The organism is Pseudomonas sp. GW822-FHT07A10 (genome assembly GCF_058798795.1).
The window spans coordinates 1-115,343 of record NZ_JBXAKV010000012.1; the positions used below are offsets into that span (position 1 = coordinate 1).

Here is a 115,343-nt window from a genome sequence, read left to right on the forward strand (position 1 = left end):
AGAGGATTTCGATACGGCCAAGCTTTTCAGCGAAAAACATCTACTAAAAGCTTGACCGTGAACAGAGTATCTACAGGGATCACGCATCTCCCTGTAGGAGCGAGCGGTGCGGCGATCCGACTTGCCCGCAAAGAGGCCCTACCAGGCACCAAATATCTTATTCGTCATCGTCGAAGTTGTAGCTACCCGGCGCCAGGTTTTCAAATCGGGTGTATTTGCCGATGAAGGCCAGGCGGATAAAGCCGATCGGGCCGTTCCGCTGCTTGCCGATGATAATTTCGGCAATGCCTTTGTGTTCGGTTTCCGGGTGATACACCTCGTCCCGGTAAACGAACATGATCACGTCGGCGTCCTGCTCGATCGCTCCCGATTCCCGCAAGTCGGAGTTCACCGGGCGCTTGTTCGGGCGTTGTTCCAGGGAACGGTTGAGCTGGGACAGTGCCACCACCGGGCAGTTGAATTCCTTGGCCAGGGCTTTCAGGGACCGGGAGATCTCGGAAATCTCGTTGGTCCGGTTGTCACCACTGGACCCCGGGATCTGCATCAGTTGCAGGTAGTCGATCATGATCAGACCGATCTCACCGTGCTCACGCACCAGACGACGGGTCCGGGCGCGCATTTCCGAGGGGCTGATACCCGCCGTGTCGTCGATGAACAACTTGCGATCGTTGAGCAGGTTGACCGCCGACGTCAGGCGCGGCCAGTCGTCGTCTTCCAGGCGACCGGCCCGGACCTTGGTCTGATCGATACGACCGAGGGACGACAGCATACGCATGATCAGCGATTCGCCTGGCATCTCGAGGGAGTAGACCAGGACAGCCTTCTCGCTGCGCAGCACGGCGTTTTCCACCAGGTTCATCGCAAAGGTGGTTTTACCCATGGACGGACGACCGGCGACGATGATCAGGTCGGCCGGTTGCAGGCCACTGGTCTTCTCGTCGAGGTCGGTGTAACCGGTGGACAGGCCGGTGATCGAGTTGTCGGTGTTGAACAAGGTGTCGATGCGGTCGATGGCCTTGGTCAGCAGGTCGTTGACACTGACCGGGCCGCCGGTTTTCGGGCGAGCCTCGGCAATCTGGAAGATCTGCCGTTCGGCCTCGTCGAGAATCTCGGCGGCGGTGCGGCCTTCAGGGTTGAAAGCGCTGTCGGCGATTTCGGTACTGATGCCGATCAACTGGCGCAGGGTTGCCCGCTCGCGAACGATCTGGGCATAGGCCTTGATGTTGGCGACGGACGGCGTGTTTTTTGCCAGTTCGCCAAGGTAACCGAGACCGCCGACCTGGGACGTCTGACCTTCCTTGTCCAATTGCTCGGCCAGGGTCACGACGTCGATTGGCTGGTTCTGGTCCGCCAGTTTGGCGATGGCCCGGAAGATCAGACGGTGGTCATGCCGATAGAAATCGCCGTCGGAGACTTGATCGAGCACGCGTTCCCAGGCGTTGTTGTCCAGCATCAGCCCACCGAGCACGGCCTGTTCGGCCTCGATGGAATGCGGCGGCACCTTCAGGGCAGCGGTTTGCAGATCGTATTGCTCGGGAGCGGAGATATCGTTCATGGCCACTTGGTTTATTCAGGAAAAGCAGGGATTGTGAAAATCAGGAACTGCAGAAAGACAAAGGGCACGACCTGTAAACAGGATCGTGCCCGATGTTACCGGCAAGCACCCGAGGGTGCCAGCCGACAAGTGCTGCTTAAGCTGCTACCACGACAACGCGTACGGTGGCTTCAACTTCGGCGTGCAGGTGCACGGCTACGTCGAATTCGCCTACGTTGCGGATGGTGCCGTTCGGCAGACGAACTTCGCTTTTTGCAACTTCAACGCCGGAGGCGGTCAGTGCATCAGCGATGTCGTGGGTGCCGATCGAACCGAACAGCTTGCCTTCGTCACCAGCGGTGGCAGTGATAGTCACTTCCAGCTCAGCCAGTTGGGCGGCACGGCTTTCAGCCGATGCTTTACGGTCTGCTGCGGCTTTTTCCAGCTCAGCGCGACGCTCTTCGAACGCAGCCAGGTTGGCTGGGGTCGCAGCGGTAGCTTTGCCGTAAGGCAGCAGGTAGTTACGGCCGTAACCAGCCTTAACGTTCACTTTGTCACCCAGGTTGCCCAGGTTGGTGACTTTTTCCAGAAGGATCAGTTGCATGTGAAAATCCTCTTAACTTTTAACCTTCACCGTTCGCGCTATCGGCATCTTTCGGTGCCGAACGACCGCGAAAATCAATCAGGCTGTCGACGATGGCCAGGACCACCAGCAACGGATAGATCAGTTGCATGAACAGCAACAGCGTGACGTACAACCCCACCAGCCAGAACTTGGCCAGTCGCTTTTGCGCCACCAGCCCGTGAATCAGGGCCAGCCCGGCGAACACCAGCGGTACGCTGCACAACGGCGTCAACATGGCCATCTGCGGGCCAAGATTTGGCCCCAGAAGCATTAACGCCAGCAGCAACATCGCCGGTCCCAGCGGGATTCGGATGGCGCGAAACTCGCGACCAAAACCACCCGGGTTGTACAACAACGCCTGCCAGTAGCGCCCGACAATCAGGCTCAGCACACTGACGATTTGCAACAAGGCCGCAATCAGGCCGGTCAGGACCGGTGCAATCAGGGACGCAAAGCGCGCTTGCTCGTCTACCGACAATTGCTGGTAGACCTCACCGAGTAGCGACGGCATGACTTTTATCAAAGCCTGCGCCAGCATCTCGATCTGGGGCGCAAAAGCCGCCCCCAGCACCACTGAAAACACCAATCCCATCGCTATGCTGACCAGCAGCACGCGGTTCCAGGACTCGCTTGCGCGCAAAACCAACGCAAGGCTCGAAGACCCCAGCAGCACCAGAAGTGCCCGTGGGTCGTCGAAGAAAAGCCACCAGATCAACGCCGGCAGCAGTCCCAGAGCAAGTACGCCAACGGCGTCCTTCAATCCGCGCCGCAGGAGCACAAGGCATCCAGCGGCAGCACCCAACCAATACAACAACGGCAATGTTGCGCATCCGGCCACTACCAGAGTGGCCTGCATACGGCCGCGCATGATGAACTCAGCTAAGGCGCGCATGCATTCAATCCTTTGCTACGTGTCGACTGCCCGGTCTCAGCGGCCGTGGCTGTCGGTGTAGGCCAGCAGGGCCAGGAAGCGGGCGCGCTTGATAGCGGTGGCCAGCTGACGCTGATAACGTGCTTTGGTACCGGTGATGCGGCTTGGAACGATTTTGCCGGTCTCGGATACGTAAGCTTTCAGAGTGTTGAGATCTTTGTAATCGATCTCTTTCACGTCTTCAGCGGTGAAGCGGCAGAATTTACGACGACGGAAGAAACGTGCCATGTAATAGGCTCCTCAAAAGGTCCGTGGATTACTCGTCAGCGTTATCGCTGTTGTCGCTGTCATCACTGTCAACGCCTTCAGCGTCGGAGTGCTCAGGACGGTCGCGACGCTCACGGCGCTCACTGCGGTTTTCTTCAGCCTTGAGCATCTCGGATTGGCCGGTAACGGCTTCTTCGCGACGGATGACCAGGTTACGGATCACTGCATCGTTGTAGCGGAAGTTGTCTTCCAGCTCGGCCAGGGCCTTGCCAGTGCACTCAACGTTCAGCATCACGTAGTGAGCCTTGTGAACATTGTTGATTGCGTAGGCCAGTTGACGACGGCCCCAATCTTCCAGACGGTGGATTTTGCCGCCGTCTTCTTCGATCAGCTTGGTGTAACGCTCAACCATGCCGCCGACTTGCTCGCTTTGATCCGGGTGGACCAAAAAGATGATTTCGTAATGACGCATGAATGCTCCTTACGGGTTGTAGCCTGCCGCTCAAAAGCGGTCAGACAAGGAGTGAATGACACTTATGGACTTGCTTGCGATAGACACATGCGTGCCTGCCGTCACAGCAAGGGGCGCAATTGTAGAGAAGGGTCGAGGGAGGTGCAAGGCAATTGGTGATTATTTGAACAATCACTTCGACTGGAAAGCCGAACACTTGCAGGAGCCGCCTGCGGCGACTCCTGCAGAGGAGTCTCAGGACTTTTTGGCGGTCCCGGCGGCTTTGACGCCACGCTGGCGCAGCGCTTCGAACAGGCAGACGCCGGTGGCGACGGACACGTTGAGGCTGCTGACGCTGCCAGCCATCGGCAGGCGCACCAAATAGTCGCAAAGGTCGCGAGTCAGGCGGCGCATGCCGCTACCTTCGGCACCCATGATCAGGATGGTCGGGCCCGTCAGGTCCTGCTGATACAGATCCTGTTCAGCCTCGCCCGCCGTACCGACGACCCACAAGCCGCGCTGCTTGAGTTTTTCCAGGGTGCGCGCCAGGTTGGTCACGGCGACCAACGGAATCACTTCCGCCGCGCCACAAGCAACTTTTCGAACCGTCGGGGTCAGCGTGGCTGATTTGTCCTTCGGCACGATCACCGCCAGCGCGCCGGCCGCATCGGCCGAACGCAGGCAAGCGCCGAGGTTGTGCGGATCGGTCACGCCGTCGAGCACCAGCAGCAAAGGCGCGCCTTCGGTGCGATCGAGCAGCTCGTCGAGCATGGCCTCGCCCCAGACCTGGCTCGGGCTCACGTCCGCCACCACGCCCTGGTGCACGCCTTCAACCCAGGCGTCCAGCTCGCGACGCTCAGCCTGACCGACGGCCACGCGATTTTCGGCAGCGAGTTCGATCAGCGTCTGAACGCGCGGATCGCTGCGGCCTTCAGCCAGCCAGATCTGCTTGACGCGTTTTGGGTGGTGACGCAGCAACGCTTCTACCGCGTGCACGCCGTAGATCTTTTCCAACTGACTCATGACTTGGCCTTAGGTTTACGCGCCCCGCCGCTTCTGGCGGCTGGAGCGGAACCCGCTTTTGGCGGGCCTTTACGGTGTTTGCTCGATTTGGCTGGCTTGCCGCCGGAGGCCTTGTCAGGCGCCGACCGCCCGGTCTTTCCCCCAGACGCCGCTTTACCGCCGCTTTTCGCTTCAGACAGCAATGCCTGTTTCATTTCACGACTTTTGCGCAACTCGGCATTTTTTGCCGCCGCATCGCTCGGACGATAGGCTTCGACGGCCTTTTCCTTGGCAGGACGACGCCCGGCCTTGGCCAGTACCGGCTCGGCAGCTGTTTTGATAGCAGGCGCTGCGGTTTCAGTGCCGCGCTTTTTGCGACCGATCGGTGCGCTGATGGTTTTTTCGGCCATCTCGAAGTCGATCTTGCGCTCGTCGAGGTCGACGCGCATGACGCGCACTTCAACGGTGTCGCCCAGGCGGAAGCTACGACCGGTACGCTCACCGGCGAGGCGATGGTGCACAGGATCGAAGTGGTAGTAGTCACCCGGCAGCGCGGTGACGTGCACCAGGCCTTCGACGTAAATATCGGTCAGTTCGACGAACAGGCCGAAACCGGTCACGGCGGTGATCACCCCCGGGAACGATTCGCCCACACGGTCTTTCATGAACTCGCACTTGAGCCAGTTCACTACGTCGCGGGTGGCTTCGTCGGCACGGCGCTCGCTCATCGAGCACTGTTCGCCGAGCTGCTCCAGGGTCGCTTCGTCGTACGGATAGATCCGCGCCTTCGGAATGGTCATCGCACCGGCACGGCGAACGTGCGGGGTGTCCATTTTCGAATGGATGACGCTGCGAATCGCCCGGTGCGTGAGCAAGTCCGGGTAGCGGCGAATAGGCGAAGTGAAGTGGGTATAGGCTTCGTAATTCAGGCCGAAGTGGCCCTGGTTATCGGCGCTGTACACCGCTTGGCTCAACGAGCGCAGCATGACGGTCTGGATCAGGTGGAAATCCGGACGATCCTTGATGCCCGCGAGCAAAGCCTGGTAATCCTTCGGCGACGGACCGTCCTTGCCTTTGTGCAGGGACAGGCCGAGCTCGCCGAGGAAGGCGCGCAGTTTTTCCAGACGCTCCGGCGGCGGGCCGTCGTGGACGCGATACAACGCAGGGATTTCGTGCTTCTTCAGGAATTCGGCGGTGGCCACGTTGGCCGCCAGCATGCATTCCTCAATCAGCTTGTGAGCATCGTTGCGAACGGTCGGACGGATTTCGGCAATCTTGCGCTCGGAACCGAAGATGATCCGGGTTTCCTGGGTTTCGAAATCGATCGCGCCGCGCACGTGACGAGCCGCCAGCAGAACCTTGTACAGCGCATACAGCTGCTTGAGGTGCGGCAGAACGTCGGTGTATTCACCACGAAGCTGACGCGCTTCGGTGGCTTTCGGCGTTTCCAGCATGGCGCTGACCTTGTTGTAGGTCAGGCGGGCATGGGAGTGAATCACCGCTTCGTAGAAGCAGTAGTCGGTCATTTCGCCGGATTTGGAGATGGTCATCTCGCAAACCATGGCCAGGCGATCGACGTGCGGGTTCAGCGAGCACAGGCCGTTGGACAACTGCTCAGGCAGCATCGGCACCACGCGCTCGGGGAAGTACACCGAGTTGCCGCGAACCTGGGATTCGTTATCCAGCGCCGAACCGATTTTCACGTAGCTGGAAACGTCGGCAATCGCCACGTACAACTTCCAGCCACCGGAGAACAGGCGCAGCTTGCCCGGTTTGGCTTCGCAGTAGACCGCGTCATCGAAGTCGCGCGCATCTTCACCGTCGATGGTCACGAACGGCAGATGACGCAGGTCGATGCGCTTCTCTTTGTCTTTCTCTTCGACTTCAGGCTTGAGCTTGGCGGCTTCTTTCAAGACCGCTTCAGGCCAGACGTGCGGAATATCGTAGGTGCGCAGGGCAACATCGATTTCCATGCCCGGCGCCATGTAGTTGCCCACCACCTCGACCACGTCGCCTTGCGGCTGGAAGCGTGGCGTCGGCCAGTGAGTGATCTTCACTTCAACGAACTGACCGATCTGCGCGTTGGCATTGCGACCTGGCGTCACCAGCACTTCTTGCTGGATCTTCGGATTGTCTGCGACGACGAAACCGATACCGCCCTCCTCGAAGTAACGACCGACGATGCTCTCGTGAGCACGGGACACCACTTCGACAATCATGCCTTCGCGGCGACCGCGACGGTCGAGGCCGGAAACACGTGCCAGGGCACGGTCGCCATCGAACACCAGGCGCATTTGCGCCGGGCTCATGAACAGGTCGTCACTGCCGTCGTCCGGGACCAGGAAGCCGAAACCGTCACGGTGACCGCTGATGCGGCCCAGGATCAGGTCGAGCTTGTCCACCGGCGCATAAGTGCCGCGACGGGTGTAGATGAGTTGAGCGTCGCGCTCCATGGCGCGCAGGCGGCGACGCAGGGCTTCGATCTGGTCTTCTGTGGTCAGACCAAACTCTTCGACCAGCTGCTCGCGGTTAGCAGGCGAACCTCGATCAGCAAGGTGCTGAAGGATCAGTTCGCGGCTAGGAATAGGGTTTTCATATTTTTCCGCTTCACGAGCGGCCTCGGGATCGAGGGACTGCCAATCGGCCATTAGAGAGTTTTCACCTTGTCTATATGCGGGTTAGTTTGGCATAGGCGTAATGAAACGGGAAATTTCAGGCTATGACAGCCCATCTAAAGCCCTTTATCGACACCGCGAAGCTGATTTGAATGCCGCCGGTAAAATTTTCCAGGTTTTTTTGATGACAGGGGTTTACAGTTAAAAAGACGCTCCGTATAGTGCGCGCCATCGACGACGCACTAGCGCTGCCGATACTGCCCAGATGGTGAAAATTGGTAGACACGCCAGCTTCAGGTGCTGGTGACCGCAAGGTCGTGGAAGTTCGAGTCTTCTTCTGGGCACCAATTTCGAGCTTGAGATTAGATCAATTTCAAGGCTCACACAAAAACCCGCGAAAGCGGGTTTTTGCATTCTAGACTTCTGAATTATTAAAATTAAATCAGGGGTTTACAGATCAAAATGCTCTCCGTATAGTGCGCCACATCAACAGCGGCAACGCTGAAGATCATGCCCAGATGGTGAAATTGGTAGACACGCCAGCTTCAGGTGCTGGTGACCGCAAGGTCGTGGAAGTTCGAGTCTTCTTCTGGGCACCAATTCAAATTCAAGGTCACGATCTTGAATTTCACAAAAACCCGCGAAAGCGGGTTTTTGCGTTTCTGGCCTTTGAAAACCCCAAGCCATTACTTCCCCGTGGCGAGGGGGCTTGCCCCCGCTGGGTCGCGAAGCGGCCCTCATCACTCGTTAGTCATACCGTAACTTCAGGATTTACGACTGCTTCGCAGCCGAACGGGGGGCAAGCCCCCTCGCCACAGAGTCCAGCGCCAGCCCATTAGCAAACACTCCTCAGACCCTCAAGGCGCACTTGAGAAACAATATCGTTTATCATTGTTTCAAGTTTTTGCAATGCGACAGTGAGGAACCCTGCGAATGATGCTTCGAAATACCCTGCGCCGCGGCCTGACCATCACCCTCCTCGGCCTGACACTCGCCACGCCCCTCACCCAAGCCGCCGATCCGGTTTCCCTGACACTCTATAACGGTCAACATAAGGAAGTCGGCGATGCCGTCGCCAAAGCCTTCGAAGCCAAGACCGGGATTCACGTCAATGTGCGCAAGGGCAGCAGCAACCAACTCGCCAGCCAGATCGTCGAAGAAGGCGATCGCTCTCCCGCCGATGTGATCTACACCGAAGAATCGCCACCGCTGAACAAGCTCGGCGAACAAGGCCTGCTGGCGAAAGCCGATGCCGCCACGCTAGAAGTCCTGCCCAAGGACTACGTTGCCGGCAACGGCACCTGGATCGGCATCACCGCGCGGGTCCGGGTCATCGCCTTCAACCCTAAACTGATCGACGAAAAAGACCTGCCCAAGTCCGTGATGGAATTCTCCGATCCAAAATGGCAAGGCAAGGTCGGCTTCGTGCCTAGCAGCGGCGCCTTCCAGGAACAGGCGGTGGCGATTATCAAGGTCCACGGGATGGACGCCGCCGAAGAGTGGCTGACCGGCCTGCGTGCGTTCGGCAAGACCTACAGCAACAACATGGTTGCGCTGAAAGCCGTGGAAAATGGCGAAGTCGCCACCGTGCTGGTGAACAACTATTACTGGTTCGCCTTGCAGCGTGAAAAAGGCCAACTCGATTCGAAACTGCATTACTTCACCGGTGGCGACGTCGGCGGACTGATCACCGTTTCCAGTGCTGGCGTACTGAAATCCAGCAAACACCCGAAAGAAGCCCAGCAATTGCTCGCCTACATGGCCAGCGAAGAAGGTCAGCGCGTGATCACCCGGACCACTGCCGAATACCCGCTGCACAAGGGCATGGAATCGGATCGCGGTCTCAAGCCGTTCAGCGAACTGCAAGCGCCGAACGTCACACCAGCCGATCTCGGCAACGCCGAAGAAGCCCTGGACCTGGAACGTGACGTTGGCTTGAACTGATGAGCACCTCGTTATCCGCCCCCGCTTCGCGCGGAGGTTACATGCCAAGGCGCAAGCGGCCGTCGATCTGGCTGCTGCTACCGGTTCTGCTGCTGGTGGTACTCAGCCTGTTGCCGCTGGCCTATGTCGGCCTCAAAACCTGGCAAGCCGGCTGGGCCGAGGCGCTGCATCTGCTGTGGCGGCCCTACGTGTTTGGCCTGCTGCGCAATACCCTGGCGCTGATGCTGGGCGTCACATTGGCCTGCGGAGTGATTGGCCTGTCACTCGCCTGGTTGCTGGAGCGCAGCAATCTGCCGGGACGGCGGTTATGGGGCGTGATTCTGTGCCTGCCGTTCGCGGTGCCGGCATTTGTCAGCAGCTTCACCTGGGTCTCCCTGAGCGCTCACTTCGAAGGGCTGGGCGGGGCGATACTGGTGATGACGCTGTCCAAGTACCCGCTGATCTTTCTGCCGGTCGCGGCAACGCTGCGCAATCTCGACCCCTCTCTTGAAGAGTCTGCCCGCACCCTGGGGCAGAATCGTTGGGGTGTATTCTTCAAAATCACCCTACCCCTGCTCTGGCCGTCACTGCTGGCCGGTTCACTGTTGATTGCGCTGCACATGCTGGTGGAGTTCGGCGCGCTCTCGATCATCGGCCTGCAAACCTTTACCACGGCGATCTATCAGCAGTTCGAACTGGAATTCAGCAACGCCAATGCAGCGATGCTTTCTGCGGTGTTGCTGGCGCTGTGCCTGGTGCTGCTATGGCTTGAGTTACGCGTGCGCGGCAAAGGCCGTCACGTACGCACCGGCCAGGGCGCTGCTCGGCATGCAGAGCAGGTTCGGCTCGGGCCGTGGGCGGCTGTGGGACAACTTTACTGCTTGCTGCTGGCGATCATCGGCAGCGGCATTCCACTGGGAATGCTGGCGTACTGGTTGATGGTGGGTTCGTCGGCAGCGTTCCCGGTGGCCGCGATCAGCGAGGCATTGCTCTCGTCGCTGGCGCTGTCGCTCGGTGGCGCTGCGCTGTGCCTGGTGCTGGCGGTGCCGGTGGGGTTGCTGGTGGTGCGCCATAAAGGCCGACTGGCAATCTGGGCCGAGCGCTTGCCGTATCTGCTGCATGCACTGCCGGGATTGGTGATTGCGCTGACCCTGGTGTATTTCGCCCTGCATTATGTGCCAGCGCTGTACCAGACCTCGGCGTTGCTGCTGATTGCCTATGCGCTGTTGTTTCTGCCACTGGCGCAGGCACCGATTCGCACCGCGCTGAACAAGGCCGCGCCGCAGCTGGAAGAGGCCGCACGCACGCTGGGGGCGTCGTCTTTCAGCGCGTTTTGTCGGGTGACCCTGCCCATCATCTTTCCCGCCCTGGGTGCTGCGTTTGCGCTGGTGTTTCTGGATGCGATGAAGGAACTGACGGCGACGCTGCTGCTGAGCCCGACCGGGCTCAATACATTGGCGACGGAAGTCTGGGCGCATACCGCGAATGTGGAGTTCGCGGCAGCGGCGCCTTATGCGGCGTTGTTGATTGTGGTGTCGGGGTTGCCTGTGTATCTGCTGACGACGCGGATGTATTTGAGTCGTTGAAAAGCTTCGCGGGCAAGCCTCGCTCCTACAAGGATTACGTAGCCCTTGTAGGAGCGAGGCTTGCCCGCGAAGGCACCAGACCTGCGAACGAGAAACCTAAGCCCTGAACTGCCCCAGGCTCGCCTTCAGCTGCGCCGCCAACCCATCCAGCACCTTGCCGCTGGCCGTGGTCTCCACCACCGCCTGAGCTGCTTTCTCAGCTTGAGCATGGATGGTCTCAACCCGCCCACGCACAGCCTGCGCACCTTGCGCCTGATGCGCCGCGGCCTGGGTCGCCAGGCCGATCGCTGCATGCACCTGCTCGACCGACGCCTGCACCGACTGCTGCAACCGCGCACTGTCGCGCAACACCAGCAAACCTTCACTGGCCTGACGCCCAGCCTGCCCGATTGCCGCAACAGCCTCACGCGCGCCCTGCTGCAGCGCAACAATGTGCGCCTGAATATCGCCAGTGGAGCTCTGGGTCTTGCTCGCCAGCGCCCGCACCTCGTCCGCCACCACGGCAAACCCGCGACCGGTCTCGCCGGCACGCGCAGCCTCGATGGCCGCGTTCAGCGCCAGCAAGTTGGTTTGTTCGGCGATCCCGTGAATCACCGTCAGCACCACTTCAATCTGCTCACTCTGCTGCGCCAGACGCTCGATGACTTTCGCACCAGTGTCGACTTGTCCGGCCAATGCCTCGATGAGACTGCCGACTTTCGCCGAAGTCCGGGTGTTCTCATCCGTGGCCTGACGAATGTCCACCACCTGCTGCAAAGCGGCCTGCATGGCGTGACTTTCAGACTGAGCCTCGTCAGCCATTTGCGACAACGCGCGCAGGCTTTCGGCCACTTCATCGCGCTGCATGCCAGCCGCTGCATCGGCACCGGCATTGCGCAGGGTCATGGCGCCGATTTCCACGCCGGTACGCTGGGCCACATCGCCTGCCTCGCGCACGATCGGCTGCAACTTATCCACAAAGCGATTGACCGCCGAGGCCATATCGCCAATCTCGTCCTGGCTGTTGATCTGCACGCGCTTGGTCAGGTCGCCCTCACCTGCCGCCAAGTCATCCATCGCGACAATGAGCATTTTCAGGCGATTGACCACTCGACGCCCCAGCACCACCGCCAGTAACAGCAGCACACCGAAACCCACCACCGCCAGGCCCATGCCGATGCGCCAGCGCAAAGCTCCCGCGGCTTCCTGCACGGCGCCCGTGGTGTTGGCTTTCATTTCAGAAGCAGTGGACTGCGCCGATTGCAGACGCCCACGCATCGCCGTTGCGCTGTCAGCCGCCGCACCTTTGAGGCTGTCACCCACCAATTGATCGCTGCTGGCGATCAGCGCTGAGAAACGCTTGTCCAGCGCCGCCAGATCGGTTTCCACGGAGGCAGTTGAGACCCCCATCAAGACCTTGCCGATTTCCACCCCATTGGGACTGATCGAAGCTTCAAGGTAGTAGACCGAAGGATCGCTCTTCGCTGCATCCAGCACCTTGTCCAGCGCCCGCTCGCCCTGGCCTTTCTCCAGCAGCCCCTTGTTGATCGGGTTCTCCCGGTTGAGGTAGCGCGTCAGGTGCTGGCCCGTGGCGTCGTCATAGACCACGAACAACACGTTGGGATTTCGCTGGGCGCGGCGAGCGAATTCGGACAGGGTAGGAATGTCGCTGTCCCACATGGCGCGGGGTGCGACCGAGGCCAGAAGTTGCGCCATGTCATTGGCCGACTCCTTCAGGTCCTTCTCCAGCGTCGTACGCAGTTGAGCCTGCTCGTCTTTCAAACGTGAAGACAGCCCAGCGGTCAGGCGCTGACGGGTACTGCTGGACAGGTTATCCAGGCTCGACGTGACTTCACGCCCCGCCTGCTCCAGCTCACCGGAGAGCTTTTGGCTATCGGCGCCCAGGCGCACACCCAGATCGGTTTCCAGCGCAGTCACCGTGCTCCGGGTCAGAGCAACAGCCACCAGCACCTGCACCAAAAGGGCGATACCAAGGGTAACGAACACGGGCCGCAACAAACGGCTTTGTAACAGTGAGAGAACGGCCGACACAGGAAATCCCTCTACTCTAACGCCATTAAATTGATGGCATTCTGAAGGCGATATTCACAGCAAAGGTCATGCCGTCCAACAGGCATAAACGACAAAGGCCCCGATTAAGGGGCCTTTGTGTTTTACATCAACAACTTATTAAGCGAACGGGTGACGCAGAACGATGGTTTCGTTGCGGTCCGGGCCCGTCGAAATAATGTCGATCGGCGCGCCGACCAACTCTTCGATGCGCTTGATGTAGTTGCGCGCAGCCTGAGGCAGCTCTTCCAGGGTCTTGGCACCCAGGGTCGACTCGCTCCAGCCCGGCATCTGCTCGTACACCGGCTCCAGGCCGATGTAGCTGTCGGCGTCGGTCGGTGCGTCGATCACTGCACCGTCTTCGTTCTTGTAGCCTACGCAGATGTTGATGGTTTCCAGGCCGTCCAGCACGTCCAGCTTGGTCAGGCACAGGCCCGAGATGCTGTTCACATCGATAGCGCGACGCAGAATCACGGCATCGAACCAGCCGCAACGACGGGCACGGCCGGTGGTGGCGCCGAACTCGTGGCCACGCTTGGCCAGGAACGCACCAACGTCGTCGAACAGCTCAGTCGGGAACGGACCGGAACCGACGCGCGTGGTGTAGGCCTTGGTGATGCCGAGGATGTAGTCCAGGAACATCGGACCAACACCCGAACCGGTGGCGATGCCGCCAGCGGTGGTGTTGGAGCTGGTGACGTACGGGTAGGTGCCGTGGTCGATGTCCAGCAGGGAGCCCTGGGCACCTTCGAACATGATGTCCTTGCCGGCACGACGCAGGTTGTGCAGCTCTGCGGTGACGTCGAGCATCATCGGCTTGAGCAGTTCGGCGTATTCCATGCACTCGTCGAGTGTCTTCTGGAAGTCGATCGCTGGCTCTTTGTAGTAATTGACCAGTACGAAGTTGTGGTAGTCCAGCAACTCGCCCAGCTTGGCGGCGAAACGCTCACGGTGGAACAGATCACCGATGCGCAGACCGCGACGGGCAACCTTGTCTTCGTAAGCCGGGCCGATGCCGCGACCGGTGGTGCCGATCTTCAGCTCGCCACGGGCCTTTTCACGGGCCTGGTCCAGCGCTACGTGGTAGGACAGGATCAGCGGGCAGGAAGGGCTGATACGCAGGCGCTCACGCACCGGTACGCCTTTCTCTTCCAGCTTGTTGATTTCCCGCAGCAGGGCGTCGGGTGCAACCACCACGCCGTTACCGATCAGGCACTGCACGCCTTCGCGCAGCACGCCAGACGGGATCAGGTGCAAGACGGTTTTTTCGCCGTCGATCACCAGGGTGTGACCAGCGTTGTGGCCACCTTGGTAGCGCACTACGGCGGCAGCATGTTCGGTCAGCAGATCAACGATCTTGCCTTTGCCCTCATCACCCCATTGGGTGCCCAGGACTACGACATTCTTACCCATAACACTTGTCCTCATTCGCGCAAACTTGGTGCCGGCGGCGGCCGGCAGGAAAACTCAAGAAGCCAGTGGCGATACTTGCCAAAGCCCGTTCTGCTGAATCAATTGCCGGTCGCAGTCCGCTTCACGGGCGGCGGCCAAAGGTTGCCCAGGCAATGCCTGAACGACACGCTGACCCTCACTGCGCAACTGGCAAACCTGCTGCCAGAGTGCTGCATCCGTACTGTCAGGCATCCAGATACCGCCAGACGGTAGCTCGATCTCAGCACGCCCCAGGGTCACCAGGGTTTTCAAATCGGTGGAGAAGCCTGTCGCCGGACGGGCGCGACCGAAGTCGGCACCGATATCGTCGTAACGACCGCCCTGAGCGATGGACTGGCCAACACCTGGCACGAACACGGCGAACACCACACCGGTGTGGTAGTGGTAGCCGCGCAATTCGCCCAAGTCAAAGTACAGCGGTAACTCCGGGAAACGCGTGGACAGACGCTCGGCAATCGCCAGCAAATCGTCCAGGGCCGCCAGAACAGGCGCCGGCGCATTGGCCAGACGCTCGCGGGCAGCGCTCAACACTTCACGACCGCCACACAGGTCGACCAGCGCTCGCAGCATGCCCGACAGATCGGCAGGCAGGCCTTCGGTCAAGGTAATGACCTCGTCGATGGCTTTACGTTGCAATGCATCGAACAACTGTTGCTCGACTTCGCCGGACAAACCGGCGGCGCGGGCCAGGCCGCGGTAGATGCCGACATGCCCGAGGTCCATGTGCACATCCGGCACATCGGCCAGTTGCAGCATGGCCAGCATCAGGCTGATGACTTCCACGTCGCTGCTCGGGCTGGCATCGCCGTACAACTCGGCGCCCAGTTGAATCGGGCTGCGCGAGGACGACAACGCACGTGGCTGAGCATGCAGCACGCTACCGGCATAGCACAGACGGCTCGGGCCTTCGCGACGCAGGGTGTGCGCATCGATGCGCGCCACTTGCGGCGTGATGTCGGCACGGAAACCCATCTGCCGGCCCGACTGCGGGTCGATGACCTTGAAGGTGCGCAGATCGAGGTCCTGGCCTGCGCCGGTCAGCAGGGATTCCAGGTACTCGATATGGGGAGTCACGACAAACTCGTAACCCCAGCTCTGGAACAGATCCAACACCTGGCGACGCGCAACTTCAATGCGCGCAGCCTCCGGTGGCAGTACTTCTTCGATGCCATCTGGCAGCAGCCAGCGGTCTACCGTTGCCATTACGCCATTCCCCTATGATCCGGGCAGCAAGCCTTTGGGCGAGCCTTGAGTGAAGCAGAAAATGGTCGGCTCATGTGCATAAACCCCGCGCATGAACAACGTGGCGAAAAGCCTGGAACCGGCTTCGCCAACCACTTTCCTCGAAAAACCTGTCGAGTCATTCAACTCGGGCGCCTGCATAAAAACAGCAATCAAACGTGCAGACGCAAAAAAGCCGGGAATTTCCCGGCTGCCGCATCATACACACGTTTTCCCAAAGGATCACCCCGCCCGAGGCTTTAGCCGCCAGGCGGGGGATGATTCAGGTCAACGTCGTATCAAGGCTTGGCTTTTTCCAGGTAACGGAAGAAGTCACTGCTCGGGTCCAGGACCATGACGTCGGATTTGTTCGCGAAGCTTTCACGGTAGGCACGCAGGCTACGGTAGAACGCGTAGAACTCCTGATCCTGGCCGTATGCCTTAGAGTAGATCGCAGCAGCCTGGGCATCACCATCACCGCGCACCTCTTCGGATTCACGATAGGCTTCAGCCAGCAGCACGCGGCGTTGACGGTCGGCGTCGGCACGGATGCCTTCGGCCAGCTCGTTACCCTTGGCGCGGTGCTCGCGAGCTTCACGCTCACGCTCGGTGCTCATACGCTCGAACACGCTGCGGTTCACTTCCTTCGGCAGGTCGATGGCTTTGACCCGGACATCGACAACTTCAATGCCCAGCTCTTTTTCCGCCATCTTGTTCAGCGAAGCGGTGATGTCTGCCATCAGCGCATCACGTTCACCGGATACCACTTCGTGCAGGGTGCGTTTACCGAACTGGTCACGCAGGCCCGACTCCAGACGACGGGACAGGCGCTCGTCGGCAATCTGCTTGAGGCCGGAAGTCGCGGTGTAGAAGCGCTCGGCATCTTTCACGCGCCACTTGGCGTAGGCATCGACCATCACGGCTTTCTTTTCCAGCGTCAGGAAGCGCTGTGTCGGTGCATCCAGCGTCATCAGACGCGCATCGAATATGCGCACCTTGTTAACGTAAGGCACTTTCACATGCAGGCCCGGCTGAACATCGGCCTGGACCACGCGACCGAACTGCAGCAACACCGCGCGCTCGGTCTGAGCCACGATGTAGAAGCAGTTCCAGGCAACGATCGCCACGACGACGCCGACAATAAGGGCGATCAGCGATTTATTGCTCATCAGCGACTCTCCCTGGTACGTGCCTGCTGTTGCTGCAGATCAGCTGCCGCACGCACATTCACTTCATTGCTGCTGGCTGCTGCGCCGGTCACCGGAGTGCTGGTGCGGCGACCATCCTCGACCATCTTGTCCAGCGGCAGATACAGCAGATTGCTCTGGCCATTCTTGTTGCCGGTCACGAGAACCTTGCTGGTGTTGCTGAAGATTTCCTGCATGGTGTCCAGGTACAGACGCTGACGGGTAACTTCAGGCGCCTTGCGGTATTCGGCCACCAGCTTAGTGAAGCGGTCAGCCTCACCTTTGGCGCGGGAGACGGTCTCGTCGCGGTAACCGTTGGCATCCTCGAGGATGCGCTGGGCCTGACCACGGGCTTCCGGCACGACGCCGTTGGCGTAGGTTTCAGCCTGGTTACGCGAACGCTGCTCGTCTTCACGGGCGCGGATCACGTCATCGAAGGCTTCCTGGACTTCACGCGGTGCAGCAGCGCTCTGTACGTTGACCTGAGTGACGGTGATACCGGTGCGGTAGGTATCGAGGAAACGTTGCAGACGCTCCTTGATTTCGCTGGCCATCAATTCACGACCTTCGGTCAGCACCTGGTCCATGGCGGTAGAACCCACCACGTGGCGCAAGGCACTGTCGGTCGCGTGCTGCAGGCTGATTTCCGGCTGATCGACGTTCAGCACGAAGTCCTGCAGGTTGCTGATCTTGTACTGCACGGTCAGCGGCACTTCGACGATGTTTTCGTCTTCAGTCAGCATTTGACCCTGCTTGGTGTAGGCACGCTCACGCGTGACGTTTTCCAGGTACTTGCGATCGATCGGCGGGAAATAGATGTTCAGGCCCGGGCCGACGGTTTCATAGTATTTGCCGAAGCGCAGCACCACGGCCTGCTCCTGCTCGTCGACCACGTAGACAGCGCTGTACAGCCACACAGCCGCCAGCACGGTCAGCCCGATGCCGAGCAGGCCGCCAAAGCCGCCACTCTTGCCCGGACCACCGCCCTCGTCACCGCGTTTCTTGCCACCACCGAACAACCCGTTCAGGCTTTCCTGCAGCTTTCGGAAGGCCTCGTCGAGATCCGGTGGTCCCTTGCGGTCGCCGTTATTGCGGCGCTTGCCACCCCAAGGATCCTGATTATTCGAGTTGCCACCCGGCTCATTCCAAGCCATAGCGCTCTCCATCTGATAAAGCAAAGACGCACCCACGGCGCGCCGACCAATGCTACAGAATGCCTGTCACCGCGGCACAACCGCTTTCTCAGGCTTTTATTGCAAAGTGTGTTGCTCGATGAATTCCATCGGTTGCAGACCTTCGCGGCTCACGAGTCGATTCAATTCGATCCGTGGCAAGCGAACGGCCAGCAGGCTGATGCCTTCTTCGTCGTGTTCTTCTTTTTGCACCGCACCGAGTTCGAAAAACTGCGCACGCAGTCGAGCAAAACGTTGCGGCAAGCGCAAGGTGCCAACAAACAAATCGCTGCCCAACAGTTCCGCCACTGCCTGCTTGAGCAAGTCCAGGCCGGTACCGTCCTTGGCCGACAACCAGACCCGCTGCGGCTTGCCATCGGCATCGCGCTGGATCTGCGGCTCAACCCCCTCGAGCAAATCGAGTTTGTTGTATACCTCAAGGATCGGCAAGTCTTGTGCCCCGATCTCCCCGAGCACCACCATGACCTGTTCGATCTGGGCCATACGATCAGGCTCGTGCGCATCGATCACGTGCAGCAGCAGGTCGGAGTTGCTCGACTCTTCGAGCGTAGCTCGAAATGCTTCGACCAGTTTGTGCGGCAGGTGACGAATGAAGCCCACGGTGTCGGCCAACACGATCGGCCCGAGATCCTCGAGTTCGAGTCGGCGCAAGGTCGGGTCGAGGGTCGCGAATAGCTGGTTGGCGGCAAAGACGTCGGAATCGGTGACCGAGTTGAACAGCGTCGATTTGCCGGCGTTGGTATAACCCACCAGTGAAACCGTCGGAATGTCAGCACGCTTGCGCCCGCGACGAGACTGCTCGCGCTGGCTGCGGACCTTTTCCAGGCGCCCCTTGATCTGACGCAGACGAATCCGCAACAGGCGCCGGTCGGTTTCCAGCTGGGTTTCACCCGGCCCACGCAGACCGATACCACCCTTCTGCCGCTCAAGGTGAGTCCAGCCGCGAACCAGTCGCGTACTCATGTACTCAAGCTGGGCCAGTTCGACCTGGAGCTTGCCTTCATGGGTGCGAGCGCGTTGCGCGAAAATATCGAGAATCAGACCCGTGCGATCGATCACGCGACACTCGAAAATACGTTCGAGGTTACGCTCCTGACTGGGCGTGAGGATGTGATTGAAAATCACCAGATCGACCTGTTCGGCTTTGACCAGGTCGCGTAACTCTTCGACCTTGCCGCTGCTGATCAGGGTTTTGGCGGTTGGCCGATGACGCGGCACGTTAAAAAACGCGACGGTCTCGGCACCAGCCGAAATTGCCAACTCCTGAAACTCCTGCGGATCTTCGCGCGCCTCAGGGTCCTGACCATCCAAGTGAACGAGAATTGCCCGCTCACCACCACCGTGGCGCTCAAAGAACAAAGGAGACTCCTATCAGGCGTTACCTGGCTCAGCGTCACCTGCTTCGGATTCGGTTGCGCTAGGCAGACGAATTGGACGAACTGGCACCACTGTAGAGATAGCGTGTTTGTAAACCATCTGGCTGACGGTGTTTTTCAGCAGGATAACGAACTGGTCGAAAGACTCGATCGTGCCTTGCAGTTTGATCCCGTTGACCAGGTAGATGGAAACCCCCACTTTCTCTTTACGTAAAGTATTCAAGTAAGGGTCTTGTAGCGAATGCCCTTTTGACATGTGCCGCACTCCTTTAAGGATTCAATATAAAAAATAGGTAAACAGATGGCTTGGGGCCGTCACACCCCCAAGGATAGACGGCAATTGCAAGGACTCAGCTCAATATGGAGATGGTCCCGAGGTATTTCAAGGCGCGCGGCAGATTGTCGCAATCGAGGCTGTCCAACCAGTGTAAATCAGCCCAACTGCGCAGCCAGGTGAACTGGCGCTTCGCCAATTGGCGCGTGGCAATGATTCCACGCTCCTGCATCTCGGCTTGCGTCAGCTTGCCATCCAGGTAATCCCAGACTTGTCGATAACCTACAGCACGTATAGACGGCAACCCGGAATGCAAGTCACCTCTATCTCGCAGGGCTACGACCTCGTCGACGAATCCCTGTTCCAACATATTTGTGAATCTTTGTTTAATGCGCTCGTGCAGTACCTGGCGATTTGCCGGAGCGATGGCCAAGTTCGCGACAGTATAGGGCAATTGTTGCAGTCCCGAAGCGGCTGCTTCAGTACTTTGCGCAGATTGTCGCAAGCGTAGCTCAGTCATGCTCTGACCGCTGACGCGATAAACTTCCAGTGCACGACTAAGGCGCTGCGGATCGTTCGGGTGAATTCGCGCCGCGGATTGCGGATCAATCACCGCCAATTGATCGTGCAGGGCTTGCCAGCCAAGGCGTGCAGCCTCTTCTTCGATTTGCGCACGAACGTCCGCATCGGCCGCTGGCATGTCGGCCAGACCTTCGAGCAAAGCCTTGTAATAGAGCATTGTGCCGCCCACCAGCAGCGGAATATTGCCCCGCGCGGTGATCTCGCTCATGGCTTGCAACGCATCGCGACGGAAATCCGCGGCAGAATAACTCTCGGCCGGGTCGAGAATGTCGATCAGACGATGCGGGAATTCGGCCAGGATCTCTTTGGAGGGTTTGGCGGTGCCGATGTCCATGCCACGATAAACCAGCGCCGAATCGACACTGATCAGCTCGCAGGGCAGGACCTTGGTGAGTTCGATGGCCAGATCGGTCTTGCCGGCGGCCGTCGGCCCCATCAGGAAAATCGCGGGAGGGAACTGGCTCATCAACGACCGCGCAAGAACAGTTTGTCCAGATCGTCCAGGCCCAGTTGGGTCCAGGTCGGTCGGCCATGGTTGCATTGACCGCTGCGCTCGGTGTTTTCCATGTCCCGCAGCAGGCCGTTCATTTCCGGCAAGGCCAGGCGCCGATTAGCGCGAATCGCGCCGTGGCAGGCCATGGTGCCGAGCAGTTCGTTCAGGTGCGCCTGAATCCGGTCGCTGGTGCCGTATTCCATCAAATCCGCGAGCACATCGCTAACCAGTCGGTTGGCCTCGGCCTGTTTCAGCAACGCAGGGATTTGCCGGATGGCCAGGGTTTCCGGGCCAAGGCGCTGCAATTCAAAACCCAGACGCTGGAACCAGGCGACGTTTTCTTCGGCGCAGTCGGCTTCGCGCTGGCTGACCGCCAGGGATTCCGGCACCAGCAATGGCTGACCGCTCAACCCCTCGCTGGCCATGGCGACTTTCAGCCGTTCGTACATGATCCGCTCATGGGCGGCATGCATGTCTACCAGCACCAGGCCTTGGGCGTTTTCCGAAAGAATGTAGATGCCCTTGAGCTGCGCCAGTGCATAGCCCAACGGCGGAATGTCATCTTGCCCGGCCGGCAGCGCGACCGCATTGGCCTCGGGCAACGGCGCGAAGAACTCACGATAGGCCGCCTGAGCTTCGGCGACGGGCACGCCGGACTGAGGCCGCGGCGTGTATTGATACTGATAACCGGCACCGGCGCCAGAACTCGCCGGGGTATTGAAGGACGGCTGGGCCTGGGGCTGCTCCAGCAGTGCATTGGCCGCCAGACGCATCTCGCCCTGTGGCCCGAACTCTCCGGCTTCGATACCGGTCGGCCGGACCATGGCCGTCGCGACAGGCGCGGCCAGCTGGTCTTCCGGCCGCACATCGCCCAAGGCCCGGTGCAAGGTGCCGTATAGGAAGTCGTGGACCATGCGCCCGTCACGAAAACGCACTTCGTGTTTGGTCGGGTGCACGTTGACGTCGACGCCCGCCGGGTCGACTTCGAAAAACAGCACGAATGTCGGGTGCCGACCGTTGAACAGCACGTCGCGATAAGCCTGACGCACCGCGTGGGCCACCAGTTTGTCGCGCACGGCACGGCCATTCACAAAGAAATACTGCAAATCCGCCTGGCTGCGGTTGAAGGTCGGTAATCCGACCCAGCCCCACAAATGCAGGCCATTGCGCTCGATTTCGATCGGCAGCGCCTGCTCCAGAAAGCCCGCCCCACAGATCGCCGCCACACGCCGGGCGCGGGCCGCGTCATCATGGGCTTCGTGCAGACTGAGGATGGTTTTGCCGTTGTGACGCAGATGGAACGCCACATCGAACCGCGCTAGCGCCAGACGCTTGATCACTTCTTGCAGGTGATCGAATTCGGTTTTTTCGGTCTTGAGAAACTTGCGGCGCGCCGGGGTATTGAAGAACAAATCGCGCACTTCCACCGAAGTGCCCACCGGATGGGCCGCTGGTTGCACGCGAGCCGCCATGTCCCGGCCTTCGGTTTCCACCTGCCAGGCTTGATCGGCGTCGCGAGTGCGGGAAGTCAGAGTCAGACGCGCCACGGAACTGATGGAGGCCAGCGCCTCACCACGAAACCCCAGGCTCATGACCTGTTCGAGGTCTTCCAGGTTGCGAATCTTGCTGGTGGCGTGACGGGCCAGGGCCAAAGGCAGGTCATCGGCGGAAATGCCGCTGCCATCGTCGCGCACCCGCAGCAGCTTGACACCGCCCTGCTCCACATCGACATCGATGCGTTTGGCGCCGGAGTCGAGGCTGTTTTCCAGCAACTCCTTGATCACCGAGGCCGGGCGCTCAACCACTTCACCAGCAGCAATCTGGTTCGCCAGCCGCGGGCTGAGTAGCTCGATACGCGCCGTGTTGGTCAGCACCTGGTTCATTCTTTGGCCGCCAGTTCAGTACCTGGAATGGTCAACGTCTGACCAATCTTCAGTTCGTCACTTTGCAAGTTGTTGGCACTGCGCAAGGTGGCCGCAGACACCTGATAACGCACAGCGATCATCGCCAGGGTTTCGCCGGGGCTCACGCGATGGTCACGCGGGCCTTGGGCGATCTTGCCGGAATCGCGCAGCCAGGCAATGTAGGTGCCCGGCGGTGGGTTCTGCTGGAAGAACTGCCGCACGCCGCTGCTGATGGAGCGCGCCAGCGCCTGCTGGTGGCTCGATGCCGCGAGTTTCGAGGCTTCGTTGGCGTTGGAGATGAACCCGGTTTCCACCAGGATCGACGGGATGTCCGGCGACTTCAACACCATGAACCCGGCTTGCTCCACGCGTTGTTTGTGCAGCGGCGTGACGCGACCGATGTTGCTCAAGACTTTCTGGCCAACGTTCAGGCTGGAAGTCAGGGAAGCGGTCATCGACAGGTCGAGCAGCACGCCGGCGAGCATCCGGTCCTTGTCGTCGAGGCTGACGTTGCCGGCACCGCCGATCAAGTCGGAACGGTTTTCGCTGTCGGCCAGCCAACGGGCGGTCTCCGACGTAGCGCCGCGGTCAGACAGGGCAAACACCGAGGCACCGAACGCAGCGGCTGACGGCGCGGCGTCGGCGTGGATCGAAACGAACAGGTCGGCGCCCTTCTTGCGGGCGATTTCGGTACGGCCGCGCAACGGAATGAAGTAGTCGCCGGTACGGGTCAGTTCGGCGCGGAAACCTTTCATGCCATTGACCTGACGCTGCAACTCACGGGCGATGGCCAGCACCACGTCTTTTTCACGCTGACCGCGAGAGCCCGAGGCGCCCGGGTCTTCACCGCCGTGACCGGCATCGATCACCACGATAATGTCGCGCTTGCCAGCCGGTGCAGGTGGCAGCTTGATCGAAGGCTCGGACGGCGTGACGGGTACGGCGGGTAACGTGGCCACAGACGGTGTTGGCGCAGGCGGTGGCGCGGCGTCGGCCGCGTTGTCGAACAGGTCGACTACCAGGCGATTGCCGTACTGGGCGTTCGGCGCCAAGGTGAAGCTTTTCGGCGTGACCGCTTTTTTCAGGTCGATGACCACCCGCAAATCGGTCGGCGTACGCTGAGCCGAACGCATTGCCGTGATCGGCGTGTTGGCCGTGGAGACGTTCAGTGGCGAGCCGAGCGTCGCGCCATTGATGTCGATTACCAGCCGATCCGGTGCGGTCAGGGTAAAGACGCTGTGCTGGACAGGCCCCGTCAGGTCGAACACCAGTCGAGTGTTATCCGGCGCCCGCCAAAGGCGAACACTGTTGACCTTCGTCTCGGCCACAGCGTCGACGGTCACCGCCAAAAACAACACCCCTACGGCAGCAACCAACGCGCGAAAGCGCATACCTAACCCCATCATTTATTTGGATTCCAATGCCAAAACGGCACACCACGACTCGCCACGCGAGCCTTGGGGCAAAATTCTCAGCGAACGCCCGCTGTCTTGCGGGCTAATGGTAATGGTCAGGTCGGGCTTTGGCAAAAAGCCTGCACCCTTCTGGGGCCATTCAATAAGACACAATGCGTCGTCATCGAAATAGTCGCGGATGCCGAGGTACTCCAGCTCCTCGGGGTCGACCAATCGATATAAGTCGAAATGGAAGGCGCGGACGGCGCCGATCTCGTAAGGCTCGACCAGGGTAAAGGTCGGACTTTTTACCGCGCCGGTATGCCCCAGGCCACGGATGATGCCCCGGGACAGCGTGGTTTTCCCCGCACCCAAATCCCCTTCAAGAAAGATCAGACCGTGCCCTCCGGTGGTTTTGGCGATACGTGCGCCAAAATCGCTCATGGCCTGTTCATCGGCCAGATACAGGGTTACTTCAGACACGGTGCTTGCTCCTCCAACAACTGACGAATGGCTGGAATCAGATCACTGGCCGCCAGCCCGCGGCCGAATTTACCTTGTTGCTCACCGGCATTGGCGTGCAGCCAGACCGCCAGGCAGGCCGCGTCATACGCGTCCAGGCCCTGAGCGAGCAAGGCGCCGACCAGACCGGCCAGCACATCACCCAGCCCGGCCGACGCCATGGCCGGATGGCCCTGATGACACAGCGCCAGACGCCCATCGGGGCTGGCAATCAGACTGCCAGCGCCCTTGAGCACTACCACCGCTGTATATTTTTTGCTCAACGCATGGGCGGCAGCCGGACGGTCTGCCTGTACGGCAGCTGTCGATATCCCCAGCAATCGCGCCGCTTCGCCCGGATGCGGCGTGATGACACTACCTGCGGGCAAGCTCACGCCACCTTCGGCCAACAGGTTCAACGCATCGGCATCCCAGACTTGTGGCTGCGACGCGTTGGCCGCGGCCGACAACAGGCTACGCCCCCAGGCGGCCTGCCCCAGCCCCGGGCCGACGACCAGCACCGTGGCCTTCTCCAGCAGGCCCATCAATTGATTGGCTGACGACGCGCCGAGCACCATGGCTTCCGGCAAACGCGCCAGGGCGGCCGGAACGTGCTCACTGCGCGTGGCCACGGACACCATGCCGGCACCGCTGCGCAGGGCACTTTGTGCACTGAGCAGGATGGCGCCGCCAAAACCGCGATCACCGCCGATCAGCAATACGTGGCCGAACTTGCCTTTGTGGGCGGTTGGAGCGCGGCCGGTGAGACGCGGCACATTACCGACCGTCAGGCGATGCGCACTGATGTCGGCCCCGATGAATGTCTCGGGGGCGACGTGCAGATCGTTGAATACCAAATCGCCCACCACATCCGCCGCGTCACCGGTGAACAGCCCCACCTTCAAACCGATGAACGTCACCGTCAGGTCCGCTCGAACCGCAATGCCGAGCTGGCGACCTGTATCGGCGCACAGCCCCGAGGGGATATCCACCGCCGCAACCGGGAGCCCACTGGCATTGATCGCGGCGATGACGCTGGCGAACGGCTCGCGTACTTCACCGGTCAGGCCGGTGCCGAGCAAGGCATCCAGCACAATGCCGCGCAACTCGGAGTGCGGGGTCCAGCCTTGAATGGCCACGCCTTCGGCCACCGCCTCGGCATGGGCCGACGCGGCATCGCCCTGCAAACGCCCGGGGTCGCCGGCGGCCAGCACCCGCACATGCCAGCCGGCACGTCGGGCCAGCACGGCCACCAGATAACCGTCGCCTGCGTTATTGCCGCGACCGGCTACCACACTCAATTCGTGCGCCGCCGGCCAATGGCGGACCAACGCACGCCAGGTCGCCCGTGCCGCACGCTGCATCAATTCGAAGCCCGGTGTACCGGCCGCGATCACGCTCGCATCGAGCCCTCGGACTTGCGCGGCGCTATACAGCGCGTCGGGTAATTCATCTTTAGTGTGCGGCATGCGTCTTCAGGCTCCGATGTCTGGCAGAATTATACGCATCTCAGCTCCGGTTTCTCTCGCCTCATGCCCGCTATTACTACAGACCTGCCCGCCCTCGCCCAATCCATCAAGGACTGGGGCCGCGAGCTGGGCTTTCAACAAGTCGGCATCAGCGGCCTCGACCTGGCCGAGCATGAGCAGCACCTGGAGCGCTGGCTCGCCGCTGGCTACCACGGCGAAATGGATTACATGGGCGCCCATGGCAGCAAACGCTCGCACCCGGAAGAACTTGTACCGGGCACCCTGCGCGTGGTTTCGCTGCGCATGGACTACCTGCCGGGCGACACGCACATGGCGCAACGGCTGGCCCAACCGGAAAAAGCCTACGTCTCGCGTTATGCCTTGGGCCGCGATTACCACAAATTAATTCGTAAACGCGTGCAACAACTGGCGGAAAAAATCCAGGCAGTGGTTGGCCCGTTCGGCTACCGCGCCTTTGTCGACAGCGCCCCCGTGCTGGAAAAGGCCATCGCCGAACAGGCTGGCCTGGGCTGGATCGGCAAAAACACGCTGGTCTTGAATCGCAAGGCCGGCAGTTACTTCTTCCTCAGCGAACTGTTCGTCGACCTGCCGCTGCCGGTGGACCCGCCCCACGCCACCGAGCACTGCGGTCGCTGCACGGCCTGCCTGGACATTTGCCCGACCAATGCCTTCGTCGGCCCCTATGTGCTGGACGCCCGTCGCTGCATTTCGTACCTGACCATCGAACTGAAAAGCGCGATTCCTGAAGATTTACGACCGCTGATCGGCAATCGGGTGTTCGGTTGCGATGACTGCCAGATCGTCTGCCCGTGGAACCGCTTCGCCCGGCCTTCCGGGGAAAGCGACTTCAAACCCCGGCACAACCTGGACAACGCCGAACTGGCCGAACTGTTCATGTGGGACGAAGAAAAATTCCTCAGCAGCACCGAAGGTTCACCGTTGCGTCGGGCCGGTTACGAGCGTTGGTTGCGCAATCTGGCGGTCGGCCTGGGCAATGCGCCGTCGAGCATTCCGGTGCTGGAAGCGTTGAAGGCACGGCGGGACTATCCGTCAGAACTTGTGCGCGAGCATGTCGAATGGGCGCTAAAACAACACGGGCTTATGTAGTAGCTGCCGAAGACTGCGTTCGGCGCGACTGCGAAGCGAGCCCTTCGGCCTCGAACGCAGCCTTCGGTAGCTGCTACAGGGACTGCGTGTAAATCAGGCTTCGTCGTTATAAACGAACTTGGGCATTTCCCAGTGGAAACGGATTGCCAGCAAGCGCAGCAGGAAGCCACCGAATAGCGTGATCAGGATCGCCTGTTCACCCGGCAATTGCAGATAGACACAGAATAAATAGCACCACGCCGCGGCAAACGAGACGCTGGCGTAGAGTTCGCGGCGGAAGATCAGCGGGATGTCGTTGCAGAAGATGTCCCGCAGAATGCCACCGAATACCCCGGTGATCACGCCGCTGACCGAGGCCACCAGCATGCCGTGGCCCATTTCCAGGGCGATCATGCAGCCGATCAGGGTAAACGCCACCAGGCCCACGGCGTCGAGCACCAGAAACAGCGAGCGCAGATGGCGCATCCAGCGCGCAGCGAAGACGGTGAACATCGCTGCGATCGACGTCAGCACCAGGTATTCCGGGTGTTTGACCCAGGTCAGCGGGTAATGGCCAAGCAACACGTCGCGCACCGAACCGCCGCCCAACGCCGTGACGCATGCAATCAATACCACGCCAAACCAGTCCATGCCGCGACGCCCCGCAGACAGGGCGCCAGTCATGGCTTCGGCAGTAATGGCGATCAGGTAGAGCATCAGCAACATGGTGGCGGTCCTTACGAGAAGGCGCGCAGTCTACTCAGATCGTCAGGGCACCAAAAGGGGGCAAAGGAACCTGTGACGAGGGAGCTTGCTCTCGCTGGGCCGCAGAGCAGCCCCATCTGCTGACAGAGCAACTCTTCAAATAGACCGCGTCGGCTGACTTTACGACTGCTACGCAGCCGAACGGGACGGTGCGGCGTTCCGACAAGCTCCCTCGCCACAAAAACCTCCCTATACCCAATCAGAACTTGATGAAGTTCTTACGGTAGTGCTGCAGCTCGGCGATCGATTCGCGGATGTCGTCCAGGGCCAAGTGGGTGCTGCCCTTTTTGAAGCTGTCGCGCACATCCGGTGCCCAGCGCGCGGCCAACTCCTTGAGGGTCGACACGTCGAGGTTGCGGTAGTGGAAATAGCTTTCCAGCGACTTCATGTGGGTATAAAGGAAGCGACGGTCCTGGCAGATGCTGTTGCCACAGATCGGCGACTTGCCCTTCGGCACCCATTTCTCCAGGAAGGCGATGGTCTGGGCTTCCGCTTCGGCCATGCTGATGCGGCTGTCGCGAACCCGTTGGGTCAGCCCGGAGCCGCCGTGTTGACGGGTATTCCACTCGTCCATGCCGGCGAGGATCTCGTCGCTGTGATGGATGGCGATCACCGGACCTTCAGCCAAGGTGTTCAAATTACTGTCGGTGACGATGGTGGCCATCTCGATGATGACGTCGGTATCAGGGTTCAGCCCGGTCATTTCCAGGTCGATCCAGATCAGGTTCTGCGGGTTCTGCATATGTCGGCTCCTCGGCGTAGGTTCGCAGTTTAGCCTAGGGAGGCGGCCGGGCGTGCTAAACTCGCGGCCGTTTTACCTAATCGCTGCATTCTCGATACGGAACACCCATGGCCAAACGCCAACTCAATCGTCGTCAAAACTGGCGCATCGAAAAGATTCAGGGCGAGCGCGCTGCCCGCGCCGCCAAACGCGAGTCCTCGGCTGTCGAGGCACTTGAGGGTGGCGACCTGGGTCCGGAACAGACGGGCCTGGTGATCGCGCACTTCGGTGTGCAGGTCGAAGTCGAGGCTCTCGATGGCGAATTGGCCGGCCAGGTATTCCGCTGCCACTTGCGCGCCAACCTGCCGGCGCTGGTGACCGGCGATCAGGTCGTGTGGCGTGCCGGCAACCAGGGCATCGGCGTGATCGTGGCGCAACTGCCGCGCAAAACCGAGCTCTGCCGCCCGGATAGCCGTGGTCAGCTCAAGCCGGTGGCGGCCAACGTCGACATGATCGTCATCGTCTTCGCCCCATTGCCCGAGCCTCACGCCAACCTGATCGACCGTTATCTGGTCGCCGCCGAACACGCGGGTATCCGTCCGTTGCTGCTGCTGAACAAATTCGACCTGATCGACGAGCAGAACGCCCCGGCGCTGAATGCCTTGCTGGCGGTTTACCGCACGCTGGGTTACCCGGTGCTGGAAGTGTCGGCGCACCACGGCAACGGAATGGAGCAACTTCAAAAACTATTGGACGGGCACATCAGTGTGTTCGTCGGCCAGTCCGGCGTCGGCAAGTCGTCGCTGGTCAACAGCTTGCTGCCGGAAGTCGAAACCCGCGTCGGCCCGCTGTCCGAGCTGTCGGGCCAGGGCACCCACACCACCACCACCGCGCGGTTGTTCCACTTCCCCGGTGGCGGTGAGTTGATCGACTCCCCGGGTATCCGGGAGTTCGGCCTGGGTCACGTCAGCCGTGCCGACGTCGAAGCCGGCTTCATCGAGTTCAACGACCTGCTCGGCACCTGCCGCTTCCGCGACTGCAAACACGACCGCGAACCGGGTTGCGCCCTGCTCAAGGCGCTGGAAGATGGCCGCGTGCAGCAGCAGCGGATGAACAGCTACCGCTCGATCATCGCCAGCTTGCCTGAAAACAGCTATTAAACAGATGCGCCAGCCGCCCAGACATCAATGGGACGGCTGGCTGTTCGCAGCAGCCTACAAAAACCACCCATCGACTTAAACATCAGATATTTCTGTAGGGCATCCGCACGCCTGTTTGAAGGGCACTTCTCTTTCACCGCGAAGCCCTTGTTCCAGCCATTCAACTGCATACATTCAAGCCCTCTTCGCACATTAGCGATACCGAGGGACAGCCATGCCAACCTATCATTTGTTCATCGTTCACTCGTGGAACCGTTCAGGCGCCCATTACCGCGAACTCGCCCTCAAGGAACACGTCTGATGCCTGTATTCATCAGCTACCGTCACGCGGATCGCCCCTACGCGATCGCCATCTGCAGCCGTCTGATACAGGCCAACATCAAGACCTACTTCGACGTGCTGGATCCGGAATCCCAGACCACTGACGACATCACCGGGGTCATCACCCGCTACATCACCGCGAGCACGCATCTGATAGCCGTGGTCTCGGGCAAGACCGTGCCGCCATGGTGGGTACCGTTCGAAGTCGGCGAGGCGACCATCAGCAACAGGCGGATTTGCTCATTCCAGACCGAACCGACGGAACTGCCGCTGTACCTCGATAAATGGCCAAAGCTCAGCACTGACAAGGATCTGGATTTTTTCATTGATGCCTACCGTGAAGAAGTGGCGACCAAGCGTTCAATGACACTCGATTCGATCAGCGAATCCCTTTACGGCACCTACAGACGCAATGCGGAGCTATTCCACGACCAGCTCAAGAGTCGCATCCGACGGGGTTTCTGAGAGGTGCAAAAAAGCCGCGTTCATCGCGGCTTTTTTTGGCCTCAGGAAACCGCTGCCGGCGGTTTCGGTTCGACGCTTTTCAGCCCAGGCTTCTGAAACGGGTACAAGTGCTGGCGCAGGATACCGCCCGGCAAGTCCTTGCCAAAAACCCCGTAGCGCGTCGGCCACTCCTTGGGTGGCAACTTGAAGGTGCCAAACAGCATATCCACCAGCGGCGTATGGATCGCATAGTTCTTGTAGATGTAATCCTTGTGCCGGGCATGATGCCAATGGTGATAGCGCGGCAGGACCAGCACATAATTCAGCCAGCCGCCGTTGATCCGTACATTGGCGTGGGCCAGCACGGCCTGCACCCCGACCAGAATCACGTAGGCGTTCAACGCCTGGGGCGCAAAACCCAGCAGCATCAAAGGCACCAGCACGCCGGTGCGGGTGAGCAGAATCTCGATAAAGTGGACACGCGAGCCGGCGAGCCAATCCATGTGCGTGCTTGAGTGATGTACGGCATGCATGCGCCATAACCACGGCACGACGTGATACAGCCGATGCAGCCAGTACTGACCGAGGTCGGCTACCAGTACCGCCAGTAAGAACTGCACAACGATCGGCAGGCTTTGTACGCTGGCCTGCAAATCCGTCGACACGGCCCAACCAGCCATAAAGCTCGACGAGGCAGTGATGAAAATCAGGATGAACTGCACCAGCATATGACTGACAAAAAAGTAGGTCAGGTCAGTTCGCCAGTGCGGACGCAGAATGTTTTGCTCAGGGTCCTTGGAATAGAGTTTTTCCAGGGGGATAAAGACGATGGCCGACACCAGCAGAGCCAGGACGAACCAGTCCAGCCCCAGCGAGTACGGTGTCTGCCCAATCGAGCTGATCTGCACATTGGTACCGCCGAGAAACACCGCCAGCCCCGAGGCGACAAGCCCGGTGATCCCCAGGCGTTTGCGCTTGTTGAGCAGGATATTCAGGGTGCCCAGGCTGAAAGACAGTACCAGCCCGAGCAATAGCGTGGTGCGCGCAAACTGTTCGTCGTACACCTTGCGCAGTTCGGCGGTGGTCAGCCATTCGGGAAAGAGAAAGCAGAAGACCGCCAGCAGGCTCAATAGCCCGAGTGTGGCCGAGATGTAGCCACTGACCCGCCCTTCACCAAACTTGAAGGGTGCATTGCCATGCTGCTGAAAATAGGACTTGAGTCTTTCCATTACTGATCTTCCATGATTCCGAAAACAAACTTGCAGTGAGTCGAGTCATTGCGACGCTGCAGTGACGCAGCCAGAAACAAAAAAGCCACTCATGGTGGCTTTTTTGCAGGTTATTGCTTGGGCGGTACAGCAGGTTTGACCGGATCACCCGGCTTCGGCGCCGGATTATCAAACAGATTCAAACGTTCACGAAGTTCGTGTGCCGGCAGCGGTTCTTTGTCCGCCGGCAATGCGTTCGGATCGGCAGGCGGCGCAGGCACTTCGCCCGGACCACCCTGCCCTTGCGTCGGCGCTGGCGTCGGTTCGGCACCTTGTTCGCCTTCGATGGCGCGCTGGGCTTTCTTGGTCAGCACCACGATGTCGATCCGGCGGTTGACCGGGTTGAACGGGTTCTCCCGATCGAACAGTGCCGATGAGGCATAACCCACGACGCGCGCCACCTGTGAATCTGGGTAGCTGCCGGCGACCAATGCACGACGAGCCGCGTTGGCGCGGTTGGCCGAGAGTTCCCAGTTGCCGAAATCGCCGGTGCCCGAGTACGGCTTGGCATCGGTGTGGCCGCTGATGCTGATTTTGTTCGGCACCGCTTTGATGGTGTCGGCCATGGCCAGCAGAATGTCTTCGAAGTATGGCTTCAGACGCGCACTGCCGGAGTCGAACATCGGGCGGTTTTCAGCGTCCATGATCTGGATGCGCAGACCGTCCTGGGTGATCTCGAAGAGGATCTGGTCCTTGAATTTCTGCAATTGCGGGTTTTCATTGACCTTGTTCTGCAACTCTTGCAGCAACAACTCCAGGCGTTCCTTCTCGACCTGCTCGGCCATGCCTTCAACCTGCTCGGCGTCGATGGTCACCTTGTCTGGCTGCGGCTGAGATTTCACCTCCGGGTTGAGGGTGTTCTCCGGCGCCAGAGTCGGTGTGCCGCCCAGGTCGATGATGTACGGCGTACCGCTTTCGGAAAACCCGACCGGGTCCTTGAAGTAACCGGCGATGGCGATCTTCTGTTCAGGCGTCGCGGTGGACAGCAGCCACAACACCAGGAAGAACGCCATCATCGCCGTCGCGAAGTCCGCGAAGGCGATTTTCCAGGCGCCCCCGTGATGCCCTCCGGCGATGCGCTTGACGCGCTTGATGATTATCGGCTGGTTATTTTCCATGACTTAACGACCGCGAACCGCTTGTTCCAGCTCAGCGAAGCTAGGACGGTGCGCCGGGTACAGAACCTTGCGACCGAACTCCACCGCCAGCGACGGCGGCATCCCGGAAGCCGAAGCCACCAGCGAAGCCTTGATGGCTTCGTAGGTGTTCAGTTCTTCCTTGGCATCGTGAGCCAGAGAGTGGGCCAGCGGGCCAAAGAAACCGTAGGCCGCGAGAATACCGAAGAAGGTACCGACCAGTGCCGCCCCCACGTGCAGACCGATGGACTTCTGGTCGCCTTCGCCCAGGGATGCCATGGTCACCACGATCCCCAATACCGCCGCGACGATACCGAAACCGGGCATGGCGTCGGCGATGCCGTTCACCGCGTGGGACGGGTGCTCGAGGTCTTCCTTGAGGCTGTAGAGTTCCATGTCGAACAGGCCTTCCAGCTCATGGGGAGCCATGTTGCCGGAGGACATGATGCGCAGGTAATCGCAGATGAACGCGGTCATGCGTTCGTCTTTGAGCACCGCCGGGTACTTGGCGAAGATCGGGCTCGCGGCGGCATCTTCGATGTCGCCTTCGATCGCCATCATGCCTTCGCGACGGCTCTTGTTGAGGATCTCGTAAATCAGCCCCAGCACTTCCAGGTAGAAGGTGTGGTTGAAACGCGAACTGAACATGCCCAAGGACTTCTTGAGCACGTGCATTGTCATGTGGCCGGGGTTGGCCTGCAGGAAGGCGCCAAGGGCCGCGCCGCCGATAATCATCACCTCGAAAGGCTGGATGAGAGCGGCAATCTTGCCGTGGGAAAGCACGTATCCGCCGAGCACGCTCGCGAATACGACGATGATGCCGATAATTTTAGCCATAGGTAGGAGAGCACTTACTGAGTCGGGTTCAAGGTCATATTCGGAAGTTAAAAAATCTCTTCTTCTACTTATCGGCAAAACTGCGCCAGACTATAGCCAGTTAAGGCGAAAAGCTAATTTGACCCGTTCAGGGCATAGGTAAAGCAGACGATGATCGCGTCCAGACATGGCTAACGAAACGAACGTCCCAACGCCAAAACCAACCACGCTTGAAAGCTGGGTCAAGCTTCTCGATGGCGTACGCCTGCCGGTTCCGCAAACCAGCCACGACCGGGTCTGCAAAGCCATCCGCGATAACCGCAGCTCGCTGCGTGACATCGCTGAACTGATGCAGGAAAGCCCGGCCCTGGCGTTGAGCGTGATTCGCGAAGCCAACCGTCACACCCATGGCAGCATGACCGAGCCCGCTGAAAACCTTGAGGTGGCGATCAATCGCCTCGGTTTGAAACGCACCGAAGAACTGCTCGACCGCCTGCCCGCCGAACCCCAATTGCAAATCCCCGTCGCCCTGCGCCAGCTTCAACTGATCAGCCAGCACGCCACTCAACAGGCCAACGGTTTTTTTGCCAGTCGCCTGGCGCGACTGTGGCAGGACATCCACTGGGGCAGCCTGCTGTTTCTCTCGCCACTCTGGCCCATGGCGCTGACCCATCCGCAGTTGCTTGAAGAGTGGGAGTTGCGGGTTATCCATAAAGGCGAGTCGGCACGCAAAGTCGAAAAGCAATTGTTCGGCGTGCGCCTGCTGGAAATCTGTCTGGCGCTGGTGGACGTCTGGCGCCTGCCGATCTGGGTGCAGCAAGGTTATCGGCTGCTACGCAGCGAACAACGTGAGCTGGTGAAAGTCCTGCGCATCGCACGTGACAGCGACCACCCATTGCGCCAACAGAACCGCCTCGATGACGACCCGACGTTGCGCCGCTGGCTCAATCAGCCCGCCAATACCGTGCTGCTGGCCAACGGTCTGGCGCTGGCGGCACAACAGGCCTGGGACAGCCCCCATTGCGAGCGCTGGCAGTACCTGACCAGCCTTTACCTACAAATGCCGATGGATGAGGTGCAACAACAATTGCACCAGCAGGCCGCCAACAGCGCTCGCCAACACGCCATGCCAGACCTCTGGCACCCGGCCGAATTGCTGATCTGGCCACCGGGCGCGCACCGCGTGCATGCCGGTTTGTTGCCCGCACCGGCGCCGACCGCCGAAGACCTGGCGAAGTGGCGCAAGCAATGCGCCGAATTGCTGGTGGAGCCGAGCCGCTTTACCAATGCCATGCACTTGACCACATCGGCCCGGGACGCTCTGGTGGCGTGTGGCATGCGCCGGGTGATGATTCTGATGGCCGACCGCACGCACGCCAATTTGCGTGTGCACCAGACCGCCGGGCTACCCAAGGAAGTGGCCGGCCTGAACCTGGTGGTCAGCCAGAGCACCGTGCTGCAACGCCTGCTCGCGCAACAGGCCCAGGTGCGCCTGACGCCGGCCAACAACGCACAATTCTCGGCCCTGCTGCCAGCCAGCTTGCGTAACCAATTCAGTGGCGAACACCTGCTGCTGCGCTCACTGGTCAACAACGGCCGGGTGATCATGATCGTGGTAGCGGATCAGGGCGGCGGACCGTTCTCGGAAATCACCGTGCAAGCGTTCGGCAAAACCGCTCAATGCATCGAAAAGGCCCTGCACAGCTTTAGCCACCGATAGGGCCTGTTATCAGTTATTTCCTGCCCCAAAATAACTGATAACAGGCCCTCATGACGCTGCGCTACAATCCTCCCCTTTGTGCTCTGGAGACCTCACATGTCTGACTTCTCTGGCTTGGCGCTGGTGATCGAACCGAGCGACCTGCTCCCGCGTCTCGACTCCCGCGAACTGATTCTGGTGGACCTGACCAGCAGCGCCCGCTATGCCGAAGGGCATATCCCCGGTGCACGCTTTGTCGATCCAAAACGCACTCAGCTGGGGCAGGCACCTGCGCCTGGCCTGTTGCCAACCCACGCCGCGCTTGAAGCATTGTTCGGCGAACTGGGGCACAACCCTGATGCGGTCTATGTCGTCTATGACGATGAAGGCGGCGGTTGGGCCGGGCGTTTTATCTGGCTGCTGGATGTCATCGGCCACAGCAAGTATCACTATGTCGACGGCGGCCTGCCGGCCTGGCTGGCAGAAGGTTTGCCCATGTCGATCCAGATCCCGCCGGCAGTCGGCGGCCCGGTCGCCCTGACCCTGCACGACGAACCTGTCGCCACCCGCGAATACCTGCAAAGCCGCCTCGGCGCCGCTGACCTGGCGATCTGGGACGCACGTGGCCCGCAGGAATACTCCGGCGAGAAAGTGTTGGCGGCCAAGGGCGGGCACATCCCCGGCGCGGTCAATTTCGAATGGACCGCCGGCATGGATCAGGCGCGCAACCTGCGTATCCGCACCGACATGCCGAAAATCCTGGAACAACTCGGCATTACCAAAGACAAAGAAGTCATTACCCACTGCCAGACACACCATCGCTCTGGCTTCACCTATCTGGTGGCCAAGGCGCTCGGTTATCCGCGGGTCAAAGGCTACGCCGGCTCCTGGGGCGAATGGGGCAACCACCCTGACACGCCCGTAGAGATTTAAGTTTTTCAAGGACAGTTAATGAATAAGCGTTTGTTTATCCTCAGCCAATACCTGCTGCCCCATCACTTGCTCTCGCGACTGGCCGGCTGCATTGCCGAATGCCGCGTGCGCTGGTTCAAGAACGCCTTTACCGCCTGGTTCGCCAAGCGTTATCAAGTGGACATGTCCCAGGCGCTGGTCGAAGACCTGACGGCTTACGAGCACTTCAATGCGTTCTTTACCCGCGCCTTGAAGGACGGTGCTCGCCCGCTGGATCAAACTCCAGGCGCGATCCTCAGCCCGGCTGACGGTGCGGTCAGCCAGCTCGGCCCGATCGAACACGGTCGCGTTTTCCAGGCCAAGGGCCACAGCTTCAGCGTGCTGGAACTGCTGGGTGGCGACGCGGCCAACGCAGCGCCCTTCATGGGCGGCGATTTCGCCACCATTTATCTGTCGCCGAAAGACTACCACCGTGTGCACATGCCGCTGGCCGGCACTCTGCGCGAAATGGTCTACATCCCCGGCCGCATCTTCTCGGTCAACCAGACCACCGCTGAAAACGTTCCGGAACTGTTCGCCCGCAACGAGCGTGTAGCGTGCATTTTCGACACCGAGCGCGGCCCGATGGCCGTGGTGTTGGTGGGTGCGATGATTGTGGCGTCGATCGAAACCGTTTGGGCTGGCTTGGTCACACCGCCAAAACGCGAGCTGAAAACCTTCCGCTACGATGAAGCGGCCCGTGCGCCAATTCACTTGGAAAAAGGTGCGGAACTGGGTCGTTTCAAGCTCGGTTCTACGGCGGTCGTGCTGTTCGGGCCGGATCAAGTGAAATGGGCTGAAGGGCTGGGCGCCCTTTCGCCAGTGCAGATGGGCCAGGGCATCGGCCTGCCAACCGCCTGATCCCTCGATCCGATCCCACGAACGCCTTTCGTGGGATCGGACATTTCCTCCCGTTGCGCCCCCTCCTCCAGCGTTCATAGCTGCTACAGTCAAAGTCATTCGTTGCCCATTTCCCGGTCGGAGTTTGTCCACGGCATGAATGAGACCAATCCTGCCCTGCTGCTACGCGCACCGATCCCGACGCAGTCGCGCCTGTCTTTCTGCGAAGCCACGCCACGCGACCTCAAGCGCTGGATCGCCAACCTGCCCAAAGCCAACATCGGTGAAACCGCTCGCCTGTTGTACCAAGGCTTGAATGAACTCAACCAACTGCTCACACCCAGCGACAATCGCCTGCAATTGCTCGAATTGCTGCGGCCCGAGGTGTATTACGTCTGCAAGCTCCTGGAGCGGCATTTTCTGCACCAGGCCATTGTGCTCGACGAGCGCTCGCGCAAGATTGCCAACCTTTGCCAGGCGCTGCAGAGCCACTTGGCGATCGGCTACAAGCAGATCGTCGTCCGCATTGCACCGCGTTTCAGTAAAGACCGTGCACCGCTGCTGACCCTGGCATTGCAACGTGCCGTCCATTGCTTGAACGGTACGTTGATCCGCGCCACTGAGCTCTATTGCCCAGCGCCCGAAGGGCTGTGGCTGGAACTGCATCAGCTGTACCGGATCGGCTGCGAACTTCAGCTGCAACATCAGAGCGTGCGCGATGAACTGGCCAGCCAGACGCAAAGCCTGAGTATCGAGCAGACCTACGTCGTCGCCCTCCTGCTGGGTGCTTCACGCTGCAATCAACTGCGCCAGAACCAGATAGCCCGGCTCGCCGAAGTGCTGGAACCCTGGAGCCAATGGATCAAGCTGCAACCCTCGGACAACGGGCTGTTTGCCGTCGCCCCAGACCTCGACAGCGGCCCGCGTTATCGCGTCAAATTCCCTGCCGAACAACAGGAGCGCTTGTTGGGGATCGACCCGCAGCCCTTGGTCGCCGCCATCGAAATCCATCTGCAACAATCGGCCGACAAGGCATCGCCGCTGCCGGTTCCGACGGGGCTGAATCTGGATACGCTGCAACACCTGTATGCCGCCTGGGGCCAGGCCTCCGAGCGTGGTTTCCAGCGCACCGTCGGCCACGGCACGTTGACCCTGTGCGTGGGCATGAGCGCCCTGCACTTTTATCTCGGTGGCAAACGCCCGTTCAACGACATCCTGAAAAAACCCGGCGCCCGCCCCGCGCAGTTCTCGGCAGCCGAGCCGGCAGGACGCGCCAAGGACCAATGGAAACAGGCCTTCGACGCCGCCCCCCATGGCACGGCAGACACGCTGCTGCCCTACGAAGAGATCGAATATCCACACCTTCAGAAACATGACAACCACGAGGCGTCCGGCCAACAGCATTTCCCGACCTACGCGCTACCGGTGATCAATCACAGCCCTGGCGGTTATTGCCTGGCCTGGCCCGGCGCAGTGCCTGCCGAACTGCAGGCTGGCGAAATGGTCGGTATCGAGGATACGGCTGGTCAAGGCTGGAGCGTTGCCGTGGTGCGCTGGATCCGCCAGGTACGGGGCGGCGGCACGCAGATGGGTATCGAACACGTTGCGCCTTACGCCGAACCCTGCGGCCTGCAACTGATTCGCTCCGGCGACGAACACAGCCAGTACTTGCGCGGGCTGTTACTGCCCGCTATCAGCGCCATCGACCTGCCGGCCACCCTGCTCACGCCGCGCCTGCCGTTCCAGGAAGGTAATAAGGTGTTGATCAACACCAATGGCCAGGAACGCCCGGCCGAGCTGGAGAGACGGATGACGGGCACCAACAGCTTCAATCAGTTTGCCTACCGTTCGCTGGAAGTAGCCAGAAACGAAAACGCCGCGGAAGGCGGCGTGGTCGGGGTAGCGCAAGAGTTCGATTCGTTGTGGAAGTCGCTATAACGGCGAGTCCCAGAGGGTGCCCCTATCGCGAGCAGGCTCGCGATAGGGCTCGCCCGGACGGTCGAAAACTCAGAGCTGCCCGTCGCGATCCCGGAAGCCCAGCAGATACAGCACGCCATCCAGCCCAAGGGTGGAAATCGCCTGCTTCGCCGATTGCTTGACCAATGGTTTGGCGCGGAACGCTACGCCCAGCCCGGCAATCGCCAGCATCGGCAGGTCGTTGGCACCGTCACCGACGGCAATCGTCTGCTCCAGACGCAAACCTTCTTTATGCGCCAGTTCACGCAGCAAATCCGCCTTGCGTTGCGCATCGACAATCGGCTCGACCGCCACGCCGGTGACCTTGCCGTCGACCACTTCCAGTTCGTTGGCGAACACATAGTCGATGCCCAGCTTGGCCTGCAGCTGCTTGGCGAAGTAGGTGAAGCCGCCCGACAGAATCGCGGTCTTGTAGCCCAGACGCTTGAGTTCCGCGAACAGGGTTTCGGCGCCCTCGGTCAGTCGCAGGGAAGCACCGATGGAGTCCAGCACGCTGACGTCCAGCCCTTGCAGCAAGGCCAGGCGCTCCTTGAAGCTGGCGCGGAAGTCCAGCTCGCCGGCCATCGCTCGCTCAGTGATCGCGGACACCTGGTCGCCAACGCCGGCGGCCTTGGCCAGTTCGTCGATGACCTCGGCTTCAATCAGCGTCGAGTCCATGTCGAACACCGCCAGGCGACGGTTACGGCGGAACAGCGAATCTTCCTGGAAGGCGATGTCGACGTTCAGCTCTTGCGCGACGCTGAGGAATTCAGCCCGCAGCGCTTGCGGGTCAGCCGCTTCGCCACGTACGGAAAATTCGATGCAGCCCTTACCCTTGTCGGCCGGGGTGTCCAGCGGCATGCGCCCGGACAGACGGTCGATATGGTCGATGTTCAGACCGTATTTGGCGGTGATCGAACTCACACGCTGCAATTGCTCGGCGGTCACTTTGCGGGTCAACAGGGTGACGATGTGGCGTTTCTTGCCCTGGTTGCCGACCCACTGCTGGTAATCCTCTTCGGACACCGGCGTGAAACGCACTTGTTGCTCAAGCTCATAGCCTTTGAACAGGATGTCTTTGAGCACCGAGTTGCCTTGCTCGGTGTCAGGAATTTCAACCAGGATGCCGAACGACAGGGTGTCGTGGATCACCGCCTGACCGATGTCGAGAATGTTCACACCACCCTGGGCCAGAACGCCGGTTATGGCCGCAGTCAGACCCGGACGGTCGACTCCCGTGATGTTTATCAGGACGATTTCGCGCAAGGCGCACCCCCGCAGGTGGAAAAAAACCGCATTCTACCCATTTTCAGTGACCATCGGGCACCGCGAGCGCTTTGACGGCCTAGGGCCTGTCGCTATACTGCGCGTCAACTTCACGGACAAAGAGCCGAGCTCAAGTGAACCGGCCCACGCCAGTAAAAACCGATAACTTCTTTCTGCTGATCTTCCGGGCACTGCGTCATCGCCGTGTACCGATCGCATTACGCATTGCCAGCCATAACGTGATCCTGGTCGCTCTGGCCCTGGTGATCTATGCCTGTGTGATGGGTTTGCAGTTCAAGCAGGCCATGCACGAGCAGGCGGATGCCCTGGGCGAAAGCCTGACTACCCAGACGGCTACGTCGGCCACGGAGCTGTTGGTGTCCAACGACATCCTCAGCCTGAATGTGCTGCTCAACAACCTGACCAAGAACAAGCTGGTGGCCCACGCTGCCATCTACAGCGTGGATAACCGCATCCTCGCCGAAGCCGGTCAGCGTCCCAAGCACGGCCTGCTGGGCGAAGCCGAAGGCATGTACCAGAGCAAGATCACCTTCCAGGACGTGACCGCCGGGCAACTGCGCATCAGCCTGGACATGGATCAGTTCCAGCAGCCGATGACCATCAGCCTGCAAAGCATGGGCATTCTGAGCGCGATTCTGCTGGCGCTGTCCCTGGCCTTGAGCCTGCGCCTGGGCCGCAATATCTCCACGCCGCTGCTGCAATTGCGGGTGTGGCTGCGCAATATCGACGAATACACCCCGGCCACCGAGCGTCAGGATGAAGTCGGCGATCTCGCTCGCCAGCTGCACGCCAATTTCGCGCCGGAGCCGGCCGAACCCGAGCCCGTTCCGGAGCCCGAGTTCGACGACAGCGATGACGACGAAGAGACCGATCCGGCCTTCGAAGTACGCAACCTGCGTGATCCTAGCTTCGATGAAAGCCGACCGGTGGCAGGTCTCAAGCCTGCTCCGCGGCGCATTGTCAGCACGGTCGAAGACGACGAGGACGACGAAGACCCGTTTGCCGATCTGCGTGACGACTCGACAGAAAGTGCGCCGAAATCCGTCGCAAAGCCGCAGGTATCGAACGTACCTCAACATAGCGCGGTATTGGCGGTGCAACTGGGCGCACAGGATCAACTCCGTCGCCTGCCCCGCGCACGTCTGGAAGAGCTGCTCAAACGCTACCGCGATTGCCTCGATCAGGCGGCGTCGCTCTACCAGAGCGAACTGCACACCCTGAACGATGGCAGCACGCTGATGCTGTTCCACACCGAAGACAGCGGCGATGACTACCTGACCAACGCCATCTGCTGCGGTGAGTTGCTGCGCGCCCTGGGCCATCAATTGCAGATCGAAGTCGCCGACAGCGGCATCACCCTGCAATTGCAGTTGGGCCTGACACTGGGCGACGAACTGTTCGGCTTGAGCCAGATCGACCTGCTGCTGACCGAAACCGCTCAAGATGCGCTGGCCCTGTCGCAACACAGCCGCAACCTGCTGCTGGTGGAGCGCAAGATCAGCGACGACGCGCTGATTCGCCAGCGTGCGCGGATCCGCCCGATTGCAAGCCCTGAGGGTGCGTGCTGCGTAGAACGCCTGATGGAGCCTTATCCATCGATGCTGGAGCGGCAACTGGCGCGGATGCACGAACGCCGGGCATAACCCGTAACCTTGTGCCCGCTATAGAGAAGCCCGCAGATGAGTGATCGTCTGCGGGCTTTTTGTTGTCCCTTAACTCTTGTAGCAGCTGCCGAGCCTGCGAGGCTGCGTTCGGCTGCACAGCAGTCGTAAAATCAGGCGATGGGCACGGTCAGGCAAAACGCGCCAACAAGGTCTGCGAGGACTTCTTCCTCGAACGCAGCCTCGCAGGCTCCGCAGCTGCTACGACCAACCCGCAAAAACAACAAAGCCCGCACAAGGCGGGCTTTGTTCTGGACTCAATCCAGGCTCAGAACCTGAACACTTCCATATCCGTACGAATCGGCGAGGCCATCGGGATCTTTGGCTGTTTCTCCGGCTCTGCTGCCGGTGCTGCCGGTTTGGCAGCCGGTTTGCGCGGTGCTTCAGCGATCGGTGGCTGGTTGGCCAGTGGCTTGAGCGCTGTGGACAGTTGCTCGGCCAGACGCTGCAGCAACACACCCTGGGCCTGAACCTGAGACGCCGTGCCGCCGGAGTGCTGCTCTTGCAGATGAATGATACGGTTATCACGCACCTGACCACGACGATCGATCAGGCGCCATTGCGCGTCCAGGATCGCCGGTTGCGACACACCCGAGTCCAGACGGGTGATGGTCAGCAGAACCTGAACATCCGGCGTGAAGCCCACTGTCGCAGGTGCCAGGACAACGCGCTGGCTGTCCAGATGACCTGCGACCTGACGCAGCAACAGCTGATCGATGTCCGACGACAGGCTGCCCGCCCAACGACCGTCGGCCGATGCTTGAAGGCTGCCATCCGGCTGACGCTGCAACAAGGTTTCACGTTGCAGGTAATCAGCAACCGTTACCGGGCCCAACAATACCGCCATGCCCGCGCTTTGCGCAGGCTGAGCCGGACTTCCGCTGTCCAGTTGATACAGCGACACCGGCTGGTGCACGCTGCAACCCGCCAGGCCAAGAACGCCAGCGAGCATCAAAATAAAAGGAAGGCGCAGAGCAGTCATCGTCCCATCCAGGTGGCTGCCACAAGGCTCACCACAGTGAAAATACTCAAAAAATATGAAGAACGCTCGGCCACGCCGGCGCTTGAAAGGCCATATCATCCGTGAATATGCGTTCCGACTCCAGCGCCAAAGCGTCGATCTACGCGTTAAATCGTAGATCGAGCGCTCTAGGACGCTTAATTGAGGTTTTCGACGAACAGCGCATCCACTCTCTGAAAACCGCGTGGCAGCTTATTACCGCGACGCCCACGCTCACCTTTGTAGTGTTCGAGGTCGTCCGCCTTCAGTGACAAGGTACGTTTGCCGGCCTGCAGCACCAAAGTGGCGCCCTCCGGCAAAACAGCGATGTCCGTGACATATTCTTCGCGACTGGCAACACGCTCACCGGGAATCCCGATGATCTTATTCCCTTTACCTTTACCTAATTGTGGCAGATCGCTGATTTTGAAGATCAGCAGGCGACCCTCGGTGGTCACTGAGGCCAGCCAGTTGTGTTCACGGTCGGCCACCGGACGCGGCAGGATGACCTTGGCGTTGTTCGGCAGGCTCAACAGGGCCTTGCCCGCCTTGTTCTTGGCTTGCAGGTCTTCGCCCTTGACCACGAAACCGTAACCGGCGTCGGACGCAATCACGTACAGCGCATCATCTTCAGGCATCAGCACGCATTCGAAGCTCGCCCCTGGTGGCGGCGTCAGACGGCCGGTCAGCGGTTCGCCCTGGCCACGGGCCGACGGCAGTGTGTGAGTTGCAACCGAATAACTGCGGCCGGTGGAGTCGATAAACACCGCAAACTGGTTAGAGCGCCCGGCCGCCGAGGTCTTGAAGCCATCCCCGGCCTTGTAGGAAAGACCGGTGGCGTCGATGTCGTGACCTTTGGCAGAGCGAACCCAGCCTTTTTCCGACAATACGACCGTTACTTTCTCGTTCGGCAGCAGATCGTGCTCGGTCATCGCCTTGGCTTCGGCGCGCTCGACGATTGGCGAACGACGGTCATCGCCATAGGTTTCGGCGTCCTTGATCAGCTCGCTGCGTACCAGTTTCTTCAGCTTGGCTTCGCTGCCCAACAGGGCTTGCAGCTTGGCCTGCTCCTTGAGCAGTTCATCCTGCTCGGCACGCAGCTTCATTTCTTCCAGTCGCGCCAACTGACGCAAGCGGGTGTCGAGAATGTAGTCGGCCTGGATTTCGCTCAGGGCATAGCGCTCGATCAGGCTGGCCTTCGGCTGCTCCTCGGTACGGATGATGTGGATCACTTCGTCCAGGTTGAGGTAGGCAATCAGCAAGCCGTCCAACAGGTGCAGACGACGCTCGACCTTGTCCAAACGGAATTGCAGGCGTCGACGCACGGTCCGCACGCGGAATTCCAGCCATTCCACCAGCAATGCGCGCAGGTTCTTGAGCTGCGGCTTGCCGTCGAGGCCAATGATGTTGATGTTGACCCGATAGCTGGATTCCAGCTCGGTGGTCGCGAACAGATGCTGCATCAGCGCTTCGTGATCGACCCGGCTGTTGACCGGAATAATCACGATGCGGCAAGGGTTCTCGTGGTCCGACTCGTCGCGCAAGTCCGCGATCTGCGGGGCTTTCGACGGTTTGGCCTGCATCATCGCGGCAATCTGCTCCAGCACTTTGGCGCCAGAGACCTGGTGCGGCAGTGCCGTCACGACGATGTCGCCGTCTTCGACGTGGTAAACAGCGCGCATGCGCACCGAACCGCGACCGGTTTCGTAGATTTTCAGCAGGTCGGCGCGCGGCGTGATGATTTCCGCTTCGGTCGGATAATCCGGGCCCTGAATGTGTTCACAGAGCTCCTCGACCGTGGCTTTCGGTTCATCCAGCAAGCGCACGCAAGCGGTCGCGACTTCGCGCAGGTTATGCGGCGGGACGTCGGTGGCCATGCCCACGGCGATACCGGTGGTGCCGTTGAGCAGAATGTTCGGCAAACGGGCCGGCAACACCAGAGGTTCTTCCAGGGTGCCGTCGAAGTTCGGGCCCCAGTCCGCGGTGCCCTGGCCCAGTTCGCTGAGCAGCACTTCGGAATAACGCGACAGCCGCGCTTCGGTGTATCGCATGGCCGCGAAGGACTTGGGATCGTCCGGCGCACCCCAGTTACCCTGGCCGTCGACCAGCGTGTAGCGGTAGCTGAACGGCTGGGCCATCAGCACCATGGCTTCATAGCACGCCGAGTCGCCGTGAGGATGGAATTTACCGAGCACGTCACCGACGGTACGCGCCGACTTCTTGTGCTTGGAATCGGCGTCCAGCCCCAACTCGCTCATCGCATAGACGATGCGTCGCTGAACCGGTTTCAGGCCGTCGCCGATATGCGGCAAGGCACGGTCCATGATCACGTACATGGAGTAGTTGAGGTAGGCATTTTCGGTGAAGTCAGCCAGTGACCGGCGTTCTACACCGTCCAGGCTGAGATCAAGGGAGTCGCTCATGCGGGCCTCATTATTTCGTGGTCTGGCGCAGCAGCATGGTGCCACCGCGCTGGGTAAATTCAAGTTTGTTCAGTGCGCTCATGCCGAGCAGCACTTGATTGCCGTGCAAACCGGGCGCCACCAGCGCGCGAACGTCACGCAGCACGATGGCGCCCAGTTGCAGCCGGTCGAGGCGGGTTCGATAGCCCTCGCTCAAGCCATTGGCCGTGCTCAGGGTCACCCCGAAGCCTTTTTCCAGCTTCAATCGTTCAGCCATTTCGGCTGGGATCGACACATCGGTTGCGCCGGTATCGAGCATGAACTCCACGGGCTGGCCGTTGATCTGGCCGGTGGCGACAAAATGCCCCTGGCTGTTGCCGATCAGCTTCACCTCGATAAAACCCTGGCCCTGCTCAGAGCTGACGACGGTGTTGGGATTTTGTTGACGCTCCTCCCATTGACCGAAGAACCGCGTCGCCAGAAACAGCGCGGCGCCCCAGGCCAGCACCATCAACACCCGACCGGCGCGTTTGCCCGGCGGTTGCTGACTCATGGCTTGGCACTCCAGCCACCTTCAGGCGCGGCAAAGCGCCACACAATCGGGCGCACCTCGCCGTCGGCACGTGCACCGTTGTTGTTGTCGATACCGATCCAGGCACCGTCGACGTCGATGATCAGCGCTTCCGCCAGCCCAAAGGGCTGTGAATAACGACGATTTTCCTGCAAGGCCTCGGCGGCAAACGACCAGCAGCGCTCGACCTTGGCCGTCACCGCATCACGGCGGCAGATCTGGAAGGCATTGCGCTCAAGGGTAAACAGTTTGCCGTCAAACAATGACAGATCAGCAAAATCCCGAGGGCGCGCTCTGGCGTGGGGAAATTGCGCTGGCTGCATTTCCATCCCGCCTTCACTCAGCAGCACACAGCTACCGTCGCAGTCCCACACTGTTTGCTGGCGCTTGATCAGCAGCAAACCGCGGCGCTCACGTTCGGCGGCCAGCCACAGCGTGTCACCGGCCGGATTGATCGCCAAGCCTTCAAATAATGCATTGAAGTGCAACAACATGCCGCTCGCCCGCGCTTCGCGAACCAGCATCGGCGAGATTTTCAGCCAGGACGCAGGCCCGGTTGGCGGTACTTGCAACACCGCGGCGTGGCCTTCGCTGACGATGTAACGATTGCCCGCGCTGTCACAGGTGATGCCTTCGAAATCCAGATCCCCGCCCCGCACGAACGATGCCGCCCAAGTCCGCGCGCGCAAGCCCCAAGGCAAACCGGTGTCGGGCACCAGGGGTACGTCAATGTGCACGGTTTCGGCTTGCCAGGTGGGGTTGCGGGTGTCGAGGCGATAGATTTGATCATCGTCGCGATCCGAAACGGTCCACAGCTCCTTGCCACACTGGGCCAACCCTGACAGATTGCCGCCGCGCATGCCGTCGACGGCATGTTCGGACAACAGGCGCAGCTCTGGCGCAGGCTCGGCAGAAACCGTCACCGAAGTCAGCAGCAACGCACACGCCAGGGCCCAGCCAAAGCGCATCAGCCCAAAACCTCGGCCAGGTTGCCTTTGGATTCCAGCCAGGTCTTGCGATCGCCCGCGCGTTTTTTCGCCAGCAACATATCCATCATTTCCGAGGTTTCGGCGAAATCTTCACCCAGCGTCAGTTGCACCAGGCGCCGCGTGTTCGGGTCCATGGTGGTTTCGCGCAACTGTGGCGGGTTCATTTCACCCAGCCCCTTGAATCGGGTGACCTGCGGCTTGCCACGTTTCTTCTCGGCCACCAGGCGATCGAGGATGCCGTCGCGCTCGGCCTCGTCGAGGGCGTAGTAGATTTCTTTGCCCAGGTCGATACGGTACAGCGGCGGCATGGCGACGTAGACGTGACCGGCATCCACCAGCGGGCGGAAATGCTGGACGAACAAGGCGCAGAGCAAGGTTGCGATGTGCAGACCGTCGGAGTCGGCGTCGGCGAGGATGCAGATCTTGCCGTAACGCAACTGGCTCATGTCCGCCGCGCCCGGGTCGACACCAATCGCCACGGCGATGTTGTGCACTTCCTGGCTGGCCAGCACTTCGCTGCCGTCGACTTCCCAGGTGTTCAGGATCTTGCCGCGCAACGGCAGGATCGCCTGAAACTCTTTGTCCCGCGCCTGCTTGGCCGAACCACCGGCGGAATCACCTTCCACCAGGAACAACTCGGAACGCATCGGGTCTTGCCCGGCGCAGTCGGCGAGTTTGCCCGGCAATGCCGGCCCTTGGGTAATGCGTTTACGCTCGACCTTCTTGCTGGCCTTCAGACGACGGCCGGCGTTGTTGATCGCCAGTTCAGCCAGCAACATGCCGGTTTCCGGGTTGGCGTTGAGCCACAGGCTGAAAGCATCCTTGACCACACCGGAAACGAAGGCGGCCGCTTCACGGGAGGACAGGCGCTCCTTGGTCTGGCCGGAGAATTGCGGTTCCTGCATCTTCATCGACAGGACGAAAGCGATACGCTCCCAGACGTCTTCCGGCGCCAGCTTCACACCACGCGGCAACAGGCTGCGGAACTCGCAGAACTCGCGCATGGCGTCGAGCAAGCCCTGACGCAGACCGTTGACGTGAGTACCGCCCTGGGCTGTCGGGATCAGGTTGACGTAGCTTTCCTGAACGCTGTCGCCGCCCTCGGGCAACCACAGCAACGCCCAATCGACGGCTTCCTTGTTACCGGCCAGGCTGCCGCAGAACGGCTCGTCAGGCAGGCGTTCGAATTCGCTGACCGCGTCTACCAGGTAGGAGCGCAGGCCGTCTTCGTAATGCCATTCGACTTTCTCGCCGGTGGCCTTGTCTTCAAAACTGACCAGCAACCCTGGGCACAGAACGGCCTTGGCCTTGAGCACATGCTTGAGGCGGCTGATGGAGAATTTCGGTGAATCGAAATACTTCGGGTCCGGTGCGAAGAACACGCTGGTGCCGGTATTGCGCTTGCCGACGGTGCCGATGACTTCCAGCTCGGTTTTCTTGTAACCGTCGGCGAAGGTCATCTGGTATTCGTTGCCGTCGCGTTTTACACGCACCCGGACTTCGGTCGACAAGGCGTTGACCACGGAAATACCCACCCCGTGCAAACCGCCGGAGAACTGGTAGTTCTTGTTGGAAAACTTGCCGCCCGCATGGAGTTTGGTGAGGATCAGCTCGACGCCCGAAACACCCTCTTCCGGGTGAATGTCCACCGGCATGCCACGGCCGTCATCGCTGACTTCCAGGGAGTGATCGGCGTGCAGGATGACCTGCACCGACGTTGCATGCCCGGCCAAGGCTTCGTCGACGCTGTTGTCGATGACTTCCTGGGCGAGGTGGTTCGGCCGACTGGTGTCGGTGTACATGCCGGGGCGTTTGCGCACCGGGTCGAGGCCCGAGAGGACTTCGATGGCGTCTGCGTTATAAGAGCTAGCGCTGGGAGTGGCCATGGGGTCTCGTCGTCAGTGTTCAGTGAAAATAGGGGGCAATGATCACAGTGCTGTGAAATCGATCGCCTGATACAAATCTGCGCCGATGCCGGCAAAACTCAATATTGCCGGCAGTTGCGCGGCAAAACCCTGGAAACTATGGTCGCCGCCGGCCTGAATGCGCAAGGCACAGGCCCGGTAATATTGCTGGGCGAGGCGATAGTCCAGTGTTTCATCGCCAGTTTGCAACCATACCTGAAACCGCTGCGGATCCTGGGGCGCCGGCACTTCCAGCTCGGCCAGGGCCGTCACGTGGTCGTGGGTCATTTCCCAGGTCTCATCGGTATACAGGTTTTTCTGCGTCCCCAGAAACCCGTCGAACATCCGGTGTGGGCTGACGGCAGGGTTGATCAACAGGGCTTTCAAGCCATGGCGCTCGGCCAAGTGAGTCGCATAGTAGCCGCCGAGTGAGCTGCCGACCAGCAGTGGCCGCCCCAGCTCCACAATCGCCTGTTCCAGCTGAGCGATGGCCTCACGGGGATGGTGATGCAGGGCCGGTACACGCAACTGATCGCTCAAGCCCAGCCGTTCCATCACATTCATCAACTGACAGGCCTTTTTCGACGCCGGCGCGCTGTTAAAACCATGGATATAAAGGATCGAACCAGACATTTGAGCTCCCTGTGCGTCGGGTAAAGAAGGCGGAGTTTACAGGGACTCGGGGGGAATCGGGGACATGCGTGGGATTCATGTCGCCTGAGCGAATGCCATCGCGGGCAAGCTCGCAATGGCCACGCCTCGGCCTTTGAAAATGACAAAGAAATCAGTAGCCGTTGGAGCCGTAATCAATCTGGAAATCGAACCCGGTCACGCGCTCAACGCCAGTTTCAAGCTGACCATCGGGCAACAGCCGCAACCACCGATACCCCGGCGCCTGCTCACTCACCTTGAAATCGTCGCTGCCCGGCTCGAACTGGATGCAGGTCGAGGGCGATGCGATCAGGCGAACACCGTTGCGCATCTGGTCAATTTCCTGATGAACATGCCCCCAAAGCACCGCACGCACCTGCGGAAATCGATCCAGCACCGCGAACAACGCCTCTGGATTGCGCAATCCAATGGGCTCCATCCACGCACACCCGATCGACACCGGATGATGATGGAAACACACCAGATGATGCCGCTGCGGCGCCTCGCTCAACGAGCGCACGAGCAATTGCAACTGCTCATCCTGCAAATACCCCGGCACCGACCCCGGCACCGCCGAATCGAGCAACGTAACCCGCCAGTTGCCGATGTCCACCACCGGCTCCAGCAGCGCACTTTGCACGGCGGCCTCGGCCATGATCCGCGGCTCGTCATGATTACCGGGAATCCAGCGCGCCGGGGCATCGATCTGCCGCGTCAGGTCGCGAAACAACTGGTATGACTCCAGCGTCCCGTCCTGGGACAGATCACCACTGGCGATCATCAGATCGATCCGCGGCTGCTGCTTCAATACCAGCTCGATCACCTGTTGCAGGCTGTCGCGGGTATTCATGCCCAGCAACGTCGCGTCCGCCTCGGCAAACAGATGACTGTCGGAGAGTTGCACCAGCAACGCCGGATCGGCGGTGGTCAAAGTGGATACGCTCGGCAAGGCGTTCTCCCAGGGCGTGATCACGGGATTGGAAAGTGCCGCAATTATGCTGGGGGACGATCAAAAGAGGAAACCTGTGAACCGGAAGCAGTTCACAACTACACAGCACTCTTAGCGCACAACGGCGTACTCGTGTCCGCAAGCCAGGCAATGACTCAGCCATTCCCCCAGGAACAGATTGAGTTGAGCCTTTTCGTCCGGCTGATGCATCGCGGCGTTCGGGTAAGGATAGATGCCGCGAAAGCGTCGTGCATGTTCGGCACTGATAACTTCAGCCATGCGCGCGTCGTGATACACCTGCACTTCCAGTTGCGGCACCGGCAACCAGGGCAGGCTGTGTTCCTGACGCACTTGCAGGGTGGTGGTGTATGGACAGGCTTGCAGCACTTCCAGGGCCAGCACGCCAAGCATCTGGTCACCCTGGGTCACGGCAATGCGCCGGGCCGCCGGATCGTTGCGCATGTCCGGCAACAGTCGCATCAGGCGCGCGTAGTTGGCCTCGCAGGAAGCTTGCAGCCCCACCAGATCAACCCGATAGCGATCGCGCAGCTTGTTTACGACCATAACCCCCTCACTTCCACGCGGTTCAAAGCCAGCCATTGCAAGGCAATGATGCTCGCCGCGTTGGCAATACGTCCGTCACGCACGGCTTGCAGGGCATCTTCGAAAGCCCAGACCGTGACGCGAATATCTTCTGCCTCTTCCTCCAGCCCATGCAGGCCGCCAACCCCGGCACTGTCACAACGCCCCAGATACAAATGCACAAACTCATTACTGCCACCCGGCGATGGAAAATATTTGGTCATCGGCCAGAGCGCCCCGAATACAAGTCCAGCTTCCTCCTGCGCTTCGCGGTGAGCAACTTCTTCCGGTATTTCATCCTTGTCGATCAGACCGGCGACCAGTTCGATCAGCCACGGATTGTCGGTCTTGCCCATGGCGCCGACGCGAAACTGCTCGATCAGCACCACTTCGTCGCGCTGTGGATCATAAGGCAGCACACACACCGCATCGTGGCGCAAGAACACTTCACGATTGATCTCGCGACTCATGCCACCGTCGAACAATTCGTGGCGCAAGTGCACGCGGTCGAGCTTGTAGAAGCCCTCGTAGCACTTTTCACGCCGAACGATATCAACGGCGGTCGGAATGGCGTTGGCAAAATCAGTCATGACAATCCTCGTTTACTGCAAATCCGTTACGAGGCTCCTTTTGGTTACTTGCAACCTCGACTTCGCGCCATCCTAACGCGCCCGCGATGTTTGATGCAGCCCCTTTACAGTCAGCGGGATAGACGGTGAGGGCGAAACCAACTCTAATTAGCTTAGTGGCGAACTGACTGCCTCGTTGAGAGTCGAAGCGGGTAACTTTTCGCCTTCCCCTGTTTCATTAAGGACGCCCATGTCGCTTTTCAAGATCGCCTCCGTGGCCGCCATCGCCCTGACCCTGGGTGCGTGCCAGAGTCTTTTCCAGCCCAATTACCGGGCGCCGCTGGAAACCACCCGCGACGCTTCCGAACAGCTGAAACCGGGTTGCGCCAACCCTGACTGCCCGCTGGTGAACATCGATACGCTGCACTTCCCGGCTGAGCCTGCGCTTGACGGCATCATCGAAAAACGTTTGCTGCAAATGACCCGCACCTCACCCGACGCCCCTGTAGCGCCGACGCTGGCAGCGTATCGCGAGCAATTTCTGAACAGCGCCGAGCCGCGCTACAGCAGCTACTTGCAAGCCAAGGTACGTGAGCAGCATGACGGCTTGGTGATCATTGAATTGTCCAGCTATCTGGACAGCGGCGGTGCCCATGGCACGCCGGGCCGCGGTTTCATCAACTACTCGCGTCAGCAGCATAAAGTGCTGACGCTGTCGGATATGGTGATCCCGGGGCAGGAAGAAGCGTTCTGGAAAGCGGCCCAAGTGGCGCACAACAGCTGGTTGATCAGCACCAAACTCGATCAGGAGCCAGAGTTCGTCAAGAGCTGGCCGTTCGTGAAAACCCAGAACGTAGCGTTGACGTACGGCGGGGTGATCCTCAAGTACGAGGTGAGCACCCTTGCGCCTTACGCATTGGGCCACGTCGAACTGAAGATCCCCTACCCACGCCTGAACGGCATTCTCAAGCTTGAGCTGTTTCCCGGCCGTAGCTGAAGGCTCGACCAAGCACCAGTTGCAGCAGCCCTGCCAGTACCAGCGACGGCAGGGTTGCGCCGATGTCCGGATAGAGATTGGCCAGCAAGTGATAGGTGCTCACCCCGCCCAGCCAGGCGAGCAACGCCGGCCAGCGCAAGGCAGCCGATGCCACACGGGCACTGCGTTTGCGCAGGATGAAGTGATCCACCAGCACCACGCCAAACAGCGGCGCAAACACCGAACCGATCAACAGCAGGAAATTCTGGTACTGGGCCAATGGCGCCAGGCATGCGATCAGCGTGCAGATCACGCCGATGGCCAAGGCCAGATGCTCGACTTTCAAGCGCAACAGAATCCCGCTGGACACCGCCGCCGAATGAATATCGGCAAAGGCATTTTCTGATTCATCCAACAGAATCAGCAGCAACGGAATCCCCAGGCCCGCACCGGCCAGCGCCAGCAGCAAGGCATTCACTTCACCACTCGGCGCAAACGCCAGGGTGTACGCCACGCCCAGGCTCATCAGCCAGAAGTTACCGATAAAGAAACCCAACGCCGTACCGCCGAAGACATTCTTCGCACGCCTGCCGAAGCGTGAGTAGTCGGCAATCAGCGGCAGCCAGGACAGCGGCATCGCGATCGCAATGTCAAAGCCCACGGCGAACGGCATCGAACCATCACCGGCCTGCGCCCACAGCGCGGCAAGGTCGGCCTTGGCGAACAGGTTCCAGGTCAGCCAGATGCACGCGGCCAGCAACAGCCAGATGCCCCACTTGCGCAGGATCTTGCGCACGAACGTCAGCGGACCGCTGACCGCCAGCAAGGTGGCCAGTGCACCGAAGAACAGCGTCCACAGCAATGGGTTCGACCACAGGCTGCCTTCGCTGAATGCACGGGCGCCGAGCAGGCTGGCGGCGTCGCGCATCACGATGATTTCGAACGAACCCCAACCGATCAGTTGCAGCAGGTTCAGCACCGCCGGAAGGCTTGCGCCTTTTGCACCGAGGCTGAGTTTGAGCGCGGCCATCGATGACAGGCCGGTGTCACTGCCGATCACGCCGACAGCGGCCAGCAACAGCACGCCGACCAGCGTGCCGAGAAAAATCGCCAGCAATGAACCGGACAGACCCAGACCCGGCGCGAGCAAAGCGCCGGTCTGCAATACCATCAGGCCGATGCCGAGGGAGAACCACAGGGAAAACAGATCACGACCGTCGAAGACGCGCTTGTCGGTCGGCACCGCGATGTCCGGGGAATAAGTGCTGGGTTGAATGCTCAAGGGTGTTATCTCAGAGGAACATGTGTTGTGGTGTTGACCACCCCTTGTGGCGAGGGAGCTTGCTCCCTCGCCACAAGGGTAAGCGGCGCACCCGAGTGCGCCGGTCAGATCAAACCTTCTTGTACAGCTGACTGCCTTCCTGCTTGAACCGCTCAGCCTGTTCCGCCAGTCCCTTGGCGACTTCGGCATCGACGGTTTCGATCCGCTGGTTGGCCGCATATTCACGGACTTCCTGGGTGATCTTCATCGAGCAGAATTTCGGCCCGCACATGGAGCAGAAGTGCGCGACCTTGGCCGAATCCTTCGGCAGGGTTTCATCGTGGTACGAGCGTGCGGTATCCGGATCGAGGCCCAGGTTGAACTGGTCTTCCCAACGGAATTCGAAACGCGCCTTGCTCAAGGCATTGTCGCGAATCTGTGCCCCCGGATGCCCTTTGGCCAGGTCGGCGGCGTGAGCGGCGATCTTGTAGGTGATGATCCCGGTCTTCACGTCATCCTTGTTCGGCAGGCCCAAGTGCTCTTTCGGCGTCACGTAGCAGAGCATGGCGCAACCGAACCAGCCGATCATCGCCGCACCGATACCGGAAGTGATGTGGTCGTAGCCTGGGGCGATGTCGGTGGTCAGTGGGCCGAGGGTGTAGAACGGCGCCTCGTCACAGCACTCCAGCTGCTTGTCCATGTTCTCTTTGATCAACTGCATCGGCACGTGGCCCGGGCCTTCGATCATGCACTGCACGTCGTGTTTCCAGGCGATTTTGGTCAGCTCGCCGAGGGTTTCCAGCTCACCGAATTGCGCTTCGTCGTTGGCGTCGGCAATCGAGCCCGGACGCAGGCCATCGCCCAGCGAGAAGCTGACGTCGTAGGCCTTCATGATTTCGCAGATGTCTTCGAAATGGGTGTAGAGGAAGTTTTCCTTGTGGTGCGCCAGGCACCACTTGGCCATGATCGAACCGCCACGGGAGACGATGCCGGTCACGCGCTTGGCAGTCAGCGGCACGTAGCGCAGCAACACGCCGGCGTGGATGGTGAAGTAGTCGACGCCCTGCTCGGCCTGTTCGATCAGTGTGTCGCGGAACAACTCCCAGGTCAGGTCTTCGGCGACGCCATTGACCTTCTCCAGTGCCTGATAGATCGGCACGGTACCGATCGGCACCGGCGAGTTACGGATGATCCATTCGCGGGTTTCGTGAATGTGTTTGCCGGTGGACAGGTCCATGACCGTGTCCGAACCCCAGCGAATGCCCCAGGTCAGTTTCGCCACTTCTTCTTCGATGGACGAACCCAAGGCACTGTTGCCGATGTTGCCGTTGATCTTCACCAGGAAGTTACGGCCGATGATCATCGGTTCCAGTTCGGTGTGGTTGATGTTGGCCGGAATGATCGCGCGACCGCGGGCGATCTCTTCACGGACGAATTCCGGGGTGATGATTTTCGGCACGCTGGCGCCAAAGCTGTGGCCGGCGTGTTGCTGGTCCAGCAGGCCGGCGGCGCGGGCCACTTCGAGCTTCATGTTTTCGCGGATGGCGACGTATTCCATCTCGGCGGTGATGATGCCTTTACGGGCGTAGTGCATCTGGCTGACGTTGGCACCCGGCTTGGCGCGGCGCGGGTTGTTGACGTGGGCGAAACGCAGCTTGGTCAGTTCCGGGTCAGCGAGGCGTTCCTGGCCGAAGTTGGAGCTCAGGCCGGACAGGCGCTCGGTGTCGCCACGGGATTCGATCCACGGCGACCGCACATCGCCCAGGCCTTTGCGCACATCGATGGTGACATTGGGGTCGGTGTACGGGCCCGAGGTGTCATACACCACCACCGGCGCGTTGATTTCGCCGCCGAAGTCAGTCGGGGTCACATCCAGGCTGATTTCGCGCATCGGCACGAGGATGTCCGGGCGTGTGCCCTGAACGTAGATTTTTTGCGAGCGGGTAAACGGCTGAACCGATTGCTGATCGACCTTGGCCGAGTCACTCAGGTTGGTTGCGATTTTTGATTTTGTAGTCATCACGGGCTCTCCAGACACACATCCAGGCAGTGGATTTTTGTCGGAGCGAACCTGTAAACGAATGGACGCACGGGCGCTGGAGATTCCAGCAGGTGCTGTGCTCAATGCTCGAGGGGTGTTCGATTGTCGAACAACATCCCGGACGAAGCACAAGAGGACTCGCCGGGTGACGAGAAATCTTGTTCCCTACGCAGGCGCTAACCTGATCAGGTTCAACGGGATCCGAAATTATTCGATCTCAGCCTCATAGCAAGGCACCCCGACAAGAACCCGGCCAGTCTAGACATAACCGGCAAAGAACGCCAACACCACGGTAAACACCATGATGAATGGCGCAATCAGCGGATTGTTGCCGTGCCTGCGTGCAACTACACTCGCTACGCCGTGCCGCGCCTTGACGCTCTGCCTTGACGCTGCAGGGCGCCGCACCGTAGCCTTGACGCTCAAATTATCAGCGTAATTTTTAGGGATGGCCTCATGCTGCGCAAACTCTCACTGGCCCTTGCCGTGTCTTGTGCGTCCAATGGAATGGCTTGGGCAGCAGAAGCGCCCTTATCGACCAAAACCGACCTGGTCAGCGTCTATCAGGAAGCGGTGGACAACAACGCCGATATCGCCGCCGCCCGTGCCCAATACGGCGCCCAGAAGGAAGTCGTGCCCCAGGCCCGCGCCGGGCTGCTACCCAACCTGTCGGCCGGTGCCGACATGAACAACACCCGTACCGCGCTCGATCAGCCATCGGTGACCTCGACCCGCAGCGGCACGGTGTATCAGGCGACCCTGTCGCAACCGATTTTCCGCGCCGACCGCTGGTTCCAGTTCCAGGCCGCCAAGGACGTCAACGAACAGGCCGCCTTACAACTCTCGGCCACCGAACAGAACCTGATCCTGCAAAGTGCCGAAAGCTACTTCAACGTGCTGCGCAGCCAGGACAACCTGGCCTCGACCAAAGCCGAAGAAGCAGCCTTCAAACGCCAGCTCGACCAGTCCAACGAGCGCTTTGACGTCGGCCTGTCGGACAAGACCGATGTGCTGCAATCCCAGGCCAGTTACGACACGGCGAGGGCCAACCGGATTCTCGCCCAGCGTCAGGTGGATGACGCGTTCGAAGCGCTGATCACCCTGACCAACCGTCAGTACAACTCGATCCAGGGCATCGTCCACACCTTGCCGATCCTGCCGCCGGCACCGAACGACGCCAAGGCTTGGGTCGATACCGCGGCCAAACAGAACCTGAATTTGCTGGCCAGCAACTACGCGGTGAGCGCCGCCGAAGAAACCCTCAAGCAGCGCAAGGCCGGGCATGCACCCACCCTGGATGCGGTCGCGCAATACAAGAAAGGTGATAACGACGCCCTCGGCTTTGAAAACCCGAGCGCGACCGGTGTGCGTTACGGTGGCGATGTCGAACAACGCACCGTCGGCCTGCAACTGAGCATCCCGATCTACAGCGGCGGACTGACCAGCTCCCAGGTGCGCGAGTCTTACTCACGGCTGGATCAGACCGAGCAACAACGCGAAGCCCTGCGTCGCCAGGTCGTGGAAAACACCCGCAATCTGCACCGCGCCGTGAACACCGACGTCGAGCAGGTGCAGGCGCGTCGGCAGTCGATTATTTCCAACCAGAGCGCGGTGGAAGCGACCGAAATCGGTTATCAGGTGGGGACGCGCAACATCGTCGACGTGCTCGATGCCCAGCGTCAGCTGTACACCTCGGTGCGCAACTACAACAACACCCGCTACGACTACATCCTCGACAATCTGCGCCTGAAGCAGGCCGCCGGCACCTTGAACCCGGGGGATTTGCAGGACCTGACGCGTTACCTCAAAGCCGACTACAACCCGGACAAGGACTTCTTGCCGCCGGATCTGGCGAAGGCTGCGGCGGAGCAGTTACGAGCTAATCCCGCTCATTAAAAGGTAAACCTGTGGCGAGGGAGCTTGCTCCCTCGCCACAATTGGTCGGTGACAAACTCAAGACTTGTCGATCAACCTGCCCAACCCATCCAGCAACCGCTGCAGCGCGCCCTGATTGGTGCGCATCACCTTCAGCCCCGCCTCCGCCATCCGTTGAGCATCACGCGGCAGTTCGAACAGCCGCTGCACCGCCAGTGCCAGACCTTCAGCATCATCGACCTCGGCCAGCGCCCCGGCGCTGCGCAACTGCGCGGCGATTTCGAAGAAGTTGAACAGGTGCGGCCCGCTGAGCACCGGTTTGGCCAAGGCCGCCGGCTCCAGCAGGTTATGGCCACCATTGGGCACCAGGCTGCCGCCGACGAAAGCGCTGTCGGCCAAGGCGTAGAGAAACAGCAACTCGCCCATGGTGTCGCCCAGCAACACCGAAGTGTCTGCAGTCACCGGCTCGCCCGTCGAACGCCGTACCGTGGTGAAACCTTTTTGCCGGCACAACTCAAACACCGGGTTGAAGCGCTCCGGATGACGCGGTACCAGAATCAACAAGGCATCGGGATGATTGGCCAACAGCCGACGATGGGCATCGAGCACCACTTCGTCTTCACCTTCATGGGTGCTCGCGGCGATCCACACCGGGCGATCCTGCGCCTGCCATTGTCCGCGCAGCTCGGCAGCACGCTGCAGCAGTTGCGGGTCGATGGTCAGGTCGAACTTGATCGAACCAGTCACTTCGACGGTTTCTGGGCGTGCACCCAAATCGCGGAAACGCTGCGCCTCGGCTTCGGTCTGCACTGCGAACAGGCTCATCTCGGCGAGCATCGGCCGGGTCAGTTTATGGAAGCGGCCATAACCTTTGGCCGAGTGCTCAGACAGTCGCGCATTGGCCAGGGCCACGGGAATTCCACGCTTGGCACACTGATGGATATGGTTGGGCCAGAGCTCGGTTTCCATGATCACCGCCAGTTTCGGCCGGGCCCTATCAAGGAATCGCGCCGCAGCGCAAGGCAAGTCATAGGGCAAATAGCAGTGCTGAATGCGCGGCTCGTTGGCAAACAGCGCCTGGATGCGCTCGGACCCGGTCGGGGTCATGCAGGTGACGGTGATCGGCAGCGTCGGATATCGCTGCAGCAAGGCACGGATCATCGGCGCCGCGGCAATGCTTTCGCCCACCGACACCGCGTGCACCCAAAGGCCGTCCGGCTTCATCGCCGGTAGCGCGAGGGAGAAACGCTCGCCAATGCGCTTGGCGTACGCCGGCGCCTTGCGCGCCCGCAACCAAAGCCGAATCGCTACCAATGGCAGCCCCAGGTAAAACAGCGCGGTGTAGAGGGTTCTATTCATGGCGGCGGAGTTTATCGGTTTTTTAGCCAATCGCCTGCAAGTGCACGGCAAAACGTTCCGCCAGCCAACGGGCTGCCGGGCCGAGGGGCTCGTCGCGGCGCCAGACCAGCTCCACAATCAATGCCGGCGGCGTCCATTCGCTGGTCAGTTCGACCATCAGATTCTGATACGCCGGGTACTGCACCACGTGGCGCGGCAGCCAGGCCCAGCCGAGGCCGCGCATCACCCATTCGGCCATCACATAGAAACTGTCGGCCCGCCAGACCTGCGGGCTGGCCGGCTCACTGCCGGGATAGACGCTGGACTGCGTGGACATCAGCAACTGTCGATGCTGCGCCAGTTGCTGGCAATTGACCTGCGTCTGTTGCGCCAATGGATGCCCCACGCCGCACACCGTGACCATTTCAACGCTGCCCAGCACTCGGCGCTCAAGGGCTTCGGGAATCTGCTCGTGATAAAACAGCAAGCCCAGGTCGGCCCGACGCTCCACCAGTTTGCGCGCGACATCACCCTGGGCCGCACTGGTCAGCTGCACTTCGAGGCTGGGAAATTGTTCGGCCAGGGCTTCGAAGCTTTCAACCACTGCCTGATAAGGCATTGCCTCGTCCTGAGCCACCCGCAAACTCGCTTCCTGGCCGCGCATCATCGCTAGTGCCCGGCCGTTGAGGCGCTCACATTGGCGCAGCACTTCCCGCGCCTCTTCAAGCAGCGCGGTGCCGGCTTCGGTGAGTTTCGGCTGGCGACCACTGCTGCGATCGAACAGGCTCACACCCAGGTCTTCTTCCAGCAGCGCAATCGAACTGCTGACCGCCGACTGCGCCTTGCGCTGATCCCGCGCCACCGCGGAAAAGGAACGTTGTTCCGCGACACTGACAAACAAGTGCAGCTGTTCCAGACTCCATTGCATATTCATGGCTCAACCCATCTCCAGAACAGATAGGTAATGACTTTACCGCATCTGGCGGATCTCTAGAATGCCGACCTCAGAAAGCAACACTTCATACGAGGATTGACCCATGACCGCTTACTACTACCTCGCAATTGCCATCTGCGCCGAAGTGATCGCCACCGTTTCGATGAAAGCGGTCAAAGGTATCAGCACGCCACTGCCGTTGCTGCTGGTCATCGTCGGTTACGGTATTGCTTTCGGGATGCTGACCCTGGTGGTGCGCAGCGTTCCGGTCGGCGTGGCCTACGCGGTGTGGGCCGGCATGGGCATCGTGATGGTCAGCGTCGCGGCGCTGTTTATCTACGGGCAGAAACTGGATGTGCCGGCAATGCTGGGGATGGCGTTGATTGTGCTGGGCGTCGTGGTTATTCAGCTGTTCTCGAAAACCGCGGGGCATTAACTGCCGACATCAACCTCTTGTGGCGAGGGGGCTTGCCCCCGTTGGGCCGCGAAGCGGCCCCGAATCCGGTCACCGCTTTTTTCTGACATATTGCGGCGGCAGGCTTTACGACTGCTGCGCAGTCGAACGGGGGCAAGCCCCCTCGCCACAATGGATCTCTTGATCGCCAGCAAAACCTCCAATCCATGAGTCTGTATACTGCGCCCTCGTCTTGAACACTGAGGTCGCTGCATGCCATCCGTTATTTCCACCGACGTTCTGATTGTCGGCGCTGGTGTCGCCGGCCTCTGGCTGAATGCACGCCTGCGCCGCCAGGGTTTCTCGACCGTGCTGGTGGAAAGTGCCAGCCTCGGTGGCGGGCAAAGCCTGAAGTCCCAGGGCATCATCCACGGCGGTGCCAAGTACGCATTGCACGGTGCCCTGACCGGCGCCTCGGAAGCCATTGCCGACATGCCGCGTCGCTGGCGTGAGGCGCTGGCCGGCGACGGTGAACTGGACCTGTCCGGCGTGCGTGTATTGTCCGATGCCCATTACCTCTGGTCCCCCGGCACCCTCGCTGGCAACCTCACCAGTTTTTTCGCCAGCAAAGCCGTGCGCGGGCGGGTCGATCAGGTCAAAGGTGATCAATTGCCGCCGGCGCTGCAAGACAAGCGCTTCAAGGGCAAGGTCTATCGCCTGACAGAACTGGTGGTCGACGTGCCAAGCCTGATCCAGCGCCTGGCCGACCTGGCTGGCGACGGTCTGTTGGCCGGTCAACACATCGAACCGCTGCTGGAGAATGGCGAACTGGTCGGTTTGAAAGTCGACGAACGCGAAATCCGCGCCCAGCGCATCGTTCTCAGTGCCGGTGCCGGCACCGCTGACCTGCTGACCGCGCTGGGCCTGAGCCAACCGGCCATGCAGCGCCGTCCCCTGCACATGATCATCGTCAAAGGCCCGAGCCTCAAACCGCTGTACGCCCACTGCCTGGGCGGCGGGCCGAAGCCTCGCGTCACCGTGACCACTCACCCGGCCGCCGATGGCCAGTGGGTCTGGTACGTGGGCGGCGACATCGCCGAAGCCGAAGGCGTGGCCCGCGAGCCAGCCGCGCAAATTGCCGCCGCCCAGAAAGAACTTGGCCAACTTCTGCCGTGGATCGACCTGAGCACCGCACAGTGGGCGACCTTGCGGGTCGAACGCGCCGAGCCGCTGCAATCGGGCCTGACCCGCCCGGACAACGCCTTCCTCGCCGAGCAGAATCGTCTGCTGGTGGGCTGGCCGACCAAACTGGCCCTGGCACCGGACTTCGCCGACCGCGTCTTCGCCACACTGCAACGCGACGGTATTCAGCCGAGCCATCCAGCCCCGCTGCCGGAACTGCCGAAACCGCCGATGGGCGTCCCTGCCTGGGAACAACTGCTGCCATGAGCCAACCGACCCTGCATGACCTGCATCGCCCGCTGGGCAGCACCGGCCTGCTGGTATCGCCCCTGGGCCTGGGCACAGTGAAACTTGGCCGCGATCAAGGGGTGAAATACCCCAACGGTTTTCAGATCCCCGGCGACGACGACGCCCGCAGGCTGCTCAAACTCGCGCGCGACCTGGGCATCAACCTGATCGACACCGCGCCGGCCTATGGCCGCAGTGAAGAGCGTCTCGGCCCGTTGCTGCGTGGGGAGCGTCAGGACTGGGTAATCGTCAGCAAGGTCGGTGAAGAGTTCGCCGATGGTCAGTCCCGCCATGATTTCAGCGCCGCGCATACCCGGTTCTCGGTGGAGCGCAGCCTGCAACGCCTGGAAACGGACTTTATCGATCTGGTGCTGGTGCATTCCGACGGCAACGACCTGGCGATCCTCAACGACAATGAGGTCTATGCGACCCTTGCCGAGCTCAAGCGCGAAGGCAAGATTCGCGGTTTCGGCTTTTCCGGTAAAACCGTCGAAGGCGGTTTGAAGGCTCTGGAACAAGGTGATTGCGCAATGGTCACCTACAATCTGAACGAACAGAACGAGAAGCCAGTCATTGACTATGCTGCTGCTCACGGCAAAGCGATCCTGGTCAAAAAGGCCCTGGCCAGCGGCCATGTGTGCCTGAGCCCGGGCGTTGATCCGGTGCGTGCCAGCTTCGAGTTGTTGTTTGAACACCCGGGGGTGGCCAGTGCTATTGTCGGGACCATCAATCCGCTGCACCTCGCCCATAACGTCGCGACCGTTGCCCAGGTCCTTCATAGGGTCTGTTGACGTTTGGTGACGACCGCGACGCTGGCCGTCAACAGACCCTAGCCATTGATGCCGCCCACGCGGCCTTAAGCAGGAGCCGACATGCCGCGTACGCTGATCAGAAAGAACCCGAGCAACTTCAAGACCCTGCCGCTGTTCGTCGAAGCCACACCCGAAGGTTTGAGTTATCAGAGCGTCGGGATGCCGTTGAATTTTTCCCAGACCCTGCAACGCCGCCGTCCGGTGACGGTGGCCGACAGCGAACGGTTTGCCCTGGAGCTGGCGAACCTCGGGGTTTCGGTGCGCCTGACCCTGCATTGGCAGAATCGCGACTACTGGGTGTTGGTGCGTCAGCGTCGGCAGGATCGCGGCGACGTGGTGCTCAAGCTGATCTCCGGCTACGTGCCGGCCCATGAGCTGAACCTGCCGTTGCACACGGCGACCCAGGAAATTGCCGAAGAGTGCCTGCTGGAAACCCCGGAGGGCTGGCTCAGCGGGCGCTTCAACGAAACCTGGCTGCCAGCGCCCTACTCGGCTGCCCTGCACTACCGCGAAGCCCTGCCGTTTCGCCTGACACCACTCTCCGGCTCGGCGCGGCCGGTGCGCTGCGCGAACATGCCGCTGATCGAACGTCCCCGGGCCTACGTGCACTTGCCGACAGCCTCGCTGCAATTGATCTACGATTTGCGCCTGGACGTGCCCAAGGAAGCCAAATCCCTGAGCCTGTTCCATGTCGACGAGCGGCTGGAGGGCGATCAACTGGTGGCCCGGCTCGATCGCAAACGCCCCGATTTGTACTTGATGCCACTGCAGGACGGTCAGCCGATGGCCGAGCTCTATACCCTGAAAAAGGATCACCTGTACCCGGCGAGTACCCGCGGGTTGTATCTGGCGGAGAGTTTTGCCCGGCAGGAAGGCTGGCTGGTGAGGGATGAACGGATTCGCTGGAAGGATTGGGTGCGACAGCAGGGTTTGACCCCACCGGGGAAGGATTCGGGTTTGGCCCGGTTACGCGGGAAGGCGAAACAACTGCTGAAAAGAATCGTGCCGCGCAAGGCAGCACGATAGAACACTTGTGGCGAGGGGGCTTGCCCCCGTTGGGCCGCGAAGCAACCCCTGATCCGGTCACCGCGGTTTTACTGACATATCGCAGCGGGAGGTTTTACGACTGCTTCGCAGCCGAACGGGGGCAAGCCCCCTCGCCACAGCAAGCCCTCATCCAAAATCAGTGATTGCGAATCTTCTCGACAATCGCCGTGGTTGAGCTGTTTTCCACCAGCCCCAGCACTTTCACGGTCCCGCCGTAAGCGCTGACGATGTCCGCGCCAACCACTTGGTCGATCCCGTAATCACCGCCCTTGACCAGTACATCCGGCTTGACCGCACGCAGCAGGTTTTCGGGAGTGCCTTCAGAGAAGCTGATCACCCAATCCACGGCGCCTAAACCTGCCAGTACCGCCATGCGACGGTCGACGCTGTTGATCGGCCGACCCGGCCCTTTCAAGCGGCTCACCGACGCATCGTCATTGACCGCCACGATCAGGCGATCACCCTGGGCGCGCGCCTGTTCGAGGTAAGTCACGTGGCCGGCATGCAGGATGTCGAAGCAACCGTTGGTGAACACGATCTTCTCTTTGTGTGCTCGCGCGTCATCGACCGCCAGCAGCAACTGCTCGAGGCCCAGCACACCGCGCTCGGAGCCTTCCTCACGCTGAATCGCGCGACGCAGTTCCGGTGCGCTGATGGCAGCAGTACCGAGCTTGCCAACCACGATGCCCGCCGCCAGATTAGCCAGGGCCACCGCATGAGGCAGCTCTTCGCCAGCGGCGATCGCCGCCGCCAGGGTAGAAATCACCGTGTCGCCGGCGCCAGTCACGTCGAACACTTCACGGGCACGGGCCGGCAGGTGCAGTGCCGGATGATCCGGGCGCAACAAGGTCATGCCGTGCTCGCCACGGGTTACCAGCAACGCACCGAGGTCGAGGTCGTGCATCAGTTGCGCGCCCTTGCTCACCAGATCGTGCTCATCGGCACAACCGCCAACAATGGTTTCAAACTCGCTGAGGTTCGGGGTGATCAGGCTCGCACCGCGGTAGATCGAGAAATCCTTGCCCTTGGGATCAGCCAGTACCGGAATGCCCCGGGCACGGGCGGCCTGGATCAGTACCTGATGGTTTTTCAGCGCACCTTTGCCATAGTCGGACAGCACCAGCACCTTGATGCCTTCGAGCAATTCGTCGACTTGCTCGCCCAGCGCCAGGGCGTCGGTTGCGAAGGATTCTTCGAAGTCGATACGCAGCAATTGCTGGTGACGGCTCATGACCCGCAGCTTGACGATGGTCGGCTGGTGCGCAATGCGCTGGAACAACGCTCGCACGCCAGCGCCCTTGAGGCTATTGACCAGGCTGTCGGCGGCTTCGTCGTCGCCGGTCACACCGACCAGCGAGGCCGGCGCACCGAGCGCGGCAATGTTCAAGGCAACGTTGGCGGCACCGCCCGGGCGGTCCTCGATGTGATCGACCTTGACGACCGGTACCGGCGCCTCAGGGGAGATCCGTGAGGTACCACCATGCCAGTAACGGTCGAGCATGACATCGCCGACCACCAAGACAGGGGCTTGATTGAATCGCGGCATGGACAACTTCATGGAGCAACCCACATACAAAATGAACAGGGGCGCGATATTAACACAGGGTTGGTGCTGGCTTGCTGGACGGCTGCAACCTGATGAATCAGCGGGGGTTTCTGATCATTTATTGAGCAGAAATTGTGATAAACGACGGCAAGCATCTTCAAGTTGCAGCACCTGGGTATCGATCTCGCACTCCGCCGTCAGCGGCGCCTCATAAGGGCTGTCGATACCCGTAAAGTCCTTGATCCGCCCTTGCCGGGCCGCTTGATACAAGCCTTTGGGGTCGCGTTGCGCGCATACCGCGAACGGCGTGCTCACATACACCTCAATGAAATCACCCTCAGCAAACAACCGACGGGCAGCGTCTCGCTCGGCTCGAAACGGCGAGATCGCCGCGACAATCACAATCAAACCCGCGTCGACCATCAGCCGCGCCACCTCGGCCACGCGTCGAATGTTTTCCCGGCGACACTTGGCACTCATCCCAAGATCGCGGCACAGGCCATTGCGCAAGTTGTCACCATCAAGCAGAAACGTGTGCAGCCCATGCCGATTCAGTTGCAGCTCCAGCGCATTGGCCAGGGTCGACTTGCCCGCGCCTGAAAGGCCCGTCAGCCAGAGGCAGCGCGGGTGCTGGGATTTGATAACCGCGCGGTCGTGGTTCGACAGCGATAAATCGTAAGGCCTGATCTCCGGAACAGGCATCGACAGGGTCTCATTCATAACCGAGCATTTCGTAATCGCGCTGGTACACCCGTCGCACCAGCCGACGGGTACGCACCGAGCAGAAATCGCGGGCAAGCATCGGACGCCGCTGTTGCGAGCCGTTGAGGTGAGGTAACACCACCGAGTGGCCTAACTGTTCGCAGACCAAGCGAAAATCTCGCTCCAGATGCTCCTGGTAGCCGATGAAATCCGGGGCCAGATGCCCCAGAGAGTCGGTCAGAAAATCCGTTTGCGCGGCAAAATGTATTTGTCGGCTGATCGTCTCCGAATGCAGCCAGCGAGCGACGAAATCATCGAAGTCGCGGTAGTGGCTGACCAGCTGCTGCGCCGCCTGGTCGCGCCGACCCAACTCGTTGCCGCGCAAAAAGGCATAAGCCGAGTAAGCCCTTTCCAGCGGATCACGAACGAAGGCGAACTTAAAACTGGTGGCAAACTGTTCGGGGAATTGCTGCTCGTACCAATACAACGGCAAGTGCCCAGGGCTCCAGCCATCGAACAGCGCTGCACACACACTGCTCCCGGCACATTTGGGGACATGAATGAATAGACAGGAATGCTGTTCGAAGGCCTGAGGAAACCCCAGATTGGCCGACATGGATTTGTTGACCACCTGACGGTCCACGACCGACAGGCGCCCCAGCAGAAAAGCCCGCTGCGACTTGGGCAAGAGCTTCCAGAGATAGCGTTGCAGCATGGCAGTACCCGCGCGAAAGGGTTGCCCCATCGCTTGAAGTCAAAGTTCGTTCAGGAACCTTAACAAGCGCGTTGCCGAGATTTATTCCGGTTTGGTCAACAAGCGTAAAAGTCTGGATACAATCCACCGGACGCGTTGCACGCCGGTGAACGCAAGGGTGAGCAGGGCTCACCCTTGCATCGAGTCAGGCGATGTCTTCAGCCGGGGCATCGAGGCCCATGGCGTTCAGGCGGGCGTAGTAGCCGTTCTGTGCCAGAAGCTCGGCATGGGTGCCGCGCTCGACGATCCGGCCCTGATCCATGACCAGAATCAGGTCAGCCTTCTCAATGGTCGACAACCGATGAGCGATGACCAGCGTCGTGCGACCTTTCATGACTCGATCCAGCGCGCCTTGAATGTGCCGTTCAGACTCCGTATCCAGTGCCGACGTCGCTTCATCGAGAATCAACAGTGGCGCGTTTTTCAGCAAGGCGCGGGCGATCGCCAGACGCTGTCGCTGACCGCCGGAGAGGAGCACACCGTTCTCGCCGACATCGGTGTCCAGCCCCTGCGGCAGCTGGGCGATGAAATCCATGGCGTAGGCGTCTTGGGCAGCTTTCTCGATATCCGCACGCGGCGCGCCGGCCAGATCACCGTAGGCGATGTTGTTGGCAACCGTGTCATTGAACAGCGTGACGTGTTGCGTCACCTGGGCAACATGACGACGCAGATTGCGCAGGCGATAGTCTTCGATTTCAACGCCATCGAGCAGGATCTCGCCGGTTTCGTGGTGATAGAAGCGTGGAATCAGGCTGGCCAGCGTCGACTTGCCGCTGCCGGAACGCCCCACCAGTGCGATCATTTGCCCCGGTGCCGCGGTGAAACTGATGTTTTTCAGTACTTCACGGTCGGTTCCCGGATAGGTGAAGCTCAGGTTGCGCACCTCCAGATGACCGTTGATCCGATCTTTCTCGACTGTACCCTTGTCCAGCTCCGGCTCGACATCCAGTTGCTCGAAAATGCTTTCGGCCCCGGCGACGCCTTTCTGGATCGTCGAGCTGACTTCCGATAGCTGCCGAATCGGCTTGGGTAACAGGCCTGCGGCGGTAATGTATGCCACCAGGTCACCGGCGGTCGCATCGCCGCGCAGGAACAGCACCAGGAACATCAGCGCGGCCATGGCGCTGTAGATCACCAACTGCAGCATCGGCGTGTAGACTGCGCCGGTCTTGGTCATGCGCAATTGCTTGTCCGTGTTGCCCTGGCTGGCTTCGGCAAAGCGGCGCTCTTCATAGCTCTCGCCACCGAAGCTGCGCACAACGCGATACCCCTGGATGGTCTCGGACGCAACGTGGGTCACGTCGCCCATGGCCACCTGGATCTTCTTGCTCTGCTTGCGGAATTTCTTGCTGGTGCTGCCGACCATGATCGCGATGAGCGGCAAGATCGCCAGCATGACCAGGGTCAGTTTCCAGTTCATCCACAACAGGTAGGCAAACAGAAACACCACAGTCAGGCCTTCGCGGATCACCACCTTGATAGCGTCGGTGGCGGCGCCGGTAACCATGGTCACGTTGAAGGTGATGCGTGAAATCAGATGCCCGGAGTTATGGGTGTCGAAATAACGGTTAGGCAGTACCAGCAACTTGTTGAACAGCTCGACGCGCAAGTCGTGCACCAACCCCAGCGAAACCTTCGCCAGATAGTAGTTGCCAAGAAACGAGCCCAGGCCTTGCCACGCGGCGATCAGGATGATCAGCAACGGCACGGCCATCAGCAGCTGCAAGTCCTTCAGATAAGGCACATTGGGAAAGAGCACCGCTTCCGGGTTGCTCAAGCCGTCGACGAAATACTTGAGAATCCCGGCCAGCATGGGCTGCGTCGAAGCAAAGATCACGAAGCCGACGATACTGATGGCGAACATGCCCCAGTACGGGCGCACATACGACAGCAGGCGCAGGTAAATTTTCAAGCTCGACGGCGCAGGCGAATCAGGGCTAGTCATGAGAACCCGTTGTATGAGAAAAGAGCCCGCGAGTGTAACACAGGCCATTTTAGTCACTGAGCTGCGGTAACATGACCGGCTATCCATGCCTCACGGCGTCGAAACCTGGAGTATTGATGCAAGTGCTTGACCACCCCCGATACCTCGCCCTGCGCGAGGGAGCACAAGTCCTTGAAGCCGATGGCTCCGGGGACAAGGTTCTGCGGTTGACGGACGGCTCGATCCTCAAGCTGTTTCGCCGCAAGCGCCTGCTGACATCGGCTGCCTGGTACCCCTACGCCAAACGCTTTGCCGACAACTGCGACGCACTGCATGAGCGGCAGATTCCCTGCCCGTCGATACGTCAGGTCTACCGCATCCCCAGCATCGAGCGCGATGCCGTGCATTACGACCCGTTACCGGGTCGGACCCTGCGCCAACTTCTGGATGCCCAGGACGATGCCGACCCACTGCGCGGTCAGCTGGGGGCCTTCATGGCCACCTTGCATGAGCGCGGGATCTACTTCCGTTCAGCGCACCTGGGCAATATCGTGCTCACGCCCGAGCATCAGCTGGGCCTGATCGATATTGCAGACATGCGGGTTTATCGCCGTCCGCTGCGCAAGAGCCTACGGCTGCGCAACTTCAAGCACATGGTGAGATACCCGCAAGACCGCCTATGGTTGCTCGACGGTCGCGGCGAAGTCTTCATGAAGAATTATGGCCAGACGCAGAGCACCTGCTCCCCGGAGGAACTGAGCATCGCTCTGCAAAAATGATCCAGACACCTTCGTCCCTGGGGATGGGACGAAGGTCAGGTATTACACTAGTGCCTGGCGCTGCGCTTGCAATGCCCGAGAAAGGATCATCCCCGCCGGCAACAGCACCAATGGCCATAGTTCGTCTGGATTACCGATCAACAAGCCGCCGTCGAAATTCAACATCACTAGCGCACACGCCAGATACACGCCCCACTCATCACGCATACGCCAGGCCTGCCAAAGCGAGGCCGCCATCACAGCGATGAACAACACCAGTGCGACGGCGCCGCTGTAAAGCCCCAGCGAGACGAAAATATTGTGCGGATGCTGGATCGGCATCCAGCCGTCGAGCACCTGAGTGGTGTGGAAGTCGATGCCGCAACCCAGTACCCAGCCGCAACGGTGCCATTCGCCAACCATGACTTCGAAAATCTCGATGCGGTACGAATCGCCGCGCGTCCACAATGCCTGGTACCAGGCGTCGTTATGCACCGCCAGGAACAACAGCCCCATGAGCATCAGACTAATCGCGACGCCGCCGCCAACTTGCCGCGGCTTGTGATAGATCCCATAAAGCACCCAGATTCCCGCCAGGAACACGGCCCCTACCAACGCCGTGCGTGCCTGCAGAATGTAGACTACCGCGAATAACGAAAAAGCGACGGCCAAGCCAGCTTCGACGAACTTGCGTTCCCTGAGCCAGAATGGCAATGCCAGCGCCAGCGCGCACAACAGCCAGATACCGGCATATATGACGTTCTGCAAACGTGCAGGAAGCAATGCCACCCGACTACCGACGGCATACTCACCAGTTGCCCAGCTGTAGACCGCCCAGGCGAAAATGTACACCGCCAGGATCCAGAACTGCGCACGAACAAACAGGGGGCTGCGGAAAAAGCGAGGTTCGGTGAATGCGCCGAGCACCATGACGAACATCAGCACATAGAAAATGTGCTTGTAGAACTGCAAGTGTCCGGCAATCGCCGCAGGCACCACAAACCACAGAAGAAATGCCAGCCAGCCCCACATCAACGGCTGCTTGAGCAAGCCGTTACCGCGCTCCTTGATCAGGAAAAACAGGCCCGGCAATACCATCAGTCCGTAAAACAGGTTGTTGGTCCACTTCGACGACCAGCCCACTATGAAGCTCAGCAGAAACAGACAGAGCATCGTTCCAAAATAAGACGTGACGGTGATCTTTCCAGGCTTCGCGCCGCTAAATCCCATGGAGCACCCAACCTGTTGCCAAACCGATAATAAGGGCTGCCATCAGCTTGAGCCGATCGAGACGTTTGCGCTTCAATTTGTTCGCACGCTCCTGTGGAACCACCACATGTTCACCGAAGCCGGTGTGCAATACCGCGTCGTTTTCCAGAATCAACGCATAGCGGTTTTCCCCGGCATACAGACGCGACAAGTCTTTCTCTCCGGATAACCCGGAATACGGTGCATGCAACAGGTAATCCGCGCGACGGCGTAGCCCTGGGTTAAAGGAAAAACCCTGCCAGTCCGCCTTGTGCGAGCCCAGTATGTAGAAAGGAACGCCATGGCTGATTTTTCGTTCGCCCAGGAACACATAAGGACTGTGAACCATCAGGTCATGATTGAAGCTGCGCAACCACACCTGCAGCGCCTGTGGATCCTCCTCCAACAGTCGTTGGGAATCTTCTATAAACCCTTCGCGATAAAAATCCCAGTCGTCTTCGCAATGGAAGATCCATGACGTCTGCACCTGAGAATAGGCGGCATCGATGGATCGCAACTGACCCAGACGCGGATTGTTGATGAAGAACTGGGTGTGCGCCCTCCAGTGCTCCGGAATACAGGCCTCTACGGCACTGTCGCCGGAGTCCTCGGTAATGAACACTTTACGGATGGGGGCCGTGTTGAACCGGTCAAGTGTCTCCAGAGTCCGCTTCAACAGATCGAAGCGGCCGCAACTGGTGATGACGATCGAAATGTCGCTAGTATCGCTGAACAGCATTTATTTACACCGCACCATTTATTGTTTAATCGCCCGGCTTCACAGCCCCAACGACAAGCGTAGTTTCTCTTTCCAGCTCAGCGGCACCCGCTCGCGCAACGGCGCACGCATGGCATCGACAATCGCATGCCCCACCGCCCGGAAGGTATAGCGCTGCTCTACCAGAGCCTGACCGGCCAACGAAATGGCCTCGGCCAGTTGCGAGGACGCGCGCAACACGGCGAGTTTCTCTCTGAGTTCGTCGCGTGTCCGATAGAGCACAATATTCTGCATATCAACAAAACCTAGCGCGCGATTCTCTGCTTCCCCTTGATCGTAAGCAAACAGCACGCAACCACAGGCCATGGCCTCGAAATTCTTGATCATGTATTCGCCCATGCCGACATCGGCACTCACGAAGTAACGGATCCGGCTCAACGTCTCGCAGTACTCCTCACCCGACCCGGTGCGAGTGATCAGCAAGTTTTCGACGTCGGCCACCGACTCGAGCATGGCCTTGCGACCGGCATACGCCACACTATTGAGACTGCCAACGAAACCCAGCTCGATATCACGCTCACGCTGACGGTTTTGCAACAGCGCCTGATCGTAGCCCTTGGGCACGAAGTGCGCGTCAAAACCTTCATCACGCAAGCGCTGGCTGACCATGAAACCCGAGCTGATCACCCGTACCCACGGCAACTTGCGGTAATGGGCACTGAATTTCCCGGTGTATTTGCACGGGATGTAATTCTGGTACGCATCGTGTTCAAGAATAACCAGATTGGGCAGGGTTTGTATGAACCTCACCTGTCTGATTTCTTTTTTGAAGCGCAGGAAAAACACGATCCGGTCATAAAGGGTCACATCGACATGCCTGCGAAAGTAGCCACGCAAGTCGTCCTGCTCTGCACTGGTCAATTCACGCTTGTCGCACTCGCAATGCTCGGCGATCCCGTCATACAGTCGGTCAAGGATCGCTCGCTGCTCCTTCTGAACCAGAAACAGAACTTTCAATTGGACTCTCTCTTTCCAGACTGCTCTTGGACCCAAAACAACTCGTGGCGTCGCACTGTTTTACGGAAGAACTCGTTTTCGCCGAATGCCGGCCAGCGTCGGGCCGCCAGGCAACGTTGTATTGCCCGGCGAAGTAGACGCTTGAAGGGAGGCCCGGGCTGAAGGTCGTGCATCATGCCCAACGACATGGCCTTATGCCATTGTTTTTCGGCGGACAAACAAAGCGTCCAGGGCCGCAGCGGCTCATGCGTATCCATCTGCGGTGGCAGCGCTACGCCTGTACCGGCATCGCCCATTGGCCAGCGATCGTTGTCGTGCAAATGATTGGCGTAATGCAATAAGGTGTCGGGTTGCCAAGTCGTGCCGCTTAATGCCTGCATCACTGCCTGCTGCGAGCACAGATGGTCTGGATGAGGGTCAAAGTGTGGATGCGGCAAGACAATGATCTGAGGTTCAATGCGCTCGATCAACTCACGCAGATCCGCCAGCAGATTGTTCCAGGACGGCAGACCATCAACGTCACTGCCCAAGGCAAACGGATTGAACCGTCGGAAATATCGGGTATCGCCAAGCTGTGCCTCGCGGGACGCTACGGCCTCGGCGGGTGCTCTCTGCATGGCGGGCAATTGCAGGCAGAAGTACCCCAGTTGTATACAGCGCTCCTGAGGTACACCTCCCCACAACGGCACACTGACACTGTCCCAGGCACGCAGTGAACCTTTCATGCGGGACGCTTCGACATCATTGAGCCCCATCTGTCGATAGTGCCCGGCCTCAATTTCTCCGGCGGTCAGGGTCACCACCCAACTCTGACTTGCGCTACTGTACAGCCCGAATGCCGCCAGCTCGGCGTCGTCGGCGTGCGGGGCGATCACCATCACCCGTTGACGACTGTAATCCGGATGCTCGAACGCCCAAAGTACTGGCTCACCAAGCAATCGGCAGAAACGCCCGCGCAAACGTAATTCACCCTGTGACAGCACCCGTGACTGACCACTGAGATTGAGATAACGCAGCCCATTTACACCGCGCTCGAAAGTTTGCCGGTCGGGATTATCCCCCCCCAGCAACTCGACCACCGGATCGATAAAGCGCCCCAGCCAAGTACTTTTCACCCGCAACGCCAGTACCAGCGTGGCGTCATCGACCAGCATGACACCCTCATCCAGCCGCAGCCGTTCACCGTCCAGATGGATCTTGGGCTGTGGTGTATACGGCGGGAAGCTGTATTGGTAATCGTCTTGGGGGGAATAAAACAGATGGTCGGCAAACCATGCCTCGTGGGCGATCCAGCCCAGCACCGCAAACACCAGCGGCAGCCACCAGACCACCAGCACGCCGATCGCGATCAGCAGCATCAACGCAATCAACAGGCCGATGCGTTTGTTGCGCCGATGGCGCTTGAGCAGTTGCTGTTTTCGGCTCATGGGTTGGCTCATACCGTGAAGACCGGCACAGAATTGCACCAACGGTCCTTGTACTCACGGTCGGTTCGACCAAAGGAAAACCGCAGGGGTTTATCCAACGCGCGGGCATGTTCCCAGGCGCTTTGGGTGTTGAGGAAGCTCAGTACGCTGCCAGGGCTGAATTCGCGGGTCTCGGGATCGACACCGCCGTTGACGTATTCGACGCTGATCCATTCCGGCGCCTCGACGCGGTACACCAGTTGAGTCGCAATCGGTGCGTCGTTGAGGAAAATCACCGAGCCGATCAGCAACTCGCGCAACAACTCGATCACCTCGCCCATACGCTCGGCACCGGTGGCCGGAAAGCCCCAGCGACGCTGGAACAGGTCGCAATAGATCGCCGCCAGTTCACTGCTGGAAAACTCGGTAACCGGCCGCACCACGCCGCCCGCCTCTTCCAGCAGACGCAACTCGCGGCGCTGGTTGTAGCGAAACTTTTTCGACAATTCTTCAGGCGTACGGGCCAGCGCCAGTTGTTCTGTCTGCAGCTTGATACCGGTAAAACGACCTTCGCTCAGCGCCGACAGGTAACGCCCCCGATGGCGCAGCGGTGCCTGGGCATCGGTGGCGGCCGGCAGAATCAGTTCGGCATTGCCGAGGTCGAACAGGCCTTTTTTACCCGTGCGCTTGAGCACGTCCTTGGACAGCGCCAGGTCGCGCCCCCAGGTCGGGATGGCGGCTTTCACTTCGCCGTCCTGCTCCCAAGCCAGGTAACGCACCGGGATGTCGGCCAACTGTGCCAGACGTTCGACCACCAGAGGATGAGTCGCGACGCTGCCGCCAAAACGCTGCCAGGTTTGTGCATAAGTCGAGGCGTCGACCTGCACCCAGCCACGCTCGCGCCAGCCTTGAAATCGGTTGAGCATCAGCCCCTCGGTGCCAGTTCGGTAACGTGCGGCAAATGCCAGAAAGCATCGCGCACCGCGCGATCGGAGAAGCGCTCACGCAAGCGGTCGAACATCAGCTCGGCGCACTGCCGGCGTTGCTGCTCGTCCATCGCGGCCAGATGTTGCAGCCCTTGAGCCAAGTGCCCGGCATCGCCCAGCGGAAATAGAATGCCCACACCTTCGACCACTTCCCTGGCGCCACCACACGCGGTGGCGAGCAGCGGCACACCGGCGGCCATGGCCTCCAGCAATACCATGCCGAACGGTTCATGATCGGAACTCAAGGCAAACACATCGAAAGCGCGGAAGTAGCGACGCGCCTCGGGCACCTGGCCGAGGAACAGCACGCGATCGCCGATACCCAGTTCGCGCGCCAGGGCCTTGAGGTCCTGCTCCAGCCGACCGCTGCCCAGAATCACCAGCTGACTGTTGGCCGGCAACCCCGGCAATGCGGTGGCAAAACCATGCAACAACGTAGTCTGATCCTTGTCCGGATGCAGGCGCCCGACGTTGCCGACAATCCAGGCATCCATCGACAGACCGAGGGTTTCCCGGGCCTCGCGAACCGACACTTGGCTGGCCTGCAACGCCTGCACATCAATCCGGTTATAGAGCGTCTGAATCCGTTCCTGCGGCCATTTCGGCAAGCAACGGCGCATGTCGTCACGCACCGCGTCGGAGACGCCGAGCAGGCTCAGGCGTTTGCGGAAAATATGCGCGAACAGCTTGCGGGTGCGGCGCTGGTAATCACCAAACGCGTGATGCACGCCAATCACCGGCAACGAGGTGCCGAGCAGGGCGATGTAGATCGGTTTGAAACGATGAGCGATGCAGAAACTGAAGTTGCGCGATGCGGCGATCTTGCGCAGATCGCCGATGGCGCCCAGCTTCAGGCCACGAATGGCCTTGGAGCTGTACTCCATGAACAGCACCTCGTCGGACGCACAGTTCGCGGCGACTTGGCTATCTGCAGCCCCGGTCAGGAACACCGTGGTCACGCGATAACCGGTCCCCGCGAACAGGCTGGCGTACTGCCGGGCGCAGTCCAGAAACGGCCCGTCATAGCCGTGACAGAACTGCAGCACATGGCGTTCAGCCGAGCGAGTCATAAGCGTCCGCGCCTTCTTTGACCACCAGAATGTCTTCCATGATCAGGTACTGCAGGTCGGAACCGAAGAACATGTTCAAGGCGTCAGTCGGCGAGCAGATCATCGGCTCGCCACGACGGTTGAGCGAAGTGTTCAGCGACACACCGTTGCCGGTCAGTACTTCCAACGCCTTCATCATGTCGTAGTAGCGCGGGTTGTATTCGCGCTTGAGCACCTGGGCCCGGGACGTGCCGTCTTCATGGACGACTTCCGGCACGCGGGTTTTCCACTCTTCAGCCACTTCGAAGGTGAAGGTCATGAACGGTGCCGGGTGATCGATCTTGATCATTTGCGGCGCAACGGTGTCGAGCATCGACGGGCAGAAAGGCCTCCAGCGCTCGCGGAACTTGATCTGATGGTTGATACGGTCCGCCACGCCGGCCACGCTCGGGCAGCCAATGATCGAACGACCGCCCAAGGCACGCGGACCGAACTCCATGCGGCCCTGGAACCAGGCCACCGGGTTGCCATCGACCATGATTTTGGCGATCTGCTCCGGCATGTTGTCGAGCTTGCGCCACTTTGGCTTGTCGGCGTGACGGGCGCAGGCCGCGATCACGTCTTCATTGCTGTAGGACGGGCCGAGGTAGACGTGCTCCATCTTCTCGACCGGTACACCACGAGCATGAGACACGTAAGCGGCCGCACCCACCGCGGTACCGGCATCGCCGGACGCAGGCTGGACGAACAATTCTTTGATGTCGTCGCGGGCGATGATTTTCTGGTTCAGCTTGACGTTCAACGCACAACCACCGGCGAAGGCCAGCTTGCCGGTTTCCTTGAGCACATCGCCCAGGTAATGGTCGATCATCTGCAACGCCAGTTTCTCGAACAGCGCTTGCATGCTGGCGGCGTAGTGAATGTACGGCTCGTCGGCGATGTCGCCTTCACGTTTCGGACCCAGCCACTCGATCAGCTTCGGCGAGAAGTAGAAACCCTTGCCCTTCTCTTTATAACGACGCAGGCCGATGACGTTGGCGTAGTCGGTGTTGATCACCAGCTCGCCGTTCTCGAACGAGGCCAGACGGGAAAAATCGTATTTGCTGGCGTCGCCGTACGGCGCCATGCCCATGACCTTGAACTCACCGTCGAGCATTTCGAAGCCGAGGAACTCGGTGATCGCGCCGTACAGGCCGCCGAGGGAGTCCGGATCGAAGAATTCCTTGATCTTGTGGATCTTGCCGTTTTCGCCATAACCGAAGAAAGTCGTGGCGTACTCGCCCTTGCCGTCGATCCCCAGGATCGCGGTTTTCTCTTTGAAACCGGAGCAGTGGTAGGCGCTGGAGGCGTGGGCCAAGTGGTGCTCGACCGGCTCGATCTTGATCTTTTTCGGATCGAAACCCAATTGCTCGAGGCACCAGACAATCTTGTTGCGATAGCGCTTGTAGCGACGGTTACCCATCAGGATCGCATCGAGGGCGCGGTCCGGGGCGTACCAGTAGCGCTTGGCGTAGTGCCAGCGAGCCTTGCCGAACAGGCTGATCGGTGCGAATGGAATCGCCACCACGTCAACGTCGGATGGCTTGATGCCAGCCTGCTCGAGGCAGAATTTCGCCGATTCGTAAGGCATGCGGTTCTTTGCATGTTTATCACGCACGAAACGCTCTTCTTCAGCCGCCGCGACCAGCTTGCCGTCGATGTACAAGGCTGCGGAAGGATCATGGCTAAGGGCGCCGGACAGGCCAAGAATCGTCAATGCCACAGGGGTCTAGCCTCTTTAGTCTGCATGCAGGCGCAACGCGCCTCAAAAATTAATGTGCCCTCGCAAGGGGCGAGAGACAGCTAAAGGGCGGGATTATAGCGTAAACGTGGCGGGAATGACCCTGCCCTTATCGGTGCCGTGAAGATGACGTCGAGCCCAAGCGTTCGCCTTTGCTCATCCGCGACCCGGCCGCCAGTAAATCCTGATATTTCCGTCGGCAGCCTGCCGGTAAATCGTATAGGGCAAGAAAACCGTGTCGAATACACCCGAAAGGGTCAAGTCCAGCAATACGAACGGCACCAGAATACCCGTGGGATCGGGTGGCGCATGGAGGAGACAAAAGTCGTGAGCCAGACCGCTGTAGATGCGAGGAATGGACTGACAGTAGGTCTTTTGCTTTCTGAGGCCACGGGCGGCCTCTTCGTCATCCTGCAGCACCGTGACAGCGGTCCCGCAGCCAGACAGCGCCAGTGAAAAAGAGCTCAACATCACAGCCATTTTTATCGTCAAAATCTGCCCTCCGAGAACGTCAGGCAAACTAGCATCGTGGCTATTCAGGGCACAGTTCATGGGCTCTGCAGATCATGTAGGACAATTCACAAGAACTTGTCCGCCAGATCTCGGGAGACTGATCTGACCCCATCACGGGCAAGCCCGCGATGGGGTCGAAGACCCGATTCAAGCAGCGCTAGAGATATCTTTGGGCAGACGCTGATCAATCACTTGGTACAGCGCACTGCTCTCGGGCCAGTTGCGCATGAACCGCGCCCGATCCCGCGCATACGCGGGGGCAAAGCTGCTGAGCGAACCATGCTGACACATCGAATCCAGGTCGATCAGCGCCCAGCGATCCTGTTGCCAGAACAGGTTATGCCCCTTGAAATCGCCATGGCTGATCCGCTCGCCAATCAGCTCGGCGAACAGGTAATCCAGAGCCTGCAGCTCAGCTTCTGGCGCGTCCCCGCTCTCAACGTACGGCGCGAAGCGCTCGATGATGTCCGGCCCCGGCAAATACTCGGTCACCAGGTACGCCCGGCTGCGCAGCCAGAGAAAACGCTTCTCCAGCAACGCCAATGGTTTTGGCGTGGCAATACCGAGGAACGCCAGGCGATTGCCTTCGCGCCATGAGTGCCAGGCGCGGCTCGGGCGCCAGAAACGCTTGAGCCAGTGAGTAAAGCCTTTGATGTTGTAACGCTTGACCACCAGTGTGCGCCCGGCCACCTCGACCTTGCCGACGCTCGCCGCGCCGCCGGTCTTGTACAAATGCCCCTGATCGAGCAAGGCGTCGGCCTGTGCCAGCACCGGCAGCATCGCGGCCTCTTCCTCACGGCGAATCGCCCGTAAGCCGAACGCACCACGCTGGACGCTGAACAGCGTGCATTCGCGGCCGACCTTGATCAGAAAGTCCTTCAAACGCCAGCGACGGACCTTGTCGATCTGTTTTTGCAACGCCTCCATCGGCAACGCGTGTTCGCCGTTACTCAGCAGGTAATACACCAGCAACTCTTCGGTGAAGGGTTCCAGCACTTTGGGCAACTGGGCGAAAAACACCCCGAGGTTTTCCAGGACTTTCTGTTGCGACAGTGGCTTGCCCGCCGTTTCGACGCAGATCCCGGCGCCATCGATCAAATACAACTGACCGCCATGGCGCAGCAGGTTGTCCAGGTGCAGGTCTTCCTGCCACAGGCCTTTGCTGTGCAGTTGGCCGATGGCGCCCAACGCCTCAGCCAGCACCGCGGATTGTTCATCCGCCAATGCGGGCAAGTGTTCGACCTGCTTCCAGGCATCCCCCAGGCTCTCGGCGCCCTCAAGGAAATCGAACAACAGCCAACCGCCCTCGCCATCCTTGAGGCCATCGGCCAATAACAACGGCGTGGTCAGCCCCTGAGCGGCCAGCAAACGCACGCCGTCCAGTTCACGTTGAAAATGCCGCGCCGCTTTGCCACCGACCAACAACTTGGCCAGCACCGGCCGGCCGCGCCAGACACCAGCACCCACATAACGCTGCCCCGGCAATACCCGCAGCAGACTCAGCAGCTGCAAATCGGCAGGCCCCGCGGCATCGGCCAGTGGAATACTCAGCGGCAGGCTCGGGCTGCGGCCGGCGTTTTTCAGTTCGGACAAACGCATCAACGCGTCTCCTTGTTACTGCGGCGCGCACTCAGGCGCGATACCCAGCGGTCCACCCGCGAACTGTTCAGCGACTGATCCAGATAAACCGCCAACAATTCGCGCAGCTGGCTGTCGCTCCATTCCGGCGCCCGACGCAGCAACGGCTCCAGGTCCTTGACCCGATCACGCCGGCCGAAAAACAGCGGCCGGGTTTTTTCCAGGTCGATCAATTGCGCCTGATAGCCGTCGCCGGTGGCCTGAAGAAAAATGTGCTTGGGGTAGAAGCAACCGTGGACCTGGCGCCTGCCGTGCAGGCGTCGCGCCAGTTGCCCACAGGCCTTGAGAATGGCCGAGTGCTGTATCGCGCTCAGCTCCGACCAGCGCTGCAACAGCGAATCCAGATCATCCCAACCGTCCAGCGCGTGAGTCAGCAGAATCGCCCGAACTTCACCGTCGACCTTGCGCTCACCAAAAAACGCCGCCTGCAGCGCCGGAATACCCAGCGCCCGATAACGACTTATGTTGCGAAACTCACGGGCAAAACTCGGCTCGCCAAAGGGCGAATGCCGGGAGCGCGTCAGGTAGTTGCTCTGGCGCTTGAGGTAGTAGCCATGACCGTCCAGATCCAGCCGAAACACACTGCTCCAGCCACCCCGGCCGGTGTTGGGCTCGTCCACCGCGTCGAGCTGTTTGGCCCAAAGTGCGTCGAAGGTGCCGAGACCATGACGCTCGAACAGCGCACGGTCTTCAGCAGCCAGAAAATCAGTCATTCGCGTCCCTCAAAAAATCTCACCACGTGCCGAATGCGTTTCTTGTCCGCGGCGTCGAGCCGGGCGCATTGGCGGTATTGCAGGTAAAAGCGCAGGCGCTGGGTAGCCGACAGGTGATACTTGGCGACCTTGTCGAGGCAGGCCAGGTCTTTGGTGATGCGGTATTTGAGCCAGAAGCCGCGCCAGAAATCGCCGTTGGGGCAATCGATCAGGAACAGCCGGGCCTCATCGTCGACCAACAGGTTGCGCCACTTCAAATCATTATGAGTGAAACGGTTGTCGTGCATGGTCCGGGTGTAACCGGCCAATTGGCGACTGACGGTATCAACCCAGGCGCGGTCCGCCAGTTTCGGATCACGCCGATTAGCCAGGACCGACAAGTCTTCGGTACGCGGCAGTTCGCGGGTGATCATTGCCCCACGGGCGTACGTCACACCGTGCCGCTCCAACCCCCAGGCCACAACCTCTGCGGTGGGAATGCCCCACTTGGCGAAACGCTTGAGGTTCTGCCACTCGGCCTTTACCCGAGGTTTTCCCAGGTAGCGTCGCAGGCCTTTGCCGGCACTGACGTAGCGTTTGACGTAATAGTTGACGCCTTTGCGCTGGACGCGAATAACTTCAGACAGCGGATCATGGGTCAGTCGCTCGCCCTCGAGGGCAAACACCGCATCAAGACTGCCGAAATCTTCTGCCAGATCGCTGTAAGCCGGCTCCAGTGTCCAACCCGACATCAGAGCGCATCCCCGTAGCGCTGTTTACGCTCATAGAGCTTGTTGGCCTTGCCTTCGAGCCACGCCAGTAACCCGGCTTCTTCAACCAGAATCTGGCGCAGAGGTTGTTGGAAGTACCCCTTGAGGAAACGCAGTTTGTCGCGACGGGTCAGGCCGATCTCCAGCGCCGAAAAATACAGCGCCGCCAGGTCCTTGTTGCGCCAGCGCCGGGTAATCGTCGGGCGGGCCTGGGCGCGGTGCAAGTCGATCACCGACAACTTGAGGTCATCGCAGGTCACCGGCTTATCGGTGTGCAGCAGGAAGTGGCAGATGTAGCAGTCGCGATGGTTGACCCCGGCGCGGTGCATCATGCCGGTCATGCGTGCGACTTCGGCGATCAGGGCGCGCTTGAGCTTGGGCTCCGGCGGGTGCTTGACCCAGTCGATGCTGAAATCTTCAAGGCTGACGGTGGGCGCCAATTCTTCAGTGACGATGAACGAATGCTGATCCGCCGGGTTGCTGCCCTTTTCGCCATAAGCGACGGCAGTCATGGTCGGCACGCCGACTTCTTGCAGACGCTCAATGGCCTTCCACTCCTGGCCCGCGCCCAGCACCGGCAGCTTGGCGGTCAGCAGGTTCTTGAAAATCTCACCCCAGCCGATGCCCCGGTGGATCTTCACGAAGTACCCGTGGCCGTCCACTTCAGTTCGCAGTGTCCGGCGCGCTTCGAGCTCGCGGTACACCTCGCCCTTGAGGCCCTCGACTTCGGCGAACGGGTCGCGTCCGGCCCAGAGGCTCTTGAACGGTTCAGCCAGCATCAACTTCATTAAGCGTGCTCCGCCAGAATCACATCGGCCGCGTGCTGCGGCATGCTGTAGAGGTCGGCCGTCTCGGCGAAGGCCAGACCGTTGCGGCTCCAAGCCGCCCGTGCATCAGTGTCGTTCAACATGCCGGTCAGGTACTGAGTCAGTTGCGCCTGATCGAAGGGTTCGTCGAGCACCAGACCCGCGTCGGCCTCGGCGATGTAATGGGCATACCCACACACCGCGCTCACCAACACCGGCAAACCGGCTACCAGGGCTTCAAGCAATACCGTCCCGGTGTTTTCGTTGTACGCCGGGTGGATCAGCAGATCGGCACCGAGCAGGAAGCGCGGGATATCGCTGCGGCCCTTGAGGAATTGCACGTTGTCGCCGAGCCCCAATGTGGCGCTCTGCAATTGGAATACTTTGGGGTCGTCCTGGCCAATTACAAACAGCCGGGTGCGTTTTTTCAGCTCGGCGGGCAGCGCGGCCAGTGCCTTGAGGCTACGGTCCACGCCTTTGGTCTTGAACCCGGAACCGATCTGCACCAGCAGCAGCTCATCGTCCTTCAGGTTGAATTCGGCGCGGAACCCGGCGCGAATTTCATCCGCGTTCGCGGGGCGACGACGGTCTTGGGCAATGCCCGGTGGCAGCAAATGGAAGCGCTCCAGCGGTGTGTCGTAGTGCTTGATGAACAGCGGCTGCTGGACTTCGGAAATCATCAGCACTTCGGTCTTGGCATCTTTGGCGAACACCGCGCGTTCGTACTCAGCGAAGTGCCGGTAGCGGCCCCAGCGACGGTACAGCGAGTTGCGCAGGTTTTGCGCCTTGTCTTCGAAGCAGCCGTCGGCGGCGTAGTAAACGTCCAGGCCCGGCATTTTATTGAAACCAATCAGGCGATCCACCGGGCGCTTGGCCAGATCGGCCTCCATCCATTCGGTGAGTTTCTCGTTGCGCCGATGATTGAAGAACGCCTTGACCGGCGCCACCAACACTTCGAAGCCCGGCGGGATGTCACCTTCCCAGATCAACGTATAGACACGAATTTGATGGCCGCGCTGCTGGCATTCAAGGGCGATGCGCATGAAGTCGCGCTGCAAGCCGCCAAACGGAAAGTACTTGTACAGGACAAATGCCAATTGCATCAGCGCAGCTCCTCAGCCAGTAACAACGTGCTCAGTCGGCTCGCGACACGCTCGGGATTCAGACGCGTGAAGCACAGGGGCCACTCGCGCTTCAGGTCAAACCGACGGGCATCGTCGGCCGTCGGTTGATAGGTGCATTTCTTTTGCAGGCACGGTGCGCAAGGGAAGTCGCTGGCCATGTGAATCTGCGATTTGCCATAGGCGCCGGTCAGGCCTGGATTGGTCGGGCCGAACAGCGACAGGGTCGGCACGTCCAGCGCCGCAGCCAGGTGACCGAGGCCGGTGTCCACCGCCACGCAGGCTTGCGCACCGGCCAGAACTTTGCCGACACCCGCCAGGTTCAGCCTGGGCAGTACTTCGACGTGTTTCATGTCTTTGGCAATGCGCTCGGCGCGGGCCTTTTCGACCGGGTTGCCCCACGGCAGCTTCACCGCCACGCCGAGATACCCCACCCGCTCGGCCAGCTCGCGCCAATAGGCTTCGGGCCAGTGCTTGGTGTCCCAGGTGGTGCCGTGGAGAAACACCACGTACGGATTCTTGCGCGGCAACTCCACCAGCCGCTCGACGTTCAGGCCGTAATCACCCAGGCCTTTGGGCAGGTCGTAACCCAGGGCCAACGCGAACAGCTGACGCACTCGTTCAACCGCGTGCTGCCCACGGGCCACGGCCAGACGTCGGGAATAGAAGCGCGCGGCGATCGGTTCACGGGCCGAGTTCTTGTCCAGCCCGGCCACCGGTGCTTTGGCATAGCGCGTCAACAATGCACTTTTCAGCAGGCCCTGGGCATCGATCACCAAGTCGTATTTCGTCGCGCGGACGCTTTGCTTGAAGCGCTTCCACTCGCCACTCTTGAGGGTCTGCCAGATGTTCTTGCGCCAGCGACGAATCGCCACCGGAATCACCTTGCCCACGGCCGGGTGCCAGGTCGGAATCTCGGCGAAACCTTCTTCCACCACCCAGTCGAACTTGATGCCGGGGATCGCCCGCGCCGCATCGGTCAACGCTGGCAACGCGTGAATCACATCGCCCAGCGAAGAAGTCTTGATCAACAGTACCCGCAAACTATTTGACCTCGACCACAGTGCCCAGCAAACGCTGCAAGGCTTCGTTCACCGCTTTGGGCATGAGCTGGCGCAAGCAGTTGTAATGACCGAAACGGCAGGTGCGATCGAAGCACGGACTGCATTCGATGCCCAGGCGCACGATCTCGACATGCTCGGCCAGCGGTGGCGTGAAGCCCGGCGACGTCGAGCCGTATACCGCCACCAACGGGCGGTTCAGCGCGGCAGCCACATGCATCAGGCCGGAGTCGTTGGAGACCACCGCGTCGGCGCAGGACAGCAGATCGATGGCCTCTGCCAAGGAAGTGCCGCCACTGAGGTTCACCGACTCTTCACGCAGCCCCGGAATCAGCCGCCCGCGAATGTCTTCGCCCACCGCATGATCGTTTTTCGAGCCGAACAGCCAGACTTGCCAGCCTTCACGAATCTTCGCCTCGGCGACCTTGGCATAGTGCTCGGACGGCCAGCGCTTGGACTCGCCGAACTCGGCGCCGGGGCACAGCGCCAACACCGGACGGTCAAGGGCCAGGCCGAACTTGGCCAGCGCGCCGTCGCGGGTCACCGGATCGATCTGCAAACTCGGCCGCGGATAAGGTTTCGGCAGCTCGATGCCAGGCTCAAAGGCCAGGGCCATGAAGCGCTCGATCATCAATGGATAACGTTCTTTGTCGAGCGTGCGCACGTCATTGAGCAGGCCGTAGCGGAACTCGCCACGCCAGCCGGTGCGTTTCGGGATGCCGGCAAAAAACGGCACCAGGGCCGATTTCAGGGAATTGGGCAGCAGGATAGCCTGGTCGTACTGACCGGCCAGGGATTTACCGATGCGCCGACGCGTCGCCAGCTCCAGAACGCCGTGGCCGAGCGGGAAGCTCAAGGCCTGGCGTACTTCGGGCATGCGCTCGAGGATCGGCCGGCTCCACTCGGGGGCCAGCACGTCGATTTCGCAATGCGGGTGGCGTTGTTTGAGACACTGAAAAAGTGTCTGCGCCATCACCATGTCACCGACCCAACTGGGCCCAACGATCAGAATTTTCATGTGGTTTCCAAAAACGAACCGGGGAGGCATACGCCTCCCCGCCTCGAGAATCCAGCACCTGCGGGGTGAGCCGCCAGGTCATTTGGACGAGCCTGTACAGGCTCGTCAGATCAATTTTTGCACATCCAGTGCGTGCAGCTTAGCCAGTAAATCTCTTGGGCTGACTTGTTAATGTGGCGAGGGGGCTTGCCCCCGCTGGAGTGCGGAGCACTCCCAAAATCTTCAACCACTTACACATATTATCGAGTGTAACGCTTTGCGACTGCTGCGCAGTCGAACGGGGGCAAGCCCCCTCGCCACAGCAAGCTCCCTCACCACAAAAGCCTGCCACACTCATGTCAGCTTAACCCCAGCTCACGCCAGATCCGCATGACCTGCCGTCGCTCATCCGCGAACTGGTCGCCCGGTATCACACCGGCATCCTTCTGCAAGGCCTCCCGGTGAGCGGCGGAGCGGTAGGCTTTATAGGCCTCACGCAACAGGCTGGCGTCTTCGGCGGGTATCAACCCTTCCTCCTCCAGCCCTTCCAGAATGCGGATATTGTCGGTATAGCGCAGCAATGACGGATGTGTTTCAGACCACGCCAGAGCCGCGTATTGCACCATAAATTCAATATCGACGATACCTCCAGCGTCCTGCTTGAGATCGAACGGCGCCGTGGCCTCGAAGGCATTTGCCGCCGTGCCCGCCGCAGTGCTCTTGCTGCCGAGATTATCGCGCATCTTGGCGCGCATCTCGCTGACCTCCTGGCGCAAGGTCGACAGGTCCCGCGATTTGGCCAATACCGTCGCGCGAACCTTCTCGAATGCCTGGCCGACATCCTGACTACCCACCAGCACCCGCGCCCGCACCAGCGCCTGGTGCTCCCAGGTCCAGGCCTCGTTTTCCTGATACCGGGCAAACGCGCCCAATGAACTCACCAGCAAACCGGAAGCACCGGACGGCCGCAGGCGCATGTCCACTTCATACAACTGACCGGAGTTGGTCTGAGCCGTCAGCAAGTGAATGATCCGCTGCCCGAGCCGGGTAAAGAACTGCGCGCCGTCGATGGGTTTCGGGCCGTCGGTTTCCGCTTGCGGATCCGCGTCATGGATGAACACCAGGTCCAGGTCCGAACTGTGCCCCAATTCCAGGCCGCCGACTTTCCCGTAACCGACAATGATGAATCCAGGGTCGCACACGCTGCCATCGGTGCGCAGCGGTGTACCGTACTTGGCCACCGTCTGGCGCCAGGCCAGGGCCAGCACTTGTTCGAGGATCGCTTCGGCAAGCCAGGTCAGGTAATCGCTGACTTTCATCAACGGCAGGCTACCGGCAATTTCCGAAGCGGCGACACGCAAGCGGTGCGCCAGTTTGAAATGCCGCAGGGCTTCCATTTGTTGTTCGAGGTCGTCTTCGGGAATCCGCGTCAGACGCTCGCGCAACTCGGCCGCCAGTTCCGGCGCCAGTGGTGGCTTGAATAGCCGGCCTTCGTTGAGCAATTCGTCGAGCAGCAACGGGAAACGCGTGATCTGTTCAGCAATCCACGGACTCGCCGCGCACAGTGTCAGCAGACGGCGCAGCGCACCGGGATTTTCGGTCAGCAGCACCAGATAGGCGGAACGCCGCGCCACCGCTTCAACCAGTGGCAGCACGCGCTCCAGCACCAGATCGGGATTGGCGTGCTCCACGGCCTGGGCCAGCAAGCGCGGTATAAAAGCATCGAGGCGTTCCCGTCCCAGGCGCTGCATGGCACGCAATTGCGGACTACTGCGCAGACTGGCCAATGCCTTCAGCGCCTTGGCGGCATCGGCGAAACCGCCCTCTTCGAGTTGGCGGCACGCGGCTTCTTCGTCCTGGGCTTCTTCCCACAGCGGCAGCCATTCCCCGCCGACCACCACTTCGCTCTCGGCGCCCTGCTCTTCATCGGGATCAGCAATCACCTGGCCAAAGTGCCAGGCCACCCGGCCACGCCAGTACATCAGTTGTTCGTGGAATGCCGTCCAGTTGGCAAACCCGAGCATGAAGGCAATGCGCGCCTGATCCTGCGGGCCGTCCGGCAACATCTGGGTCTGGCGGTCGGCAATCGCCTGAATCGCGTGCTCGGTGTAACGCAGGAATTCGTAGCCTTCGCGCAGTTCGCCGACCACCGCCGGCGGCAGATAGCCCTGCCCCTCCAGGGTGCTCAGTACTTTTAATAGAGGACGCTGCTGCAGGCTCAGGTCGCGACCACCGTGAATCAGCTGGAAAGCCTGGGCGATAAACTCGACTTCACGGATGCCGCCGGAGCCAAGCTTGATGTTGTCAGCCATGCCCTTGCGCCGGACTTCCTGCTGGATCAGCTGCTTCATGGTGCGCAGCGCTTCGATGGCCGAGAAGTCCAGGTAACGCCGGTAAACGAACGGCCGCAGCATCTCGAGCAACTGGGCGCCAGCCACTTGATCGCCAGCCACCACCCGCGCCTTGATCATCGCGTAGCGTTCCCAGTCGCGACCCTGATCCTGGTAATACTGTTCCAGCGCATTGAAGCTCAGCACCAGAGCGCCGGACGAACCGTAAGGCCGCAGGCGCATGTCGACGCGGAACACGAAACCGTCGACAGTCATCGGGTCCAGCGCCTTGATCAGACGCTGGCCGAGGCGAATGAAAAACTCCTGGTTATCCAGCGAGCGTTTCACGCCGACGGTTTCGCCGCCCTCGGGGTAGGCAAAGATCAGGTCGATGTCCGACGACAGGTTCAGCTCCACCGCGCCGAGCTTGCCCATGCCGAGGATGACCATCTGCTGCGGCTCGCCGCTGCGCCGCCCGGTGGGCACACCGAACTGCTGGCAATGCCGCGAGTACAACCACTGATAGGCCTGATCGATGCTGGCATCGGCCATGTCCGAGAGGTCGCGACAGGTCTGCACCAGATCGGCCTGGCGAGTCAGGTCGCGCCAGATGATCCGCACCTGGTGACGATTACGCTGGCGGCGCAGGGCACGGCCAAGCTGGTCGTCGGTTTCGGCGGCGCTCACCGCCGTGGCGATCTGTGCGCACAACTCGCCCGGGGCAAAGGCTCGATCCAGTTCGCCGGACTGCACCAGTTCCAGCAACATCAAAGGGTCACGCAGACTCTGTTCAATCACAAAGTCGCTGGCAGCGGCGACGCGGGCAAATTGCGCCCAGCGCTCAGGCGTCCAGGCAGACAGGCCATGGTCATCGGGAAGAACCCCGACGGTCGTACGAAACGACTGCTCGGCGCGGGTGACTAACGGCAGGAGCCCATCGGGCAGTTCGGCAAGCGAAGGGAGGCTCATGGTCTATCCTTGATCGGCGTGTGAAGGGCTGCATGTAGTGATTCGTGAAAACACGCTACGTGACTGACTGTCGAACAAAGGTTAGAAATAGCTGAAATTTCTTTATTTTTGGCAGCGATCATCAAGCTTCCACCTTTTTCGATTGGCAAAAGACCAACCTTAACGATTATTCTCACAACGCAGCCGGAGGCCACAAGCCAATCATCTGTAGTTTTACTACTCGTCTATACATTCGAAAGGCTGAAATGCCCGAAGATTTGTAGTAAAACTACACGCCGCCGGAACAACCTATCGGCAATCCAAGAATTTATATCGTCTGCCCACAAGGCCAGTCGCAAACTCAGGCAACCGATTCTGGAAGCCTTTCCGCCCTGGAGCAAGCCATGCAAGACCTCGATCCCGTCGAAACCCAGGAATGGCTGGACGCCCTGGAATCGGTTCTCGACAAAGAAGGCGAAGACCGTGCTCACTATCTGATGACCCGTATGGGCGAACTCGCAACCCGTAGCGGTTCGCAATTGCCTTACGCCATCACCACGCCATACCGCAACACCATTCCCGTTACCCACGAAGCACGCATGCCTGGCGACCTGTTCATGGAACGCCGCATTCGCTCGCTGGTACGCTGGAACGCGATGGCCATGGTGATGCGTACGAACCTGAAAGATTCTGACCTGGGCGGTCACATCTCCAGCTTCGCCTCCAGCGCAACCCTGTACGACATCGGCTTCAACTATTTCTTCCAGGCCCCGACCGACGAACACGGCGGCGACCTGATCTACTTCCAGGGCCACACCTCGCCAGGCGTTTACGCCCGTGCGTTCATGGAAGGCCGCATCACCGAAGACCAGATGAACAACTTCCGCCAGGAAGTCGACGGTCAGGGCCTGTCGTCCTACCCTCACCCTTGGCTGATGCCTGACTTCTGGCAGTTCCCGACCGTATCCATGGGTCTGGGCCCGATCCAGGCGATCTACCAGGCACGCTTCATGAAGTACCTGGAACACCGTGGTTTCATCCAGCCAGGCAAACAGAAAGTCTGGTGCTTCCTGGGCGACGGCGAGTGCGACGAACCGGAATCCCTGGGTGCGATCTCCCTGGCCGGCCGCGAAAAGCTGGACAACCTGATCTTCGTCATCAACTGCAACCTGCAGCGCCTCGACGGCCCGGTTCGCGGCAACGGCAAGATCATCCAGGAACTCGAAGGCGTGTTCCGCGGTGCTCAGTGGAACGTGACCAAAGTCATCTGGGGCCGCTTCTGGGACCCACTGCTGGCCAAGGACGTCGACGGCATCCTGCAACGCCGCATGGACGAAGTCATCGACGGCGAGTACCAGAACTACAAAGCCAAAGACGGCGCGTTCGTGCGTGAACACTTCTTCAACTCGCCAGAACTCAAGGCGATGGTTGCCGATCTGTCCGACGACGAGATCTGGAAGCTCAACCGTGGCGGTCACGACCCGTACAAGGTCTACGCGGCATACCACGAAGCGGTCAACCACAAGGAACAACCGACTGTCATCCTGGCCAAGACCATCAAAGGTTATGGCACCGGTGCTGGCGAAGCGAAAAACACTGCGCACAACACCAAGAAAGTCGATGTCGACAGCCTGAAGTTGTTCCGCGATCGTTTCGACATTCCGGTCAAGGACGAAGAGTTGGAGAACCTGCCGTTCTTCAAACCGGAAGAAGGCAGCGCCGAAGCCCGCTACCTGGCCGAACGCCGTACCGCACTGGGCGGTTTCGTTCCTCAGCGTCGCGCCAAAAGCTTCAACATCCCTACCCCTCCACTGGACACCCTCAAGGCGATCCTGGACGGCTCGGGCGACCGTGAAATTTCCACCACCATGGCCTTCGTGCGGATCCTCGCGCAACTGGTCAAAGACAAGGAAATCGGCCCGCGCATCGTACCGATCATCCCGGACGAAGCCCGTACCTTTGGTATGGAAGGCATGTTCCGTCAGTTGGGCATCTACTCCTCCGTCGGCCAGCTCTACGAGCCAGTCGATAAAGACCAGGTGATGTTCTACAAGGAAGACCAGAAGGGCCAGATCCTCGAAGAAGGCATCAACGAAGCGGGCGCCATGAGCTCCTTCATCGCTGCCGGTACTTCGTACTCCAGCCACAACCAGCCGATGCTGCCGTTCTACATCTTCTACTCGATGTTCGGCTTCCAGCGTATTGGCGACCTGGCCTGGGCCGCTGGCGACAGCCGTACCCGTGGTTTCCTGATCGGCGGCACCGCCGGCCGTACCACCCTGAACGGTGAAGGCCTGCAACACGAAGACGGTCACAGCCACCTGCTGGCCGCGACCATCCCGAACTGCCGCACCTACGATCCAACCTACGGCTACGAGCTGGCGGTGATCATTCAGGACGGCATGAAGAAGATGACCGAAGAGCAACAGGACGTCTTCTACTACATCACCGTAATGAACGAGTCCTACCAGCAGCCAGCCATGCCGGCCGGTGCCGAAGAAGGCATCAAGAAAGGCATGTACCTGCTCGAGGAAGACACCCGCGAAGCGGCGCACCACGTTCAGCTGATGGGCTCCGGCACCATCCTGCGTGAAGTCCGTGAAGCGGCGAAGATCCTGCGTGAAGAGTTCAACGTCGGCGCCGACGTGTGGAGCGTTACCAGCTTCAACGAACTGCGTCGCGATGGCCTGGCCGTTGAACGCACTAACCGTCTGCACCCTGGCCAGAAGCCTAAGCTGAGCTACGTCGAAGAGTGCCTGAACGGCCGTAAAGGTCCGGTCATTGCCTCTACCGACTACATGAAGCTGTTCGCTGAACAAATTCGTCAGTGGGTCCCGTCCAAGGAATTCAAAGTCCTGGGCACCGATGGTTTCGGCCGCAGTGACAGCCGCAAGAAGCTGCGTCACTTCTTCGAAGTAGACCGTCATTTCGTGGTGTTGGCAGCCCTGGAAGCCTTGGCTGACCGTGGTGACATCGAACCTAAAGTGGTGGCTGAAGCCATCGCCAAGTTCGGCATCAACCCGGAAAAACGCAACCCACTGGACTGCTGAGGAGACACTCTGTGAGCGAACTCATTCGCGTACCTGACATCGGCAGCGGTGAAGGTGAAGTAATTGAACTGTTTGTGAAGGTCGGCGACCGTATCGAAGCCGATCAGAGCATCCTGACGCTGGAATCGGACAAGGCGAGCATGGAAGTGCCTGCGCCTAAGGCCGGCATTATCAAGAGCCTGAAAGTGAAGCTGGGCGATCGCCTGAAAGAAGGCGACGAACTGCTGGAACTGGAAGTCGAAGGTGCCGCTGCCCCAGCCTCTATACAGCCCCCTGCGGCGGCCGCCGCGCCAGCCAAAGCTGAAGCCAAACCGGCTGCCGCACCTGCGCCGGCGGCGCCTGCTGCCGCGCCGGCTGCTGCCAGCATCCAGCAAGTGCACGTGCCGGACATCGGTTCGTCGGGCAAGGCCCAGATCATCGAGATCCAGGTCAAGGTCGGCGACACCGTCGAGGCTGATCAGTCGCTGATCACCCTGGAATCCGACAAGGCCAGCATGGAAATCCCTTCGCCCGCCGCTGGCGTGGTCAAGGCCATCAGCGTCAAGCTCAACGACGAAGTCGGCACGGGCGATCTGATTCTGGATCTGGAAGTGGCGGGTGCTGCGGCCCCTGCTGCTGCCGCTCCTGCCCAGGCTGCTGCGCCTGCTGCCGCTGCTCCGGCGCCAGCCGCCGCGGCTCCGGCTGCACCGGTTGCCGACAGCGTTCAGGACATTCACGTCCCGGACATCGGTTCGGCTGGCAAGGCCAAGATCATCGAAGTACTGGTCAAGGCTGGCGACACTGTTGCCGCCGACCAGTCGCTGATCACCCTGGAATCCGACAAGGCGAGCATGGAAATCCCATCGCCTGCCGCTGGCGTGGTGGAAAGCATTTCCATCAAGCTGGATGACGAAGTCGGTACCGGCGACCTGATCCTGAAGCTGAAAGTCAAAGGCGCGGCACCTGCTGCAGCCCCGGCTCCGGCTGCCGCTGCTGCGCCGAGTGCTCCAGCGCCTGCCGCTGCTGCTCCGGCTGCCGCCGCTCCTGCTGCTGCCCCGGCTGCTGCTCCTGCCAAGCCTGGCGCGAAAGTTCACGCCGGCCCTGCCGTGCGTCAACTGGCCCGCGAGTTTGGCGTCGAGCTGAGCGCTGTCGGCGCCAGCGGTCCGCACGGTCGCATCCTGAAGGAAGACGTTCAGGTTTACGTCAAGGCCATGATGCAGAAGGCCAAGGAAGCTCCGGCCGCTGCAGCTGGTGCAACCGGCGGCGCGGGCATCCCGCCGATTCCGGTCGTGGACTTCAGCCGCTTCGGCGAAATCGAAGAAGTGCCGATGACACGCCTGATGCAGGTCGGCGCTGCCAACCTGCACCGCAGCTGGTTGAACGTGCCGCACGTGACGCAATTCGACTCGGCGGATATCACCGAGCTGGAAGCGTTCCGTAACGCCCAGAAAGCCGTTGCAGAGAAGGCCGGCGTCAAGCTGACCATCCTGCCGCTGCTGCTCAAGTCCTGCGCGCACCTGCTCAAGGAACTGCCGGATTTCAACAGCTCGCTGGCACCAAGCGGCAAAGCGATCATCCGCAAGAAATACGTAAACATCGGTTTCGCCGTCGACACCCCGGATGGCCTGCTGGTACCGGTCATCAAGAACGTCGACCAGAAGAGCCTCCTGCAACTGGCCGCCGAAGCTGCTTCCCTGGCTGAGAAAGCCCGGACCAAGAAGCTTTCGTCGGACGAGATGCAAGGCGCCTGCTTCACCATTTCCAGCCTCGGCCACATTGGCGGCACCGGCTTCACGCCGATCGTCAACGCGCCGGAAGTGGCGATCCTCGGTGTTTCCAAGGCAACCATCCAGCCAGTCTGGGACGGCAAAGCCTTCCAGCCGAAACTGATGCTGCCGCTGTCGCTGTCCTACGATCACCGTGTGATCAACGGCGCCGCTGCTGCACGCTTCACCAAGCGTCTGAGCGACCTGCTGGCGGACATCCGCACCATCCTGCTGTAACACCGACTGGCCCTCCCCTGGCGGAGGGCCAATCGCGTTCCACGTTTTCCGAGCGCCACGCTCGTACCTCAACCCCGTCGATTTGGCGGGGCTTTTTTTGCCCTGAAGAAAGCCCTCCGCGTTTCAGCATCCTATGTAGCAGCTGTCGAGCCCCAGCGAGGCTGCGTTCGGCTGCGTAGCAGTCGTGAATCCGGCTGACGCGGTGAGCCTGATGCACTGCAAGTTCTGGTTTGACGACTGCTACGCAGCCTCGCAAGCTCGACAGCTGCTACGGGATTGCCCCTCTTCGTGCCTTATTCCTACATCTAAGGCTTACGCCACCTACAACCCCAGTCCACTTCTGCCCGATATTTTTCTCCAGCCAATAACTAGGCTTAGTTCGGGGACTTCTAATAGAAACCTCGATAACTTAATCTGCTTAGTTAGCATTACTTCGAATGGATTCGAACATGTTCAAACCAACTGTTGGCCCAATTATCGGCCACACCACAACTAACCATGCCCGTATTTTTTTGCGCGGTGAATTACAGGACAATGCCTTGGTATTTGCAGGCATCCGTTATCGACGCACCAGTGAGCCATACTGGTCAAAAGGCGTATTTGCAAAACTGTCCGTCTTGCGCGACATGTCCGATGTCATTGCACTCAATGATCTGGCCACCGACACCGACTATGAATACCAGGCAGGCTGGTTCAGCCCCATGAACCCGGTGCATACCGTAGAGACGGTTCAGGAACTGCCGCTGCAATGGCCGCGGGAGATTTACCGCTTTCGCACGCAGTCCAGCAAAACCAGCCAGCCACGGGCCTATGTCGTCGGCTCGTGTCGTTACCTGCGAATGACCGCCGGCATTGCGTCGGCCCCACAGTTGGGCGACCGGACTTTTGCCTCGATCAACAGCCTGGCGGACAGCGCCGAACCGCCCATCAGCGCCATGCTGATGACTGGCGATCAGATTTACGTCGACGACTTGAACCTCGTGGCCCCCGACCGGGAATACAAGGACATTCTCAAAAAATACCGCACAGCCTTTTCCCAGCCTCATATTTCCAAGTTAATGTCAGGCATGCCGACTTACATGATCCTCGACGACCATGAAATAGAAGACAACTGGCCCGCCAACAAAAGTAACGCCGATGATTACTTATACAAAAATGCCATTGCAGCATATGAGTTATATCAAGCCAGTCACAGCCCCACGCATGAACTGCTGGCCAATGGGCAAGTAAGTAAAAGACTGGAACAGTATTGGTATCAGTTCTCCGAGGGTGATATCGGGTGGTTTATCACCGACAGTCGAACGCGACGCAATCTGTCGGCCAACGACCGGCGTATCCTTGACGAAGAACAGGAACAGGCGCTGCTCAAATGGCTGATCAATAGCCCGGCCCGGGTCAAATTCGTGGTCACCAGCGTCATGTTCTATCCCGACCGCAAACTAAACGGCGATGACGCCTGGAAAGCCTTCCCGGAGCAACGCCTACGGCTGCTGGAGACGATTCGTACACGCGGTATCAAGAACGTCCTGTTCATTTCCGGCGATGTCCACGGCTCCCTCACCAGTCGCCTGACCCACAGCGAGACCCCGGATTTTGAAGTTCATACCATCGTGTCCTCACCGCTGTGCAACAGCAAACTGCTGCCGTACGCCAAGGCGTCGACCTTCATTCTCGATCAAGCCCTGGCCCGAACGCCCGAGGGAGATTATCGGCATGAACTGACCAGCGAGGTGATCAGCCAGGACAATTTTGCCCATCTGGTCGTCGAGGCCGAACAGGTTCGCGTCAATTATCACGATCGGGATGGCAAGCCATTGCAGTCGATCAGCATCAAATTGCGTTGACCCTTGAAAAAGATCGCAGCCTTATTGGAGCTGCCGAAGGCTGCGATCTCTTGATTCACAACATTACTTTCGGCGCCTCGTTGAAGAATTCTCCACGTCTGCCGACATATTCTTATAGCACTTGGCCTTCATGTCTCTTGTCAGTCGGTGTCGCAATGATGCAACCTTGCCGCAGGCAACAGTAAAGAGGGCGAGAGCCCGGCGCGATCAGCATATTCGAAGCGAGTTTCCTTCAATGAAAAGCCAACCCGATGCCGCCAGCCGTATGGTGGCCGAGGTAGTGACGCAGTTGCCTGTGCCCTCGCGGCTCGGCATGCTGCGTTTCGAACGGCTGAATGAACCAAGCTGGGCGCTGCTGTTTCTCGATCCCAATTGCGAACGACAGTTCGGCCTGCCGGCGGTGGAGCTTTGTGCTCTGGTCGGCTCGCCCTACGCCAGCCTGATGGAGCCCGAAGCGCGCTATCAACTGCATGACACGATCCAGCAGCAACTCACCGAAAGCCCGCATTACCTGATCCGCTACACCTTGCACACTGCCGCCGGCGTTCTGAGCCTGCTGGAACTGGGCGAAGCCTACAAACAACACAATCGGCACCTGCTGCGCGGCTACCTGATGGTGGTAGACGGCCTGTTCGACGGCGAACCCTTGCTGCCGGCGCTGGATCTGGAAACCCAGAACTCACGCCTGCAAATCGCCCTGGAACTCAATCAACGTGCCCAGCAGGAACAACTGCAGCACCTGGACCGAGTGCGCGCCCAGCAAGACCTGATCCTGCTGCTGACCCGCCAGCGCTATAGCACCAACAATTCCCTGCAAGAAGCCGCCGAACTGATCACCCGCAGCGCCTGCGACATCTATGAAATCGACTGCGCCAGCCTGTGGAACCTCGATGGCTCGCTACTGACACCGATCTCGGCCTATCACCGCGCCACCCGGGGTCGCCAACTGCCAGAGCCGATCGACGCCAGTGGTTTTCCCGATTACCTCGACGCCTTGCACACCGGCCGCGCCATCGACGCCCACAACGCCATGCGCGACCCGCGCACCCGGGAAATCGCCGAGCACCTGCGCCCGCGCGACGTCAACGCCATGCTCGACGCCAGCATCCGCGTCGATGGCCAGGTGGTCGGCGTGCTCTGCCTGGAACAGATCGGGGCGACCCGCGCCTGGCAGTCGGACGAAATCGCCTTTGCCGGCGAACTGGCGGATCAATTCGCCCAAGTCATCAACAACCACAACCGCCGCACCGCCACCAGCGCCCTGCACCTGTTCCAGCGTGCAGTGGAGCAAAGCGCCAACGCCTTTCTGCTGGTCAATTGCGACGGCGTAGTGGAGTACGTCAACCCAAGCTTCACCGCGATCACCCAGTACACCACCGAGGAAGTCCACGGTCAGCGACTGTCGGAACTGCCGGCGCTGGAAAACCTCAGCGAATTGCTGTTCGACGCTCCGTCGGCGCTGGCCAAGAGCAACAGCTGGCAGGGCGAGTTCAAGAGCCGGCGTAAAAACCTCGAACCTTACTGGGGCCAGTTGTCGATTTCCAAGGTCTACGGCGACAACCGTGAGCTGACGCACTACATCGGCATCTACGAAGACATCACCCAGACCAAGCTCGCCCAGCAACGCATCGAGCGCCTGGCTTACACCGATAACCTGACCAACCTCGGCAACCGTCCTGCGTTCATCCGCAACCTCGATGAGCGCTTCGCCCGAGACAGCGATACACCCATCAGCCTGCTGCTGGTGGACATCGACAACTTCAAGCGGATCAACGACAGCCTCGGCCACCAGACCGGCGACAAACTGCTGATCAGCCTGGCCCGACGCCTGCGCAACAGCCTGAGTTCGAGCGGCAGTCTGGCGCGTTTTGCCAGTAACGAATTCGCGGTACTGCTGGACGACACTGACCTCTCGGCGGGCCAGCAGGTTGCCAATCAATTGCTGGCAACCCTCGACAAACCGATGTTCGTCGACAACCAGTTGATCAGCGTCACCGGCTCCGTGGGCCTGGCCTGCGCGCCGCTGCACGGTCGCGACCCACAGACGCTGATGCGCAACGCCGGCCTGGCGCTGCACAAGGCCAAGGCCAACGGTAAACACCAGGTGCAGGTGTTCACCGAAGCACTGAATGCCGAGGCCAGCTACAAACTGTTCGTCGAAAACAACCTGCGCCGCGCCCTGACCCAGAACGAACTGGACGTGTTCTACCAGCCCAAGCTGTGCCTGCGCAGCGGTCGCTTGCTGGGCATGGAAGCGCTGTTGCGCTGGAACCATCCGGAAAAAGGCATGATCCGCCCGGACCAGTTCATCAGCGTGGCCGAAGAAACCGGACTGATCATCCCGATCGGCAAATGGATCGCCCGCCAGGCCTGCCGCATGAGCAAAGACCTGACCGCCGCCGGCCTGGGCAACCTGCAAGTGGCGATCAACCTGTCGCCCAAGCAGTTCTCTGACCCGGACCTGGTGGCGTCCATCGCCAACATCCTCAAGGAAGAAGCGCTGCCGGCGAACCTGCTGGAGTTGGAACTGACCGAAGGCCTGCTGCTGGAAGCCACCGAAGACACCCACTTGCAGCTCGATCAGCTCAAGCGTCTGGGCCTGACCTTGGCGATGGACGACTTCGGCACCGGTTACTCGTCGCTCAGTTACTTGAAAAAATTCCCGATCGACATCATCAAGATCGATCGAAGCTTCATCCACGAAATCCCGGACAACCAGGACGACATGGAAATCACCTCCGCCGTGATTGCCATGGCCCACAACCTGAAACTCAAGGTCGTGGCTGAAGGCATCGAGACTGCCGAGCAACTGGCCTTCCTGCGCCGCCACCGCTGCGACGTCGGCCAGGGCTACCTGTTCGACCGACCGATCCCGGGCTCCGAGCTGATCGAAAAGCTCAAACGCTACCCGCGCGGCCCAATCGCCTGACAGCGACGTAACACTCGGGCAAACTGGCAGTCTGTATTTACATCTCAACCTGACTGAGAGGACTGATCATGGTTCTGCGCTCGGAAATTCTGGTGAACAAAAACGTGCTCCCGACTAAAGAACAAGCTCTGCCTGGCCGCGAAACCCCGATCAAGGTTCCGGAGAAACACTTCGTCAACGGCAACCCGCTGCTGGGTCCATTTCCGGGCAACGTAGAATTCGCGATCTTCGGCCTGGGTTGCTTCTGGGGCGCGGAACGCAAATTCTGGCAGCGCGAAGGCGTGTTCAGCACCTCGGTCGGTTATGCCGGCGGCTTCACGCCGAACCCGACCTACGAAGAAGTCTGCTCGGGCCTGACCGGGCACACCGAAGTGGTGCTCGTGGTGTATGAGCCGGAAAAAGTCAGCTATGAACAGCTGCTGAAAATGTTCTGGGAACTGCACAACCCGACCCAGGGCATGCGCCAGGGCAACGACATCGGCACCCAGTACCGCTCGGTGATCTACTGCACCAAACCGGAACAACTGGAAGCGGCGAAGAACAGCGCGAAAGTGTTCCAGGCGGAACTGACCAAGGCTGGCAAAGGCATCATTACCACTGAAATCGACGAAGCCCCGACGTTCTACTACGCCGAGGCGTATCACCAGCAGTACCTGGCCAAGAATCCTGAGGGGTATTGCGGGATTGGCGGTACTGGCGTGACGTGCCCGATCTAAATTTCGGCCCCTGAAAAGCATCGCGGGCAAGCCTCGCTCCTACGGTCACACCGACCTGCAGGAGCGAGGCTTGCCCGCGAAGGCGTCCGATTAGACGCCACACATGCAACTGATCAGCTCTCGGCGATCAACCAATCCATCTGCCAACCACCCTGGGTCTGCCCCAACTTCTTGGACAACCACGGCAGCAACTCACGCAACTCTTCCTCCAGCCCCCACGGCGGATTGGCAATCGCCAACCCCGAACCGTTCAAGCTGTTCGGCGTATCCAGCGGATGCACCAGCAACTCCACCCGCAGCAACTTAGGCGCACCCGTTCCGGCCAGATCCTGATAGAAGCGCCGCAACGCCCGCTGATCCTTCACCGGATACCAGATCGCCGCCACCGTTTGGCGCATCCGGCCAATCGCCTCTTTCAACGACGCCGCACAACGCTGCATCTCATCGAGCTGCTCAAATGGCGGATCGATCAACATCACCGCCCGCTTCTCCGGCACCGGCAGCAACGCACGCGGCACATGCCAGCCTTCGCCAAGGTGAACCTTCACCCGCCGATCACCCTTCATGTTGTCCTTGAGCAACACACCGTCTTCCGGGTGCTTCTCATTGAGCAACACGCGATCCTGCGGCCGGGTCAAACGCCGCGCCAACTCCGGCGACCCCGGGTAATAGCGCAACTGGCCATCCGGATTCATCTCGTGCAACACCTTCATGTAATCGGCGGTCAGCGCCGGCAAATCCGGCTGATCCCACAACCGCGCGATGCCTTCCAGGTACTCACCGGTACGACTGGCCTGATCGCCCTGCAGGTCATACAGGCCGATGCCGGCGTGAGTGTCGAGATAAGCAAACGGCTGCTCCTTGCGCGACATCAAGGCGATGAGGCGGGTCAAAGTCAGGTGTTTGAACACATCGGCGTGATTGCCGGCATGGAAGGCGTGACGATAATTCATAGCTGCTCCTGCGAAGGCCGGGAAGTTTACCCTGTACGGCGCAGGACGTCAGGGGTTCGCGGCTGAGCGGGCAAGTACAACCCCAATACCGCGCCAATCCATAAACCCTGTGGCGAGGGGGCTTGCCCCCGTTGGGCTGCAAAGCAGCCCCAAAATATCCAGACCACCCCATAACCTGTGGCGAGGGAGCTTGCTCCCGCTCGACTGCGAAGCAGTCGCCAAACCAAGCCACTCGGTACAGCTGACAAAACGGGATTGCAGGTTTTGGGACTGCTACGCAGCCCAACGGGAGCAAGCTCCCTCGCCACAAAAGCCACTCGACGTTATTCCGAAGGCCGAGCCCGCAACCGCCGCCCCACCACATCCAGCACATCGCAGCCATCGCGCAATGAAATGGCACAGAGCAAAGCAAAATCACTAAGGATGAAGGATTCACACTCGACCGAACCGCGCATGGACATGTTTTCCAGCACCTGAGTGACCGCGCGAATTCGATAGCTGGCAGTGTCGGTCAAGATATCCAGCGGCGCGTGGGTATCGACGAATAGCGTGGGCATGTCGGTGCAGTTGCCGGTTAGGGCCATGAAGCGGTTGGCGGGATGGGGGATTGGTTTTTCGTAGGGTGGATCGGGGTGAAGATTTTTCATTTTTTAGACCTTGGTGATTGAGTTAAAAGCTACCAATGGCCTTTCCTACGGGCTTGGGTGGCAGCCGTACGCGGGAGTAGGAAACTGAGCAACTCACCAAACTCAGCCACGCCGTAGCGTGCCCCGCGCACAGCTGCCGCGAACGATGTTACGGACACAGGTTAAGTGCCGCAATCAAACGACAGCGCTGATGCGCGGTGAGTTGTCCAGGGTTCCTACACCCTGCCACTGCATTTGCAGCGACAGCCAAAGACTATCCATGGATCTCACTTCGCACCAGTTCATGGAAACCGATACGGTTTGAAGGAAACTTCCGACGACCTTGCCCAGAAATTTCGCCCTACGCTATCGCCAATACGCGCAATTCTATTTTTACACCCGAATTTAGAATTGCCACCCTTATCTGAAACACATATAAATACTCAACCAAAAGCACACCAACAAAAATTAGAAAAACCACTATCTAAAAAATACCTCCTTTTATCGCAACCCCTCAAATTCTTTTATAGAGACGGGCCGCCGTCTCTCATTCGACTTATTAAACCAAGATTCAGCTTCTTTTTGACTCTGCGGAACACCATGCAAACCGAGTAAATATATTCGCCCAACTTCAAACTGGGCATTATGTTCCCCGGCATGAGCGGATTCCAAGAATAATTGCAGCGCCAACTTTTCATCTGGAGGGCCTCCGACACCATCACGGTGCATTATCGCCAAGCTTGTCTGAGCGAATAAGTTTCCCTGTCCAGCAGATTTTCCGTACCACAGCCTCGCTTCTGCATCACTTTGATCGACACCGAGCCCCTCTTGAAGCATCTTTGCTAATCGCCACTGAGCAAAAGCGCTACCGTTATCGGCTGCTTTACGATACCAGTACGCCGCAATCTCATTGTTTTTTTCTACGCCATTACTTCCATCTTCATAAATCTGAGATAGGGCAATATATGAAACCTTATGCCCTTGAGCGGCTGCTTCATGATAAAGCTTCAGCGCCAACTCATCATTCCTAGGGATTTTTTTGGAGTAACTGCCACGCAGATACAGTTGGGCCAAACCAAATTTCGCATCCGCATTCCCCTGATCAGCAGCTCGCTGATACCAGGTGAACGATTCTTCCTCATCTTTACCAGACCACGAAGTCGACAGATGCTTTCCCAATGCAACTTGCGCTATATCATTCCCCTGTTCAGCTGACTTACGAAACCAATAAAAAGAAGGCTCTTTCCCCAGCTCTGCCGCCCCGCAGAGATTTTTGCTTGCTGCCTGTCCAAAGGCCAATTGGCCAAGTGCGTCCCCCGCCAATGCAATTTTATGTAGTTGCGCCGCCTCTGGATCACACTTCCCCGTCTCCATAGTTACCAACAATTCACTCGACTGGCTAGCGAATACATGACCAACGGACGAAGCTGCTATAAAAACCGAAAAAAACACATTTTTTCTACACTTACTCATAGAGACCAAACCTTCCATAGCACCACAACTTAGGTAATCGAAACAATAATCACGCCATCTCGCCACTGCCAAACAGAGCGACCCTCCAAACTTAACTTTTTTATAGCAACATCGGGACGGATTTATTTGTTGCGCTTTAACAACACCTTCGAAGCTAGCAAGAAAATAAATCCGCCCCCTTTGCAGTCTTTATCGTAAGCACTTTCACTTATAAAAGCGGGACAGATTTACTCACCCTCTTATTTAATATTTTCTTCTGACTGATAACGCCGCAAACAGTTAAGAAGAACCATCATAAACCCTCTTTGGTCCTTAACATCCTCATCAAAATAAGTGTCAATTTTTGAAAAAACCCCGTCGAAATTGTCACCACAGCCTAAAAAATACTCCAAAGTTTCAATAAGCAACTGCCGCTCTTTTTGGCTATAGATAAAAAACTCCGGACGCATCAAGAGATCAAATAGCTCAGCGAGCTCATTCTCATCATTCACATCCTTCGAAACTATTATTTCTTCCCTTTTCAAATCACGTGTATTTTCTATATCGAAAACGAAAAGCAAACTACGTATATCCCAAATATTGTAAGAATTTTTCATTAGTCAAAATCCGCAAAAGCAGTTATCGGCTGACCCGCTGAATTCAAGTAAACTATTGCTCTGGTTTGTTCACCGTACTGCAAGCCGTCTCTCTTAAATCCCTCGCCTATTTTTTTACCCATTTCAATTGGACGCTTGGAAGCATTCAAACCACTCTGTTTAAAAATCAGCTGTGCGCGCTGTATCGCATTAAACTGATCGCGATGGCTGAGAAAGCGTGTCGCCGCAGAGGGTATTACGGGCTCGCCCCTTCGCCTCCCACTCTCGTACCTTTCTATTTCGCCGGTCCCTGGGTTCCTGCCTTCTTGCACTCGCTGAAGCTGGGACTGCAGAGGGGTTTGAGCACCATGCTTCTGTAGAAAGTGGGCCTTATCAATTGAATCTTCCATTTCTTCCAATCGCCTATGAAGAACCCCCTCAGCCAACTCATCAATCCGCGCCCTACGCTGATCACCTGTCAGCTTCGGTAGCGCCGGCTCACCCTCATCAACCCTAGCGCCAGTCGTATCATCCGGCGCCCCACACACAGGCTTATTCGGCGGCGGGCAATTCCCGCTTAACCCCAACGGATCAACCCAGCCCGTCGGATTCGGCGTGTATTGATACTGGTTCAGCCCACCCGCCAACTTGACCGGGTCCGGCGTCAGGTAGCGGCCAATCTCTGGATCATAGTACCGATGCCGGTTGTAGTGCAGACCGCTCTCGACGTCGAAGTACTGCCCCTGGAAACGCAGTGGCTGGTCAAGCTGCTCGCCTCCACCGAGTGCGAGGTCCGTGACTTTGCCGTAGGCGTTGTACTTCGCCGACCAGACGATTTCACCGCCGAAATCCGTCAGTTCCTGCGGTGTACCCAGGTGATCGAGTTGGTAGTAGAAGGGGCAGGCCTTTTTCGGGCCTTTGCCGTCGAGCATGGCCAACGGGCGGAAGCTGCCCGGCTCGTAGACGTAGCTGCGGTAGTGCTCTTTGCTGCTTTCAGCGACCACTTGGTCGCCCTGCCAGAAGAATTCGGTGGTGTGGCCGTCAACGGTTTTGGCGATGCGACGGCCAAAAGCGTCGTAGCGATAACTCGCGCAACTTCCATCCGGCAACGTGACGCCGACCAGCCGATGCTGGCAGTCATAGCGATACTCGGTGACGAGTTTCTGCCCGGTGCCGCGACGTTCGCGGATCAGGTTGCCGAAGGCGTCGTAGTCGTAATGGCGGTCGCCTTGCATCAACAGGCGATTGCCTTTGACGGCCGTCGGGCCGGGGCGGTCCTGCATCAGCAGGTTGCCGGCCGGGTCGTGGGCGAAGCTTTCCGGTGGGTCGTCGCGGGTGTGGCGGACGCGGGTCAGGCGGTTGAGTGCGTCGTAGTAGTAGCTGCGCTGGCCGTGACGGCTGTCGGCGATGGTCGCCAGGTTGCCGTTGACCGCGTAGCTGTAGTGGCGCAGGTACAGCGGCCGGGTTTGCTGGTTGATCGCGTGGGCTTGTAACCGGCCTTGTTCGTCGTAGTGGTATTGGCTGGTCAGTTGTCCTTGCTGGCGTTGCTGTTCGCGGCCGAAGACGAACTGGTGGCTGGTGAGCCGCGCGCCGTTGAGGTCAATGGCCGTCAGCGCACCACCCTTGGCGTGGTGGTAGTCGAGTTTGCTGCCGTCCGGCAGGCGCAGGCGGTTGAGCTGCCCGCAGGCATCGTAGCCATAACGCAGCGTGCCCCAGCCTTGGTGCTCGGTGATCAGGCGGTCCTGCTGGTCGTATTCGAATTCCAGCGGATGGTCGTGTCCGTCGTCGACGCTGGTCAGCCGGCCCAACGAGTCGTAGCGGTATTGGACCTGGATGCCGTCGGGCAAGGTCTTGACCAGCAACCGCCCGGCCGAGTCCCGTTGATAGCCCGTGACAAGCTGCGAGCCGTCATCACCGAACTCGGTTTTCTCCAGCAGGTGCCCGTTGAGGTCGTAGGCGTACGCGGTACGACGGCCGTCGAAGCCGGTTTCCTGTCGGATCAGGCCGCTGGGCGTGTAGTCCAGCTGATACTTTTCGCCGGATTCGTTCTCGATTTCCGTCAGCAGCAGCTGCGCATTGTCATAGCGGTATTTGAGCTGGGTACCGTCGGAATTGATCCGGCGACTGACCAGGTGCAAATCGTCGACGTATTCGTAGCGGGTGACGCGCCCCAGTTCATCGCGTTCGGCGGTGATCTTGCCGTAGGCGTTGTAGCTGAACCCACGGATGGCACCGGTAGGAAGCGTCGTCTGGATCAGTCGGCCAGCGGCATCCCATTGGTACTGGGTGACGGCACCGTGCTCGTCCTGACGAGTCGTCTGCCGTCCCAGCGCATCGTAGGAAAACGCTCGCTGACCACCGTCCGGCAGCGTTTCCTCGAGCAACTGCCCCAGGGCATTCCAGACGAACACATGCCGACTGGTGTCCGGATAGCGGATCGACAGCAACCGGCCTTGTGCGTCGTAGTGATAGTGGGTGACCTGACCGTCGGGATCGGTCGCCTCGGTGACATCACCCCGAGCATTGCGTTGGTATTTCCACACCGCCTGACCGCGATAGCGCGCATGCAGGAAACCGTTGCGATACTCGTAGGCCGTTGGCTCGTCGTCCGGCGGAATCAGCGCCACCAAGCGTCCGACGTCGTCGTAGCGGTATTCAGTGACGGCCCCGAGTGGATCCTGCTCGGCCACCAACCGGCCCTGCTCGTCGTAGGTCTTGAGCTGTTCACCGCCATCCAGCCCAACCCGGCGCACCAGCCGCGCCCGGTCGTCGTGGACGTAAACCTCTTCACTGCCGTCGATGTTCAGGACCGTGACGCTGCCCGCATCATCCCAGACGTAGCGCGCATCCATCTGCGCAAACGACGCCCAGTGCCGCACGCAGCGCGCCGCCTTGCCGGACCTTTCCCACTCCCAGAAGAAACTCGCGCCACCGGCCAGTTGCCGCTGCAAAATTACGTGGTTGTCGTCGTAGTCGTAACGTTCGCTTTCGCCGGCGGCATTGCTCGCTTCGATCAGTTGATCGCGTTCGTCGTAGTGATAACTGACCAGCGTCTGCTCGGTATACCAGGCCTCGGCGAGGGTCTGCGCCGGGCGGAAACACTGGTAGTCGACGGCGATCAGGTGGGCGCAGTCGTAACGCAACAGCAAGGCGCGGCCGGCGCCGTTGTCGAGGCGCTGAATGCGCTCCTGGCGGTCGCGGGTGATGCGCAGGCGGTTGTCGTAGGCGTCGCTGATCGCCGTCAGCCGACCCTGGTGAAAGTGGTAGAACCACGTGTCGTCGCCGGCCTGGGCGAGGATCAGTTCTTCAGGGGCATCGCCGAGATAAATCGCCGCGCGCGACAGGCTGTTGTGGATCGCCGGGCGTTCGCTGCTCGGCAGCGGGAAAGTGGTGCGGCGGTTTTCGTGGTCGATCCAGATGACCTGGTCGCCGTCGATCTCCAGTCGATGGGCGAGCGAATGGCTCCAGCCAAAGCCGAGGCCGCAGTCGATCTCGGCGGCGCTGGTGCGATAGAGTCGGGTGAAGTCGAACGGCAGGATGCCGTCCAGCGCACCGTCGGTGAGGGTCAGCAGTTCTTCGCCGGTGACCATCGACACCGGGCATTTGTTGGTCGCAGTTTTGTCGACTGAGTCGGCGCTGTCGCCGTTGGGGTTTTTCGCCTGATCCGGGGAGTCGTCGTGGTGTTCGCTTTGCTTGAGAGTGGTGTTGCGTTTGGCATCCCAGCGCAGTTGCATCCGGCCTTTTTTCAGGCCCGCTGCAACACCGCGTGCGGCGACCGCTTTGTACTGGTCGACGTACTTCATGAAGGCGCTGAGGATATTGAACGTTGCCTCAACGAAGCGCATCGCGAGACTGGCCAGCCCCATCCCGTATTTAAGACCGCGAGCCGTTAAATAGGCTTTGGCGGCGGGTATGCCGACACCTGTGAAAGCCAGTACCGAAGCAATCAGAATATCGATCAGCACCGAGACGATGACTTGGCTGGCCGCCTCTGCCGCGTTGCCGGCGATCTCGCTGGGCGGCAGCATTTCCAGCCAGAGACTGGCAGTACGCAACAGTAAACAGAGCGCCGCTTCGTCACTGGCCAGTAGCTGGATTTTTTGCATCACTTGCGGTGATTTTTCCGCCAGCTCACGCAACTGATCGGCACCGCTGCCCAACCGCTCTGCGAACCGGCCGGGATCCTTGAGGATGTCCGAGAGCAGGCTGAGGCTGTCCCAAACGCCCATGACTGCCGCCCAACTGCCCGCAAGCAGGCCGCTACCGGCAGCCGCAAAAGTCGATTGCGACCACTGAGGTTTGAAACCTTCCCACTCACTGCGTAGCCAGCCCTCCAAGTCGCTGGTCAGGCCTTTGTAAGAATCAAAAAGATCGTTGATTTTCGAGGGTGCAACTTCACCCTGGACATGAACGCGATAGAACTTGCCGGGTGTGCCTGTGAACTGCCCTTTACCATGTTCATCGAGCGTGACTGGCGTGCTTTCGCCGCCATCAACGGCAATCACATCGACCTGAATATTCCCCAATGGAATGTCATAAACCGATTCGAACTTGCTCTCGATCTGCAGAGTTCCGCCGTCCGGACACTGCGCAAGACCCGAGATAAAATCATCGTCGCCACTGCTCACCGCAGTCGTGGTGTCGCCGAGTTTTATCACCCGCTCCATATCCAACAGCGAAGGCATGTCCATCGCCCGGCTGACCCTGTCCGCATTCCGGCTCAAGAAGTTGCCAAGCTGTTGGCGATACAAAACCAGTGTGTCTTTGAAACCGTCGAGCTCCTGCTCGATCCGTACGATCTGATCCATCAGTCCAGCTCCGTCATCAGGTAATCCACCAACGCTGATTTCGGCGCTTGAGGCAGGTCTGGCGTCTCAAGAAAACTCGCGACTTTGTGCCGCAACACGCTTTCGGAGAACGCCTCATAAAGATCAGGACGGTCCTCGCTCAACCACTTCAGCAGGTTGTTGATATGCGTTGTCGCAGACTCGGTGGCGAGGTGGTTGAGCAGCGATTCAGATACTTCCCACCAGGGGAAAACCCTGGCGCTCTTCAGCGCGCTGCCACCGATATCCAGCGGTTGGCCATTGATCAGGCAGCGCCCGATCACCGGCATCAGTTGCGCAGCGTTAACCTCGGCAGACTGCAGAATCGGCAGCACATAGCGCCCATCCCAATAGCGGAAAAACACTGCGTTGCCGTTGGGCATCAGAACGTGTGTGAGGCTGCGCAAATGCTCGACCAATGCCTCTTGAGTGGCGCAAGACACCGCCAGCCACCCCCAATCGCGAGACTCAGTGGTGGCGACCCAATCCAGAAACTCACTGTCAGCAGCGACGATTCCGACATAGGGCATCACCGCTTCCCACTCGGCGTAGGCAGTACCAGCCCAGATCGGGCTCGGCGCTTGAGACGTGATCGAGCATTGCCAGGCTTTGAACGGTTCAGCTGCACTGGCGCTGCTGAAAATCGCGAATAGTTGCTCCGACGGTTGCAGTGGCTGGCGCTCCAACCAGGCGCGAGGCGACAAAACATCAGGCGGCACAGACACCGTCCTTACAGCGCTCACACTCTTCGCAGAACGGCGCATCGCTTTGCAGGCTGAGAATCTGCGCGGCACTGAGCAGCGCCGCCGGGGCTGCTGCAAGTTTCAACGGCACATCCGGCAAGCTCGGCGCAGAAGCCATGGCCGCCATCAGAGCACCACCGACCTGAATCGGCACGCTGCTGAAAATCCCGCCGGGGCCGATGTTGATCCACTGCCCGCCCGCCTGAATGGTCGCGCTGGCGCCGCCGTCGATAACCACTTGCTGGCCGGCGCTGACGTGGAATTGCTGACTGGCATTGAGGGCCTGATTGTTCACGCGAATGTGCCGGTCGCCGACCACCACCAGGTGATCGTCCAGCCGCACTTCGGTCTGGCGCTGGCCGTGGGTGATGCGTTTCTCGTCGGCCTTCAACTCATGGCGGGCGGTGCCGGTGACGACGATGCTGCGCCGGTTATCAACCTGCACCTGTTGATCGTTGAGGACGTGCTGAGTCCAGTTGCGCTGGGCGCGCAGGTAGATTTCCTCGGCGCCTTTGCGATCCTCGATGCGCAATTCGTTGTAACCGCCGCCACCGGGACTGCTTTGGCTGCGGAAAATGCTGCGGGTCTTGTCCGCCGGCAGATCGAGGGGCACAGGCGTCGCGGCGTTGGGCAGGCAACCCATCACCAGCGGTTTGTCGGCATCGGCATCGATAAACCCCACCAGCACTTCCATGCCGACGCGCGGAATCATCACGCTGCCGTAACGGTCGTGAGCCCAGCCCGTGGCGACGCGCAACCAACAACTGGAGTGTTCGTTGAGCTGCCCGTCGCGGTCCCAGGCAAGCTGAACCTTGACCCGACCATACTCGTCGCAATGGATTTCGCTGTCCGTCGGGCCGGTGACCACGGCGGGTTGATAGCCGAGCATCCGTGGCTTTTCCGGCCCCAGCGGCGGGCGAAAGGAAACGTCCCACGACGTCGCCAGAAAGGTATTGCGATAACCCTGGAAATCACCCGGGCTGTCGCTGGTGGCCGACTCTTCCAGTACTTGCGGCTGACGGCCGCGGTGTTCGATTTCGGTGATCAACCACAAGTCATTCCACGCCTGACGCGGGTGTTCGGCCAGGTGTAGGAAATGCCCGCTGGCCAAAGCGGATTCATCGCCGCGACCTTCGGCCTGACGGTAATCCGCGCTGTGCCGTTCCAGCGCTCGTTGAGCCAGATGCTTGCCGTGTTCACGATCAGTGAATTGGCCGGGGAAGTGGTAGTCCTCCAGCACCGGCCGCTGCTCGCTGTCGAGGCGGCTCTCGAGTTGCAATCGCGGTTTCTGGAAGTCGTAGTCACGACGGGTGACTGCGGTGGTGCGGGTTTCCAGCCGTACATTGAAACGCTTGATGGCCGGTGCACCCGCGGCCATCCCGCTGCCCGGCAGGTACAGCGTCGGTTCGGGCAAGCGAGGGAAAACTGTCTGATCGTCGCCGAACACCAACAGATGGCCGTCGGGGCTGTGCTGGAAGTGGTAGTGAATACCGACCTCGGCACACAGGCGCTGGATGAACGCCAGATCGCTTTCAGCGTATTGCACGCAGTACTCGCGCAGGGGGTAATCACTGCCGAGCCGGAACTCGAAGGCGTCGCGCTGGATGCCGTGGTCCTTGAGGATTTGCGTGACGATCGTCGGCACACTTTTGTGCTGGAAGATCCGCTGATTGATACGCCGGTCGAGATACGCCAGACGCGGTACGAGACTGATCTGGTACCCCGTCAGACGGTGCCCGGAATCGCTTTGGCCGACGCGAAGAATCTGACCATGAATACCGGAACCTTGCGTATCGAAACTCAGAAACGCCTGACGATGCAGCAGGCTTTCGAGCTCTATGTCGGGTCGCTCGCTGACCAGTTCCAGGTCAAAACGGTAGGGTTGGCTGATGGCTTCCTTGCCCGTGAACTCAAGCACCTTGAGCTCATTCTGGACGCCGTCGAGGGTCAACGTGAAACGCGGTTGATTGGCAGGCGCGAACATCCGATGTGTCTCTGCAGAATGAAGGCGGGCGATTCTGCATGAGCGACAAGGGGTGTTGATGGAGGGACAAGGAAATCAGATTTACCCTGCTTTTTTAGGGATTTTTCCTTCAAAAAACTGGATAAGGCACTACAGACATTCCTGTCAGAAGCACCGCCGAACAAATGTGGGAGCACAAAAAAAAACGGCCCGCCTCCAAAAGGAAGCGGGCCGTTTTCATGTTCGGCGAAAGGTCAGAGCATCAGCTCATCCCCCTCACTGGTTCAGGCGGAAATCCTTCTCGGCCGCGGCGAAGCGCGAAAGCATGCCGCTGGTCGGCGCGCCCATTTTGCTGACGATGTAGATCGCCAGGCTGGCGAAGATGAAACCAGGGATGATTTCGTACAGGCCCAGCAGTTCGAAGTGTTTCCAGACGATCACAGTGATCGCGCCGACCAGGATGCCGGCCAGTGCGCCGTTGCGGGTCATGTTTTTCCAGATCACGGAGATCAGAACAACCGGACCGAACGCAGCACCGAAACCTGCCCAGGCGTAGCTGACCAGGCCCAGTACACGGTTTTGCGGGTTAGCCGCCAGAGCGATAGCGATCAGCGCAACCAGCAGCACCATGGCACGGCCGACCCAGACCAGCTCAACCTGGGAAGCACTTTTACGCAGGAAAGTTTTGTAGAAGTCTTCGGTCAGGGCGCTCGAGCACACCAGCAGTTGGCAGCTCAGCGTACTCATCACCGCCGCCAGAATGGCCGACAGCAACACACCGGCAACCCACGGGTTGAACAGGATTTTCGCCAGTTCGATGAACACACGTTCGTGGTTTTCGCTCACCGGCAAGGCCAGGGCAGGGTTGGCCGAGAAGTAAGCGATGCCGAAGAAACCTACCGCGACGGTGCCGCCCAGGCACAGGATCATCCAGGTCATGGAGATGCGACGGGCGTTGGCGATCGACTTGACCGAATCCGCCGCCATGAAACGCGCCAGGATGTGCGGCTGGCCGAAGTAGCCAAGACCCCAGCCCATCAGCGAAATCACGCCGATGAAGGTGGTGTTTTTCAGCATGTCGAAGTTGCTTGGGTCTTGCGCTTCAATGGCCAGGAACGTGGTGTCGATGCCGCCAGTGGCCAGCAGCACGATGATCGGCGTCAGCAACAGGGCGAAGATCATCAACGTGGCTTGTACGGTGTCGGTCCAGCTCACTGCCAGGAAACCACCAACGAAGGTGTAGGCAATCGTCGCCGCAGCACCGGCCCACAGCGCGGTCTCGTAGGACATGCCGAAGGTGCTTTCGAACAGACGGGCACCGGCCACGATGCCGGAAGCGCAGTAGATGGTGAAGAACACCAGGATCACGACCGCGGAGATGATCCGCAGCAGGCCGCTTTTATCTTCGAAACGGCTGGAGAAGTAGTCCGGCAGGGTCAGCGCATCGCCGTTGTGCTCGGTCTGCACACGCAGACGGCCGGCGACGAACAGCCAGTTCAGGTAAGCACCGACGATCAGGCCGATGGCGATCCAGCTTTCGGAAAGACCGGACATGTAGATAGCGCCCGGCAGGCCCATCAACAACCAGCCGCTCATGTCGGAAGCACCGGCAGAGAGTGCGGTCACGACGCTGCCCAGGCTACGGCCGCCCAGAATGTAGTCAGAAAGGTTGTTGGTGGAGCGATAGGCCATGAAGCCGATCAGCACCATTGCTGCGATGTAGATCACGAACGTGATCAGGGTTGGATTGCTTACGCTCATTGAGTTACGCCCTGGCATTGTTTTTATGTAGCGGCGGCTGGTGAACCGCTCGCAAACGATGACGTTTGACAGACGATTCGGGGGCCCGCGCATTTATGACTGATGTTTCCCCAGGAAAGCCATCAGCCGGTGCACCGATCTTTTTGACCGGTTGCACCTTGGCCGCGAATGCTATTCAACAAAGCAAATAAGGTGCAACCAGTTTCGTTCGAATAAGTTGCACCTAGTCGGATTTTCTTGAGAAGGGTCGGTTTTTGCTCCCTTTTAGGGCGTTTTTCAGGTTGCACTAGAAGTAAAAGCACCAAGCAGGCACAGGACTTGTGTACCAGAATTTATTTCCTGACGAGCTGCTTATTATTCCGACAAAAAAAGGGTTGCACCCGGTTGCACCTCGACCAGAGCAGGGCTAATCTTGCCGCCAGCTGATGCCACGCGGTCGTGGCAAACATGAGGATAAAAATATGGCTACCACCACCCTTGGGGTCAAACTTGACGACCCGACCCGCGAACGTCTCAAGGCCGCCGCGACCTCGATTGATCGCACGCCGCACTGGCTGATCAAGCAGGCAATTTTCAATTACCTGGAAAAACTCGAGGGTGGTGCAACCCTGTCCGAGCTGAACGGTTTGAATGGCAAGGAAGTCGATGAAGCCGGCGAGGTCCACGTCGATCACGCGCACCAGTGCTTCCTGGAATTCGCCGAAAGCATCCTGCCGCAATCGGTGCTGCGCGCCTCGATCACTGCCGCTTACCGTCGCCCGGAACCTGAAGTGGTGCCGATGCTGATCGAACAAGCTCGCTTGCCGGCACCGATGGCCGACGCCACCAACAAGCTCGCCGCCTCGATTGCCGAGAAACTGCGTAATCAGAAGAGCGCCGGCGGCCGTGCCGGAATTGTTCAGGGCCTGTTGCAGGAATTTTCCCTGTCCTCCCAGGAAGGCGTGGCGCTGATGTGCCTGGCCGAAGCGCTGCTGCGCATCCCGGACAAAGGCACCCGCGACGCGCTGATCCGCGACAAGATCAGCACCGGCAACTGGCAACCTCACCTGGGCAATAGCCCGTCGCTGTTCGTCAACGCCGCCACTTGGGGCTTGCTGCTGACCGGCAAACTGGTCGCCACCCATAACGAAGCCGGCCTGACCTCGTCCCTGAGCCGCATCATCGGCAAGAGCGGCGAGCCGATGATCCGCAAGGGCGTCGACATGGCCATGCGCCTGATGGGCGAGCAGTTCGTCACCGGCGAAACCATCGCCGAAGCCCTGGCCAACGCCAGCAAGTTCGAAGCCAAAGGCTTCCGCTATTCCTACGACATGCTGGGTGAAGCCGCCCTCACCGAACATGACGCCCAGAAGTACCTGGCCTCGTACGAACAAGCCATCCATGCGATCGGCAAAGCCTCCCACGGTCGTGGGATTTACGAAGGCCCGGGCATTTCGATCAAGCTGTCCGCCTTGCACCCGCGTTACAGCCGCGCCCAGTACGAGCGCGTGATGGACGAGCTGTACCCGCGCCTGCTGTCGCTGACCCTGCTGGCCAAGCAATACGATATCGGCCTGAACATCGACGCCGAAGAAGCCGACCGCCTCGAGTTGTCGCTGGATCTGCTGGAGCGCCTGTGCTTCGAGCCGCAACTGACCGGCTGGAACGGTATCGGTTTCGTGATCCAGGCTTATCAGAAGCGCTGCCCTTACGTGATCGACTACGTGATCGATCTGGCTCGCCGCAGCCGTCATCGCCTGATGATCCGCCTGGTGAAAGGCGCTTACTGGGACAGCGAAATCAAACGCGCCCAGGTCGAAGGCCTAGAGGGCTATCCGGTCTACACCCGCAAGGTGTACACCGACGTTTCCTACATCGCCTGCGCGCGCAAACTGCTGTCGGTACCGGAAGTCATCTACCCGCAGTTCGCCACGCACAACGCCCACACCCTGTCGGCCATCTATCACATTGCCGGTCAGAACTATTACCCGGGTCAGTACGAGTTCCAGTGCCTGCACGGCATGGGCGAACCACTGTACGAACAGGTTGTAGGCAAAGTCTCCGAAGGCAAGCTGAACCGTCCGTGCCGCGTGTACGCTCCGGTCGGCACCCACGAAACCCTGCTGGCGTACCTGGTGCGTCGTCTGCTGGAAAACGGCGCGAACACCTCGTTCGTTAACCGCATTGCCGACCAGTCGATCTCGATTCAGGAACTGGTGGCCGATCCGGTGGCCAGCATCGAGCAGATGGCGACGCTGGAAGGCGGCTTCGGCCTGCCGCACCCGCGCATCCCGCTGCCACGTGACCTGTACGGTGCCGAGCGCGCCAACTCCAGCGGCATCGACATGGCCAACGAACATCGTTTGGCTTCGCTGTCGTGCGCGCTGCTGGCCACCGCGCACAACAACTGGAAAGCCGCGCCGATGCTCGGTTGCGCCTCCAGCACTGAAACCCCTGCGCCAGTCCTGAACCCGTCCGATCTGCGTGACGTGGTGGGCCACGTGCAGGAAGCCACCGTCGAAGACGTCGACAACGCGATCCAGTGCGCCTTGAATGCTGCGCCGATCTGGCAGGCCACGCCGCCGGCCGAACGCGCCGCGATTCTGGAACGTGCCGCCGATTTGATGGAAGGCGAGATCCAGCCGCTGATGGGCCTGTTGGCTCGCGAAGCCGGCAAGACGTTCGCCAACGCCATCGCCGAAGTGCGTGAAGCCGTGGACTTCCTGCGTTATTACGCGGTGCAGGCACGCAACGATTTCACCAACGACGCCCACCGCCCACTGGGCCCGGTGGTGTGCATCAGCCCGTGGAACTTCCCGCTGGCAATCTTCAGTGGCCAAGTGGCTGCTGCTTTGGCCGCCGGTAACCCGGTACTGGCCAAGCCTGCCGAGCAAACCCCGCTGGTCGCTGCTCAAGCCGTGCGCCTGCTGCTCGAAGCCGGGATTCCGGAAGGCGTGCTGCAACTGCTGCCGGGCCGTGGCGAAACCGTCGGTGCCCGCCTGGTCGGCGACGATCGGGTCAAAGGCGTGATGTTCACCGGCTCCACCGAAGTCGCGCGCCTGCTGCAACGCAACATCGCCGGTCGCCTGGATGCCCAGGGCCGTCCGATTCCGCTGATCGCCGAAACCGGCGGCCAGAACGCGATGATCGTCGACTCCTCGGCACTGACCGAACAAGTCGTCATCGACGTGGTGTCGTCAGCCTTCGACAGTGCTGGTCAACGCTGCTCGGCGCTGCGGGTGCTGTGCTTGCAGGAAGATTCCGCTGATCGTGTCATCGAAATGCTCAAGGGC

General features: G+C 60.0%; 89 protein-coding genes, 2 tRNA genes and 1 riboswitch (1 of these 92 running past the window's edge). Of the genes, 25 read left to right on the forward strand and 66 right to left on the reverse strand.

From position 1 onward, the window contains the following. Positions 1-157 precede the first annotated feature (157 nt). The 7 genes from dnaB to rnr form a co-directional block, all read right to left on the reverse strand. A complete protein-coding gene (gene dnaB, locus AC1RL4_RS20025; protein WP_019650685.1) occupies positions 158-1,555 on the reverse strand; it encodes a replicative DNA helicase in 1,398 nt (465 codons plus the stop codon). 136 nt (positions 1,556-1,691) lie between these two features. Beyond that, positions 1,692-2,138 carry a 50S ribosomal protein L9 gene (gene rplI, locus AC1RL4_RS20030; RefSeq protein ID WP_007939577.1) on the reverse strand — a complete coding sequence of 149 codons (447 nt, stop codon included), beginning with the start codon at positions 2,136-2,138 and terminating at the stop codon, positions 1,692-1,694. Between the two features lie 19 nt (positions 2,139-2,157). Further along, the gene (locus AC1RL4_RS20035) at positions 2,158-3,051 is read right to left on the reverse strand and encodes a YybS family protein (RefSeq protein ID WP_019582207.1); all 894 of its coding nucleotides are present in this window, start codon (positions 3,049-3,051) and stop codon (positions 2,158-2,160) included. A 36-nt stretch (positions 3,052-3,087) separates the two neighbouring features. Next, the gene (gene rpsR / locus AC1RL4_RS20040; protein ID WP_002551829.1) at positions 3,088-3,318 is read right to left on the reverse strand and encodes a 30S ribosomal protein S18; all 231 of its coding nucleotides are present in this window, start codon (positions 3,316-3,318) and stop codon (positions 3,088-3,090) included. A gap of 28 nt (positions 3,319-3,346) precedes the next feature. Further along, positions 3,347-3,769 (reverse strand): 30S ribosomal protein S6, encoded by a 423-nt coding sequence (gene rpsF / locus AC1RL4_RS20045; RefSeq protein WP_007939579.1) that lies wholly within the window; start codon positions 3,767-3,769, stop codon positions 3,347-3,349. Between the two features lie 234 nt (positions 3,770-4,003). Then, positions 4,004-4,771, reverse strand: a complete 768-nt coding sequence (gene rlmB / locus AC1RL4_RS20050; protein ID WP_018928494.1) for a 23S rRNA (guanosine(2251)-2'-O)-methyltransferase RlmB — start codon at positions 4,769-4,771, stop codon at positions 4,004-4,006. After that, on the reverse strand, positions 4,768-7,398 hold the full coding sequence (rnr, locus tag AC1RL4_RS20055) for a ribonuclease R (RefSeq protein ID WP_019582206.1): 2,631 nt from the start codon (positions 7,396-7,398) through the stop codon (positions 4,768-4,770). The genes rlmB and rnr overlap by 4 nt, the downstream gene beginning before the upstream one ends. A gap of 226 nt (positions 7,399-7,624) precedes the next feature. Between rnr and AC1RL4_RS20060 the strand changes: the two genes are divergently transcribed. The 4 genes from AC1RL4_RS20060 (at position 7,625) to AC1RL4_RS20075 (ending at position 10,874) form a co-directional block, all read left to right on the forward strand. Then, positions 7,625-7,712 (forward strand) — tRNA-Leu (locus AC1RL4_RS20060). Positions 7,713-7,877: 165 nt separating this feature from the next. Beyond that, positions 7,878-7,964 (forward strand) — tRNA-Leu (locus AC1RL4_RS20065). Between the two features lie 334 nt (positions 7,965-8,298). Further along, complete coding sequence (locus tag AC1RL4_RS20070) at positions 8,299-9,309, forward strand: extracellular solute-binding protein (RefSeq protein ID WP_019582205.1); 1,011 nt, start codon at positions 8,299-8,301, stop codon at positions 9,307-9,309. Further along, the gene (locus tag AC1RL4_RS20075) at positions 9,309-10,874 is read left to right on the forward strand and encodes an ABC transporter permease (protein ID WP_026331928.1); all 1,566 of its coding nucleotides are present in this window, start codon (positions 9,309-9,311) and stop codon (positions 10,872-10,874) included. The genes AC1RL4_RS20070 and AC1RL4_RS20075 overlap by 1 nt, the downstream gene beginning before the upstream one ends. Before the next feature lie 96 nt (positions 10,875-10,970). Here AC1RL4_RS20075 and AC1RL4_RS20080 read toward each other — a convergent pair whose 3' ends face one another. From AC1RL4_RS20080 to AC1RL4_RS20135, 12 genes are all read right to left on the reverse strand, one after another. After that, entirely contained in the window at positions 10,971-12,905 is a 1,935-nt protein-coding gene (locus tag AC1RL4_RS20080; RefSeq protein ID WP_019582203.1) for a methyl-accepting chemotaxis protein, read from the reverse strand. Positions 12,906-13,043: 138 nt separating this feature from the next. Then, positions 13,044-14,336 (reverse strand): adenylosuccinate synthase, encoded by a 1,293-nt coding sequence (locus tag AC1RL4_RS20085; RefSeq protein WP_018928499.1) that lies wholly within the window; start codon positions 14,334-14,336, stop codon positions 13,044-13,046. Between the two features lie 54 nt (positions 14,337-14,390). Continuing rightward, positions 14,391-15,578 carry an ATP phosphoribosyltransferase regulatory subunit gene (locus AC1RL4_RS20090; protein ID WP_007939588.1) on the reverse strand — a complete coding sequence of 396 codons (1,188 nt, stop codon included), beginning with the start codon at positions 15,576-15,578 and terminating at the stop codon, positions 14,391-14,393. A gap of 317 nt (positions 15,579-15,895) precedes the next feature. Then, on the reverse strand, positions 15,896-16,765 hold the full coding sequence (gene hflC, locus AC1RL4_RS20095; protein ID WP_007939589.1) for a protease modulator HflC: 870 nt from the start codon (positions 16,763-16,765) through the stop codon (positions 15,896-15,898). After that, positions 16,765-17,937, reverse strand: coding sequence for an FtsH protease activity modulator HflK (gene hflK / locus AC1RL4_RS20100; protein WP_019582202.1), 1,173 nt, complete (start codon positions 17,935-17,937; stop codon positions 16,765-16,767). The genes hflC and hflK overlap by 1 nt, the downstream gene beginning before the upstream one ends. A gap of 96 nt (positions 17,938-18,033) precedes the next feature. Further along, on the reverse strand, positions 18,034-19,335 hold the full coding sequence (gene hflX / locus AC1RL4_RS20105) for a ribosome rescue GTPase HflX (RefSeq protein ID WP_007939591.1): 1,302 nt from the start codon (positions 19,333-19,335) through the stop codon (positions 18,034-18,036). A 12-nt stretch (positions 19,336-19,347) separates the two neighbouring features. Further along, positions 19,348-19,608, reverse strand: coding sequence for an RNA chaperone Hfq (hfq, locus tag AC1RL4_RS20110; protein WP_007902656.1), 261 nt, complete (start codon positions 19,606-19,608; stop codon positions 19,348-19,350). A gap of 94 nt (positions 19,609-19,702) precedes the next feature. Continuing rightward, positions 19,703-20,674 (reverse strand): tRNA (adenosine(37)-N6)-dimethylallyltransferase MiaA, encoded by a 972-nt coding sequence (gene miaA / locus AC1RL4_RS20115; RefSeq protein ID WP_019582201.1) that lies wholly within the window; start codon positions 20,672-20,674, stop codon positions 19,703-19,705. Further along, positions 20,674-22,584 (reverse strand): DNA mismatch repair endonuclease MutL, encoded by a 1,911-nt coding sequence (mutL, locus tag AC1RL4_RS20120; RefSeq protein ID WP_429570987.1) that lies wholly within the window; start codon positions 22,582-22,584, stop codon positions 20,674-20,676. Before mutL ends, miaA begins: the two co-directional genes overlap by 1 nt. Further along, complete coding sequence (locus tag AC1RL4_RS20125; RefSeq protein WP_429570986.1) at positions 22,581-24,011, reverse strand: N-acetylmuramoyl-L-alanine amidase; 1,431 nt, start codon at positions 24,009-24,011, stop codon at positions 22,581-22,583. Before AC1RL4_RS20125 ends, mutL begins: the two co-directional genes overlap by 4 nt. Continuing rightward, positions 24,012-24,482, reverse strand: a complete 471-nt coding sequence (gene tsaE, locus AC1RL4_RS20130) for a tRNA (adenosine(37)-N6)-threonylcarbamoyltransferase complex ATPase subunit type 1 TsaE (RefSeq protein ID WP_018928505.1) — start codon at positions 24,480-24,482, stop codon at positions 24,012-24,014. Continuing rightward, complete coding sequence (locus AC1RL4_RS20135; protein ID WP_230174541.1) at positions 24,470-25,969, reverse strand: NAD(P)H-hydrate dehydratase; 1,500 nt, start codon at positions 25,967-25,969, stop codon at positions 24,470-24,472. The genes tsaE and AC1RL4_RS20135 overlap by 13 nt, the downstream gene beginning before the upstream one ends. A 63-nt stretch (positions 25,970-26,032) precedes the next feature. Here AC1RL4_RS20135 and queG point away from each other — a divergent pair, with 63 nt between their 5' ends. After that, the gene (gene queG, locus AC1RL4_RS20140) at positions 26,033-27,097 is read left to right on the forward strand and encodes a tRNA epoxyqueuosine(34) reductase QueG (protein ID WP_018928507.1); all 1,065 of its coding nucleotides are present in this window, start codon (positions 26,033-26,035) and stop codon (positions 27,095-27,097) included. Between the two features lie 93 nt (positions 27,098-27,190). On the opposite strand, the gene AC1RL4_RS20145 is transcribed toward queG, so the two are convergent. Beyond that, entirely contained in the window at positions 27,191-27,802 is a 612-nt protein-coding gene (locus AC1RL4_RS20145) for a trimeric intracellular cation channel family protein (RefSeq protein ID WP_028940166.1), read from the reverse strand. A 238-nt stretch (positions 27,803-28,040) separates the two neighbouring features. Next, complete coding sequence (gene orn / locus AC1RL4_RS20150; protein ID WP_018928509.1) at positions 28,041-28,583, reverse strand: oligoribonuclease; 543 nt, start codon at positions 28,581-28,583, stop codon at positions 28,041-28,043. A gap of 107 nt (positions 28,584-28,690) precedes the next feature. Here orn and rsgA point away from each other — a divergent pair, with 107 nt between their 5' ends. Continuing rightward, positions 28,691-29,722, forward strand: a complete 1,032-nt coding sequence (gene rsgA / locus AC1RL4_RS20155) for a small ribosomal subunit biogenesis GTPase RsgA (RefSeq protein ID WP_018928510.1) — start codon at positions 28,691-28,693, stop codon at positions 29,720-29,722. Between the two features lie 300 nt (positions 29,723-30,022). Then, complete coding sequence (locus AC1RL4_RS20160; RefSeq protein WP_019582196.1) at positions 30,023-30,508, forward strand: toll/interleukin-1 receptor domain-containing protein; 486 nt, start codon at positions 30,023-30,025, stop codon at positions 30,506-30,508. 41 nt (positions 30,509-30,549) lie between these two features. Here the strand turns inward: AC1RL4_RS20160 and AC1RL4_RS20165 are convergent, their stop codons facing one another. The 3 genes from AC1RL4_RS20165 to motA form a co-directional block, all read right to left on the reverse strand. Next, positions 30,550-31,716, reverse strand: a complete 1,167-nt coding sequence (locus AC1RL4_RS20165) for a sterol desaturase family protein (protein ID WP_019582195.1) — start codon at positions 31,714-31,716, stop codon at positions 30,550-30,552. A gap of 110 nt (positions 31,717-31,826) precedes the next feature. After that, a complete protein-coding gene (gene motB / locus AC1RL4_RS20170; RefSeq protein ID WP_230174543.1) occupies positions 31,827-32,873 on the reverse strand; it encodes a flagellar motor protein MotB in 1,047 nt (348 codons plus the stop codon). Positions 32,874-32,876: 3 nt separating this feature from the next. Next, positions 32,877-33,728, reverse strand: a complete 852-nt coding sequence (gene motA / locus AC1RL4_RS20175; RefSeq protein WP_018928515.1) for a flagellar motor stator protein MotA — start codon at positions 33,726-33,728, stop codon at positions 32,877-32,879. A 166-nt stretch (positions 33,729-33,894) separates the two neighbouring features. Here motA and AC1RL4_RS20180 point away from each other — a divergent pair, with 166 nt between their 5' ends. From AC1RL4_RS20180 to AC1RL4_RS20195, 4 genes are all read left to right on the forward strand, one after another. Further along, positions 33,895-35,427 (forward strand): HDOD domain-containing protein, encoded by a 1,533-nt coding sequence (locus tag AC1RL4_RS20180; RefSeq protein WP_230174545.1) that lies wholly within the window; start codon positions 33,895-33,897, stop codon positions 35,425-35,427. A gap of 96 nt (positions 35,428-35,523) precedes the next feature. Beyond that, positions 35,524-36,339 (forward strand): thiosulfate sulfurtransferase, encoded by an 816-nt coding sequence (rhdA, locus tag AC1RL4_RS20185; protein WP_019582192.1) that lies wholly within the window; start codon positions 35,524-35,526, stop codon positions 36,337-36,339. Positions 36,340-36,357: 18 nt separating this feature from the next. Further along, entirely contained in the window at positions 36,358-37,218 is an 861-nt protein-coding gene (asd, locus tag AC1RL4_RS20190; protein ID WP_007939614.1) for an archaetidylserine decarboxylase, read from the forward strand. 135 nt (positions 37,219-37,353) lie between these two features. Then, positions 37,354-39,135: a cyclic-di-GMP receptor FimW-related protein gene (locus AC1RL4_RS20195; protein WP_230174554.1), complete on the forward strand. Its 1,782-nt coding sequence runs from the start codon at positions 37,354-37,356 to the stop codon at positions 39,133-39,135. Positions 39,136-39,204: 69 nt separating this feature from the next. Here AC1RL4_RS20195 and serB read toward each other — a convergent pair whose 3' ends face one another. After that, positions 39,205-40,419, reverse strand: a complete 1,215-nt coding sequence (gene serB, locus AC1RL4_RS20200) for a phosphoserine phosphatase SerB (protein ID WP_007939616.1) — start codon at positions 40,417-40,419, stop codon at positions 39,205-39,207. A gap of 134 nt (positions 40,420-40,553) precedes the next feature. On the opposite strand from serB, the gene AC1RL4_RS20205 reads away from it, so the two are divergent. Continuing rightward, positions 40,554-42,083 carry an AhpA/YtjB family protein gene (locus AC1RL4_RS20205; protein WP_230174556.1) on the forward strand — a complete coding sequence of 510 codons (1,530 nt, stop codon included), beginning with the start codon at positions 40,554-40,556 and terminating at the stop codon, positions 42,081-42,083. Positions 42,084-42,369: 286 nt separating this feature from the next. Here AC1RL4_RS20205 and AC1RL4_RS20210 read toward each other — a convergent pair whose 3' ends face one another. The 9 genes from AC1RL4_RS20210 to AC1RL4_RS20250 form a co-directional block, all read right to left on the reverse strand. After that, positions 42,370-43,083, reverse strand: coding sequence for a PqiC family protein (locus tag AC1RL4_RS20210; protein ID WP_019582189.1), 714 nt, complete (start codon positions 43,081-43,083; stop codon positions 42,370-42,372). A gap of 176 nt (positions 43,084-43,259) precedes the next feature. After that, positions 43,260-45,524, reverse strand: coding sequence for a DNA topoisomerase IV subunit A (parC, locus tag AC1RL4_RS20215; RefSeq protein WP_019582188.1), 2,265 nt, complete (start codon positions 45,522-45,524; stop codon positions 43,260-43,262). A gap of 10 nt (positions 45,525-45,534) precedes the next feature. Next, positions 45,535-46,056 (reverse strand): retropepsin-like aspartic protease family protein, encoded by a 522-nt coding sequence (locus AC1RL4_RS20220; RefSeq protein ID WP_018928522.1) that lies wholly within the window; start codon positions 46,054-46,056, stop codon positions 45,535-45,537. Further along, positions 46,053-47,042, reverse strand: coding sequence for an esterase-like activity of phytase family protein (locus AC1RL4_RS20225; RefSeq protein WP_019582187.1), 990 nt, complete (start codon positions 47,040-47,042; stop codon positions 46,053-46,055). The genes AC1RL4_RS20220 and AC1RL4_RS20225 overlap by 4 nt, the downstream gene beginning before the upstream one ends. Next, positions 47,042-48,949, reverse strand: coding sequence for a DNA topoisomerase IV subunit B (gene parE, locus AC1RL4_RS20230; protein ID WP_019582186.1), 1,908 nt, complete (start codon positions 48,947-48,949; stop codon positions 47,042-47,044). Before parE ends, AC1RL4_RS20225 begins: the two co-directional genes overlap by 1 nt. Before the next feature lie 42 nt (positions 48,950-48,991). Further along, the gene (locus tag AC1RL4_RS20235) at positions 48,992-49,600 is read right to left on the reverse strand and encodes a YqiA/YcfP family alpha/beta fold hydrolase (protein ID WP_018928525.1); all 609 of its coding nucleotides are present in this window, start codon (positions 49,598-49,600) and stop codon (positions 48,992-48,994) included. Between the two features lie 151 nt (positions 49,601-49,751). Next, entirely contained in the window at positions 49,752-50,567 is an 816-nt protein-coding gene (gene cpdA, locus AC1RL4_RS20240; RefSeq protein WP_230174558.1) for a 3',5'-cyclic-AMP phosphodiesterase, read from the reverse strand. Positions 50,568-50,678: 111 nt separating this feature from the next. Continuing rightward, positions 50,679-51,131, reverse strand: a complete 453-nt coding sequence (locus tag AC1RL4_RS20245; RefSeq protein ID WP_007939629.1) for a DUF1249 domain-containing protein — start codon at positions 51,129-51,131, stop codon at positions 50,679-50,681. Continuing rightward, complete coding sequence (locus AC1RL4_RS20250) at positions 51,122-51,739, reverse strand: NUDIX domain-containing protein (protein ID WP_007939630.1); 618 nt, start codon at positions 51,737-51,739, stop codon at positions 51,122-51,124. The genes AC1RL4_RS20245 and AC1RL4_RS20250 overlap by 10 nt, the downstream gene beginning before the upstream one ends. A gap of 229 nt (positions 51,740-51,968) precedes the next feature. Here AC1RL4_RS20250 and AC1RL4_RS20255 point away from each other — a divergent pair, with 229 nt between their 5' ends. Further along, positions 51,969-52,715 carry an RsiV family protein gene (locus AC1RL4_RS20255; RefSeq protein WP_230174560.1) on the forward strand — a complete coding sequence of 249 codons (747 nt, stop codon included), beginning with the start codon at positions 51,969-51,971 and terminating at the stop codon, positions 52,713-52,715. Here AC1RL4_RS20255 and cytX read toward each other — a convergent pair. Both cytX and thiC read right to left on the reverse strand, forming a co-directional pair. Beyond that, positions 52,684-53,976: a putative hydroxymethylpyrimidine transporter CytX gene (cytX, locus tag AC1RL4_RS20260; protein WP_230174562.1), complete on the reverse strand. Its 1,293-nt coding sequence runs from the start codon at positions 53,974-53,976 to the stop codon at positions 52,684-52,686. The two genes, AC1RL4_RS20255 and cytX, sit on opposite strands and share 32 nt — an antisense overlap. A 109-nt stretch (positions 53,977-54,085) precedes the next feature. Further along, positions 54,086-55,975 (reverse strand): phosphomethylpyrimidine synthase ThiC, encoded by a 1,890-nt coding sequence (thiC, locus tag AC1RL4_RS20265; protein WP_064615999.1) that lies wholly within the window; start codon positions 55,973-55,975, stop codon positions 54,086-54,088. A gap of 166 nt (positions 55,976-56,141) precedes the next feature. Next, a riboswitch (TPP riboswitch) is annotated at positions 56,142-56,247 on the reverse strand. Between the two features lie 205 nt (positions 56,248-56,452). Between thiC and AC1RL4_RS20270 the strand changes: the two genes are divergently transcribed. Continuing rightward, positions 56,453-57,892 (forward strand): TolC family outer membrane protein, encoded by a 1,440-nt coding sequence (locus AC1RL4_RS20270; protein WP_019582181.1) that lies wholly within the window; start codon positions 56,453-56,455, stop codon positions 57,890-57,892. Positions 57,893-57,949: 57 nt separating this feature from the next. Here AC1RL4_RS20270 and waaA read toward each other — a convergent pair whose 3' ends face one another. Both waaA and AC1RL4_RS20280 read right to left on the reverse strand, forming a co-directional pair. Beyond that, on the reverse strand, positions 57,950-59,230 hold the full coding sequence (waaA, locus tag AC1RL4_RS20275) for a lipid IV(A) 3-deoxy-D-manno-octulosonic acid transferase (protein WP_230174564.1): 1,281 nt from the start codon (positions 59,228-59,230) through the stop codon (positions 57,950-57,952). Positions 59,231-59,252: 22 nt separating this feature from the next. Continuing rightward, positions 59,253-60,143 carry a LysR family transcriptional regulator gene (locus AC1RL4_RS20280; RefSeq protein ID WP_018928534.1) on the reverse strand — a complete coding sequence of 297 codons (891 nt, stop codon included), beginning with the start codon at positions 60,141-60,143 and terminating at the stop codon, positions 59,253-59,255. A gap of 103 nt (positions 60,144-60,246) precedes the next feature. Here AC1RL4_RS20280 and AC1RL4_RS20285 point away from each other — a divergent pair, with 103 nt between their 5' ends. The 4 genes from AC1RL4_RS20285 to AC1RL4_RS20300 all read left to right on the forward strand — a co-directional run bounded on the left by AC1RL4_RS20285 (position 60,247) and on the right by AC1RL4_RS20300 (position 63,845). Then, complete coding sequence (locus tag AC1RL4_RS20285; protein WP_007939639.1) at positions 60,247-60,579, forward strand: DMT family transporter; 333 nt, start codon at positions 60,247-60,249, stop codon at positions 60,577-60,579. Positions 60,580-60,810: 231 nt separating this feature from the next. Continuing rightward, positions 60,811-61,986, forward strand: a complete 1,176-nt coding sequence (locus tag AC1RL4_RS20290) for an NAD(P)/FAD-dependent oxidoreductase (protein ID WP_230174565.1) — start codon at positions 60,811-60,813, stop codon at positions 61,984-61,986. After that, the gene (locus AC1RL4_RS20295) at positions 61,983-62,798 is read left to right on the forward strand and encodes an aldo/keto reductase (protein ID WP_019582178.1); all 816 of its coding nucleotides are present in this window, start codon (positions 61,983-61,985) and stop codon (positions 62,796-62,798) included. Before AC1RL4_RS20290 ends, AC1RL4_RS20295 begins: the two co-directional genes overlap by 4 nt. Positions 62,799-62,879: 81 nt before the next feature. Beyond that, positions 62,880-63,845 carry a hypothetical protein gene (locus AC1RL4_RS20300; RefSeq protein ID WP_019582177.1) on the forward strand — a complete coding sequence of 322 codons (966 nt, stop codon included), beginning with the start codon at positions 62,880-62,882 and terminating at the stop codon, positions 63,843-63,845. 157 nt (positions 63,846-64,002) lie between these two features. Here the strand turns inward: AC1RL4_RS20300 and hldE are convergent, their stop codons facing one another. The 4 genes from hldE to msbA form a co-directional block, all read right to left on the reverse strand. Further along, positions 64,003-65,424 (reverse strand): bifunctional D-glycero-beta-D-manno-heptose-7-phosphate kinase/D-glycero-beta-D-manno-heptose 1-phosphate adenylyltransferase HldE, encoded by a 1,422-nt coding sequence (gene hldE / locus AC1RL4_RS20305; RefSeq protein ID WP_019582176.1) that lies wholly within the window; start codon positions 65,422-65,424, stop codon positions 64,003-64,005. 102 nt (positions 65,425-65,526) lie between these two features. Then, a complete protein-coding gene (gene cysC / locus AC1RL4_RS20310; RefSeq protein ID WP_026331927.1) occupies positions 65,527-66,132 on the reverse strand; it encodes an adenylyl-sulfate kinase in 606 nt (201 codons plus the stop codon). Next, complete coding sequence (locus AC1RL4_RS20315) at positions 66,125-66,829, reverse strand: sulfotransferase family 2 domain-containing protein (protein ID WP_026331926.1); 705 nt, start codon at positions 66,827-66,829, stop codon at positions 66,125-66,127. The genes cysC and AC1RL4_RS20315 overlap by 8 nt, the downstream gene beginning before the upstream one ends. 184 nt (positions 66,830-67,013) lie before the next feature. Continuing rightward, positions 67,014-68,813: a lipid A export permease/ATP-binding protein MsbA gene (msbA, locus tag AC1RL4_RS20320; protein WP_019582173.1), complete on the reverse strand. Its 1,800-nt coding sequence runs from the start codon at positions 68,811-68,813 to the stop codon at positions 67,014-67,016. A gap of 116 nt (positions 68,814-68,929) precedes the next feature. On the opposite strand from msbA, the gene AC1RL4_RS20325 reads away from it, so the two are divergent. Next, positions 68,930-69,571 carry a BUD32 family EKC/KEOPS complex subunit gene (locus tag AC1RL4_RS20325; RefSeq protein WP_019582172.1) on the forward strand — a complete coding sequence of 214 codons (642 nt, stop codon included), beginning with the start codon at positions 68,930-68,932 and terminating at the stop codon, positions 69,569-69,571. A 42-nt stretch (positions 69,572-69,613) separates the two neighbouring features. Here AC1RL4_RS20325 and AC1RL4_RS20330 read toward each other — a convergent pair whose 3' ends face one another. The 16 genes from AC1RL4_RS20330 to glnE all read right to left on the reverse strand — a co-directional run bounded on the left by AC1RL4_RS20330 (position 69,614) and on the right by glnE (position 88,651). Then, complete coding sequence (locus tag AC1RL4_RS20330) at positions 69,614-70,723, reverse strand: O-antigen ligase domain-containing protein (protein ID WP_230174567.1); 1,110 nt, start codon at positions 70,721-70,723, stop codon at positions 69,614-69,616. 46 nt (positions 70,724-70,769) lie between these two features. Next, positions 70,770-71,537: a glycosyltransferase family A protein gene (locus AC1RL4_RS20335; protein ID WP_028940175.1), complete on the reverse strand. Its 768-nt coding sequence runs from the start codon at positions 71,535-71,537 to the stop codon at positions 70,770-70,772. A gap of 39 nt (positions 71,538-71,576) precedes the next feature. Further along, a complete protein-coding gene (locus tag AC1RL4_RS20340) occupies positions 71,577-72,533 on the reverse strand; it encodes a glycosyltransferase family protein (protein WP_019582169.1) in 957 nt (318 codons plus the stop codon). Further along, complete coding sequence (locus AC1RL4_RS20345; protein ID WP_026331924.1) at positions 72,530-73,960, reverse strand: PIG-L deacetylase family protein; 1,431 nt, start codon at positions 73,958-73,960, stop codon at positions 72,530-72,532. Before AC1RL4_RS20345 ends, AC1RL4_RS20340 begins: the two co-directional genes overlap by 4 nt. A gap of 8 nt (positions 73,961-73,968) precedes the next feature. Next, positions 73,969-74,865 carry an antimicrobial resistance protein Mig-14 gene (locus AC1RL4_RS20350; RefSeq protein ID WP_019582167.1) on the reverse strand — a complete coding sequence of 299 codons (897 nt, stop codon included), beginning with the start codon at positions 74,863-74,865 and terminating at the stop codon, positions 73,969-73,971. Beyond that, positions 74,865-75,995, reverse strand: coding sequence for a glycosyltransferase (locus AC1RL4_RS20355; RefSeq protein WP_096481313.1), 1,131 nt, complete (start codon positions 75,993-75,995; stop codon positions 74,865-74,867). The genes AC1RL4_RS20350 and AC1RL4_RS20355 overlap by 1 nt, the downstream gene beginning before the upstream one ends. Then, positions 75,979-77,736, reverse strand: coding sequence for a carbamoyltransferase family protein (locus AC1RL4_RS20360; RefSeq protein ID WP_018928552.1), 1,758 nt, complete (start codon positions 77,734-77,736; stop codon positions 75,979-75,981). The genes AC1RL4_RS20355 and AC1RL4_RS20360 overlap by 17 nt, the downstream gene beginning before the upstream one ends. Positions 77,737-77,910: 174 nt before the next feature. Continuing rightward, positions 77,911-78,246 (reverse strand): YceK/YidQ family lipoprotein, encoded by a 336-nt coding sequence (locus AC1RL4_RS20365; RefSeq protein ID WP_081625785.1) that lies wholly within the window; start codon positions 78,244-78,246, stop codon positions 77,911-77,913. Between the two features lie 168 nt (positions 78,247-78,414). Further along, positions 78,415-79,866 carry a lipopolysaccharide kinase InaA family protein gene (locus AC1RL4_RS20370; RefSeq protein ID WP_064615985.1) on the reverse strand — a complete coding sequence of 484 codons (1,452 nt, stop codon included), beginning with the start codon at positions 79,864-79,866 and terminating at the stop codon, positions 78,415-78,417. Beyond that, the gene (locus AC1RL4_RS20375; protein ID WP_028940177.1) at positions 79,866-80,618 is read right to left on the reverse strand and encodes a lipopolysaccharide kinase InaA family protein; all 753 of its coding nucleotides are present in this window, start codon (positions 80,616-80,618) and stop codon (positions 79,866-79,868) included. The genes AC1RL4_RS20370 and AC1RL4_RS20375 overlap by 1 nt, the downstream gene beginning before the upstream one ends. Next, positions 80,615-81,349 carry a lipopolysaccharide kinase InaA family protein gene (locus AC1RL4_RS20380; protein ID WP_019582162.1) on the reverse strand — a complete coding sequence of 245 codons (735 nt, stop codon included), beginning with the start codon at positions 81,347-81,349 and terminating at the stop codon, positions 80,615-80,617. The genes AC1RL4_RS20375 and AC1RL4_RS20380 overlap by 4 nt, the downstream gene beginning before the upstream one ends. After that, positions 81,349-82,155, reverse strand: coding sequence for a lipopolysaccharide core heptose(I) kinase RfaP (gene rfaP / locus AC1RL4_RS20385; protein WP_019582161.1), 807 nt, complete (start codon positions 82,153-82,155; stop codon positions 81,349-81,351). Before rfaP ends, AC1RL4_RS20380 begins: the two co-directional genes overlap by 1 nt. Further along, on the reverse strand, positions 82,155-83,276 hold the full coding sequence (locus AC1RL4_RS20390) for a glycosyltransferase family 4 protein (protein ID WP_018928558.1): 1,122 nt from the start codon (positions 83,274-83,276) through the stop codon (positions 82,155-82,157). Before AC1RL4_RS20390 ends, rfaP begins: the two co-directional genes overlap by 1 nt. Beyond that, positions 83,276-84,337: a lipopolysaccharide heptosyltransferase I gene (gene waaC, locus AC1RL4_RS20395; protein WP_019582160.1), complete on the reverse strand. Its 1,062-nt coding sequence runs from the start codon at positions 84,335-84,337 to the stop codon at positions 83,276-83,278. The genes AC1RL4_RS20390 and waaC overlap by 1 nt, the downstream gene beginning before the upstream one ends. Before the next feature lies 1 nt (position 84,338). Continuing rightward, positions 84,339-85,373 (reverse strand): lipopolysaccharide heptosyltransferase II, encoded by a 1,035-nt coding sequence (waaF, locus tag AC1RL4_RS20400; protein ID WP_230174575.1) that lies wholly within the window; start codon positions 85,371-85,373, stop codon positions 84,339-84,341. Positions 85,374-85,711: 338 nt separating this feature from the next. After that, a complete protein-coding gene (glnE, locus tag AC1RL4_RS20405) occupies positions 85,712-88,651 on the reverse strand; it encodes a bifunctional [glutamate--ammonia ligase]-adenylyl-L-tyrosine phosphorylase/[glutamate--ammonia-ligase] adenylyltransferase (protein WP_019582158.1) in 2,940 nt (979 codons plus the stop codon). 383 nt (positions 88,652-89,034) lie between these two features. Here glnE and aceE point away from each other — a divergent pair, with 383 nt between their 5' ends. From aceE to msrA, 5 genes are all read left to right on the forward strand, one after another. Then, positions 89,035-91,680 (forward strand): pyruvate dehydrogenase (acetyl-transferring), homodimeric type, encoded by a 2,646-nt coding sequence (gene aceE / locus AC1RL4_RS20410; RefSeq protein ID WP_019582157.1) that lies wholly within the window; start codon positions 89,035-89,037, stop codon positions 91,678-91,680. 11 nt (positions 91,681-91,691) lie between these two features. Beyond that, on the forward strand, positions 91,692-93,662 hold the full coding sequence (aceF, locus tag AC1RL4_RS20415; protein WP_230174578.1) for a dihydrolipoyllysine-residue acetyltransferase: 1,971 nt from the start codon (positions 91,692-91,694) through the stop codon (positions 93,660-93,662). Between the two features lie 449 nt (positions 93,663-94,111). Next, positions 94,112-95,506: an alkaline phosphatase D family protein gene (locus tag AC1RL4_RS20420; protein WP_230174580.1), complete on the forward strand. Its 1,395-nt coding sequence runs from the start codon at positions 94,112-94,114 to the stop codon at positions 95,504-95,506. A gap of 235 nt (positions 95,507-95,741) precedes the next feature. Next, a complete protein-coding gene (locus AC1RL4_RS20425; protein ID WP_096481327.1) occupies positions 95,742-98,435 on the forward strand; it encodes a putative bifunctional diguanylate cyclase/phosphodiesterase in 2,694 nt (897 codons plus the stop codon). A 68-nt stretch (positions 98,436-98,503) separates the two neighbouring features. Then, entirely contained in the window at positions 98,504-99,151 is a 648-nt protein-coding gene (msrA, locus tag AC1RL4_RS20430; RefSeq protein WP_018928566.1) for a peptide-methionine (S)-S-oxide reductase MsrA, read from the forward strand. 113 nt (positions 99,152-99,264) lie between these two features. Here the strand turns inward: msrA and AC1RL4_RS20435 are convergent, their stop codons facing one another. From AC1RL4_RS20435 to putP, 8 genes are all read right to left on the reverse strand, one after another. Then, positions 99,265-100,104, reverse strand: coding sequence for a 23S rRNA (adenine(2030)-N(6))-methyltransferase RlmJ (locus tag AC1RL4_RS20435; protein ID WP_018928567.1), 840 nt, complete (start codon positions 100,102-100,104; stop codon positions 99,265-99,267). A gap of 323 nt (positions 100,105-100,427) precedes the next feature. Continuing rightward, a complete protein-coding gene (locus AC1RL4_RS20440; RefSeq protein ID WP_105340539.1) occupies positions 100,428-100,751 on the reverse strand; it encodes a hypothetical protein in 324 nt (107 codons plus the stop codon). A gap of 480 nt (positions 100,752-101,231) precedes the next feature. Next, the gene (locus AC1RL4_RS20445; protein WP_230174581.1) at positions 101,232-102,221 is read right to left on the reverse strand and encodes a tetratricopeptide repeat protein; all 990 of its coding nucleotides are present in this window, start codon (positions 102,219-102,221) and stop codon (positions 101,232-101,234) included. Between the two features lie 221 nt (positions 102,222-102,442). Beyond that, positions 102,443-102,799, reverse strand: a complete 357-nt coding sequence (locus AC1RL4_RS20450) for a hypothetical protein (RefSeq protein WP_230174583.1) — start codon at positions 102,797-102,799, stop codon at positions 102,443-102,445. Continuing rightward, on the reverse strand, positions 102,799-107,586 hold the full coding sequence (locus tag AC1RL4_RS20455; protein WP_356688471.1) for an RHS repeat-associated core domain-containing protein: 4,788 nt from the start codon (positions 107,584-107,586) through the stop codon (positions 102,799-102,801). The genes AC1RL4_RS20450 and AC1RL4_RS20455 overlap by 1 nt, the downstream gene beginning before the upstream one ends. Further along, positions 107,586-108,323 carry a DUF4123 domain-containing protein gene (locus tag AC1RL4_RS20460; RefSeq protein WP_230174585.1) on the reverse strand — a complete coding sequence of 246 codons (738 nt, stop codon included), beginning with the start codon at positions 108,321-108,323 and terminating at the stop codon, positions 107,586-107,588. The genes AC1RL4_RS20455 and AC1RL4_RS20460 overlap by 1 nt, the downstream gene beginning before the upstream one ends. Then, on the reverse strand, positions 108,313-110,331 hold the full coding sequence (locus AC1RL4_RS20465) for a type VI secretion system Vgr family protein (RefSeq protein ID WP_230174587.1): 2,019 nt from the start codon (positions 110,329-110,331) through the stop codon (positions 108,313-108,315). The genes AC1RL4_RS20460 and AC1RL4_RS20465 overlap by 11 nt, the downstream gene beginning before the upstream one ends. A 255-nt stretch (positions 110,332-110,586) precedes the next feature. Next, on the reverse strand, positions 110,587-112,071 hold the full coding sequence (gene putP / locus AC1RL4_RS20470; RefSeq protein WP_019581897.1) for a sodium/proline symporter PutP: 1,485 nt from the start codon (positions 112,069-112,071) through the stop codon (positions 110,587-110,589). A gap of 461 nt (positions 112,072-112,532) precedes the next feature. Here putP and putA point away from each other — a divergent pair, with 461 nt between their 5' ends. Then, on the forward strand, positions 112,533-115,343 hold the 5' portion of the coding sequence (gene putA / locus AC1RL4_RS20475; protein ID WP_028939631.1) for a trifunctional transcriptional regulator/proline dehydrogenase/L-glutamate gamma-semialdehyde dehydrogenase. It continues 1,143 nt past the right edge of the window; 2,811 of the gene's 3,954 nt are visible here — the first part of the coding sequence; its start codon is at positions 112,533-112,535; its stop codon lies beyond the right edge, outside the window.

What these genes read in the sequence shown, in the direction of transcription:
- AC1RL4_RS20325 (WP_019582172.1), top strand. Translation starts at nt 68,930, where the DNA reads ATGCAAGTGCTTGACCACCCCCGATACCTCGCCCTGCGCGAGGGAGCA.
- AC1RL4_RS20035 (WP_019582207.1), bottom strand. Translation starts at nt 3,051, where the DNA reads ATGCGCGCCTTAGCTGAGTTCATCATGCGCGGCCGTATGCAGGCCACT.
- AC1RL4_RS20420 (WP_230174580.1), top strand. Translation starts at nt 94,112, where the DNA reads ATGTTCAAACCAACTGTTGGCCCAATTATCGGCCACACCACAACTAAC.
- AC1RL4_RS20160 (WP_019582196.1), top strand. Translation starts at nt 30,023, where the DNA reads ATGCCTGTATTCATCAGCTACCGTCACGCGGATCGCCCCTACGCGATC.
- motA (WP_018928515.1), bottom strand. Translation starts at nt 33,728, where the DNA reads ATGGCTAAAATTATCGGCATCATCGTCGTATTCGCGAGCGTGCTCGGC.
- AC1RL4_RS20315 (WP_026331926.1), bottom strand. Translation starts at nt 66,829, where the DNA reads ATGCTGCAACGCTATCTCTGGAAGCTCTTGCCCAAGTCGCAGCGGGCT.
- parE (WP_019582186.1), bottom strand. Translation starts at nt 48,949, where the DNA reads ATGGCCACTCCCAGCGCTAGCTCTTATAACGCAGACGCCATCGAAGTC.
- AC1RL4_RS20220 (WP_018928522.1), bottom strand. Translation starts at nt 46,056, where the DNA reads ATGAGTCAGCAACCGCCGGGCAAACGCGCCGGTCGGGTGTTGATGGTG.
- AC1RL4_RS20455 (WP_356688471.1), bottom strand. Translation starts at nt 107,586, where the DNA reads ATGGATCAGATCGTACGGATCGAGCAGGAGCTCGACGGTTTCAAAGAC.
- AC1RL4_RS20090 (WP_007939588.1), bottom strand. Translation starts at nt 15,578, where the DNA reads ATGGCAACGGTAGACCGCTGGCTGCTGCCAGATGGCATCGAAGAAGTA.
- AC1RL4_RS20450 (WP_230174583.1), bottom strand. Translation starts at nt 102,799, where the DNA reads ATGAAAAATTCTTACAATATTTGGGATATACGTAGTTTGCTTTTCGTT.
- aceE (WP_019582157.1), top strand. Translation starts at nt 89,035, where the DNA reads ATGCAAGACCTCGATCCCGTCGAAACCCAGGAATGGCTGGACGCCCTG.
- hldE (WP_019582176.1), bottom strand. Translation starts at nt 65,424, where the DNA reads ATGAAGTTGTCCATGCCGCGATTCAATCAAGCCCCTGTCTTGGTGGTC.
- mutL (WP_429570987.1), bottom strand. Translation starts at nt 22,584, where the DNA reads ATGAACCAGGTGCTGACCAACACGGCGCGTATCGAGCTACTCAGCCCG.
- AC1RL4_RS20380 (WP_019582162.1), bottom strand. Translation starts at nt 81,349, where the DNA reads ATGTCGGGTTGGACACTGGAGCCGGCTTACAGCGATCTGGCAGAAGAT.
- AC1RL4_RS20300 (WP_019582177.1), top strand. Translation starts at nt 62,880, where the DNA reads ATGCCGCGTACGCTGATCAGAAAGAACCCGAGCAACTTCAAGACCCTG.
- glnE (WP_019582158.1), bottom strand. Translation starts at nt 88,651, where the DNA reads ATGAGCCTCCCTTCGCTTGCCGAACTGCCCGATGGGCTCCTGCCGTTA.
- AC1RL4_RS20070 (WP_019582205.1), top strand. Translation starts at nt 8,299, where the DNA reads ATGATGCTTCGAAATACCCTGCGCCGCGGCCTGACCATCACCCTCCTC.
- rplI (WP_007939577.1), bottom strand. Translation starts at nt 2,138, where the DNA reads ATGCAACTGATCCTTCTGGAAAAAGTCACCAACCTGGGCAACCTGGGT.
- rpsR (WP_002551829.1), bottom strand. Translation starts at nt 3,318, where the DNA reads ATGGCACGTTTCTTCCGTCGTCGTAAATTCTGCCGCTTCACCGCTGAA.
- parC (WP_019582188.1), bottom strand. Translation starts at nt 45,524, where the DNA reads ATGAGCGACTCCCTTGATCTCAGCCTGGACGGTGTAGAACGCCGGTCA.
- hfq (WP_007902656.1), bottom strand. Translation starts at nt 19,608, where the DNA reads ATGTCAAAAGGGCATTCGCTACAAGACCCTTACTTGAATACTTTACGT.
- AC1RL4_RS20235 (WP_018928525.1), bottom strand. Translation starts at nt 49,600, where the DNA reads ATGTCTGGTTCGATCCTTTATATCCATGGTTTTAACAGCGCGCCGGCG.
- msbA (WP_019582173.1), bottom strand. Translation starts at nt 68,813, where the DNA reads ATGACTAGCCCTGATTCGCCTGCGCCGTCGAGCTTGAAAATTTACCTG.
- hflK (WP_019582202.1), bottom strand. Translation starts at nt 17,937, where the DNA reads ATGGCTTGGAATGAGCCGGGTGGCAACTCGAATAATCAGGATCCTTGG.
- AC1RL4_RS20125 (WP_429570986.1), bottom strand. Translation starts at nt 24,011, where the DNA reads ATGATGGGGTTAGGTATGCGCTTTCGCGCGTTGGTTGCTGCCGTAGGG.
- AC1RL4_RS20295 (WP_019582178.1), top strand. Translation starts at nt 61,983, where the DNA reads ATGAGCCAACCGACCCTGCATGACCTGCATCGCCCGCTGGGCAGCACC.
- AC1RL4_RS20350 (WP_019582167.1), bottom strand. Translation starts at nt 74,865, where the DNA reads ATGCTCAACCGATTTCAAGGCTGGCGCGAGCGTGGCTGGGTGCAGGTC.
- AC1RL4_RS20290 (WP_230174565.1), top strand. Translation starts at nt 60,811, where the DNA reads ATGCCATCCGTTATTTCCACCGACGTTCTGATTGTCGGCGCTGGTGTC.
- waaA (WP_230174564.1), bottom strand. Translation starts at nt 59,230, where the DNA reads ATGAATAGAACCCTCTACACCGCGCTGTTTTACCTGGGGCTGCCATTG.
- rfaP (WP_019582161.1), bottom strand. Translation starts at nt 82,155, where the DNA reads ATGAAGTTGATGCTGGCTGAACCGTTCAAGAGCCTCTGGGCCGGACGC.
- AC1RL4_RS20135 (WP_230174541.1), bottom strand. Translation starts at nt 25,969, where the DNA reads ATGCCGCACACTAAAGATGAATTACCCGACGCGCTGTATAGCGCCGCG.
- putP (WP_019581897.1), bottom strand. Translation starts at nt 112,071, where the DNA reads ATGAGCGTAAGCAATCCAACCCTGATCACGTTCGTGATCTACATCGCA.
- AC1RL4_RS20370 (WP_064615985.1), bottom strand. Translation starts at nt 79,866, where the DNA reads ATGCGTTTGTCCGAACTGAAAAACGCCGGCCGCAGCCCGAGCCTGCCG.
- asd (WP_007939614.1), top strand. Translation starts at nt 36,358, where the DNA reads ATGAATAAGCGTTTGTTTATCCTCAGCCAATACCTGCTGCCCCATCAC.
- rhdA (WP_019582192.1), top strand. Translation starts at nt 35,524, where the DNA reads ATGTCTGACTTCTCTGGCTTGGCGCTGGTGATCGAACCGAGCGACCTG.
- dnaB (WP_019650685.1), bottom strand. Translation starts at nt 1,555, where the DNA reads ATGAACGATATCTCCGCTCCCGAGCAATACGATCTGCAAACCGCTGCC.
- rpsF (WP_007939579.1), bottom strand. Translation starts at nt 3,769, where the DNA reads ATGCGTCATTACGAAATCATCTTTTTGGTCCACCCGGATCAAAGCGAG.
- AC1RL4_RS20375 (WP_028940177.1), bottom strand. Translation starts at nt 80,618, where the DNA reads ATGACTGATTTTCTGGCTGCTGAAGACCGTGCGCTGTTCGAGCGTCAT.
- miaA (WP_019582201.1), bottom strand. Translation starts at nt 20,674, where the DNA reads ATGAGCCAGTTCCCTCCCGCGATTTTCCTGATGGGGCCGACGGCCGCC.
- AC1RL4_RS20465 (WP_230174587.1), bottom strand. Translation starts at nt 110,331, where the DNA reads ATGTTCGCGCCTGCCAATCAACCGCGTTTCACGTTGACCCTCGACGGC.
- waaF (WP_230174575.1), bottom strand. Translation starts at nt 85,373, where the DNA reads ATGAAAATTCTGATCGTTGGGCCCAGTTGGGTCGGTGACATGGTGATG.
- AC1RL4_RS20075 (WP_026331928.1), top strand. Translation starts at nt 9,309, where the DNA reads ATGAGCACCTCGTTATCCGCCCCCGCTTCGCGCGGAGGTTACATGCCA.
- AC1RL4_RS20245 (WP_007939629.1), bottom strand. Translation starts at nt 51,131, where the DNA reads ATGGTCGTAAACAAGCTGCGCGATCGCTATCGGGTTGATCTGGTGGGG.
- AC1RL4_RS20345 (WP_026331924.1), bottom strand. Translation starts at nt 73,960, where the DNA reads ATGAGCCGAAAACAGCAACTGCTCAAGCGCCATCGGCGCAACAAACGC.
- orn (WP_018928509.1), bottom strand. Translation starts at nt 28,583, where the DNA reads ATGCAGAACCCGCAGAACCTGATCTGGATCGACCTGGAAATGACCGGG.
- AC1RL4_RS20390 (WP_018928558.1), bottom strand. Translation starts at nt 83,276, where the DNA reads ATGCAATTGGCATTTGTCCTGTACAAGTACTTTCCGTTTGGCGGCTTG.
- queG (WP_018928507.1), top strand. Translation starts at nt 26,033, where the DNA reads ATGCCCGCTATTACTACAGACCTGCCCGCCCTCGCCCAATCCATCAAG.
- AC1RL4_RS20280 (WP_018928534.1), bottom strand. Translation starts at nt 60,143, where the DNA reads ATGAATATGCAATGGAGTCTGGAACAGCTGCACTTGTTTGTCAGTGTC.
- msrA (WP_018928566.1), top strand. Translation starts at nt 98,504, where the DNA reads ATGGTTCTGCGCTCGGAAATTCTGGTGAACAAAAACGTGCTCCCGACT.
- AC1RL4_RS20270 (WP_019582181.1), top strand. Translation starts at nt 56,453, where the DNA reads ATGCTGCGCAAACTCTCACTGGCCCTTGCCGTGTCTTGTGCGTCCAAT.
- thiC (WP_064615999.1), bottom strand. Translation starts at nt 55,975, where the DNA reads ATGACTACAAAATCAAAAATCGCAACCAACCTGAGTGACTCGGCCAAG.
- AC1RL4_RS20330 (WP_230174567.1), bottom strand. Translation starts at nt 70,723, where the DNA reads ATGCTCTGTCTGTTTCTGCTGAGCTTCATAGTGGGCTGGTCGTCGAAG.
- cysC (WP_026331927.1), bottom strand. Translation starts at nt 66,132, where the DNA reads ATGAATGAGACCCTGTCGATGCCTGTTCCGGAGATCAGGCCTTACGAT.
- AC1RL4_RS20210 (WP_019582189.1), bottom strand. Translation starts at nt 43,083, where the DNA reads ATGACTGCTCTGCGCCTTCCTTTTATTTTGATGCTCGCTGGCGTTCTT.
- AC1RL4_RS20225 (WP_019582187.1), bottom strand. Translation starts at nt 47,042, where the DNA reads ATGCGCTTTGGCTGGGCCCTGGCGTGTGCGTTGCTGCTGACTTCGGTG.
- AC1RL4_RS20255 (WP_230174560.1), top strand. Translation starts at nt 51,969, where the DNA reads ATGTCGCTTTTCAAGATCGCCTCCGTGGCCGCCATCGCCCTGACCCTG.
- AC1RL4_RS20085 (WP_018928499.1), bottom strand. Translation starts at nt 14,336, where the DNA reads ATGGGTAAGAATGTCGTAGTCCTGGGCACCCAATGGGGTGATGAGGGC.
- hflC (WP_007939589.1), bottom strand. Translation starts at nt 16,765, where the DNA reads ATGAGCAATAAATCGCTGATCGCCCTTATTGTCGGCGTCGTCGTGGCG.
- AC1RL4_RS20335 (WP_028940175.1), bottom strand. Translation starts at nt 71,537, where the DNA reads ATGCTGTTCAGCGATACTAGCGACATTTCGATCGTCATCACCAGTTGC.
- AC1RL4_RS20435 (WP_018928567.1), bottom strand. Translation starts at nt 100,104, where the DNA reads ATGAATTATCGTCACGCCTTCCATGCCGGCAATCACGCCGATGTGTTC.
- AC1RL4_RS20285 (WP_007939639.1), top strand. Translation starts at nt 60,247, where the DNA reads ATGACCGCTTACTACTACCTCGCAATTGCCATCTGCGCCGAAGTGATC.
- rlmB (WP_018928494.1), bottom strand. Translation starts at nt 4,771, where the DNA reads ATGAGTCAGTTGGAAAAGATCTACGGCGTGCACGCGGTAGAAGCGTTG.
- AC1RL4_RS20165 (WP_019582195.1), bottom strand. Translation starts at nt 31,716, where the DNA reads ATGGAAAGACTCAAGTCCTATTTTCAGCAGCATGGCAATGCACCCTTC.
- AC1RL4_RS20195 (WP_230174554.1), top strand. Translation starts at nt 37,354, where the DNA reads ATGAATGAGACCAATCCTGCCCTGCTGCTACGCGCACCGATCCCGACG.
- AC1RL4_RS20425 (WP_096481327.1), top strand. Translation starts at nt 95,742, where the DNA reads ATGAAAAGCCAACCCGATGCCGCCAGCCGTATGGTGGCCGAGGTAGTG.
- AC1RL4_RS20250 (WP_007939630.1), bottom strand. Translation starts at nt 51,739, where the DNA reads ATGACTGATTTTGCCAACGCCATTCCGACCGCCGTTGATATCGTTCGG.
- motB (WP_230174543.1), bottom strand. Translation starts at nt 32,873, where the DNA reads ATGGAAAATAACCAGCCGATAATCATCAAGCGCGTCAAGCGCATCGCC.
- AC1RL4_RS20180 (WP_230174545.1), top strand. Translation starts at nt 33,895, where the DNA reads ATGGCTAACGAAACGAACGTCCCAACGCCAAAACCAACCACGCTTGAA.
- AC1RL4_RS20145 (WP_028940166.1), bottom strand. Translation starts at nt 27,802, where the DNA reads ATGTTGCTGATGCTCTACCTGATCGCCATTACTGCCGAAGCCATGACT.
- AC1RL4_RS20355 (WP_096481313.1), bottom strand. Translation starts at nt 75,995, where the DNA reads ATGACTCGCTCGGCTGAACGCCATGTGCTGCAGTTCTGTCACGGCTAT.
- rsgA (WP_018928510.1), top strand. Translation starts at nt 28,691, where the DNA reads ATGGCCAAACGCCAACTCAATCGTCGTCAAAACTGGCGCATCGAAAAG.
- rnr (WP_019582206.1), bottom strand. Translation starts at nt 7,398, where the DNA reads ATGGCCGATTGGCAGTCCCTCGATCCCGAGGCCGCTCGTGAAGCGGAA.
- AC1RL4_RS20445 (WP_230174581.1), bottom strand. Translation starts at nt 102,221, where the DNA reads ATGGAAGGTTTGGTCTCTATGAGTAAGTGTAGAAAAAATGTGTTTTTT.
- AC1RL4_RS20440 (WP_105340539.1), bottom strand. Translation starts at nt 100,751, where the DNA reads ATGAAAAATCTTCACCCCGATCCACCCTACGAAAAACCAATCCCCCAT.